The 111,953-nt window shown below is 68.2% G+C and carries 110 protein-coding genes (2 of these 110 cut by a window edge); 68 read left to right on the top strand and 42 right to left on the bottom strand.

Annotated elements, in window-relative coordinates; genetic code table 11:
• A protein-coding gene (gene gnd, locus AB0N61_RS15870; protein WP_363365312.1) for a phosphogluconate dehydrogenase (NAD(+)-dependent, decarboxylating) crosses the window boundary here: on the top strand, window positions 1-42 show its 3' portion. The gene continues 1,020 nt to the left of window position 1, outside the view; the window shows 42 of its 1,062 coding nt (coding positions 1,021-1,062); the start codon falls outside the window, past its left edge; the stop codon is at window positions 40-42.
• 81 nt (window positions 43-123) lie between these two features.
• Window positions 124-609: a GNAT family N-acetyltransferase gene (locus AB0N61_RS15865; protein WP_363365311.1), complete on the top strand. Its 486-nt coding sequence runs from the start codon at window positions 124-126 to the stop codon at window positions 607-609.
• An 11-nt stretch (window positions 610-620) separates the two neighbouring features.
• On the opposite strand, the gene AB0N61_RS15860 is transcribed toward AB0N61_RS15865, so the two are convergent.
• Window positions 621-1,613, bottom strand: coding sequence for a G5 domain-containing protein (locus AB0N61_RS15860; RefSeq protein ID WP_363365309.1), 993 nt, complete (start codon window positions 1,611-1,613; stop codon window positions 621-623).
• Between the two features lie 275 nt (window positions 1,614-1,888).
• Between AB0N61_RS15860 and AB0N61_RS15855 the strand changes: the two genes are divergently transcribed.
• The gene (locus AB0N61_RS15855; RefSeq protein ID WP_363365308.1) at window positions 1,889-2,050 is read left to right on the top strand and encodes a hypothetical protein; all 162 of its coding nucleotides are present in this window, start codon (window positions 1,889-1,891) and stop codon (window positions 2,048-2,050) included.
• Between the two features lie 9 nt (window positions 2,051-2,059).
• Window positions 2,060-2,605 (top strand): GNAT family N-acetyltransferase, encoded by a 546-nt coding sequence (locus AB0N61_RS15850; protein WP_363365307.1) that lies wholly within the window; start codon window positions 2,060-2,062, stop codon window positions 2,603-2,605.
• Here the strand turns inward: AB0N61_RS15850 and AB0N61_RS15845 are convergent.
• Window positions 2,596-2,979, bottom strand: a complete 384-nt coding sequence (locus AB0N61_RS15845; protein WP_363365306.1) for a VOC family protein — start codon at window positions 2,977-2,979, stop codon at window positions 2,596-2,598. The genes AB0N61_RS15850 and AB0N61_RS15845 overlap by 10 nt on opposite strands.
• 167 nt (window positions 2,980-3,146) lie before the next feature.
• Between AB0N61_RS15845 and AB0N61_RS15840 the strand changes: the two genes are divergently transcribed.
• Window positions 3,147-3,713: a dihydrofolate reductase family protein gene (locus AB0N61_RS15840; RefSeq protein ID WP_363365304.1), complete on the top strand. Its 567-nt coding sequence runs from the start codon at window positions 3,147-3,149 to the stop codon at window positions 3,711-3,713.
• Between the two features lie 110 nt (window positions 3,714-3,823).
• On the opposite strand, the gene AB0N61_RS15835 is transcribed toward AB0N61_RS15840, so the two are convergent.
• Both AB0N61_RS15835 and AB0N61_RS15830 read right to left on the bottom strand, forming a co-directional pair.
• On the bottom strand, window positions 3,824-5,242 hold the full coding sequence (locus AB0N61_RS15835) for a carboxylesterase family protein (RefSeq protein WP_363365303.1): 1,419 nt from the start codon (window positions 5,240-5,242) through the stop codon (window positions 3,824-3,826).
• A gap of 15 nt (window positions 5,243-5,257) precedes the next feature.
• The gene (locus AB0N61_RS15830) at window positions 5,258-6,226 is read right to left on the bottom strand and encodes an alpha/beta hydrolase (RefSeq protein ID WP_363365302.1); all 969 of its coding nucleotides are present in this window, start codon (window positions 6,224-6,226) and stop codon (window positions 5,258-5,260) included.
• 157 nt (window positions 6,227-6,383) lie between these two features.
• On the opposite strand from AB0N61_RS15830, the gene AB0N61_RS15825 reads away from it, so the two are divergent.
• Genes AB0N61_RS15825 through AB0N61_RS15805 form a run of 5 tightly spaced genes read left to right on the top strand, consistent with a single transcriptional unit; the run spans window position 6,384 to window position 12,568 of the window.
• A complete protein-coding gene (locus tag AB0N61_RS15825) occupies window positions 6,384-7,958 on the top strand; it encodes an ABC transporter substrate-binding protein (protein WP_363365301.1) in 1,575 nt (524 codons plus the stop codon).
• On the top strand, window positions 7,958-8,947 hold the full coding sequence (locus AB0N61_RS15820; protein WP_363365300.1) for an ABC transporter permease: 990 nt from the start codon (window positions 7,958-7,960) through the stop codon (window positions 8,945-8,947). Before AB0N61_RS15825 ends, AB0N61_RS15820 begins: the two co-directional genes overlap by 1 nt.
• On the top strand, window positions 8,944-10,785 hold the full coding sequence (locus AB0N61_RS15815; protein ID WP_363365299.1) for a dipeptide/oligopeptide/nickel ABC transporter permease/ATP-binding protein: 1,842 nt from the start codon (window positions 8,944-8,946) through the stop codon (window positions 10,783-10,785). The genes AB0N61_RS15820 and AB0N61_RS15815 overlap by 4 nt, the downstream gene beginning before the upstream one ends.
• Window positions 10,782-11,615 (top strand): ATP-binding cassette domain-containing protein, encoded by an 834-nt coding sequence (locus tag AB0N61_RS15810; RefSeq protein WP_363365298.1) that lies wholly within the window; start codon window positions 10,782-10,784, stop codon window positions 11,613-11,615. The genes AB0N61_RS15815 and AB0N61_RS15810 overlap by 4 nt, the downstream gene beginning before the upstream one ends.
• Window positions 11,612-12,568 carry an alpha/beta hydrolase gene (locus AB0N61_RS15805; RefSeq protein WP_363365296.1) on the top strand — a complete coding sequence of 319 codons (957 nt, stop codon included), beginning with the start codon at window positions 11,612-11,614 and terminating at the stop codon, window positions 12,566-12,568. The genes AB0N61_RS15810 and AB0N61_RS15805 overlap by 4 nt, the downstream gene beginning before the upstream one ends.
• Window positions 12,569-12,618: 50 nt before the next feature.
• Here the strand turns inward: AB0N61_RS15805 and AB0N61_RS15800 are convergent, their stop codons facing one another.
• On the bottom strand, window positions 12,619-13,626 hold the full coding sequence (locus AB0N61_RS15800; protein ID WP_363365295.1) for a LacI family DNA-binding transcriptional regulator: 1,008 nt from the start codon (window positions 13,624-13,626) through the stop codon (window positions 12,619-12,621).
• Between the two features lie 94 nt (window positions 13,627-13,720).
• Between AB0N61_RS15800 and AB0N61_RS15795 the strand changes: the two genes are divergently transcribed.
• Complete coding sequence (locus AB0N61_RS15795) at window positions 13,721-14,290, top strand: TetR/AcrR family transcriptional regulator C-terminal ligand-binding domain-containing protein (protein ID WP_363365294.1); 570 nt, start codon at window positions 13,721-13,723, stop codon at window positions 14,288-14,290.
• A 53-nt stretch (window positions 14,291-14,343) separates the two neighbouring features.
• On the opposite strand, the gene AB0N61_RS15790 is transcribed toward AB0N61_RS15795, so the two are convergent.
• On the bottom strand, window positions 14,344-14,604 hold the full coding sequence (locus tag AB0N61_RS15790; RefSeq protein WP_363365293.1) for a hypothetical protein: 261 nt from the start codon (window positions 14,602-14,604) through the stop codon (window positions 14,344-14,346).
• Window positions 14,605-14,767: 163 nt separating this feature from the next.
• On the opposite strand from AB0N61_RS15790, the gene AB0N61_RS15785 reads away from it, so the two are divergent.
• Complete coding sequence (locus AB0N61_RS15785; RefSeq protein WP_363365292.1) at window positions 14,768-15,178, top strand: DUF1428 family protein; 411 nt, start codon at window positions 14,768-14,770, stop codon at window positions 15,176-15,178.
• A 29-nt stretch (window positions 15,179-15,207) separates the two neighbouring features.
• On the opposite strand, the gene AB0N61_RS15780 is transcribed toward AB0N61_RS15785, so the two are convergent.
• The 6 genes from AB0N61_RS15780 to AB0N61_RS15755 all read right to left on the bottom strand — a co-directional run bounded on the left by AB0N61_RS15780 (window position 15,208) and on the right by AB0N61_RS15755 (window position 20,955).
• Window positions 15,208-15,588: a hypothetical protein gene (locus tag AB0N61_RS15780; protein WP_363365291.1), complete on the bottom strand. Its 381-nt coding sequence runs from the start codon at window positions 15,586-15,588 to the stop codon at window positions 15,208-15,210.
• Between the two features lie 42 nt (window positions 15,589-15,630).
• Window positions 15,631-16,449 (bottom strand): hypothetical protein, encoded by an 819-nt coding sequence (locus AB0N61_RS15775; protein WP_363365290.1) that lies wholly within the window; start codon window positions 16,447-16,449, stop codon window positions 15,631-15,633.
• A gap of 142 nt (window positions 16,450-16,591) precedes the next feature.
• Window positions 16,592-17,593: an SDR family NAD(P)-dependent oxidoreductase gene (locus tag AB0N61_RS15770; RefSeq protein WP_363365289.1), complete on the bottom strand. Its 1,002-nt coding sequence runs from the start codon at window positions 17,591-17,593 to the stop codon at window positions 16,592-16,594.
• 347 nt (window positions 17,594-17,940) lie between these two features.
• Window positions 17,941-18,723 carry a hypothetical protein gene (locus AB0N61_RS15765; protein WP_363365288.1) on the bottom strand — a complete coding sequence of 261 codons (783 nt, stop codon included), beginning with the start codon at window positions 18,721-18,723 and terminating at the stop codon, window positions 17,941-17,943.
• A gap of 142 nt (window positions 18,724-18,865) precedes the next feature.
• Window positions 18,866-20,623 carry a DNA/RNA helicase domain-containing protein gene (locus AB0N61_RS15760; RefSeq protein WP_363365287.1) on the bottom strand — a complete coding sequence of 586 codons (1,758 nt, stop codon included), beginning with the start codon at window positions 20,621-20,623 and terminating at the stop codon, window positions 18,866-18,868.
• Window positions 20,620-20,955 carry a nucleotide pyrophosphohydrolase gene (locus AB0N61_RS15755; RefSeq protein WP_363365286.1) on the bottom strand — a complete coding sequence of 112 codons (336 nt, stop codon included), beginning with the start codon at window positions 20,953-20,955 and terminating at the stop codon, window positions 20,620-20,622. Before AB0N61_RS15755 ends, AB0N61_RS15760 begins: the two co-directional genes overlap by 4 nt.
• Window positions 20,956-21,066: 111 nt before the next feature.
• Between AB0N61_RS15755 and AB0N61_RS15750 the strand changes: the two genes are divergently transcribed.
• Window positions 21,067-21,558, top strand: a complete 492-nt coding sequence (locus AB0N61_RS15750) for a (deoxy)nucleoside triphosphate pyrophosphohydrolase (protein WP_363365285.1) — start codon at window positions 21,067-21,069, stop codon at window positions 21,556-21,558.
• Here AB0N61_RS15750 and AB0N61_RS15745 read toward each other — a convergent pair.
• Window positions 21,548-22,627: a hypothetical protein gene (locus tag AB0N61_RS15745; RefSeq protein ID WP_363365284.1), complete on the bottom strand. Its 1,080-nt coding sequence runs from the start codon at window positions 22,625-22,627 to the stop codon at window positions 21,548-21,550. The two genes, AB0N61_RS15750 and AB0N61_RS15745, sit on opposite strands and share 11 nt — an antisense overlap.
• A gap of 147 nt (window positions 22,628-22,774) precedes the next feature.
• Between AB0N61_RS15745 and AB0N61_RS15740 the strand changes: the two genes are divergently transcribed.
• From AB0N61_RS15740 to AB0N61_RS15730, 3 genes are all read left to right on the top strand, one after another.
• Window positions 22,775-23,860, top strand: a complete 1,086-nt coding sequence (locus tag AB0N61_RS15740; RefSeq protein ID WP_363365399.1) for a type I restriction endonuclease — start codon at window positions 22,775-22,777, stop codon at window positions 23,858-23,860.
• A 723-nt stretch (window positions 23,861-24,583) separates the two neighbouring features.
• Window positions 24,584-25,528 carry a hypothetical protein gene (locus tag AB0N61_RS15735; protein WP_363365283.1) on the top strand — a complete coding sequence of 315 codons (945 nt, stop codon included), beginning with the start codon at window positions 24,584-24,586 and terminating at the stop codon, window positions 25,526-25,528.
• Window positions 25,529-25,609: 81 nt separating this feature from the next.
• Complete coding sequence (locus AB0N61_RS15730) at window positions 25,610-26,512, top strand: restriction endonuclease (RefSeq protein ID WP_363365282.1); 903 nt, start codon at window positions 25,610-25,612, stop codon at window positions 26,510-26,512.
• 125 nt (window positions 26,513-26,637) lie between these two features.
• Here AB0N61_RS15730 and AB0N61_RS15725 read toward each other — a convergent pair whose 3' ends face one another.
• The 8 genes from AB0N61_RS15725 to AB0N61_RS15690 all read right to left on the bottom strand — a co-directional run bounded on the left by AB0N61_RS15725 (window position 26,638) and on the right by AB0N61_RS15690 (window position 36,141).
• Entirely contained in the window at window positions 26,638-27,522 is an 885-nt protein-coding gene (locus AB0N61_RS15725) for a metallophosphoesterase (protein ID WP_363365281.1), read from the bottom strand.
• 40 nt (window positions 27,523-27,562) lie between these two features.
• Window positions 27,563-28,585, bottom strand: coding sequence for a LacI family DNA-binding transcriptional regulator (locus AB0N61_RS15720; protein ID WP_363365280.1), 1,023 nt, complete (start codon window positions 28,583-28,585; stop codon window positions 27,563-27,565).
• Complete coding sequence (locus tag AB0N61_RS15715; protein WP_363365279.1) at window positions 28,582-30,294, bottom strand: iron ABC transporter permease; 1,713 nt, start codon at window positions 30,292-30,294, stop codon at window positions 28,582-28,584. Before AB0N61_RS15715 ends, AB0N61_RS15720 begins: the two co-directional genes overlap by 4 nt.
• A 172-nt stretch (window positions 30,295-30,466) precedes the next feature.
• Entirely contained in the window at window positions 30,467-31,483 is a 1,017-nt protein-coding gene (locus AB0N61_RS15710) for an ABC transporter ATP-binding protein (RefSeq protein WP_363365278.1), read from the bottom strand.
• Between the two features lie 40 nt (window positions 31,484-31,523).
• Entirely contained in the window at window positions 31,524-32,600 is a 1,077-nt protein-coding gene (locus AB0N61_RS15705) for an extracellular solute-binding protein (RefSeq protein WP_363365277.1), read from the bottom strand.
• Window positions 32,601-33,053: 453 nt separating this feature from the next.
• Complete coding sequence (locus AB0N61_RS15700; RefSeq protein WP_363365276.1) at window positions 33,054-33,275, bottom strand: hypothetical protein; 222 nt, start codon at window positions 33,273-33,275, stop codon at window positions 33,054-33,056.
• A gap of 74 nt (window positions 33,276-33,349) precedes the next feature.
• Window positions 33,350-35,056 (bottom strand): ABC transporter ATP-binding protein, encoded by a 1,707-nt coding sequence (locus AB0N61_RS15695; RefSeq protein ID WP_363365275.1) that lies wholly within the window; start codon window positions 35,054-35,056, stop codon window positions 33,350-33,352.
• A gap of 176 nt (window positions 35,057-35,232) precedes the next feature.
• Window positions 35,233-36,141, bottom strand: coding sequence for a LysR substrate-binding domain-containing protein (locus AB0N61_RS15690; RefSeq protein ID WP_363365274.1), 909 nt, complete (start codon window positions 36,139-36,141; stop codon window positions 35,233-35,235).
• A 133-nt stretch (window positions 36,142-36,274) separates the two neighbouring features.
• On the opposite strand from AB0N61_RS15690, the gene AB0N61_RS15685 reads away from it, so the two are divergent.
• Entirely contained in the window at window positions 36,275-37,588 is a 1,314-nt protein-coding gene (locus tag AB0N61_RS15685) for a glucarate dehydratase family protein (RefSeq protein ID WP_363365272.1), read from the top strand.
• Window positions 37,585-38,565 (top strand): 2-hydroxyacid dehydrogenase, encoded by a 981-nt coding sequence (locus AB0N61_RS15680; RefSeq protein ID WP_363365271.1) that lies wholly within the window; start codon window positions 37,585-37,587, stop codon window positions 38,563-38,565. Before AB0N61_RS15685 ends, AB0N61_RS15680 begins: the two co-directional genes overlap by 4 nt.
• Window positions 38,566-38,582: 17 nt before the next feature.
• Here AB0N61_RS15680 and AB0N61_RS15675 read toward each other — a convergent pair whose 3' ends face one another.
• The 4 genes from AB0N61_RS15675 to AB0N61_RS15660 are packed head-to-tail and all read right to left on the bottom strand — an operon-like array spanning window position 38,583 to window position 42,858.
• Window positions 38,583-39,308, bottom strand: a complete 726-nt coding sequence (locus AB0N61_RS15675; RefSeq protein WP_363365270.1) for a sulfite exporter TauE/SafE family protein — start codon at window positions 39,306-39,308, stop codon at window positions 38,583-38,585.
• 4 nt (window positions 39,309-39,312) lie between these two features.
• Window positions 39,313-40,278, bottom strand: a complete 966-nt coding sequence (locus AB0N61_RS15670; RefSeq protein WP_363365269.1) for an ABC transporter permease — start codon at window positions 40,276-40,278, stop codon at window positions 39,313-39,315.
• On the bottom strand, window positions 40,271-41,260 hold the full coding sequence (locus tag AB0N61_RS15665; protein ID WP_363365268.1) for an ABC transporter permease: 990 nt from the start codon (window positions 41,258-41,260) through the stop codon (window positions 40,271-40,273). Before AB0N61_RS15665 ends, AB0N61_RS15670 begins: the two co-directional genes overlap by 8 nt.
• Window positions 41,261-41,289: 29 nt before the next feature.
• Window positions 41,290-42,858 carry an ABC transporter substrate-binding protein gene (locus AB0N61_RS15660; protein ID WP_363365267.1) on the bottom strand — a complete coding sequence of 523 codons (1,569 nt, stop codon included), beginning with the start codon at window positions 42,856-42,858 and terminating at the stop codon, window positions 41,290-41,292.
• A gap of 260 nt (window positions 42,859-43,118) precedes the next feature.
• Here AB0N61_RS15660 and AB0N61_RS15655 point away from each other — a divergent pair, with 260 nt between their 5' ends.
• The 20 genes from AB0N61_RS15655 to AB0N61_RS15560 all read left to right on the top strand — a co-directional run bounded on the left by AB0N61_RS15655 (window position 43,119) and on the right by AB0N61_RS15560 (window position 67,475).
• Window positions 43,119-44,096 (top strand): 2-hydroxyacid dehydrogenase, encoded by a 978-nt coding sequence (locus AB0N61_RS15655; protein WP_363365266.1) that lies wholly within the window; start codon window positions 43,119-43,121, stop codon window positions 44,094-44,096.
• Between the two features lie 116 nt (window positions 44,097-44,212).
• Window positions 44,213-45,148, top strand: coding sequence for a 5-dehydro-4-deoxyglucarate dehydratase (locus tag AB0N61_RS15650; protein ID WP_363365265.1), 936 nt, complete (start codon window positions 44,213-44,215; stop codon window positions 45,146-45,148).
• 37 nt (window positions 45,149-45,185) lie between these two features.
• Entirely contained in the window at window positions 45,186-46,772 is a 1,587-nt protein-coding gene (locus AB0N61_RS15645) for an aldehyde dehydrogenase (NADP(+)) (protein WP_363365264.1), read from the top strand.
• Entirely contained in the window at window positions 46,769-48,091 is a 1,323-nt protein-coding gene (locus AB0N61_RS15640) for an enolase C-terminal domain-like protein (protein ID WP_363365263.1), read from the top strand. The genes AB0N61_RS15645 and AB0N61_RS15640 overlap by 4 nt, the downstream gene beginning before the upstream one ends.
• 190 nt (window positions 48,092-48,281) lie before the next feature.
• Window positions 48,282-49,982, top strand: a complete 1,701-nt coding sequence (locus AB0N61_RS15635; RefSeq protein ID WP_363365262.1) for an ABC transporter substrate-binding protein — start codon at window positions 48,282-48,284, stop codon at window positions 49,980-49,982.
• A gap of 2 nt (window positions 49,983-49,984) precedes the next feature.
• Window positions 49,985-50,959 carry an ABC transporter permease gene (locus AB0N61_RS15630; protein ID WP_167947139.1) on the top strand — a complete coding sequence of 325 codons (975 nt, stop codon included), beginning with the start codon at window positions 49,985-49,987 and terminating at the stop codon, window positions 50,957-50,959.
• Entirely contained in the window at window positions 50,956-51,954 is a 999-nt protein-coding gene (locus AB0N61_RS15625) for an ABC transporter permease (RefSeq protein ID WP_167947137.1), read from the top strand. Before AB0N61_RS15630 ends, AB0N61_RS15625 begins: the two co-directional genes overlap by 4 nt.
• The gene (locus tag AB0N61_RS15620; RefSeq protein WP_363365261.1) at window positions 51,951-52,850 is read left to right on the top strand and encodes an ABC transporter ATP-binding protein; all 900 of its coding nucleotides are present in this window, start codon (window positions 51,951-51,953) and stop codon (window positions 52,848-52,850) included. Before AB0N61_RS15625 ends, AB0N61_RS15620 begins: the two co-directional genes overlap by 4 nt.
• Window positions 52,847-53,770, top strand: a complete 924-nt coding sequence (locus AB0N61_RS15615; RefSeq protein ID WP_363365259.1) for an ATP-binding cassette domain-containing protein — start codon at window positions 52,847-52,849, stop codon at window positions 53,768-53,770. Before AB0N61_RS15620 ends, AB0N61_RS15615 begins: the two co-directional genes overlap by 4 nt.
• Complete coding sequence (locus AB0N61_RS15610; RefSeq protein WP_363365258.1) at window positions 53,767-55,059, top strand: alpha/beta hydrolase; 1,293 nt, start codon at window positions 53,767-53,769, stop codon at window positions 55,057-55,059. The genes AB0N61_RS15615 and AB0N61_RS15610 overlap by 4 nt, the downstream gene beginning before the upstream one ends.
• Entirely contained in the window at window positions 55,056-56,498 is a 1,443-nt protein-coding gene (locus AB0N61_RS15605; RefSeq protein ID WP_363365257.1) for an aminopeptidase P family protein, read from the top strand. Before AB0N61_RS15610 ends, AB0N61_RS15605 begins: the two co-directional genes overlap by 4 nt.
• The gene (locus AB0N61_RS15600; RefSeq protein ID WP_363365256.1) at window positions 56,495-59,314 is read left to right on the top strand and encodes a beta-L-arabinofuranosidase domain-containing protein; all 2,820 of its coding nucleotides are present in this window, start codon (window positions 56,495-56,497) and stop codon (window positions 59,312-59,314) included. The genes AB0N61_RS15605 and AB0N61_RS15600 overlap by 4 nt, the downstream gene beginning before the upstream one ends.
• Window positions 59,315-59,423: 109 nt before the next feature.
• Window positions 59,424-60,332: a dihydrodipicolinate synthase family protein gene (locus tag AB0N61_RS15595; RefSeq protein ID WP_167947127.1), complete on the top strand. Its 909-nt coding sequence runs from the start codon at window positions 59,424-59,426 to the stop codon at window positions 60,330-60,332.
• Between the two features lie 16 nt (window positions 60,333-60,348).
• Entirely contained in the window at window positions 60,349-61,350 is a 1,002-nt protein-coding gene (locus AB0N61_RS15590) for a proline racemase family protein (RefSeq protein WP_363365255.1), read from the top strand.
• Window positions 61,347-62,357, top strand: a complete 1,011-nt coding sequence (locus AB0N61_RS15585) for an ornithine cyclodeaminase family protein (protein ID WP_363365254.1) — start codon at window positions 61,347-61,349, stop codon at window positions 62,355-62,357. The genes AB0N61_RS15590 and AB0N61_RS15585 overlap by 4 nt, the downstream gene beginning before the upstream one ends.
• Window positions 62,344-63,048, top strand: coding sequence for a GntR family transcriptional regulator (locus AB0N61_RS15580; protein WP_167947122.1), 705 nt, complete (start codon window positions 62,344-62,346; stop codon window positions 63,046-63,048). Before AB0N61_RS15585 ends, AB0N61_RS15580 begins: the two co-directional genes overlap by 14 nt.
• Complete coding sequence (locus tag AB0N61_RS15575; protein ID WP_363365253.1) at window positions 63,048-64,214, top strand: FAD-dependent oxidoreductase; 1,167 nt, start codon at window positions 63,048-63,050, stop codon at window positions 64,212-64,214. Before AB0N61_RS15580 ends, AB0N61_RS15575 begins: the two co-directional genes overlap by 1 nt.
• On the top strand, window positions 64,211-64,519 hold the full coding sequence (locus tag AB0N61_RS15570; protein ID WP_363365252.1) for a (2Fe-2S)-binding protein: 309 nt from the start codon (window positions 64,211-64,213) through the stop codon (window positions 64,517-64,519). The genes AB0N61_RS15575 and AB0N61_RS15570 overlap by 4 nt, the downstream gene beginning before the upstream one ends.
• Window positions 64,516-66,015, top strand: a complete 1,500-nt coding sequence (locus AB0N61_RS15565) for an NAD(P)/FAD-dependent oxidoreductase (RefSeq protein ID WP_363365251.1) — start codon at window positions 64,516-64,518, stop codon at window positions 66,013-66,015. The genes AB0N61_RS15570 and AB0N61_RS15565 overlap by 4 nt, the downstream gene beginning before the upstream one ends.
• The gene (locus tag AB0N61_RS15560) at window positions 66,012-67,475 is read left to right on the top strand and encodes an aldehyde dehydrogenase (NADP(+)) (RefSeq protein ID WP_363365250.1); all 1,464 of its coding nucleotides are present in this window, start codon (window positions 66,012-66,014) and stop codon (window positions 67,473-67,475) included. Before AB0N61_RS15565 ends, AB0N61_RS15560 begins: the two co-directional genes overlap by 4 nt.
• A 63-nt stretch (window positions 67,476-67,538) precedes the next feature.
• Here the strand turns inward: AB0N61_RS15560 and AB0N61_RS15555 are convergent, their stop codons facing one another.
• The gene (locus tag AB0N61_RS15555) at window positions 67,539-69,458 is read right to left on the bottom strand and encodes a beta-L-arabinofuranosidase domain-containing protein (protein ID WP_363365249.1); all 1,920 of its coding nucleotides are present in this window, start codon (window positions 69,456-69,458) and stop codon (window positions 67,539-67,541) included.
• 192 nt (window positions 69,459-69,650) lie between these two features.
• Window positions 69,651-70,154, bottom strand: a complete 504-nt coding sequence (locus AB0N61_RS15550; RefSeq protein WP_363365248.1) for a MarR family transcriptional regulator — start codon at window positions 70,152-70,154, stop codon at window positions 69,651-69,653.
• A 90-nt stretch (window positions 70,155-70,244) separates the two neighbouring features.
• Here AB0N61_RS15550 and AB0N61_RS15545 point away from each other — a divergent pair, with 90 nt between their 5' ends.
• Window positions 70,245-71,174: an NADP-dependent oxidoreductase gene (locus AB0N61_RS15545; RefSeq protein WP_363365247.1), complete on the top strand. Its 930-nt coding sequence runs from the start codon at window positions 70,245-70,247 to the stop codon at window positions 71,172-71,174.
• Between the two features lie 111 nt (window positions 71,175-71,285).
• Window positions 71,286-71,609 carry a hypothetical protein gene (locus AB0N61_RS15540; RefSeq protein WP_363365246.1) on the top strand — a complete coding sequence of 108 codons (324 nt, stop codon included), beginning with the start codon at window positions 71,286-71,288 and terminating at the stop codon, window positions 71,607-71,609.
• A gap of 86 nt (window positions 71,610-71,695) precedes the next feature.
• Here AB0N61_RS15540 and AB0N61_RS15535 read toward each other — a convergent pair whose 3' ends face one another.
• Window positions 71,696-73,198 carry a SulP family inorganic anion transporter gene (locus AB0N61_RS15535; RefSeq protein WP_363365244.1) on the bottom strand — a complete coding sequence of 501 codons (1,503 nt, stop codon included), beginning with the start codon at window positions 73,196-73,198 and terminating at the stop codon, window positions 71,696-71,698.
• 169 nt (window positions 73,199-73,367) lie between these two features.
• Here AB0N61_RS15535 and AB0N61_RS15530 point away from each other — a divergent pair, with 169 nt between their 5' ends.
• The 4 genes from AB0N61_RS15530 to panB all read left to right on the top strand — a co-directional run bounded on the left by AB0N61_RS15530 (window position 73,368) and on the right by panB (window position 77,198).
• Entirely contained in the window at window positions 73,368-74,600 is a 1,233-nt protein-coding gene (locus AB0N61_RS15530; RefSeq protein ID WP_363365243.1) for a hypothetical protein, read from the top strand.
• 167 nt (window positions 74,601-74,767) lie between these two features.
• Window positions 74,768-75,493, top strand: a complete 726-nt coding sequence (locus AB0N61_RS15525; RefSeq protein ID WP_363365242.1) for a DUF2520 domain-containing protein — start codon at window positions 74,768-74,770, stop codon at window positions 75,491-75,493.
• The gene (gene panC, locus AB0N61_RS15520) at window positions 75,490-76,332 is read left to right on the top strand and encodes a pantoate--beta-alanine ligase (protein ID WP_363365241.1); all 843 of its coding nucleotides are present in this window, start codon (window positions 75,490-75,492) and stop codon (window positions 76,330-76,332) included. Before AB0N61_RS15525 ends, panC begins: the two co-directional genes overlap by 4 nt.
• Window positions 76,329-77,198 carry a 3-methyl-2-oxobutanoate hydroxymethyltransferase gene (panB, locus tag AB0N61_RS15515; protein ID WP_363365240.1) on the top strand — a complete coding sequence of 290 codons (870 nt, stop codon included), beginning with the start codon at window positions 76,329-76,331 and terminating at the stop codon, window positions 77,196-77,198. The genes panC and panB overlap by 4 nt, the downstream gene beginning before the upstream one ends.
• Window positions 77,199-77,259: 61 nt before the next feature.
• On the opposite strand, the gene AB0N61_RS15510 is transcribed toward panB, so the two are convergent.
• From AB0N61_RS15510 to AB0N61_RS15500, 3 genes are all read right to left on the bottom strand, one after another.
• A complete protein-coding gene (locus tag AB0N61_RS15510; RefSeq protein ID WP_167947090.1) occupies window positions 77,260-77,463 on the bottom strand; it encodes a helix-turn-helix transcriptional regulator in 204 nt (67 codons plus the stop codon).
• Window positions 77,463-77,951, bottom strand: a complete 489-nt coding sequence (locus AB0N61_RS15505; RefSeq protein WP_363365239.1) for a DUF2975 domain-containing protein — start codon at window positions 77,949-77,951, stop codon at window positions 77,463-77,465. The genes AB0N61_RS15510 and AB0N61_RS15505 overlap by 1 nt, the downstream gene beginning before the upstream one ends.
• Before the next feature lie 95 nt (window positions 77,952-78,046).
• Window positions 78,047-79,261 (bottom strand): MFS transporter, encoded by a 1,215-nt coding sequence (locus AB0N61_RS15500; RefSeq protein ID WP_363365238.1) that lies wholly within the window; start codon window positions 79,259-79,261, stop codon window positions 78,047-78,049.
• Window positions 79,262-79,347: 86 nt separating this feature from the next.
• On the opposite strand from AB0N61_RS15500, the gene AB0N61_RS15495 reads away from it, so the two are divergent.
• The gene (locus AB0N61_RS15495; RefSeq protein WP_167947084.1) at window positions 79,348-79,653 is read left to right on the top strand and encodes a helix-turn-helix transcriptional regulator; all 306 of its coding nucleotides are present in this window, start codon (window positions 79,348-79,350) and stop codon (window positions 79,651-79,653) included.
• 140 nt (window positions 79,654-79,793) lie between these two features.
• On the opposite strand, the gene AB0N61_RS15490 is transcribed toward AB0N61_RS15495, so the two are convergent.
• Together AB0N61_RS15490 and AB0N61_RS15485 are read right to left on the bottom strand one after the other, a co-directional pair.
• On the bottom strand, window positions 79,794-80,552 hold the full coding sequence (locus tag AB0N61_RS15490) for an SDR family oxidoreductase (RefSeq protein ID WP_363365237.1): 759 nt from the start codon (window positions 80,550-80,552) through the stop codon (window positions 79,794-79,796).
• Window position 80,553: 1 nt separating this feature from the next.
• Window positions 80,554-80,832, bottom strand: coding sequence for a helix-turn-helix transcriptional regulator (locus tag AB0N61_RS15485; protein WP_363365398.1), 279 nt, complete (start codon window positions 80,830-80,832; stop codon window positions 80,554-80,556).
• Between the two features lie 78 nt (window positions 80,833-80,910).
• On the opposite strand from AB0N61_RS15485, the gene map reads away from it, so the two are divergent.
• A complete protein-coding gene (gene map, locus AB0N61_RS15480; RefSeq protein ID WP_363365236.1) occupies window positions 80,911-81,681 on the top strand; it encodes a type I methionyl aminopeptidase in 771 nt (256 codons plus the stop codon).
• Window positions 81,682-81,687: 6 nt separating this feature from the next.
• Here the strand turns inward: map and AB0N61_RS15475 are convergent, their stop codons facing one another.
• Window positions 81,688-83,217, bottom strand: coding sequence for a glycosyltransferase family A protein (locus tag AB0N61_RS15475; protein WP_363365235.1), 1,530 nt, complete (start codon window positions 83,215-83,217; stop codon window positions 81,688-81,690).
• 189 nt (window positions 83,218-83,406) lie between these two features.
• Between AB0N61_RS15475 and AB0N61_RS15470 the strand changes: the two genes are divergently transcribed.
• Genes AB0N61_RS15470 through AB0N61_RS15460 form a run of 3 tightly spaced genes read left to right on the top strand, consistent with a single transcriptional unit; the run spans window position 83,407 to window position 87,774 of the window.
• Window positions 83,407-83,994: a PadR family transcriptional regulator gene (locus AB0N61_RS15470; RefSeq protein ID WP_167947078.1), complete on the top strand. Its 588-nt coding sequence runs from the start codon at window positions 83,407-83,409 to the stop codon at window positions 83,992-83,994.
• A gap of 24 nt (window positions 83,995-84,018) precedes the next feature.
• Complete coding sequence (locus AB0N61_RS15465; protein WP_363365234.1) at window positions 84,019-85,707, top strand: AarF/UbiB family protein; 1,689 nt, start codon at window positions 84,019-84,021, stop codon at window positions 85,705-85,707.
• Between the two features lie 45 nt (window positions 85,708-85,752).
• Window positions 85,753-87,774 carry a BCCT family transporter gene (locus tag AB0N61_RS15460; protein ID WP_363365233.1) on the top strand — a complete coding sequence of 674 codons (2,022 nt, stop codon included), beginning with the start codon at window positions 85,753-85,755 and terminating at the stop codon, window positions 87,772-87,774.
• A gap of 25 nt (window positions 87,775-87,799) precedes the next feature.
• Here AB0N61_RS15460 and AB0N61_RS15455 read toward each other — a convergent pair whose 3' ends face one another.
• Window positions 87,800-89,401, bottom strand: a complete 1,602-nt coding sequence (locus tag AB0N61_RS15455) for an SDR family oxidoreductase (protein WP_363365232.1) — start codon at window positions 89,399-89,401, stop codon at window positions 87,800-87,802.
• Window positions 89,402-89,490: 89 nt separating this feature from the next.
• Here AB0N61_RS15455 and AB0N61_RS15450 point away from each other — a divergent pair, with 89 nt between their 5' ends.
• The 3 genes from AB0N61_RS15450 (at window position 89,491) to AB0N61_RS15440 (ending at window position 91,615) form a co-directional block, all read left to right on the top strand.
• A complete protein-coding gene (locus AB0N61_RS15450) occupies window positions 89,491-89,745 on the top strand; it encodes a hypothetical protein (protein WP_363365231.1) in 255 nt (84 codons plus the stop codon).
• A 54-nt stretch (window positions 89,746-89,799) separates the two neighbouring features.
• Window positions 89,800-89,973 (top strand): CsbD family protein, encoded by a 174-nt coding sequence (locus AB0N61_RS15445; RefSeq protein ID WP_363365230.1) that lies wholly within the window; start codon window positions 89,800-89,802, stop codon window positions 89,971-89,973.
• Window positions 89,974-90,073: 100 nt separating this feature from the next.
• Window positions 90,074-91,615: an MFS transporter gene (locus AB0N61_RS15440; protein WP_363365229.1), complete on the top strand. Its 1,542-nt coding sequence runs from the start codon at window positions 90,074-90,076 to the stop codon at window positions 91,613-91,615.
• Window positions 91,616-91,691: 76 nt separating this feature from the next.
• Here the strand turns inward: AB0N61_RS15440 and AB0N61_RS15435 are convergent, their stop codons facing one another.
• The gene (locus AB0N61_RS15435; protein WP_167947620.1) at window positions 91,692-92,249 is read right to left on the bottom strand and encodes a MarR family transcriptional regulator; all 558 of its coding nucleotides are present in this window, start codon (window positions 92,247-92,249) and stop codon (window positions 91,692-91,694) included.
• On the bottom strand, window positions 92,249-92,500 hold the full coding sequence (locus tag AB0N61_RS15430) for a hypothetical protein (protein WP_167947066.1): 252 nt from the start codon (window positions 92,498-92,500) through the stop codon (window positions 92,249-92,251). Before AB0N61_RS15430 ends, AB0N61_RS15435 begins: the two co-directional genes overlap by 1 nt.
• A 121-nt stretch (window positions 92,501-92,621) precedes the next feature.
• Here AB0N61_RS15430 and AB0N61_RS15425 point away from each other — a divergent pair, with 121 nt between their 5' ends.
• From AB0N61_RS15425 to AB0N61_RS15390, 8 genes are all read left to right on the top strand, one after another.
• Entirely contained in the window at window positions 92,622-93,071 is a 450-nt protein-coding gene (locus AB0N61_RS15425) for a MarR family transcriptional regulator (protein WP_363365228.1), read from the top strand.
• A gap of 73 nt (window positions 93,072-93,144) precedes the next feature.
• Window positions 93,145-93,474, top strand: coding sequence for a hypothetical protein (locus AB0N61_RS15420; protein ID WP_363365227.1), 330 nt, complete (start codon window positions 93,145-93,147; stop codon window positions 93,472-93,474).
• A 3-nt stretch (window positions 93,475-93,477) separates the two neighbouring features.
• A complete protein-coding gene (locus AB0N61_RS15415) occupies window positions 93,478-93,768 on the top strand; it encodes a hypothetical protein (protein WP_167947060.1) in 291 nt (96 codons plus the stop codon).
• Window positions 93,769-93,852: 84 nt separating this feature from the next.
• Complete coding sequence (locus AB0N61_RS15410; protein ID WP_363365226.1) at window positions 93,853-95,076, top strand: MFS transporter; 1,224 nt, start codon at window positions 93,853-93,855, stop codon at window positions 95,074-95,076.
• Window positions 95,077-95,400: 324 nt separating this feature from the next.
• Entirely contained in the window at window positions 95,401-96,708 is a 1,308-nt protein-coding gene (locus AB0N61_RS15405) for an extracellular solute-binding protein (RefSeq protein WP_363365225.1), read from the top strand.
• Between the two features lie 72 nt (window positions 96,709-96,780).
• Window positions 96,781-97,653 carry a sugar ABC transporter permease gene (locus AB0N61_RS15400; protein WP_363365224.1) on the top strand — a complete coding sequence of 291 codons (873 nt, stop codon included), beginning with the start codon at window positions 96,781-96,783 and terminating at the stop codon, window positions 97,651-97,653.
• Complete coding sequence (locus AB0N61_RS15395; protein WP_167947054.1) at window positions 97,650-98,558, top strand: carbohydrate ABC transporter permease; 909 nt, start codon at window positions 97,650-97,652, stop codon at window positions 98,556-98,558. The genes AB0N61_RS15400 and AB0N61_RS15395 overlap by 4 nt, the downstream gene beginning before the upstream one ends.
• A 1-nt stretch (window position 98,559) precedes the next feature.
• Entirely contained in the window at window positions 98,560-99,288 is a 729-nt protein-coding gene (locus AB0N61_RS15390; RefSeq protein ID WP_363365223.1) for an alpha/beta fold hydrolase, read from the top strand.
• A 159-nt stretch (window positions 99,289-99,447) separates the two neighbouring features.
• Here AB0N61_RS15390 and AB0N61_RS15385 read toward each other — a convergent pair whose 3' ends face one another.
• Genes AB0N61_RS15385 through hisD (AB0N61_RS15375) form a run of 3 tightly spaced genes read right to left on the bottom strand, consistent with a single transcriptional unit; the run spans window position 99,448 to window position 102,274 of the window.
• Complete coding sequence (locus AB0N61_RS15385; RefSeq protein ID WP_363365222.1) at window positions 99,448-100,188, bottom strand: aldolase/citrate lyase family protein; 741 nt, start codon at window positions 100,186-100,188, stop codon at window positions 99,448-99,450.
• Window positions 100,188-100,946 (bottom strand): SDR family oxidoreductase, encoded by a 759-nt coding sequence (locus AB0N61_RS15380; protein WP_363365221.1) that lies wholly within the window; start codon window positions 100,944-100,946, stop codon window positions 100,188-100,190. Before AB0N61_RS15380 ends, AB0N61_RS15385 begins: the two co-directional genes overlap by 1 nt.
• Window positions 100,943-102,274: a histidinol dehydrogenase gene (gene hisD, locus AB0N61_RS15375; RefSeq protein WP_363365220.1), complete on the bottom strand. Its 1,332-nt coding sequence runs from the start codon at window positions 102,272-102,274 to the stop codon at window positions 100,943-100,945. The genes AB0N61_RS15380 and hisD (AB0N61_RS15375) overlap by 4 nt, the downstream gene beginning before the upstream one ends.
• 100 nt (window positions 102,275-102,374) lie before the next feature.
• Here hisD (AB0N61_RS15375) and AB0N61_RS15370 point away from each other — a divergent pair, with 100 nt between their 5' ends.
• The 4 genes from AB0N61_RS15370 (at window position 102,375) to AB0N61_RS15355 (ending at window position 106,565) form a co-directional block, all read left to right on the top strand.
• Window positions 102,375-103,376, top strand: a complete 1,002-nt coding sequence (locus tag AB0N61_RS15370; RefSeq protein ID WP_363365219.1) for a LacI family DNA-binding transcriptional regulator — start codon at window positions 102,375-102,377, stop codon at window positions 103,374-103,376.
• Window positions 103,377-103,507: 131 nt separating this feature from the next.
• Window positions 103,508-104,488: an ester cyclase gene (locus AB0N61_RS15365; protein WP_363365218.1), complete on the top strand. Its 981-nt coding sequence runs from the start codon at window positions 103,508-103,510 to the stop codon at window positions 104,486-104,488.
• 30 nt (window positions 104,489-104,518) lie between these two features.
• Window positions 104,519-105,688 (top strand): cupin domain-containing protein, encoded by a 1,170-nt coding sequence (locus AB0N61_RS15360; protein ID WP_167947040.1) that lies wholly within the window; start codon window positions 104,519-104,521, stop codon window positions 105,686-105,688.
• Window positions 105,681-106,565, top strand: coding sequence for a nitrilase-related carbon-nitrogen hydrolase (locus AB0N61_RS15355; protein ID WP_363365216.1), 885 nt, complete (start codon window positions 105,681-105,683; stop codon window positions 106,563-106,565). Before AB0N61_RS15360 ends, AB0N61_RS15355 begins: the two co-directional genes overlap by 8 nt.
• Before the next feature lie 162 nt (window positions 106,566-106,727).
• Here the strand turns inward: AB0N61_RS15355 and AB0N61_RS15350 are convergent, their stop codons facing one another.
• Window positions 106,728-107,654 (bottom strand): LysR family transcriptional regulator, encoded by a 927-nt coding sequence (locus AB0N61_RS15350; RefSeq protein WP_363365215.1) that lies wholly within the window; start codon window positions 107,652-107,654, stop codon window positions 106,728-106,730.
• Between the two features lie 76 nt (window positions 107,655-107,730).
• Between AB0N61_RS15350 and hisD (AB0N61_RS15345) the strand changes: the two genes are divergently transcribed.
• Window positions 107,731-109,047, top strand: coding sequence for a histidinol dehydrogenase (gene hisD, locus AB0N61_RS15345; RefSeq protein ID WP_363365214.1), 1,317 nt, complete (start codon window positions 107,731-107,733; stop codon window positions 109,045-109,047).
• A gap of 164 nt (window positions 109,048-109,211) precedes the next feature.
• Here the strand turns inward: hisD (AB0N61_RS15345) and AB0N61_RS15340 are convergent, their stop codons facing one another.
• Complete coding sequence (locus AB0N61_RS15340) at window positions 109,212-109,964, bottom strand: SDR family NAD(P)-dependent oxidoreductase (protein ID WP_363365212.1); 753 nt, start codon at window positions 109,962-109,964, stop codon at window positions 109,212-109,214.
• A gap of 218 nt (window positions 109,965-110,182) precedes the next feature.
• Here AB0N61_RS15340 and AB0N61_RS15335 point away from each other — a divergent pair, with 218 nt between their 5' ends.
• From AB0N61_RS15335 to AB0N61_RS15325, 3 genes are all read left to right on the top strand, one after another.
• Window positions 110,183-110,398 carry a heavy metal-associated domain-containing protein gene (locus AB0N61_RS15335; protein ID WP_363365211.1) on the top strand — a complete coding sequence of 72 codons (216 nt, stop codon included), beginning with the start codon at window positions 110,183-110,185 and terminating at the stop codon, window positions 110,396-110,398.
• Window positions 110,395-111,357: a heavy-metal-associated domain-containing protein gene (locus tag AB0N61_RS15330; protein WP_363365210.1), complete on the top strand. Its 963-nt coding sequence runs from the start codon at window positions 110,395-110,397 to the stop codon at window positions 111,355-111,357. The genes AB0N61_RS15335 and AB0N61_RS15330 overlap by 4 nt, the downstream gene beginning before the upstream one ends.
• A 68-nt stretch (window positions 111,358-111,425) precedes the next feature.
• Window positions 111,426-111,953 carry the beginning of a heavy metal translocating P-type ATPase gene (locus AB0N61_RS15325; protein ID WP_363365209.1) on the top strand. It continues 1,737 nt past the right edge of the window, so 528 of the gene's 2,265 nt are visible here — the first part of the coding sequence; its start codon is at window positions 111,426-111,428; the stop codon falls past the right edge of the window.

Below are 111,953 nucleotides of genomic sequence, written 5' to 3'. Positions count from 1 at the left end.
CTCGAGGCCGGCTCGCGCAAGGCGGATTCCGACAACGCCTGATCGCATCGCCGCTCGGGCTCGTCGAGTGCGGCCTCGGTGATGACCGGGGCCGCATCGCTCCCTGAGAGGAAGGGCATCCGCATGATCCAGACCCGCCGGGCGCGCCCCGCGGATGCTCTCGAGGTCGCCGAGATGCTGCACGCTTTCAACACCGAGTTCGACACCGAGACGCCGGGGGCCGAGGTGCTCGCCGAGCGCTTGGGCATGCTGCTCGCCGAGCCCTCGACCTTCGCGGTGCTCGGCGGCGACCCGGCCGTCGGGGTCGCGCTGGTGACGCTGCGCTCGAACGTGTGGTCCGACGGCCCGGTCGCGCTGCTCGACGAGATGTATGTCGCGCCGGCGCAGCGCGGCACCGGCATCGGTTCGGCGATCCTGCTCCACATGGTCGAGATCTGTCGCGAACTCGGCGTCGCGACGATCGAGATCAACGTCGACGAATCGGATGCCGACGCGATGCGCTTCTACGAACGGCACGGCTTCAGCGGCGTGGACCCGGATTCCGGTGAGCGGGCGTTCTACTTCTACCGATCGCTCGGGTCGCTCGACGCGGGCGCCGCGACTGGATGACCTGAGCGCGCTCAGTCGCAGGCGATCCCGTCTCCGTCGCGGTCGAGGTCGTAGATGTCCGAGCCCACGACCTGCACCGGTCCCTGCACGTAGGCGGGTCCGTCTCCGCTGCCGCCCGCGCAGTCGACATCGCTGGCGATCGGCACGCACGCTCCGGTGTAGTTCGAGTCACAGCCGCCGCCGCCCTGCTGCACGAGCGGCACGGGCGCGGGTGCGGGTGCGGGGGCCACGGGAACAGAGACCGGAGTCGGGGCCTTGCTTCCGATCGCCGTGATCTCGTTGACCGGCTGCACCGAGATCGCTTCGCTGACGACCTCGCGCGAGACCTCGACGCCGTCGACCAGAGTCAGGCGATAGGTGATCACCTTCACGCCGTTGACACCCGCCGCGACGAGCGCCGTGGCGCCCTGGTCGAGCTGCGGGTCGTCGACCGTCGACGCCTCGAACGGCACGGGCACCTCTTCGGTCGCGGTCTCGAAGGTGGTCGGAGTCGGAGTCGGCGTCGGCGTCGGGGTCGGAGTCGAGCTCGCCACCGCGGCGAAGCTCTGGGGCTCGGATGCCGTCGGGCTGCTGCCGCTGTTCGCGCTAGCGATGCCCCCGCCGGTCACCAGCAGCGCCGCCATGCCGAGGGCGACGACGCCCGACATCCGCGTGCGGAGTCCCAGCGCGGGAAGGGGACGAGCGATCATGACGTAGAGCGCGACGCCGACGACGGCTGTCGCGACGAGAAGGATCGCGATCGGAGACAGTCGGGCGAGCACACCCCCGACCACGAGCGCAGCCACGATGATGCCCGCGTTGCGCCATCCGACCCTTCGCTTCGCGGAAGCGGGTGCGGATGCAGGAGCGGGAGCGGATGCCGGAGGCGCGGTCGTCGCCGTCTGGGTCGTCGCCGCCTTGGCGGGCGAGGGAGCGACGGCATCCGTCCAGCGGTGGCCGTCCCACCAGCGCAGCTGGTGCGGGTCTTCCGGGTCGGGATGCCAGGCGGCAGGCGGCTGAGACATGAGAGTTCCCCTCGACGATGAGGCGACGAATCGCCGGTGCCCCCAGAGCACCTCTGCCTGTATATCGGTTACTGGACGCCGCGTACAAGTAACGATTCCGTCGCCTTGCCGAGTGCGGCAGAGATGCGGCGCTCCCGGACGACCTAGCGCCCGACCGTGACTCCTCGGAGGAGCACCGACGTCGATTCGTTCACGGCTGGCACCTCCTCAGATTCCTGCACGGGACTCGAGTACTACGCCGGGGCGTTCGAGCGGGCCATCAGTATTCTGGCCGCATGTACTCGGAAGCGTTCCTCGTCTCGCTCGTGCTCTCCATCGCCGGGGCACTCATCGGCCTGCTGGTGCTGTGGTTGGTGATCTACACGGCTGTGCGCGCTGCGCTGACCTCGCATCGTGAGGCGCTCGGCGCCGACCAGCGCTTCGCCAACCGGTCGTAGTCCGGGGCGATGATCTCGATCACCACCCACTCGGGGGAGGGTGCCGAGGGACTCGACGGGGATGTGCTCAGCATCTGGAACGAGGCGTTCGGACCCGTGGCCGACCCCCGCGAATGGCGCTCCTTCGTGTGGGATCGCCACCGCGCCCGCGACGGGTATCGGCTCGTCACCGCCCGCGATGATGAACGGATGCTGGGCTTCGCCTGGGGATACACGGGCGAACGGGGACAGTACTGGTCCGACCACGTGTCCCGCGAGGTGGGGTCGGCGCTCGACGAGTGGATCGGTGGACACTTCGAGTTCGTCGAGTTGGCGGTGCGCCCGGACGCGCAACGGAGGGGAATCGGTCTGCAGCTGCACGACGCGCTGATCTCCGACCTTCCGCACGCGCGGGCACTGCTGTCGACGTCAGGCGATGCCGACGACGCCGGTGTGCGGCTCTACGAGTCGGCCGGATGGGTGACCCTCGGCTTCTATGGCGATGAGCGCCGGGTGATGGGGCTGGCCTTCCCGGATGCGGCGCGATTTCGACGATCGGACGAGCCTCAGCCCTGAGTGCTGTTCCACCCCACCCAGTCCGGTCGATCGACGATGCAGAAGCGGTTCCCTTCCGGGTCTTCCATGATGACGTAGTCGGCATCGTCGGGCCGGTTGTCCCAGTGCACCTCGCGGGCGCCGAGTTCGGCGAGACGGCGGACCTCGGCATCCTGATCGTCGGCGTAGATGTCGAGGTGAATGCGCGGCGGCAGCACACGCTCGGAGTGCTGGGCGTCGAGGGCGATGCAGGGAGCATCCGCGTCGCGCGGCTTCAGCACGACCCAGTCGTCGGATGCCGGGTCGCGCTCGACGTAGTCGAGCGCTGCCTGCCAGAAGCGCGACTGAGCACGCAGGTCGTTCACACGGATCACGATCGACACAATCTTCAACATGCGCGTCAGTGTAGGCAGGTGCCCAGTCGACGGCGACGGGCTTGCGCGATGCGCATGTGGCTGTCGTTCGTTGGGTGATCCGGGCCGGATGCCACTCTTCCGACCGTCGCGCACCGAAAGTACGCTGAATCCGTGATGCACCGCCCGCATCGAAGGAGATCGGCGAGATGAGACCACTGCGCTACGCGATCAACGTCACGCTCGACGGCTGCGTCCATCACGAGGCGGGGGTCGCTCCCGACGAGGAGCTGATGGGCTTCTGGACCGTCGTGATGGAACGAGCGGATGCCGTCATCTACGGTCGGACGACCTACGAGATGATGCAGGGCGCGTGGCGGCGCCCGGCGTCCGGAGTGTGGCCCGATTGGATGAGCGAGTGGGAGGTCCCGTTCGCGGACGCCCTTGACCGCATCCCTAAGCACGTCGTCTCGTCCACGCTGGAGTCGGTCGACTGGAACGCCGAGCTGGTGCGCGGTGACCTGGTTGATGCGGTGCGCGGGCTCAAGGCCCAGCCGGGGGAGGGACTGTCGGTCGGAGGTGTGACGCTGCCTCTCGCGCTGGCGAACGAGGGGCTGATCGACGAGTACACGTTCGTCGTGCATCCGATCATCGCCGGCCACGGCCCGAGACTCCTAGACGGACTGAGCGAGCTCACACGGCTAGAGCTCATCGACCGCCGCGAGTTCGGGTCCGGGGTCATCGCTCAGACTTATCGCCCCGCCCCCGTTCGCTGAGCGAGCCCGGCGGACTCGAGCGAGACGAAACGCGCCACGTCACGAGTCCGGCTCACCGCGTTTCGTCTCAGGCGACGTCGTCGTCTTCTCTCAACGACCGACGCCGCCGTTCACTCGAAGATCCGGGCGACCGGCGATCCTCCTTCATGTGGTGCCCATCCGGGGTCGCCTGTCGCGATGAACGCCGTGAACGAGCCGTGCATCTCGTCGGCGAGCGTGCGTGGGGCCCCGGCGAAGTAGCGGCGGGCGTCGTCGCCGAGAAGGTCGATCGTGTCGAGCACATCGGCGCTGAAGGGCAGGTCGATGCCGTGCGCGGCTCCCGCAGGCTCGTCCGCCGCATGCCACCGGAACTCGTAGAGCCACGACCGCCCGGGGCGTTCCTCGACGAATCGCCGCGTGGGGCCGCGAAAGCTCCACTCGGTCCACGCGGCCTCGTTGACGAGATCGGGGTCTGTCAGCCGGCGGTCGCTCTCGGCGTACCTCGCCCGGGTGGCTGCGTCGACCTGCAGGGCCCGGCGCAGGCCGCGTCGCCCGAGTGCGCGCACGAGCGGTATCGCCGTGAGCGCCTGGACGAAGCCGATTGTCTCGTTCTGCACCGTTCCTGCAAGAAGACGGGCTGTCGACGTCCCGGCGATGGCCGCCGGCGCCTCGGGCAGCAGCGCCGTGCCGTGCACCGCGCGGAACGGCGTGATCATGAGCGGTTCGGGGTCGCCGCGCAGCAGCCGCATCGCGAATCGGGTGGCGAGTCGCTGTGCCGCCGCCGTCGTGCGCTCGACAGGCACGCTCCGCATCGCGTCGGCAGTCGGCGCGACCCGCAGAGAACGCGCGACCCGCCTGGTCTGCCTCTCGGCCGCAGCGACGTCGAACGATGCGATGGTCGACCCGCTCTGGGCGATGGCCTGGTGGAACAGACCTGCAGAGCGAGGCATGGCCAGGTGGGTATAGACGCTGACGCCCCCGGCGGACTGCCCCATGATCGTGACGCGTGCCGGATCGCCGCCGAACGCGGCAATGTTGCGCTGCACCCATTCGAGCGCGGCGATCTGGTCGCGCAGCCCGAGGTTGTCGTGCCCCTCGCCGAGGAACAGGAAGCCGTCGATGCCCAGCCGGTAGTTGATGCTCACGTGCACGATGCCGTCGCGCGCGAACGAGCGACCCGAATAGAGGGGGAGCGATCCGGCTCCCGAGACGTAGCCGCCGCCGTGGATGTGCACGACCACCGGCAGGCCGGCCGCCCCGGGCTCCGGGGTCCAGATGTCCAGTGCCAGACAGTCCTCGCCTGTGGTGGTGGGCGCGTACATCGGCGCCCAGGGGTCACTCGGGGCGGTCGCGGGCTGCGGTGCTGCCGCACTCGACCGCGTCGCGTCGCGCATCCCGTCCCAGGTCTCGGGAGGCTCCGGCGCGAGGAACCGGCGGGCTCCGAACGGCGGTGCCGCATAGGGGATGCCGCGGAACACGTGCAGGTCTCCCTGCCGCTCCCCCCGCACGTCTCCGCTCTCGGTGCGCACCACGGTGTTCAGCTGCGTCATCGTCTCAGCATCCCTTCATCGGCGCAGGAGGTCGACCACGGTGCGCTCCCACTCCCGCGCACCGTCGACGCCCCGCGTGTAGGCAAGACTCCCATGCGTCATGCCGGCGAACCGGTGCAGCGTGCTCGGCGTCCCGTGCTTCTGCAGCGCCGCGGCGTACGCCTCTCCGTCGCCTCGGAACACGTCGAACTCCGCGACGAGCACGTGTGCGGGTGGCAGCCCGGAGAGGTCGGGGGCGAACAGGGGAGACACGGTGGGCGAGAGCGGATCGGCTCCGGCGAGGTAGTTCTCGGCGAGTTCGCGCATCATGGGCACCATCGCGTCAGCATCCAGCCCGAGATGCTCCGCGACGTCGAGCGTGAGGTGCCCGCCGGTGAGGTCGGCGACGGGAACCTCGAGGATCTGCCGACGGATCGGGATGCCGTCGCCATCGCGATTCACCAGCGCCAGGACCGCTGCGATGTCCCCTCCGGCAGACATGCCGCCGATCGAGAGGGCCGACGGGTCGATGCCGAGATCCGCCGCGCTGTCGGCCATCCACCGGAGCACCGCCGTGGCCTGCTCGATCGCCGCGGGATACGGCTCTTCGGGGGCCAGCGCGTATTGCGGAGCGACGATCACGGCCTGAGCCTTCGCCGCCCGTGCGCGCAGGATCGCGTCGACGCTGGGAAAATGCAGCCCTCCTTGCCGGAACGCCCCGCCGAAGAAGAACAGGTGACCGGTCCGTGCATCCGGCGAGGCCTCCCCGTCGTCGGGGGTGTAGATGTGCACCGAGACGGGTCTGCGGCCGGCGACGGGCACCGAGACGACGCGCACGGAGACGCCCACGGAGGTGGGCGGGGGCGATGCGACGAGCGGGAGGACCACCTCCTCGTCCACGCGCAGGGCGAGCGCGCGCTGCTCGGTCGGCGACGTCACGGCGATCGAAGACATCAGGGTGATGGCTCGTGCCTCGGCGTCGGCGATGATCGGGTCGATCGGCATGTTGTCTCCTTCGACATGTCGGGATGGTCCCATCCGATCATATCGAAGTGCTTCGAACAAGCACTTGACAAGAATCGTCGGAACACGCTCTCATAGACACACCCACCTTCACCGGGAAGGTCTCGACAGCGCTCTCGCGCTCAGAAGGGCACTGACAATGTCGTCACAGCACACCTCGCGCACGCGTCGGATGGTCGCGTTCGCTGCCGCCGCCGTCGCGCTCGCCGCATCCCTCACCGCCTGCGCTCCCCCCTCGGGAGGCGGGTCGAGCTCGGCCGGAACACCGCCCGAGCTGCGGATCGCCATGCAGGCAGGGCCGGGCACACTCGACCCGGCGACGATCAACCAAGCCGCCCAGTGGTACGTCGACCTCGCCTACAGCCCCCTGATCCAGTCGTCATCGGACGGCACGCTGCGGCCCGGGCTCGCGACCGAGTGGGAGTACATCGGCGAGGGCAACACGCAGTTCCGGCTGACGCTCCGCGAGGGCGTGACCTTCGCCGACGGCAGCGCGCTGACGGCCGAGGGTGTCAAGCAGCACCTCGAATACGTCAAGGCTGCGGGAGGGCAGATGTCGGGTGTGCTCGCGACGCTCGAAAGCATCGACACACCCGACGAGCTGACCGTCGAGCTCACCTTCTCGACGGGCAACCCCGAGCTGCCGTTCTACTTCTCGCAGGGCGGCGTCGGCCTCGCCGACGTCATCAGTCCGACCGGGCTGGAGAACACCGACAGTCTCGGCACCATGACCGCGGGCGCCGGACCCTACGTGCTCGACGCGCAGGCGACGATCGCGAACGACACGTACGTCTACGTGCCGAACGAGAACTACTGGGATGAGGAGAACATCCACTGGAGCAAGGTGACCATCAAGGTCATCCCGAACCTCAGCTCCACCCTCAACGCGATGAAGTCGGGGCAGATCGACTTCACGACCGGCGATTACACGACGGCGACCGAGGCCGAGAAGGCGGGACTCCAGGTGCACTTCGTGCCGAACGTGTTCTCGGGTCTGAACCTGCTCGACCGCGAGGGCACGCTCGTTCCGGCGCTCGGCGATCAGCGCGTGCGTCAGGCCATCAATCACGCGATCGACCGCGAGGCGATCGTCGAGGCCCTGTACGGCAAGTGGGGGTCGGCGACGACCCAGACGACCCACGGCGTCGGCTACGTCGAGGCTCTCGACGACCGCTACGAATACGACCCCGAGAAGGCGAAGGATCTCCTGGCCGAGGCCGGGTACCCCGACGGCTTCACGCTGCCGGTCGTGTCGGCACCGTTCTTCAACGGCGACACGATGGTGCAGGCGATCGCGGGTCAGCTGAGCGAGGTCGGCATCACGGTCGAGGCCGACAGCAAGGCCGACGTCAACGAGTACGTCACGAAGATGGCGTCGGGCGAGTATCCGGCTGCATGGATCGGCTTCGGCACGCTGCCGATGTTCGTGGAGTCCCAGCAGCTGTACGGCCCGGATGCCCTGTTCAACGCCTTCAAGACCACGGATGCCGAGCTCACGGCGCTCACGCAGCAGCTCGCCGTCGCTCCGGCGGAGGAGGTGCGCGATCTCAGCGAGCAGATCGAGACGCGCCTGGTCGACCTCGCCTGGTACGCACCGGTGGCCTGGGCACCGCTGGGACAGTACGCGACCGATGCGATCGACCCCGAGGCCGTCACCACCACCACGGGCGAGCACCCGATCGCGGCGATCGTGGATCTCGAGCCGGCCGGCTGATGACCACCACCGTCACGGTCACGCTGCCTCGTCAGCGCGGCGGGCTGTTCGCCCGCCGCCTGGCGAGCTGGCTGGCCACCTCGCTGCTGCTGCTGTTCGTCGTCTCGGTGCTCACGTTCCTGCTGGTCTCGCTCGCTCCCGGCGACGCGGCCCGCACGATCCTGGGGCAGACCGGAACCCAGGAGCAGTACCTCGCTCTGCGTCAGCAGCTCGGGCTCGACGACCCCTTCATCGTGCGGTACGGGCAGTGGCTGGGCTCTGCGCTGCAGGGAGACCTCGGCGTCTCGATCTTCAGCAACCAGCCGGTCGTGTCGCTGATCGGCTCGCGCCTGGGCGTCACGCTGGCACTCGTCGCGGGAAGCCTGCTGTTCTCGGTCGTCGTCGGGGTGCTCCTCGGAGTCGCCGGGGCCCGCAGCCGAGGGCCGGTCGGTCGCCTCATCGACGTGCTCGCCCTCGTGGGAGTCTCGGTGCCCACGTTCTGGCTGGGATTCCTGCTCGTCTCGCTCTTCGCGGTGACCCTGCCGCTCTTCCCGGCGACAGGCTACGTCGACTTCTCGTACTGGCCGTTCGGATGGTTCCTGAGTCTCGTCCTCCCCGTGCTCACCCTCGGCCTGGGCGGTGTCGCGGTGATAGCGAAGCAGACCCGCGATGCGATGCGCACGCAGCTCTCGCGCGAGTTCGTCACCGCCATGCGGGCGCAGGGCCTCAGCGAGCGCTCCATCGTGTACCGGCACGTGCTGCGCAACGCCGCGATCCCGGTGACCACCGTGATCGGCCTGATGATGATCGGCCTGTTCAGCGGCACGGTGCTGGTCGAGAACGTCTTCGCGCTGCCCGGCCTCGGCGGACTCGTCGTCGAGGCGACCTCACGCCACGACATCCCGGTCGTGCAAGGTGTCGCCCTCACGTTCGCCCTGTTCGTCGTGGTGACGAACCTGCTCATCGACGTCCTCTACGGCGTCCTCGACCCGAAGGCGAAGACCACATGACCTCTCTGCGTGCGTTCCTCCGCAACCCTCTCGCCGTCGTCGCGCTCGGCTTCATCGTCGTGGTGGTGCTCGCGTGCGCGTTCGCGGGTGTCGTGGCTCCCGCGGGTCCGCTCGCTCAGGATCTGGCGAGCGCGAACCAGCTGCCGTCGGCGGCGCACTGGCTGGGCACCGACACGCTCGGCCGCGACATCCTCAGCCGACTGCTGTTCGGTGGGCAGATCACGCTGGTCGGCACGCTGATCGCGACGACCGTCTTCATCGTCCTCGGCGTGCCCCTGGGGCTCGTGGCCGGATACCGCGGCGGATGGGTCGACAAGATCCTCAGCCGTGTCGTCGAGATCCTGTTCGCGGTTCCCGTCATCGTGATCCTTCTCGTGGTGCTCTCGGTGTTCAGCACAAACATCGCCGCGGCCATGATCACCCTCGGCATCCTCGGTTTCGGAAGCGTCTTCCGCGTCGTCCGCGCGACGACTCTCGCCGCCTCCGCCGAGCTGTATGTGCGTGCGGCCCGCGCATCGGGCCTTCGTCCGGCGGCGATCGTCACCGGCCACATCCTGCCCAACCTCGCCGGCCCGGTGTCGGTGCAGGTCACGCTCTTCGCGGCGGGCGCCGTGCTCGTCGAGAGCGGGCTCGCATTCCTCGGATTCTCGGTCGCCCCACCCGCGCCGAGTTGGGGAGCGATGGTGAAGGATGCCGCGGCGAATCTCACCAGCAACCCGTGGGAGCTCGTTCCTCCAGGGCTGCTGATCGCGCTCTTCGTGCTCGCTCTCGGGATCGTCGGCGACGGAGTCCGCGATGCCATCACCCAGCGCAGCGGAGCGCCGACCACAGCGAGACGAGCTGCTGTCGACGCGGTGTCGGATGCCGGCACGCACGACCCGGATGCTCTCCTGAGCGTTCGGGGCCTCACGGTCGCGTCCGGATCGACGGTCGTCGTGCGCGATGTCAGTTTCGACGTCGCCCGCGGCGAGGTGCTCGGCATCGTCGGAGAGTCGGGCAGTGGCAAATCGGTCACCGGGCGAGCCGTTCTCGGTCTGCTGGCCCAAGGCGGGCGCGTGGTCGGCGGCAGCATCCGGTATCAGGGTGCCGACGTCACGCGCGGCTTCGGGCGTCGTCGGGGTTCGGGCATCGGACTGATCCCTCAGGAGCCGATGAACACGCTCGACCCCGTCTTCACGATCGGCTCGCAGTTGAGAGAGGCCGTGCGCACGAACGACCGGGGCGACCGTCGCGCGACGCAGGAGCGCATGCTCGAGCTGCTCGATCTCGTCGGTCTGCCGCAACCCGACGCGGTCGCGCGCATGTATCCGCACGAGCTGTCCGGTGGAATGGCGCAGCGCGTGGGCATCGCGCTGGCGCTGTCGAGTCGTCCTTCGCTGCTCATTGCCGATGAGCCGACCACCGCGCTCGACGTCACCGTGCAACGGCAGATCCTCGATCTGCTCGCCGACCTTCGCGAAGGCCTCGACACGTCGATCATCCTCGTCACCCACGACTGGGGAGTGCTCGCCGATCTGTGCGACCGCGCCCTCGTCATGTACGCGGGTGAGGTCGTGGAGCAGGCCGACATCGTCGGGCTGTTCGCCCGGCCCCTGCATCCGTACACGCGGGCGCTGATCGCCGCGAACCCGCAGACCGCCGCTCCGGGCGAGCCGCTGCCGGTGATCCCCGGGCAGGTGCCCGAACCCGCAGCCTGGCCCACCGGATGTCACTTCGCGGGTCGCTGTCCGCTCGCCAGCGACGCGTGCCGAGCCGTGCCGATTCCGATGGTCGTGCCCGAGCCGGAACGCGAGAGCCGCTGCATCCGCACCGACGAGCTGAGCGAGGTGTTCGCATGAGCGATGCGGCGCAGATGCCCCTGATGTCGATCGAGAATCTGGTCGTCGACTATCGCGCCCGACGGCGCGGGCAGTCGGTGCGGGCGAGCGATGACGTGTCGCTGCAGATCGCGCCGGGTGAGACGCTGGGTCTCGTGGGCGAGAGTGGCTCGGGCAAGTCCACGATCGGCAACGCCGTGCTGGGGTTCACTCCCGCGTCGAGCGGCCGCATCGTGTTCGACGGCGAGGACATCACGCATGCCTCTGCCGCGCGGCGACGACAGCTCACGAAGGACATCCAGGTGGTGTTTCAGAACCCGTATGCGTCGTTGAACCCTGCGCTCACGATCGGTCAGACGCTGAGCGAGCCGTTGCGCGCCCACGGCATCGCGACGAAGGCTGCCGACCGAGACGCGCGCATCGCGACCTGGCTCGACGTCGTGGGGCTCCCCGCTGCGGCCGCGCAGAAGTACCCCGCCGACTTCTCGGGTGGTCAGCGCCAGCGCATCGCGATCGCGAGAGCGCTGCTCGTCGAACCGCGCCTGGTGGTCTGCGACGAGGCCGTCAGTGCCCTCGACCTGTCGATCCAGGCGCAGATCCTCAACCTGTTGAGAGATCTGCAGCAGCGCACGGGAGTCAGCTTCCTGTTCATCACCCATGACCTCGCCGTGGTCGAGCACGTCGCGCACCGCCTGGCCGTGCTCCACCGGGGCCGTGTGATCGAGTCCGGCGCCACCGCCGATGTCATCGGGTCGCCGCAGGATCCGTACACGCGAAGACTCCTCGACGCCGTCCCCTCTCCCGACCCGGTCGTGCAACGCGCCCGCCGACTCCGAAAGATCGTTCGATGACCCTCACCGCTCCGCACCTCGACCCGATGATCCGCGCGTGGCAGATGCGCATCGAAGACGTCACGGGCGAGCAGGATCCGGATGCCGATGAGCGCACCCGCTCACGGATGCTCAGCGACCGGCTGTTCGCGGAGTTCGGTGAGATCCCGTCTCCCGCCGAGCGGATCACGCACGTCATCGCCTCGGGCGCGGGTGATCTGAGGATCGACGAGTATCGGCCCGCCGGAGCGGTGGGCGAACTGCCCGCCTACCTCGTGCTGCACGGCGGAGCGTTTCGGCTGGGCGATCTCGACGAGCTCATCAACGTCGCGTTCTGCAGCAACAGGGCCGTCGACGCCGGCTACGCCGTGTTCTGCCCGGAGTACGCTCTGGCGCCCGCGAGGCCGCACCCCGCGGCATCCATCGACGCGCAGGCGGCGCTCGCGTGGATGATCGACCACAGCGCCGATCTGGCCATCGATGCGCAGCGCATCGTGGTGGGCGGCGTGTCGGCGGGTGGCGCGCTCGCGGCATCCCTGTGTCTGTGGGCGCGCGACAACGGCCTCGACGTGAGCGGACAGCTGCTCGAGGTTCCCGTGGTCGATATCTCCGATGACGCGCCCTGGTTGCCGGAGTACGGCGAGCTCAACGGTCTGCCCTCGGTGAGCGATCTGCGTGCAGGATATGCGAGCGAGCAGGAGGCCGAGACCCCGGCCGTCTCGCCGCTGCGGGGAGACCTGCACGACCTGCCGACCACGCACGTCATGACGGCGGAGTTCGATCCGCTGCGCGCGGGTGGCGAGGCATTCGCCGAGCGGCTGATCGCGGCCGGCAACCGGGTGACCGCCACGCGACACCTCGGCGCCCTGCACGGAACCCAGGCGCTGCTGAAGGGCTATCGCGGTGCGCGGCTCTGGCACCGCGAGGTCGTCGCGGTGCTGCGCGACTTCGCCGAGCGCGACGCCCAGGCCTGAGCTGTCCGGGCCGGAGCTGTCCGGGCCGGAGCTGTTCAGGCCTGAGTTGTTCAGGCCTGAACAGCAGCGCCTGAGGACCCTCGCGCCCGGAACATGAGGGGGAGCTCGACCTGGGTGGGGGCGGTATCGGGGTGGGCGATCAGATCGCGCAGGAGGCGGATCGCCTGCCGCCCGCTCTCGCGCAGGGGGTTCGCGACCGTCGACAGATCGAGAGCCGCCGCCGCATCGTCATCGTCGAAGCCGATCACCGAGACGTCTGACGGAACGTGGAGTCCCGCTTCGCGTGCCGCACCGAGCACGCTGAGCGCGACCAGGTCGCGGTGGGCGAACGCGGCCGTCGGCACCCAGTCGGAGTCTCCGCGCCAGTAGGCGTCGACGACCTCGCGACCGGCAGATGGCGTGCGGCTCACCGTGATCTCGCGGACCGCGTCAGCGCCGAGCACCGAGCGGAGTCCGTCGACGCGCTGCTGTGCCGGGGAGTCGTCGAGGAACGACGTCTCGGTCTCGCGCACGAAGACCACGCGGCGGTGTCCCCCCGCCACGAGGCGGGCGCCCACCAGCTGTCCGCCCCCGAAGTCATCAACCCAGACGCTCGACAGCAGCGGATGCTTCTGGTCGATCAGAACCGTGGGGAGCCGGGTCGCGAGGCGCTCTGCCGCAGCATCCTGCAGGGGGATGCCCATGATGATGAGTCCATCGACGTGTCCGCGCACCGGCAGGGTCTCGAGCAGAGGGGAGTCGGAGGTCGCGATGTCTTCATGGTCGAACACCACGAGCTGCGTGCCGTCTTGGCCGAGGGCCTCCAGCGCGCCAGCCATTCGCTCGGCGAAGCTCGGGTATGACGAGAACGGGGCCACCATCGCGATGCGCCCGACTCCGGCCTTGGCGCGCGCGATCGCGCGCTCCTTCGGCACGAAACCCAACTCGTCGGCGACCTGAAGCACGTGCGCGCGGGTCTTCGCGCTCACCCGGGAGGGATGATTGATCGCCAGTGAGACCGTCGAGATGCTCACGCCGGCGCGGCTGGCGACCTCGTAGATGGTCGCGGGATTCGACATGGGTCCTCGTCTCGAAGTGCTTCGACAACATCATGCCACTTCGATCCGTGGTCCACCCCGGTCGTTTAGCCTCACACCTCGGTAGCCTGGTCTGATGCCCCGTCCCCGAAGTGAAGCCGCGCGCCAATCCGTGCTCGAGGCGATGCGCGCAGCCGTCATCGCCGGCACCTACGAAGCGGTGACCATTGAGGGACTCGCCGAGACGGCATCCGTCTCGAAGCAGACGATCTACCGGTGGTGGCCGTCGAAGGCGGCGATCCTTGGTGAGGCGCTGCTCGAGGGAGACCTGCCCGGAGCCGACCCCGCCGTCGCGATGAGCGACGACATCCGCGCCGATCTGCATGCCTGGTTCTCCGCGATGTCCGCCGGGCTCGCGCGCCCAGAGGGCGTCGCACTCGCCCGGGCGCTGATCGCAGTGACCGCCACCGACCACGAACTCGGACTCGCGCTCAATGAGCGTCTTGCGGCGCCGATCCGCTCGTGGGTCGCCGAACGGATCGCGCGCGGACAGTCGGCGGGCGAGATCCGGGCCGACGTGGATGCCGACGCCATCGCCGACCAGCTCATCGCCATGGCGTCGTATGCGGCGCTGATCGGTCAGCCGTTGAGCGCGGATCGCGTCGAGGAGGCGGTGACGCGGCTGCTGCGGGGCATCGCCCGGTAATCGCATCCGATCGCCGTGCCCGGCCATCGGGCGGCCGACTCTCGCTGAGACGGTCACGCCTCGGTGAACTGCGGAGCGGACGCGTAACGGCGGCGCTCTCGCGCGAGTCCGACCTGCCAGGCACCGGCGCACAGCGCCCAGACGACGCACACCACGCCGACGATGGCCGCGGCCAGCGGGAGCGCGTCGAGCCCTCCGGCGGTTCCGTCACGGTCGGCCTGCACACCCGCTGCGAAGAGCGCGGCAGCGCCCCACCAGCTCAGCGCGACGCCGACCGCCGCGGCAAGGGCGAGTAGGAGGATGCGGATCGTCATGAGGTGTCCTTGGTCAGGCGGGCTGCGCCGCGAGCTGGGGATGGTGTGAAGTATCCGTCGGCATCCGTCTCCTGACAACCCGATCGCAGAACATTGCGGCCCCGTGGTGTCGGACCGCGGATACCCTGGCCACGAGAACTCGACGCCGACGACGGGAACGGGCATGACATTCGCCGACATCACGATCGTTCCAGTGCCGACGGAACGCAAGGCCGCGTATCTGGACTTCTCGGCGCGGATGGCCGCCGTGTATCGCGACCACGGCGCGATCAGCGTCGTCGACTACTGGCAGTCGGGCGGTGCGGCCGACCAGTCCGACTTCCACGCGGACGACACCTCCTACGAACCGGACGAGCTCAGAAACCTGACCGACGTCATCGGAGCGGATGCCGCAGAGTCCGTTGTCGTGACGGTGACGACCTGGCCATCGCGTGAGGTCCGCGATGCGGGGACGGCCGCTGTCACGCGGGATCCTCGCGTGCTGGCGACGCTCGATGAAGAGCCTGTGTTCGACGGTGCGCGCGTGATCGGTGAGAGCTTCGAGATTGCGATGAGCGATCCGCGCGGCGACTGACTGAGGCCCCCGCGGGCTGGTGGTGTCGGCTACGGGGTGCAGTAGGCGAGCATTGCGTCGGTCGCCGTGCGCATCTCCGTCGTCGCGGCATCCAGGCCCGTCATGTCGCCCGCGATGGCCTTCTCGCCCTCGGCGGTGAAGGCGTCGATGCTTGTCGTCCACGAGTCGCGGAGGGTGACGAACTCCTCGGGTCCGTCGACACCACGGATGTTCTCGGCGACCTTCTTGACCTCGTCGAGCGCCGCCTGCGCGGCCTCGGGCGTCGGCGAGCTGACACTGCCGATCACACCGGTCACCTGCGCGGCCTGAGCGGCGACCTGACCGCAGGCGGCGATCGTCGATGCCTGCGAGCATCCGGAGAGCAGCAGGATGCCGACGGCCAGCGACGCGAACGCGGGGAGCTTCTTCATGAGAGCCAGGGTAGGCGGCGCAGATGTGAGGACTAAACGAGCTCAAGGCATCTTCGCGGCGGAGGCCATGTTCGCCCGCTGCAGCTTCATGAACTCAGGTGAGTCGACGCGCGTAATCTTTTCTAGCCGGCGCAGTTGAGCGCGAATTTGCTTCTTTACTTCACGCAGGTCCTCGGCATCGCGCCTCAAATCGTCATACAACCAGCGCGCAACACGGTATGCCCATAGTCGCTCATATGGATCAGAGAGAACGAGCCTCTTCAGCTCCCCGGTTTGGTCCATGAAATACAGTCCAGATTCATCTGTTAAGGAATCCACGTACATTTCTTGCCAAGCCGCGCCACCGATGTTTCGATCGAGCAGAGCCGTGCCGCAGACCATGAGGGCGCCCAAACGATTACCTTGGTTTCGACGTTGGAGGTGCTCAATTGACGAGAGCTGCCGCCCGATGTCTCGCCGCAGCTTCTGCACCTTGCTCCAGGGCAAGTTGACTTCGAGCCAGCGGAGCACGTCGCCGAGGGTCGAAGCCACCAGCGACGAAACTGGGAGGCTGATCACGATCGACAGTGTGGCGGCCACGGTGAACAGCGACACCCAGTAGTTGACTTGGTCAACCGGTGCTAGGTCTCGGGCAGGGTCTCGAGACAAGTTCCGCAACGCCGCAAACTCGGAGGACGTAAGCAGCAGGGCGAGTACGAAAAAGGCCACTGACCACCGCACCCGCCGCGCACGATGTTTGTATGCGGCCTTCTTGCTCATCCGCCGGACGATGAGCCTGGCCTCGATAACGAATGCGAGCGCAAGGACCGGGATAATCTGCGCAACTGCACCCCAGTACCCCGCGAGATCCCCGTGAGTCACCGAGCCAGCATACTGCGAGGGGTCTGCGACGGCGGAATCCTCGCCAACTGGGTGTTCGTCGTTGCGCCGAAACGAAACGACGAACACCCGTCCGGTGCGATGACTTATCTAAATGCAGTCGGCGCTCGGAGGAAACGCGTGCTTACTGCACCGACCATCCCCCATCCGATGCAAGCACGGCACCGTTGATGTTCACGGCGTCGTCCGACAGCAGGAACGTGATCGACGCGGCGAGGTGCTCGGCGGTCGCGACCGTCGGGATCGCCTGCTGGAACGGGGCCAGGCGGCCGGAGCCGTACTCCGACATGTTCGGGGGCATCGGGATGCCGGTGGCGACGCCGCCCGGAGCGACGGAGTTCACGCGGATGCCCTTCGGCCCGTACATGAACGCCGCGGACTTCGTGACGCCGATGATGCCGTGCTTGCTGGCCGTGTAGGCGTTGCCCGACGCGTTGCCGCGCAGACCCGCTTCGCTAGAGACGTTGAGGATCGAGCCGCGGCCGGCCTTCTCCATGATCGGCAGAACCGCGCGCATGAGCTTGAACGGGGCGGTGAGGTTGATGGCGATCACGCGGTCCCAGACGGCATCCGTCGTCTCGCCCGCGGGGGAGAAGTCGTCGTTGATGCCGGCGACGTTCGCGAGTGCGTCGATGCGGTCGCCCGCGGCGGCGACGACGGCGTCGACCGCGTCCTGCTTCGTGAGGTCTCCGGCGACAGTGGTGATGTCAGCATCCGGCAGCTCGGCCTTGAGGGCGTCGAGCTTGTCGGAGGCGATGTCGGAAGCGATGACGCGTCCGCCTTCGCGGGCGATGCGGGATGCGGTGGCCTTGCCGATACCGGATGCTGCACCCGTGACGATCACGGTCTTGCCGGCGAAGCGTCCGGCGGTGAGCTTCTCGGTCCAGCCCTCGGACTCATCGGCCTCGGGGATCTCGCCGCCGTTGGCCGCGCGCACGAGGTCGTCGACGACCGACTGCGGCAGTGCGCCCTGGCTCATTGCGACGAGCTGCTGCAGCGGGAGTCCGAGCACGGGGGTGAGGAGCTCGGGGTCGGCGCCCGTCTGCTCGAAGAGTCCACGGATGAGTGGCCCGCCGGTCGGGTCGTTCAGCCAGTCGCCGATGGTGGAGTGTGCGGTGAGGGCCATGGTCGAGCTCCTTGAGGATTAGATTTCGCAACGGTGCGTCTACTTATGGAAAGTGTACGCCCGGAGCAACATGATTCAGTGCGCGACAAACGGTTCATGGGGTTGCACGGCGACGCACCCAAGCAGAGGGGGCGCATGAACGCAACGCGAACGCGATGCGTTCGTTGGGGAGGCTTCCATCATCCTCATATTTTCGCTGCCGCTAGCGCCAGATGATGCGCAAAGGACTCTGAGTCGGTTCCGCGAAGGGGCCCGACCTTCCCCTATGGCTTGACGTGATTGTGCACGTCGCGATGCTCAAGAAACAAAACTGCGCGGCGCCACGTCCGCGCAGTCCGGTGCCGGATCTACCTCGCATCTAGCGAAGGGAGGGCCTCAGCGATCAGGGGAGCTTCGGAAAGGAGGTCCTGAACGAGTGGCAGCACTGCGTGATCGAGCACGAAGCCATGCGATTCAGGGGCGGGACAGATGAACATCGCTGCTATTCGGGCGCAACGGGTGAGCTCGTCCTGTGAATTGAAGAGTCGGACCACGCTGCCTTCGTGCTCGCTCCACGTCTCCGCGACGGTTTCCGAGATTGCATCGATGTCGTCGAACGAAAGCCCTGCCGGGGTGCTAAAAAACGCGTTGGCTGCATCGCGCGCATTCAGCTCATCTAGCTTGAGGGTTGCGGCTGCGGCCGCCAGCAGGCCGCACCAAAGGTGGCTATCCGCCACGCCGGACAAGAACGCGTCACTTTCGGCCGAACCGGGTCTCAACCTGGAGCGCAACACCGCGAGTACCGGACCGCTATGAACCTCGAGTAGGTATCGGATCTGTTCGCGCATATGCCGTCTCTCCGAGCCGACGAGGAACCGAACCAGGAGGGATTCGACGTAGTCGGTGGCCTTTTCGGATGAAGCACGGAGCGTGACTTGCAGGCGATTTTCTGACTTCGCTAGCGCTTGTTCCTTGGCAGCCAGACCCCGGGGTGTTGCGCGTTCAACCGCTGATCGCCTTCTGGAAACGACGCCTCGCTGCTTCGCGATCATGGCGATCCGCTTCTCCCAGGCAGCGACTCTCTTGTCGGTCCAGAGTTGGCGTCCGCTACCTTCGGCGTCGGCGGGTCGATCATCCGCCAGTTCGAGCAACCCCTTCCATTTATGCAGGGTTCCGGAGCACTCATGACATGAGCACCGATGGAATGTCGCATTCTCGCACGGATCCGCGTTGCTGCCTGGTCTATGCATGTCGCTCCGTTCTTATCGAAACGCTGGCGCGTCCACTACTTCGCTAGTCTTCGCGTCCTGCCGCTGATCCCAGAATGGTGTTGAGGAGTGAGTGTAGCGCGGGGTCGCACGCGTAAATATACGTCCCAAGCATCCCTCGAGTCAGCAATACCCCGTAGATGTTCCGGATGAACGTCAGCAGGTCATCGTCCCCGAACGCATCCTTTAGGTGCCCGGTGTTCTCCTTACCCTTCTTGTCGCGATAGCTCACGCGATCAGCGACGATCCGCCCGGTTACCGGGTCGACGCAGAGGTCCGGTCCGATGATGACGCCGGCGTAATTCAGGTCGTACCCCTGGACGGTGTGTATCGAGCCGACCTCCTCGAGTGACCCCTTCGAGTTGATCCAGTCCTTGTCGGTGCCGTTCCACCGCATCCGTTCACCGTCAAGCTCGATGTCGAACGCGTCCGGATTCTTCTTCGACACCCAATCCCATGCGTATCCTGCAACGAGGCGCGAAAGACCAACCTCGGCATCCTTCTGTCGGATCGCATCGCGCATCTCTCCTAGGTCGTCGAAAAGACGGAGTTCATACTCACCCAGCTCTGGGAGCGACGGAGCTTCATCCCTCAGGAGGGCGCGTACGAACTCAACGTAATCTGCGCCAGCCTGCACGCGCATCTGGGTTGTCAGACGGAAAAAGCGGTGCGCTTCCTGAGACTCACGTATCTCGGCGCCCAGTGCCGCGGGGGAAAGATCATGAGGGCGCACGCTTTGCTCACCATCGACAACCAGAAGCTGATGTTTGCTCCGAGCCTTGATCCAGTCGAGCTGGGTATAGCGACGGTCGTCGCTTCCGAACCGAGCTTCGTTGATCTCGCGAAACTTCCTGTTCTGAGCCGCCGACGCCTGGTTGGCTCGTTGCCCGAGGCGGTGGGTCTCATCGACCAGCACGAGGTCGAATACCTCGTCCGATTCACCGAGTTGGAACGGCGACATCACCATTGCGGCGTCGAGCTTGGGGGTGTTCTTGAAGACTTTCTTCACCGAGATCCGCAGAGACTGTTGCGGAATCACGAGCGCCATACGAAGCCCCTTGAGCAACTCGCGATTTTCCGGGACAAAGAACTCCGAGAACATCGAGTCCGGCTCGATCCCGTCGCGGTCGTCGTAGTCGCGGATGTCGGCGAGCAACTTCATCAGGAAGATCGCGATGATCGTCTTGCCGGTTCCCGGATTGCCCTGGACTACCAGCGTTGATCGGGCGGCGGGGTTCTGCAGATCCTGGAGCAGCCCCTCCACGATGTCCATGATGGCAATGCCCTGGTCGTCGGTGAGAGCTTTGAAAGGCGACAGTTTGAAGAGGTCGGAATTCTCGATCTGTGGGATGCTCCGCGAGAAGAGTCCCTCCGCCCGCATCGCCTCGAACACGTCGCGAAAAGACTCGCGATAGAGGTCGCGGTCGTAGTACTGCGCGTCTGTCAGGCCGTCGTTGCCGTTGAGGATGCGATAGCGGCCCTCGCCTGAAAACCAGCGGATGAGATGGGCTTCAAGGTCGAGGCATACTGACTTGTTGAACGTGGGATCGACGACGACGCGGATCGATTCGAGGGACTCATTTTTCTTTGTGCCCGCGAGATGCTGGCGCATTCGGGTAGCGGCACTCACGGTCTCACCCACGTAGAGACCGGGCGAACTGCGTTGTACGTCACCCTCGATCACGTAGACAACCGGCCAGTTGGTGTGCCGGGTGTTATCACGCGCCCATGCGTCAACAGCGTCGCGATGGAAGGGCAGGCGCTGGATACTGAACTCTGTCACTCCGGAGCCTCAGCGAGCTTGGTGTACTTCGTCATGCGGCCTTTGGCCAGATCGACGGGGTACTTCGCCTTCGTCGACTCCAACTTCTTCATGACAATCTCGTCAAGGTCGACGCCGATCTTGTTTGCGAGATGGATGCAGTAGGTTACGACATCCGCGAGCTCCGCCTCCACCTGCTCCCGGTCATAGGCCGGCGACCACTGGAAGCACTCCAGGAGCTCGCCAGCTTCAATTGAGATGCTCTTCGCCAGATTCTCCGGCGAGTGAAATTGGTCCCAATCGCGTTCGGCCACGAACGTGCGCAGAGCGCTGAGCGTTTGATTCGACGGCATGCGAGCGACGCTAGCAGCCCCGGGACGGATTCCGGGGCGTCGCGTAGGAACCTATTCGTCGCGGTTCTTCCAAGTCGACTGCGACACTGACCGCTCCCAGCTTCGACCTGCGTGCGCTCCGTCAATCGGCAGCCATGCGCGGCGGCGTCGAGGCGGAACCTATCGGCTGTTAGCGTGCTCACGGAGGCAATCGTGACTGAGAGTCGAGTGATCGAAGTCGTTGCTGCAGTGATCGAGCAGGACGGACGGGTGCTCGCTTGCCGGCGCCGCCCCGAGAAAGCGGCCGGCGGGAAGTGGGAATTCCCCGGGGGAAAGGTTGAGCAGGGGGAGACCAACGCAGAAGCTCTCATCCGAGAAATTCGAGAAGAGCTCGGAATCCCAGTCGAGGTAACCGGGCTGCTCCGGATCGATGATACGGAGGTCGGAAGCAACGTCATCAGACTTATCTGTCTTCGTACGCGCCTACGAGGAGAAGCACCCACGACCAGCCTCGACCATGACGAGCTCCGTTGGGTCCCTCGCGGTAATTTGGTGGCGCTGGACTGGGCGGCGCCGGATCTCCCGGCTGTGGCAGAGCTCTCAGGCTCAACGACTACTCGATGACTGAGAAGCCGTCGCCGTCACGCACGATGAGGATGATCCCCAACTCTGCCAGCAGCCGCTCAAGATGTGCGACCGGTCGGCTGGGGAGCAGGATGGCTGGGATTGCGGTCCGCCCCGACTCGCGAGCCAGCAGGGCGTAGTCAAGGACCTGACCGATTGCCGCGCGGACGTACTGGCGCGCGGGTGACTTTTTCGCCTCGACAATCCAACCGGATTCTTCGACGTAGAGATCGGGTCTGACGATGGCACCTCCAGAGGCAAGTGCAAGCGTTTGAGGGGTTTCCCCACGCTCCTCAATCCAACGCCCAAAGTCGGCCTGGAGCGCGAACTCGATGCGCGACGCGAGGCGGTCGCTAGGAACCAGCGACGCACCAACAACGTAGGACGAAGATTCGGGAGCAATCCAGGAGGTCGCTCGGTCTGTCTCGATGAAGACTTCCGGTCGCGGGGCGAGCGCTTCGACGTCGGCAACAACGGGCACAAGCTTGAAGATGATCCCCTCACGGGAGTTTTTGTCGGAATCCGGGATCATCGCAATCGTGAACGCAGGGTCGCCCGTGGTGAACTCGCCTACGTATGTGACGGACGTTCCTTGCTTGGTGAACAGGCGAATGGGCCGTCCGACCTCGGCCGCGCCACGGAGTGCCGAGTTTCCGCGCGCAAACACCTGGTTCCCGTACTGGCCCTCGCCCGTGTAGAGGAACGATCCATCCTCCTGCAGCCCCTCGAGCGCGTCGTACCCATGCCTCGCGCCACTCTCGGGGCTCGTGATGATCAAGATGTCGGGGATGGACTTGGGTGTGACGATTCCACCCTGTTGTTGACCGCCGTATGCCGCGTGGATCTCTCGTCTGAGGACGGTATCGCCGATCTCGAGCGTCCACTGCTTTGGGTCGAGACCCCGCGACGAGCGCCCGATTCGAGACCGAACAAACTCTGCCTGTTCGTCGTCGAGCGCCCATCGAGTCGCTCCGTCGGGAAGTGTGCCGTAGCGCTCCCGAAGTACGTCTCGGATGCGCTTCTGATTGACGTTGAGTTCGAGCGATAGCTGCGCAGGAGTCGTGCTCACGAGTCGCAGCATATCGATATGCCAGGATCGCCAGTCTCAGGCATGGCGACACCACGACACGTGCATGCGCGGCGGCGCGCGCGTCCAATGTCCCGGTATTCCGCTATCGTCTGGATAAATGCGTGTTCAACGAAGATCGGAGTAGCGGTGGAGTTCTCGGAGCGTCTCGATTCCCTGGCGACCAAGGTGAAGAACCAGGCATCGGCAATCGGGACGGAGGAGGCGACGAAGAACGCCTTCGTCATGCCGTTCATCTCGACGATCCTCGGATATGACGTGTTCGACCCGCTGGAGGTCGTGCCCGAGTTCACCGCGGACGTGGGAACCAAGAAGGGCGAGAAGGTCGACTACGCCATCATGCGCGATGGCGAGGTCCAGATCCTCATCGAGTGCAAGCCGTCGATGGGCGCGCTCAAGATCGAGCACGCATCGCAGTTGTTCCGCTATTTTTCTGTCACCAACGCCCGAATCGCAGTCCTGACCAACGGCGTGGTCTGGCAGTTCTATACCGACCTCGACGCTCCGAACCGCATGGATGCGAAGCCGTTCCTCGTTCTGGATCTGCTCGACATTGACGAGACGCTCATCCACGAGCTCCAGAAGCTCAGCAAAGAGAGCTTCGATCTCGACTCGATCATCAGCGCCGCTGAGGAGCTCAAATACATCGGTGCCCTCAAGCGTGAGATCGCTGCTCAGTTCCGCGAGCCAACGGACGAGTGGATCAAGTTCTTCGCGACGCGCGTATATGACGGGGCTTACACCCAGAAGGTTCGGCAGCAGTTCACGACCCTAGTGAGCAAGGCGGGCCAGCAGTTCCTCACCGAGCGTGTCAATGAGCGACTCAAGACTGCGTTGGGCGTGAGCGGGGTCACGCACACCTCGACCGCAGCTGCCCCCGCAAGTGCCGAGGTGGTCGAGGCTGATCTCGATCGGGATACAGAGATCGAGACGACTCTGGAAGAGCTCGAGGGCTACCAGATCGTGAAGGCGATCGCCTGCGGTGAGGTCAAGCCGCAGCGAGTGACCCACCGCGACGCGAAGAGCTACTTCGCCGTGCTGCTTGACGACAACAACCGCAAACCGATCGCTCGGCTCCACTTCAACGGTAAGCAGAAGTACCTCGGCTTGCTCGACGAGGACAAGGTCGAGACGCGACATGCACTCGAAGAGCTGGACGAGATCTATGCGCATGCAGACTCGATCAGGGAAGCTGTTCGTCGGTACAAGGACTGACGGTACTCGGAGACTCGCGTGGCGCGGAGGATGCGGGACCCGGAGTTCGTCGCGGAGATGCGAGCCGCGGCGTTCGAACCACACATCGCGGCGGTCAACGAATTGGTGCGGGCGCTTCGTCAAGAACGCCCTGATCTCTCGATGCCGTTCGTGGCGCCGCACTACGACGCAACTAGGGCGCGAGTGCTCTCCTTGCTCTCCAACCCAGGCCCACGCGCAGACGGAGGACAGGGCTCGGGATTCCTTTCGTCGGAGAACGACGACGGGACGGCGGCGCGTCTAGGCGCTATCTATGAGCGGGTGGGAGCCGGTTCCGCCGACGTTGTGCCTTGGAACGCCTTCCCTTGGTACGTCCATGAGGCCCACCCGAATGGCTTGCCACTCTCGCTGGTCGCTGAAGGACAATCCGCGCTGCACCGCCTAATCCTCGCTGTACCGGGCATCCGCTCAGTGGTTGCGCATGGGAAGGATGCTCAGCGGGCGGCGAACTTGTACTTTCGTGATCCTGCACACCGGTCGCTAATCGAATCGCGCAGCATGCGTTCGTGGACAACTCGGCACACCGGCGACAGGGCATTCAGTGCTTCTGCGACTGAGCGAGAACGACGATTCGAAGAGATCGCCGGCGTGTACTGGGACGCTATGCAGTGGGCCGGCCTGAGACCAACGTGGATCACCGGAGTGGAGCGAGATGTTTAGCAAGATGAGGCTTGGGGTCATGACATGACGACAGTCGCGGAGCTGTTCAAAACTGCAGGCGTCAGTTATGGCGGCGTGGTGCGCTGGGGGCAACCGCCCAGTGAACGCGGCCCGGGTATCTACGTCGTCTCGTCGTCGGCGAGTGCTGATGAGGCGACAGGGCATGATGCTGCGCCACTCGATACCGCAGCGGTCTCGACTCTGGTCAGAATCCGACCTAAAGCTTCGATTGATGGGAGCCCGGCCACCGAAGCGACGATGCAGAAAAGGCTTCGTGAGATGTGGGTTCCGGGTGAACCCGTGCTCTACGTCGGGTTGGCAGGCACGAGTGTCCGCGCGCGGGTAACGCAGTACTTCAACACGAAGATCGGAGCACGAGCGCCGCATGCAGGCGGGTGGCCGATCAAGATGCTGGAGCAGGCGGCGCTGTGGGTTCATTTTGGGCCGGCGCAGGATCCCGACGCAGCCGAGACGCTCATGCTCCGCCACTTCGAGGAAAACGTCCCGCTCCATACCCGTGCGACTCTGGTCGATCAGCGCACGGCACTCCCGTTCGCGAACCTCACCCACCCGCGGGGTCTGCGCAAGAGACACGGTCTGGCTGGAGTCAAAGCCTCGCGGGCCGTTGCGGATCGAACGGCAGTGCCCACAGAACGGAAGTCCGACTGGAGAGATGCCTCGATACATGAACTTGAAGAGGGAATAACGCAGAATGTGACCTCGATCGATATCGACCGGGGACAACTACGCATTGCCAGGACGTCGAAGGCCCTGTTCCCTATAGAGCGCTCACGCGTATCGATTCGACTCATCGACGTTGTCGTCGACGCGTCTTGGGATCCGCGCGTTGGTAACGACCGAGAGCGATCCGGAGTGCTGCGCTTCCCGAAGGCGATCTTCGCTCCCCGCATTCAGCAGGGAGCACCCCGGAGAATAGTCAAGACTGCGGACGGACTGGACATTGTTTAGCGGGACTGCGGGGCGTGCGTCCCACTCGAGGCGGGGATCTGCCGATCAAGTTCATGGCCGTGTTCCTGCGAGGATGAGCCAGTGAGGTCAGTCAACACGGCATACAAGGTCGGGCGCGAGATCGGTCGTGAAGTCGGCGACGTATGGATCTCCGATGAGGTGTTGCGCCGACACGTTCGACGAACGATCGATCCGCGTATCAAGTTGTTGAGGTCCGATGAAGAAAAGACGCGGGACGGATGGGCGGGTCTACTTGCGCTGGTTGTTCCGCTGACGCTGCTTGCGGTCACCTGTACCGTCCTGCTTGTCGGGTCCTTCGAGATACCCGAGAATCTTCGGTTCCTTGAGGGGATGCGGATCTGGGCAGAGAGCCTTCCATATGTTGCGGTGATCCTCGTCACCACAGTGCTGTTGTTTATGGTTCTCCTCCTGATCTTCGCCGTCGTCAGCGCGAGCCGCCGCGCCAACGAAGTGCATCAAGCTGCTGTGACGTCGCTCTACACTGCGGCGTTTCAAGGGGCGACGGCGGTGCTCGAGAATCGGCGCCGATCCATTGGGATGCCTATCGAGCCTTCGGCACACCGAGCCTTCCCGCCGCCCTCACCGAGACCGAATGGAGTGGACGCGCGAGGCGCTGAAGAGGTTGTCGCGCAGTGGATGCGCCATATCGGCGAGGTGGACGCCGAACTCACGAGCTACACGGGCGATGGCGGGATCGACGTTCAGGGCTCGAGGAGTTTCGCTCAAGTTAAGCACTACTCGAAGTCCGTCGGCGTGGCACCCATACGCGAGCTCGCCGGGGTCGCGGCGAATGATCCACGCGGGCGTATCCCCCTGTTCTTCACGAGCAGCGGATACGCACGGGGAGCCGTCGACTTTGCAGACAGCGCGGGGATCGCGCTCTTCGTCTACAGGGCGGAGCGGGCAGGGCTTGAAGCGATGAACGCGAAGGCCAAGACTCTCATGCACAACGGAATATCCTGATCCCCCCGGTGGATATCGTCAGGTGATGCTCTCTGTCCGCGCCGTGCTCTCCGACCTCGACGGCGAGGGGTGGGGCGTATCGTCTCGCTCGGCTTCGCCGGGCTCGTTCAACGAACGAGGCTGAACTACACCCGTTCCCGCCACTCAATCCCCCGCCCAGCAATCCGCCTTCCAGCCTCATCCGCCGCAACCGGCTCCCCGACATCCGCGCCAACGTCAAGCCCGACGACCGAGTGCACGATCGTCCCGTCATACACGTGCACGAGGTTGTACCCCTGCGCGGCATCCTGCCCTCTGGTCGCCCCGACCGGCTGGGCCAGATCCTGCCCGTACGCACTCGACGAGGCCGCCGCCACCGGGATCCCCGCGAACGTCCCGAATGACGGGTGGTGCACGTGCCCCGACAGGATCCCCCGCACATCCGACCCTGCCAGCACCTCGGCCAGAGCCGACTGGTCCCGCAGCTCCACAGTGACGGCAAGGTCGAGCACGGTCGGCAGCGGCGGGTGGTGAATCAGCAGCAGCGAACCCTCCGGCGCGGGCGTCGACAACTCCTCCGCGAGCCACGCCAGCTGCGCCTCGTCGACCCGCCCCCAGTGCTCCCCGGGAACGGTGGAATCCAGCACGATCACCCGCATCCCGCCGAACCAACGCACCTCGACCACAGCATCCGACGCATCGCCGGCAAGCCCCAACTCCGTCCGCATCGCCTCACGCTCGTCGTGGTTGCCCATGGCCCAGACCACGTCACAACCCAAAGCCTCAACAGCCGGCGAAACCAACTCCCGCAACCGCCGATACGACGACGCGTCTCCCCGGTCCGCGAGATCCCCCGTGAACAACAACGCATCAGGGCGAAGCCCCGAAGCCACCAACCGGTCCAGCACAGAAGCGAGGTTCGCATCGGCATCCGCTCCACTCCCATAGAGCGGCGCACGCTCCCCGGGCAGGTGCGTGTCCGAGATGTGGACGAAGGTGTGCGATGGGCGAGAGTGCTCGGTGAGGATCATTTCTCTTCCAGTAGAACGACGAACAAATACAAGACAGAGGTCAGAGGGCCGCGGCAGTCGATCCGGGCACGAGGGTTCCGACGAACGGCTGCCGGACGGGCGACACCGAATCGGCATCCGAGGTCAGCAGCCCCTGCATGGTCTCCACAGCCGCCGCAGCAACGGCTTCCACCGGAATCCGCAGCGTCGTCAGCCCCAGCAAGTCGGCACCGGGCAGGATGCCGTCGCACCCCGTCACGCTCACATCACCCGGCACCGAAAGACCAAGAGAACGCAGCGCGCGCATCACCGCGAGCTGCCGATAGTCCGACGCGCACATCACCGCGGTCGCCCCGGCCCGCACGGCCGCAAGCGCCTCGGCAACACCCTCATCCGGCCGCGCCCCGGTCGACACCACGTCGACCCCAACTCCACCTGACGCCAACGTCGATTGCATCGCGAGCGCCCGCAGATGCTCCGGAACCGATGCCTCCTCGTTCCCCGCGAGCACGACGACCCGACGGTGCCCCAACGACACGACGTGAGACGCCAACAGCCGCCCATGCGCCGCATCGTCATAGTGCGCCGAGTGGATCCGCCCCGACGTCTCCGCACGCCCGGCGCGCAGAATCGGCACCTGGTCGGCGAACGGCTCGAGCTGCGCGGTGGTGATGCCTCCGGTCGCGACGATCAAGCCCGCGACGCGCATGCCGAGCAGCCGGTGCAGGGCGCCGACCTGCTTCGCTCCCTGCACGTCGGCGCCGATCGTGACGGTGAGCAGGTCGAGTCCGCGCTGATGCGCCTCATCCTGCAGTCGTGAGAACAGCAGACCGTACGCGGGGTTGCTCGCATCGCGCAGCATGAGTCCGACCGTGCCGGTGCGCCCGGCGGCGAGCTCGGCGGCCATCGTGTTCGGCACATATCCGAGGCGCTCGGCCGTCGCGAGAATCCGCTCTTGCGTCTCGGGCGAGAACCGGCCCTCGCCCTTGAGCGCCCGGGTCGCCGTCGCCCGCGAGACGCCGGCCGCGGTGGCGACGTCGCTGATCGTCACCCGCAGGGCGGGGCGGTCATCCGTCGAGCTCATGCGCGCGTCTTCCGAACCTTGCGGGGCGCTCCGGCGCGCGATCCTCGTCCATACACGAGATACATGGTGGCACCCATGATGATCATCAGCAGCACCGTATAGACGAACGTGATCGGCATCGCGTCGAGATTGTTCTCGCCGCGCGTGCTCTCTTGAATCGCCACACCCAGCGGTTTGAACAGCGGGTGATAGAGGAAGATCGCCGCGTCGTAGTCGTCGAGCAGGCTGTTGAAGTTCAGCGCCGTGATGGCGGCGGCCGTCGGCAGCACGAGCGGGATCAGCACGCGGCGGAACGTCGTGAGCGACTTCGCCCCGAGGATCCGCGAGGCGTCTTCGAGCGAATCGGGCACCGACGCGAACCCGGCCTTGAGCAGGCGCAGCGTGAACGGGATCTTCACGCAGATGTATGCGACGAGCAGCAGGACCGGCGTGCCGGTGAGCACGAGCCCTCCGACGATCGCCCGCGGCTCGTCGAACGCCATCACGAAGGCGAGCGCGATCAGCACGATGGGCAGGATCCACGGGATGTGCAGCACGTACTCGATCGCGCTGGTCAGCAGGTTGCGGTGCTTCTGCAGCATCCGCGCGACGAACAGCAGACCGCCGACCACGATCAGCGACGCGAGCGCGCTGTAGACGACGCTGACGATGAACGGACGGATCGCCTCGGCGCTCGAGAACACGGTGATGTAGTTGTCGAGCGTGAAGCTGTCGAGCGTGATGGAACCGGCGAGGATGCTGCGCGCATCGACGAACGAGAAGATCACGATCAGCACCACAGGGATCAGGTAGATCACCCACAGCAGATACGCGACCACGTGCACGACGACATTCGCGAACGGGTTGCGGATCTTCTGCTTCTGGATCGGCGTCGCGACCTTCGCGACCGAGAAGTACACGCCCGACTTCTCGAAGCGGTTCATGATCGCGAGCAGGATGATCGTCGCGATGCCGAGCACGATCGCCAGCAGCGCCGCGATGTCACGCGTGATCGGACTGCGCGAGAGATCGATGATGAGGGGCGCGACGGTCTGGAAGTCGGGCCCGCCGAGCACGAGCGGGGCCGTCAGCGCACCGAGTCCGATGAGGAACGTCAGCACGGTCACCGCGAACAGCATCGGCTTCATGACCGGCAGCACGATGCGGCGCAGGATCGTCCAGGTGGAGGCGCCCATGAGCTTGGCGGCCTCGATCGACGCGTAGTCGACCTTGCCGAGAGACGACGAGAGGAACAGCATGTGGTTCGTCGTGGTCGCGAAGGTCATCACGAAGACGACGGCGAAGTACCCCGAGAACCAGTCGCGGTTCATGTCGGGCCAGACGTTGACCATCATGTTCGTGAAGAACCCGAACCGGCCGTAGATGAAGTTGTATCCCGCGGCCAGCACGATGCCGCCGTAGATCAGGGTGGTGGCATAGCCGAGCCACAGGACCTTCGCGCCGCGCACCTGGAAGTACTTCGTCACCAGCACGATGAACACACCGACCACGTTCACCGTGATCGACAGCGTCACCGCGAGCAGGAAGCTGTTGCCGAGCGTCTTCAGCGCACGCTCGCTGCCGAACAGCTTCTCGACGGCGCGCAGGCTGAACTCGCCGCCGGGGAAGAACGTCTCCACGAGTAGCGCGGCGTTCGGCAGCACGAGGAAGGCCGCGGCGAACCAGATGACGACGATGCCGGTGATCCACGCGAGAGGGGAGCGGAGCATCGCCTTCACGCTGCCCGGCCGCCCCCTCTTGCGGAGCCGCGGTCCCGCCGTCTGACCCTCGACGACAGCCTGTGTCGTCAAGGAGCCGGCTTCTCCGGTCACGGCCGCTGAGGGCGGGACCGCGGGGTCTGTGGGGGTCTGGGAGTTCTGCGAGTTCTGGGGAGTCGACATGTCACGCCGCCGGGTACTGCAGGATCCACCGGGGGTCGACGTCGACGCGCACGGCATCGCCGGGATTCCACTGGCGTGCGCTCGCCGCGGCGGGCACGCTGACGCGCAGCGCCGCATCCTCCGCCGTCACCGTGTAGACGCTGTGGCTGCCGTGATACGTGCGGTCGACGATCGTGCCATCGAGCGAGGCGGATGCCGTCGAGGCGTCGCCCGCCTCAGCCAGGTGCAGCTTCTCGGGGCGCACATAGCTCTCGGCCGTGGCATCGAGCGTGCCGCCGAGACTCGTGAGCTGCGCCGGGCTGAGCCGGTTGTTCTCGCCGATGAACCGGCACACGAACGGCGTCGCGCTGCGGTCGTAGATCTCCTCGGGGGTACCGACCTGCTGCAGTGTTCCGGCATCCAGCACCGCGATGCGATCGCTGAGGGTCAGCGCCTCCTCCTGGTCGTGCGTGACATAGACGGTGGTCACGCCGACCTCGTGCTGCAGCTCTTTCAGCTGCTCGCGCAGCTGCACGCGCAGCTTCGCGTCGAGGTTCGACAGCGGCTCGTCGAGCAGCAGGATGCTGGGGGTCAGCGCGAGCGCGCGGGCGATCGCCACGCGCTGCTGCTGCCCGCCCGAGAGCTCCGACACGTGCTTGTCGAGCTGGGTCAGTGCGAGGCCGGTGCGGTCGGCGATCTCGTCGACGCGACGACGCTGCTCGGCCTTCGACGTCTTCTGGATCGAGAGGCCGAACGCGATGTTCTCGCGCACGTTCATGCTGGGGAACAGCGCGTAGTTCTGGAACACCATGCCCACGCCGCGCTTCTCGCTCGGCACGCGCGTCACATCGCGGCCGTTGATGTGGATGCGGCCGCCGGTCGGCTCGACGAACCCGGCGAGGGCGCGCAGGGCGGTGGTCTTGCCGCATCCGGACGGACCCAGGAGGGTGAAGAACTCACCCTCCTGGATCTCCAGATCGAGGTGCGAGACCGCGCGGTGATCGCCGAACGCGACCTCGACATCTTCGAAACGGATCATGCTGTCTTTCCGGTCGTCTCTTTCGTGGGGTCTCGGTCGATCAGCCGATGTACTCGAGCGTGACCTTCTCGACCCAGGCGCCGAGGTTCTCGCTTACGAAGCCGAAGTCGATGTCCTGACGGTCGAGGGTGCCCATGAGCTCGACGACCTCGGGGTTGGCCTGCTCGACCGCCCCCTCGTTGACGGGCATCGAGTTGAACTCGGCCGCGAACTCGCCCTGCACCTCGGCGCTGCCGAACCAGTCGATGAACTCCTGCGCCGTGGCCTCGTTGCCGGTGCCGGCGATCTGCGCGATCTGCTCGGTGACATACGGCACGCCGTAGTCGGGAACGATCATGCCGGTCGTCGTGCCGTACTCCTCGTCGCGAGCCGCGATGCCGCTCGAGGGGATCACGCCGTAGTCGATCTCGTCGCGGGTGATGCGGGCGTAGAGGTCGGTGCCCTCGACCGCGGGCGAGCCGTTGGCGTAGTACGACTTCACGAGGTCCCAGCCCTCATCGCTGACGCCGAGGTCGCCGTCTTCGTCGAGGTGACGGCTCAGGATGCTGGCGAGCACGAGCTGCGGGGTGGCCTGGCCGAGCGCCGGGTTGACCTCGTAGCGGCCCGCATACTCCTCGTCGGTCCACAGCTCCTCCTCGTCGGAGGGAGCGTCGGAGTTCGTGTTCTCGTCGTAGACCGTGACGATGGCCTGCTCGACGAGCGGCCAGAAGGCTCCGTCGGCCGGGTCGCCGGCATCCGCGGGAACCTCTCCGCTCCACTCGGGCTCATAGGCGGTGATCGCCTCTTCGGCCTTGAGCTGCTCGAAGAACATGTTGTTCAGACCGAACACCACATCGCCGACCGGGTTGTTCTTCTCGGCGATGATGCGGTTGGTGAGGTCGGCGCCGCCGAGGCCCACGATCTCGATGTCGATGCCGGCATCCGCTGCCTTCTCGGTGATCCACTCGCCACGGCCGTCGCTGTTCGAGTTCGTGTAGACGATGAGCGTCGCATCCGACTCGCCGTCGCTCGAGCCGCCGTCGGACTCGGTGCTGCCCCCTGAGCAGCCGGTAAGGGTCACGGCCGCCACGGCAGCGATTCCCAGCAGAGTCCAGCGCTTCTTTCGGATGTCGACCATGGCCGCCCTTTCTCGTCATCGAGGTATGTCTGATCTGACCTTACCCCGGTTTTGTGGTGTTCGTACAACAACCGCCAGGTTTCTTAGCCGCGTTCGCGCGACCGCACTCAAGATAGGCCGCGGAGATGAACGCACGGGGAGCGCCGGGTGAACGGGGTGGGACACGGGGTGGGGTCGCGGATGCGGAAGTGGCCCCGGGTGTGGTGTGGCGCCGGTGGGTGGTCAGTTACGCATCGGAAATGGGCGTGGGGGATGCGGAAGTGGCCCCGCATGCGGTGCGGGGTGCGGAAGTGGCCCCGCATGCGGTGCGGGGTGCGGAAGTGGCCCCGCGTGCAACGCAGCGCCGGTGGGGGTGGTCAGTTACGCTCCGGAAACGGGCGTGGGGGATGCGGAAGTGGCCCCGCACGCGGTGCGGAGTGCGGAAGTGGCCCCGCGTGGCCGTCCGTGCTGTCGTCAGTCGCGCTCTCCGGCGTCGTCGCGGCGCCTGCGGCTGACGAACGGCGCGAGGATCGTGCCGCCGATGCAGGCGCCCAGCACGGCGCCGATGCCTAGTCCGAGCAGCTGATTCTCGAGGATCAGCGCCGTGAGAGGTGCTGCGATGACCGCTCCGATCGCGGCACCGATGACGATGCCCATGCGGGTCGGCTTCGGCGGCGGGGTCTGCGGAGCGGTCATGGTTCGAGACTACGGCCGGGCGGATGCGGCCCGACGACCCGGGCTTGCTCGACGACTGGGGATCGAGGGGGCGCTCAGGCGGAGAACGCGGGCACGGCCTCGATCAGCATCCGCGTGTACTCCTCCTGCGGAGCCGTGAAGATCTGCGCGGCGTCTGCGCACTCGACGAGCTTGCCGTGCTTGAGAACGGCGACGCGGTCGGCGGTCTCGGCGACGACACCGAGGTCGTGCGTGATGAAGAGGTAGCTCAGCTCGCGCTCGCGCTGCAGTTCGTCGAGCAGGGCCAGGATCTGCGCCTGCACCGACACGTCGAGCGCGGAGACGGCCTCGTCGAGCACGAGGAACTCGGGGTCGAGCGCGAGGGCGCGGGCGATCGCGACGCGCTGCCGCTGGCCGCCCGACAGCTCGTCGGGGTAGCGGCCCAGCATCCCGTCGGGAAGGGCGACCTGCTCCGACAGCTCGACCGCGCGCTTCGACCGCGACTGCCGGTCGCCCTCTCCGAACGACAGCAGCGGCTCGGTGATGAGCTGCTCGATGGTCATGCGGGGGTTCAGCGAGTCGAACGGGCTCTGGTAGACCATCTGGAAGCGCCGGCGCAGCTGACGCAGCTTCTCGCCCTTGAGATGCGTGATGTCCTCACCCGCGAAGGAGATGGATCCCGAGGTGGGCTCTTCGAGGCGCAGCACGAGGCGCGCGAGCGTGCTCTTGCCCGAACCCGACTCGCCCACGACGGCGAGGGTCTCGCCCCGGCGCACCTCGAGCGAGACGGCGTCGACGGCCGTCAGCGAGCGCCGCTCGCCCTCGCCCTTGGGCAGCGGGAAGACCTTGGTGAGATCCGTGACCCGCACGATCGGTTCGCCGCCGAACTCGATGCGGGCCTGGGTCGATTCGGTGCGCCGCTCGTGCGCGCTCAATCGCGGTGCGGCGGCGATGAGCTTGCGGGTGTACTCGTGCGTCGGCGCGGTCATGACCTGCGCCGCGGGACCGGAGTCGACGATCTCGCCCTGCTTCATGACGACGACCCGGTCGGCCCGCTCGGCCGCCATGCCCAGGTCGTGCGTGATGAGCAGGATCGCGGTGCCCAGCTCCTGCGTCAGGTTCGCCAGGTGATCGAGGATCTGCTTCTGCACCGTGACGTCGAGGGCGCTCGTCGGCTCGTCGGCGATGATCAGGCTGGGCTGCGCGGCCAGGGCTCCCGCGATCAGCGCGCGCTGCTTCATGCCGCCCGAGAACTGGTGCGGATACTGCTTCGCCCGCTCGGCCGGATACGTCAGCCCCGCCATCTCGAGCAGCTCGACCGCACGATCGTGCGCCTCGTGCTTGGTCGCGAGTCCGTGCACGAGCAGGGGCTCCGCCACCTGCACGCCCACGCGCCGCACGGGGTTGAGCGACAGGGCCGGGTCTTGCGGTACCAGTCCGATCAGACGACCCCGGATGCTGCGCCAGCGGCGCTCGCTCAGCGGGATCAGGTCTTCGCCGTCGAACTCGATGCGCCCGCCGGTCACCTCGGCGTTCGGTGCGAGGAGGTTCATGATCGACTGCGCCACGGTGCTCTTGCCGGACCCGGACTCGCCCACGATCGCGACGACCTCGCCACGACCCACGCTGAGGTTCACGCCTCGCACCGCATCGACCTCGCGGTCACCGATGCGATAGGCGACGCGCAGATCCTCGACGCGCAGGATGTCGTCTCGTGTGGCGCTCGGTCCGCTGCCGGTCGGGTGGGCGGACTCGCCGAGTCTGGCGGACTCGTCGGCTCTCGCGGCGATGTCGTTCGGCATGCGTCCTCCTCGTCGAGCACGGGTCGTGCCATCAGCACTGGTCATCTTCTCGTTCACGCTAGGCGTGGGGATTCATCCGGATCAAGCGCCACATCGGCATTGGGCAATGCGCGCGCTGCATCGATCGGCTGCATCGATCGACTGCATCGATCGACTGCATCGATCGGCTGCATCGGTCAGTCGTCGCGATCCACGTCGTCGATGAGATTCAGCAGCCGTTCGACGAGGGGATTGTGCGACTCGGAGTTCCAGGCGATGTCGAGCTCGACGCTGTTGACCCGCGACGACGGGTCTGTCTCGCTGATCGGCAGCAGTGTGACGGTGTCGGGAGAGATGCGCCCCGCAGACTCGGGCACCAGCGTGAATCCGATGCCGGCGCTGACCATCGCGAGCAGGGCGGGAACCTGCCCGGCATACTGCACGATGTGCGGATGCACCCCGCTGGCGACGAACATCGACAGCAGCAGGTCGTGGAAGTAGCGCGCGCCGCTCGGCGAGTACATCAGCAGCGACTCGTCTTTGAGGTCGATGAGCTTCACCGGCTCGCCGCGCTGGGCGAGGGCCGAGTCGCTGGGGAGCGCCACCGCCAGCCGCTCCCGATAGACCGCACGGCTGCCGATGTGCGGCCTCGCGAGCAGGGGTCGCATCAGGCCGATGTCGACCGTGCCCTTCTCGAGCTCCTCGACCTGATCGAGTGAGACGAGTTCGCGCAGCAGCAGCGTGACCCCGGGCAGCTCGGTCGAGGCGCGTCGCAGCAGGTCGGGTACGACGGCCTGTCCGGCCATCGCGGTGTAGGCGATCGTGACGGTGCCGGCGGCTCCCTCGCCCACCGAGCGCACGTCGGAGACGGCCTTCGCCGCGAGGTCGATCAGGCGTCGCGCGTTGGGAAGCAGGGCGCGTCCGGCCTGGGTCAGCACGACACGGCGACTGGTGCGGTCGAACAGCCGCGTCGACAGCTCGCGTTCGAGCTGCTGGATCTGGCGGCTGAGCGGCGGCTGCGTCATCTTGAGCCTGGTCGCGGCCGCCCCGAAGTGCAGTTCCTCCGCCACGGCGATGAAGCATTCGAGCTGTACCAGCGAGATCATCGATCCACTCCCGACATCAATCAGTGCGTCTTTTGGTTTGTCTGCGCATTCGTCCCCACCATAGTGTCGAAGCAGCTCGATGACGCGGAATCCCGGATGCGGGGGTCCACGGAATCTCACCGACGGAGGCGTGATGTCCGAAGAGTTCCTGCTGTCAGTCCCCGCGGCCACGCGGCTGCCCGAGAACGCCGTGCGGTCGATCCGCATCACCCCGGTGGCGTTCCAGGATCCGCCGCTGCTCAACACCGTCGGTGTGCACGAGCCGCTCGCCCTGCGGGCCATCGTGCAGCTGACCACGGAGTCGGGAGTGCTCGGGCTCGGCGAGACCTATGGCGATGCGGCACACCTGCAGCGTCTGCGGGTCGCCGCCGAGGCGGTGCTGGGCTGCGACGTGTTCGCGATCAACGATCTGCGGATGCGGGTCGAGCGCAGCGTCGCCACCGACGCCGTCCGCGGCGGCCACGGCATGTCGGGCATGGTCACCGGCACGAGCACGGGCGACCGGGTGCTCTCGCCGTTCGACGTCGCGACCGTCGACATCCGCGGCAAGCTGCTCGGCGTGCCGGCCAGTGAACTTCTCGGCGGGCGCGTGCGCGATGCGGTGCCCTTCAGCGGCTACCTCTTCTACAAGTGGGCCGGCCACCCCGGGGCCGACGCCGACGACTGGGGCGAGGCGGTCACCCCCGACGGCATCGTGGCCCAGGCTCGTCGCATCGTCGATGACTACGGCTTCACCGCGCTCAAGCTCAAGGCCGGGGTGTTCGCTCCCGACGAGGAGATCGCGGCGATACTCGCCCTGCGCGAGGCCTTTCCCGATCACCCGCTGCGCATCGATCCGAACGGCGCCTGGACCGTCGAGACCTCGCTGCACGTCGCTGACGCGCTGAAGGACGTGCTCGAGTACCTCGAAGACCCCACGCCGGGGCTCGAGGGCATGGCCGAGGTGCGCCGCCACACCGATCTGCCGCTCGCGACCAACATGTGCGTCGTCGCGTTCTCGCACATCGCGGATGCCGTGCGCCTCGGCGCGATCGACATCGTGCTCTCCGACCACCACTTCTGGGGCGGGCTCGAGCGCTCGCGCCTGCTCGCGGGCTTCGCCGAGACCTTCGGCTGGGGGCTGTCGATGCACTCGAACTCGCACCTCGGCATCAGTCTCGCCGCGATGACCCACCTCGCCGCGGCGACCCCGGGCGTCGGCTACGCGTGCGACACCCACTGGCCCTGGAAGCGCGAGGATGAGGACGTCATCGCTCCGGGCGTGCTGGCGTTCCGCGACGGGTCGCTGGCCGTGCCGACCGCGCCGGGACTCGGCGTCGAGCTCGACCCCGATGCCCTCGAGCGCCTGCACCGGCAGTACGTCGACGGCGGCATCCGCGAGCGTGACGACACCGGCTACATGCAGCGCATCGACCCCGGATACGTGCTCGAAAGCCCCCGCTGGTGACCGCGCCGCTGCGCATCGCCGTCACGGATCCGATCATGTCGGCGTTCGCCGACGATCTGCGACGCACCGCGCGCGAGCACGAGTGGGTGTTCGCCGACCTCGACGTACCGGGCTCTGCCAGGGCCGCGATCGACGGCGCCGACGTCGTCGTCTGCTCGCGGCTCACCCTCGATGACATGACAGGCGGCGACCGCGTGCGACTCGTGCACGCGACGGGCGCGGGAGTCGACCGGGTGGATGCCGGTGCCGTGCCCGACGGCGTGGCGCTGTGCAACACCGGCCACCACGGCGCCGCGATCGCCGAGCACGTGATCATGACCGCCCTCATGCTGCGCCGCCGAGTGCTCGACACCGACGCCGAGATGCGTCGGGGGGAGTGGCGCACGATCGCGACCGCCGACGCCCCGTACCACCGCTCGCTCGCCGGCAGCACTCTGGGGCTGGTCGGCTTCGGCGAGATCGGCCGCTCCGTTGCCCACCTCGCGAAGGCCTTCGGCATGCGCGTGATCGCCATGCGTCGGCATCCGGACGCGGGCGGCGCAGGCACCGAGCTGCTCGACCACGTCTACGGCGAGGATCAGCTGTATGCGCTGCTGCGAGAGAGCGATGTCGTCGTCGTCACGGCGCCCCTCACCGACAGCACGCGCGGCATGATCGACGCCGACGCGCTCGCCCAGCTGAACCCCGAGGCTCTGGTCATCAACGTGGCCCGTGGCGCACTCATCGACGAAGACGCGCTCTACGACGCCCTCAGCGCGGGGCGTCTCGGGGGAGCCGCGATCGACGTGTGGTGGGGTGCGCCCGAGGGCACGACCGCGCCACCGGCGGTGCAGCGTTTCGCCGGGCTCGACCGGGTCGTGCTGACCCCGCACTACTCGGGTCACGCCCGTGAGGTCTTCGTCGCGCGCGCCGCCGACATCGCCCGCAACATCGACCTGCTCGACGCCGGCCTCCCGCTCGAGCGCCGCGTGCGCTGAGGCACCCGGCATCCGCGTCAGAACAGCTCTAGCAGGCGGGTGACGATCAGCGTCAGCGCGCCCAGAGCGGATGCCGCGAGAGCGATCGCGCGTGTGCGCCGGCGGTTGAGGAACCGGTTCACGAATCGCGACAGCACGACGCCGGCGACCGCGACGGGAGCCATCCACGCGGCCGTGGCGAGGGCGTGCGGCGGCACCGCGCCCCACAGGAACAGGGCGACGAGCGACAGCGACGAGCCGACCAGGAAGAACGCCGACATCGTGCCGCGCAGCCGCGGCCCCTCGGACCCCTGCCAGATGATCGCCATGGGCGCCCCGCCCACCGACGTCGTGGTGCCCATGACTCCCGAGAGCGCCCCGGCGACAGCCTGCGTCGTCCGCGTCACCCTCGGGCGCCAGCCGCGCAGCGACACGACGACTCCCAGCAGCACGACGACCGCGACCGCCCACGAGAGCACCGTCGCCGACATCACGGTGACGAGTCCCGCCCCGACGACGGTTCCCGGCACCCTGCCCGCCAATGCCCAGCCGGCCCCTCGGAGGTCGAGGGCCGCGCGATCCATCACCGCCACGATCAGCGTCACCACCATCGCCAGCATGATCACGAGCACCGGCAGCAGCGTCGTGTCGATCAGGGCGATGAACGGCGCCGCCAGCATCCCCATACCGAACCCGATCGAGCCCTGCAGGCAGCTGGCGACGAGGATGACCGCGGCCAGCAGTGCGAACTCGACGGGCGTCACAGGATCAGCGTCGCGGAGCGATCGAGCCGATCAGGCGACGGCGCTTCTTGCTCTGCAGGCGCCAGCGCTGCCCGGGGTCGGTCGCGAGACGCAGCCACGCGGCCAGCACGTTCGCGCACACCGTGGTGATGACGATCGCGAGACCGGGGAGCACCGACTGCCACCACGCCTCGGCGAGGTACTGGCGTCCCTGCGAGACCATGAGGCCCCAGCTCACGTCGGGCGGCTGGATGCCGATGCCGAGGAAGCTCAGCGACGACTCCGCCAGCATCACGTAGCAGAACTCGAGTGTCGCGAGCGTGACCAGCGTGGGCAGGGCGTTCGGGACGATGTGACGGAAGACGATGGCCCTGTTCGTGGCCCCGAAGTTCGTCGCGGCGTCGACGAACATGCGCGAGCGCAGCTCGGCGGCATCCGCTCGTGCGGTGCGCAGGTAGAGAGGGATGCGGGTGATCGCGAGCACGAGCACGATGTTCGCCGCGCTGGGGTTGAACACGTACAGGATCACCACGGCGAGCAGCAGCGAGGGGAAGCTCATGATGACGTCCGCGATGCGCATCGACACCGACTCGCGCCATCCGCGGTGGAAGCCCGCCCACAGCCCCCAGATCGAGCCGACGATCGCCGACACGAGCACGGCGGCGGCGGCCACGCCCAGGGTCGTTCCCGCCGCGGTGATGATGCGGGCGAGCAGGCTGCGACCCAGCGAGTCGCTGCCGAGGATGTACTCCCACCCGAGCTCCAGGCTGAACGGGGGCATGTTGCGCGCGCTGAGGTCCTGCTTCTGCGCCATCTCGCCGAACAGCGACGGACCGACGATCGCGGTCAGCACGATGAACGACAGCACGATGGCGGCCGCGGTGGCGACCTTGTCTTTCAGCAGCAGCTGCCAGAGGTTGGCGCGACCCGACGAGCGGGATCCACGCGCCTTCTGCGTGAGGACGGTGACGGTCGATGCGTTGTCAGACATTCGTCAGCACCTCTGCCTTCGTGTCGGAGAGCGCCCCGGGGCCGCGGCGACGGGCCTTGGCGCCAGAGGTCGGCCGCACCCGGGGATCGAGCAGCGCATAGCCGAGGTCGATGATGATGTTGAGGGCGAAGATCGCCAGTGCGGTGATCAGCACCGCGGCCTGCAGCACTGCGAAGTCGCGCTGCAGGATCGAGTCGATCATGAGCTTGCCGATGCCCGGCCACCCGAAGATCGACTCGACGACGACGGCGCCGTTGATGAGGCCGACGGTCAGGTCACCGGCCACCGTGAGGGCGGGCGCGGCCGCGTTGCGCAGCGCGTGCTTCTGCACGATGTACATCTGGCCGGCACCGCGACTGCGGGCGACCTGGATGTAGGGCTGGCCGAGGACGGTGACCATCGACCCGCGCACGACCTGGGCGAGCACGCCGACCGGTCGCAGCATGAGCGTGGCCACCGGCAGGATCCACACGAGCGCTCCCTCGGTGCCGGAGGTCGGCAGCCACCCCAGGGTGATCGCGAAGATCCAGATGCCGAGGATGGCCACCCAGAAGTCGGGCACGCTGGCAGCCGTCATCGAGAAGAAGCTCACGATGCGGTCGGCGATGCCGTTCGGCTTCAGCGACGCCCAGCTGCCGAGCACCACGGCGACGACGATCGCGAGGACCATCGTCACCGCGGCGAGCTGGAGTGTGGCGGGGAAGGCCCGCAGCGCCATCTCGGCGGCGGATTCCCCGGTGCGCAGCGACACACCGAAGTCGAGCTGCAGGACGCCGAGGAAGTAGTCGCCCATCTGCTGCCACAGCGGCTGGTCGAAGCCGTTCCGCGCGGCGAAGTCCTCGCGCATCTGCTCGGTGGCGTTCAGCGGCAGGTACAGCTGCGACGGATCGCCGGTGAGACGGGCGAGCACGAAGACACCCAGTACGACGGCGATCAGCGGCAGTGCGCTCTGCAGGATCCGCTTTCTCAGGTAGGTCCACATGGTCGCCCGCCTCTCCCTCTCGCCCGCGGTCAGCCCGCGAGCGAGACCTCCTTGATGCGCAGCTCGTCGCCGGTCGACGAGTTGGGCTCGTAGGTCACGCGGTCGGCGAGGCCGAGCATGACCGTCTGGTGCGCGATCGGGGCGAGCGCGACGACGTTCTCACGCTCGTACGCGAACACATCCTCATACGCCGCCTGGCGCTCGTCGCCGGTCAGGGTGCGTGCCGTGGTGATGAGCTCGTCCAGACCCGGGTCACCGAACTCGGCCTGCGCTCCGCCGGTGAGCATGTACTGCTCGACCGTGAACTGCGCGTCACCCGCCTGGTTGCCGTGCTGGATGAGCATCGAGATGGGGCCCTCGTTCGTGACGAAGGGGCTCAGCTGGTACTGCAGGTGCTGCGTCGTGTCGACCATGCGCAGCTCGACGTTGAGACCGGCGGCGGCGAGCTGCTCGCGCAGGACCTCGCCGAGTTCGCTGACCTTCGGGAACTGCGCGGTGCGCACCGGCATGAGGATCTTCGTGTCGGTGGGGACGCCGTCTGCCGCCGCCTCCTCGACGAGGGCCTTGGCCTTCTCGGGGTCGTACTCCCACGGCTCGAGGTCGGCGTTGAACCCGACGATGCCCTCGGGGATCAGCTGTGCGGCGACCACGTCGCCATCGGGGTAGAGCGATGAGACGATGCCCTCGCGGTCGATCGCGTAGTTGATCGCCTGGCGGATGCGGATGTCGTCGAGCGGCGCGGTCTGGCCCGAGAAGCGCAGTGCGATCGTCTCGTTGTTGGGGTAGCTGACGCCCAGGTCGCCGATGCCGTCTTCGGCACTGAGGCCGAGGGAGATGTCGGCTTCGCCGCTGGTGATCATCGCGGCACGGACGGTGCCCTCCGAGCGCCACTGGTACTCGACGGACGCGAACTCCGGAGCGTCGCCCCAGTAGTCGTCGTTGCGGTCGAGGGTCAGCTTGGTGCCGGCCTGCCAGTCGGCGATCGCGTAGGGGCCGGTGCCGATGGGCTCGCGCACGAACTCGGTGTTCGAGGTCTCGGGCGAGACGATCTCGATGAACGAGAGCTTGAGCGGAAGGATCGGGTCGGGGCTCGGCGTGGTGACCGTGAGGGTCGTGGCGTCGGTCGCCTCGACCTCGAGGTCGTCGTCGCCGAAGATGTAGCCCTCGACGTTGCAGCCGAGGTCGCCGTTGACGGCGCGATCGATCGAGTAGGCGGCCGCCTCCGCGTCGAACGGAGTGCCGTCCTGGAAGGTGACGTCGTCGCGCACGGTGAACGTCCACTCGGTGTCGCCGGTCTGCTCCCACTCGGTGGCGAGCAGGGGCTCGAGGTCTCCGGTCGACGGGTTGCGCTCGACGAGCGGCTCGGTCACCGTGCTGCGCACGACCACGCCGGTCGAGGTGAGGTTCGCGTCGCACGCCTCGAGCGTCGGCGGCTCCTGAGTGAGCACGACGCGCAGGGTGTCTTCGGCGCCGCCCTCGCCGCCGTCTTGCGACTCCGAGTTCGCGACCGAGCACGAGGCGAGCAGGGCGATCGATGCGATTCCAGCGGTGACGGCAGAAGCCCGGGCCGCTCTGCGTCGGGGGGAAGAAAGCTTCATCGGTTCCTCCAGGTAGGGGGCGGTCGAGGCCCACGATGGCACTCGGCTCGTTGTGAATGTCGCAGACGGTTCAGTGAGCCGTCAACCGATGCGTCGGGTGCATCGGCGGCCGGGGTCGGGCACGAACGCCCCAGCGCATCCTCGGGCTCGGATGCGATCCGCGGCATTCCGCCGATCTCCGGCCATGGATTCACCGCACGCATCAATCCATGCAACTTCGCTTATGGAACTGCATCGTTGGCTGCCCCTAGTCTCGCGCCATGACGAACTTCCCCGATTCCCCGTCTTCCGCAGCTCCCGGCACCGTCGCCCAGGCGGGGCCTCTGCTCGACTCCCTCGAACGAGTGCTGCAGGACGAGTACTCCGTCGTGCGGCTTCCCGACGACGCCTCGACCCTCGATCCGGCGGATGCCGCGAAGGTGCGCGCCGTCGTCACGAGCGGCCGCAACGGAGTTCCGTCCGCTCTCATGGCGGCGCTGCCGAACCTCGAGATGGTCGCGAACTTCGGGGTGGGGTACGACACGACCGATGTCGCCCAGGCGGTGGCGCGCGGCATCCAGGTGACCCACACCCCTGACGTCCTCACCGACTGCGTCGCCGACACCGCGCTCTGGCTCATGCTCGACGTCTTCCGGCGGTTCGGGGCCTCCGAGCGGTTCCTCCGCGAGGGTCGGTGGGAGTCGGGCGGGTTTCCGCTGACGCGTCGATTCTCGGGCAGCACCGTCGGCGTGCTGGGCCTCGGCCGCATCGGCCAGGCGATCGCGCATCGCGCCGCCGCCTTCGACACGACGATCCTCTACACGACCCGACGCCCGGTCGAGGGGGTGCCGTGGGAGCACGTGGCATCCGCCGTCGATCTCGCGCGCCGAGCGGACGTGCTCGTCGTCGCGGTTCCGGGCGGGGCCTCGACCGAGAACCTCGTGGATGCCGACGTGATCCGTGCCCTGGGCCCCGAGGGGTTCCTGGTGAACATCGCGCGCGGATCGGTCGTCGATGAAGGCGCGCTGATCGCCGCTCTCGAAGCAGGCGAGATCGCCGGCGCCGGTCTCGACGTGTTCGCCCACGAGCCGCACGTGCCGCAGGCGCTGATCCGTGATGACGTCACACTGCTGCCCCATGTCGGCAGCGGCACCCATGAGACCCGGCGCGACATGCGCGATCTCACGCTGGCGAACCTCCGCGCCCACCTCGCGGGGCAGCCCCTGCCGACGCCGGTGCCCGAGATGTCTCGCGTCTGATGCAGCGACGGTATTGATCCATCCACCATTTGGTTTGTAGGCGCATCGTTTCACGCATAGCGTGACGAATGTTCAGATCCGAGCCGGACTCCGGCGCGACACCCCAGGAGTGCACCGTGGCACGATTCACGCCCACCGAGCTGGCCGACCACCTTCGCGAAGGCCTTCTCTCGTTCCCTGCGACGGCCTTCACGCCCGAGCTCGACGTCGACGAGAAGCGCTACCGCGAGCATGTCGAGTGGCAGGCCGGGTTCGGCGTCGCCGGTCTGTTCGCCGCCGGCGGCACCGGCGAGGGCTTCAGCCTGGATGCCGCCGAGTCGGCCGCGGTCGTCCGCGCGGCCGTGCAGTCGTCGCGGCCCGAGGTGCCGGTGCTCGCGTCGGCCGGCGGCTGGACCCGGCACGCGATCGCCAACGCCCGCGCCGCCGAGGAGGCCGGCGCCGAGGGCATCCTCGTGCTGCCGCCCTACCTCACCGAATGCGACCAGCGGGGTCTGCTCGAGCACGTCTCGGCGATCGCCTCGGCGACCCGCCTCGCGATCATCGTCTACAACCGCGGCAACGCGATCTACTCGGCCGAGACGATGGCGATCCTCACCGACCGACACGAGAACGTCATCGGGTTCAAGGATGCGACGGGCGACATCGAGCACCTCGCGTCGGTCTACGTCCGCAACGGCGAGCGCCTCTTCTACCTGGGTGGACTGCCCACGGCCGAGACCTACGCGCTGCCGCTGCTGCAGATGGGCATGAGCACGTACTCGTCGGCGATGTTCAACTTCGTGCCGGAGTTCGCCCTCGAGTTCTATCAGGACGTGCGCGCACAGGATCGCGCGGCGGTGACCGAGAAGCTGGGACGCTTCGTGCTGCCCTACATCGCGATCCGCGATCGGGGTCGTGGCTTCGGCGTCTCCATCGTCAAGGCCGGGCTGCGTCTGACCGGCCGCGGCGTCGGGCCGGTGCGTCCGCCGCTGCACGACCTGTCCGCGCAGGATGACGCAGACCTCGCGCAGCTTCTCGATCGCGCGGGACTGCTCGAGTCCGTTCCCGTCTGATCCCCGCCGTTCCCACCCTCGACTCCAGGAGAGTGACATGACCGCCACCGTCCTCACCGGGCACTCCTCGATCGCCGGACGATCCGTGCCCGGCTCCGGCTCGGCACTGCACGCGATTGCGCCCGACACCGACGAGCAGCTCGACCCGCCCTACTCGCAGATCGACGTCGATCAGCTCCGCGAGGCGACGGCCGCGGCCGCTGAGGCCTTCGTCACGTTCTCGCGCCTCGAGCCCGAGACCCACGCGGCCTTCCTCGAGACGATCGCCGACGAGATCGAGGCGATCGGCGACGCGCTGATCGAGCGGGCGATGCAGGAGACCGGGCTGCCGCAGGCACGCCTCGCCGGAGAGCGTGCGCGCACGACCGGGCAGCTGCGTCTGTTCGCCGAGGTCGTCCGAGCCGGCGAGCACCGGGGCGCGCGCATCGATCCGGCGCGACCCGACCGCACGCCGGTGCCTCGTGTCGACATCCGTCAGCGCAAGATCCCTCTCGGGCCGGTGGCGGTGTTCGGCGCGTCGAACTTCCCCCTCGCGTTCTCGACCGCCGGCGGAGACACGGCATCCGCCCTGGCCGCCGGCTGCCCGGTCGTGTTCAAGGCGCACAGCTCGCACCCCGGCACGAGTGAGCTCGTGGCGTCGGCGATCGCCCGCGCGATCGATGCGAACGGCCTGCCCCCGGGAGTCTTCTCGCACATCTTCGGGCCGGGGCGCAGCGTCGGACAGGCGCTCGTCTCCGACCCGGAGATCCAGGCGGTCGGCTTCACCGGTTCGCGCGAGGGCGGTCTGGCGCTCGTGCGCACCGCGCAGGCGCGGCCGGTGCCGATCCCGGTCTACGCCGAGATGAGCTCGGTCAACCCCGTCTTCATCCTGCCCGGCGCGCTGTGCGGCGATGTCGCCGCGCTCGCCGCGGGATACGTGCAGAGCGCCACGGGATCGAGCGGGCAGCTGTGCACGCAGCCCGGGATCGTGTTCGTCCCGCGCGGCGAACAGGGCGATGCCTTCCTGCAGGCGGTGTCCGAGACGCTGCGCGCGGCCACCGGGCAGACCATGCTCTCTCCGAGCATCGCCGCCGCGTGGCGCGAGGGCGTCGAGACGAGGGATGCCAACGCTGAGGTCCTCGCGAGGGGGACCGACGGCCAGGGGCCGCATGCTCCTGCGCCGGTGATCCATGCCTCCGACCTCGACTCGTTCGAAGACAACCACGTGCTGCACGAGGAGATCTTCGGCGCCGCCTCGCTGGTGGTGCGCTATGGCGACGTCGCCGAGCTGGTCGCGGCCGCGTCGCGGCTGGAGGGCCAGCTCACTGCCACGCTGCAGCTCAGTGCCGACGACCACGAGCTCGCGGCCGCCCTGCTGCCGGTGCTCGAGCGCAAGGTCGGGCGCATCCTCGCGAACGGCTGGCCCACGGGGGTCGAGGTCGGGCACGCCATGGTGCACGGCGGGCCCTTCCCGGCGACGAGCGACTCGCGCACGACGAGCGTCGGAACCCTCGCGATCGATCGCTTCCTGCGCCCGGTCGCCTACCAGAACATCCCCGACGAGCTGCTGCCCGAGGCGCTGCGCGACGCCAATCCCTGGCACGTCCCGCGTCTCATCGACGGACGGCGCGAGGCGTCGGCATGAGCGCCGTTCCCACCATTGAGCGGGTCGAGGTCGTTCCGGTCGCCGGCCACGACTCGATGCTGCTGAACCTCTCGGGCGCCCACGGGCCGTTCTTCACCCGCAACATCGTCATCGTGACGGACTCCGACGGGCGGGAGGGACTCGGCGAGGTTCCCGGCGGAGAGTCGATCCGCCGCACCATCGTCGAGGCCGGCGAGACGCTCGCGGGCCAGCCGGTCGGTCGATACCGTTCGCTGCTGCGGTCGATCGCGACCCGCTTCGCCGACCGCGACGCCGGTGGCCGCGGACTGCAGACGTTCGATCTGCGCACCACCGTGCACGCGGTGACCGGTGTCGAGTCAGCGCTCCTCGACCTCCACGCGCAGCACCTCGGAGTGCCCGTCGCCGAGCTGCTCGGCGACGGCCAGCAGCGCGAGAGCGTGCCGATGCTGGGTTACCTGTTCTTCATCGGCGACCCCGACCGCACCGACCTCCCCTATGTCCGCGAGAGCGGCGACGGCTGGGAGAGCGTGCGGCGAGAAGAGGCGATGACGGCGGATGCCGTGGTGCGCCTCGCTGAAGCGGCGCAGGCGCGCTATGGCTTCTCGGACTTCAAACTCAAGGGCGGGGTGCTCGACGGCGAAGTCGAGGCCGACGTCGTGACCGCCCTCGCCCAGCGATTTCCCGAGGCGCGCATCACGCTCGACCCGAACGGCGGGTGGCTGCTCGAGGATGCGGTGCGCATCGGTCGACGGCTGCGCGACGTGCTCGCCTATGCCGAGGACCCGTGCGGTGCGGAGGGGAGGTTCTCGGGCCGAGAGGTCATGGCCGAGTTCCGACGGCGCACCGGACTGCGCACGGCGACCAACATGATCGCGACCGACTGGCGCGAGATGGCGCACGCCATCCGCTCGGATGCCGTGGACATCCCGCTCGCAGACCCGCACTTCTGGACCATGGCCGGGTCCGTGCGGGTGGCGCAGCTGTGCAACGACTTCGACCTCACGTGGGGGTCGCACTCGAACAACCACTTCGACATCTCGCTGGCGATGTTCACGCAGGTGGGTGCCGCGGCGCCCGGCGAGATCACGGCGCTCGACACGCACTGGATCTGGCAGGACGGCCAGCAGCTGACGGTCGATGCGCCCGAGATCCGCGACGGCGCGGTGCGTGTGCCCGACCGGGCGGGGCTCGGCGTGACGATCGATCGCGCGCGGCTCGAGGAGGCTCACGAGCTCTATATCGAGCACGGCTTGGGTGCGCGAGACGACGCGATCGCCATGCAGTACCTCGTGCCCGACTGGCGGTTCGACAGCAAGCGGCCCTGCCTCGTTCGCTGACTGATTCCCCGTTCAGAGGAGTAATCCCGCCCTCTGCGGGTGCGTCGACGAGTGACGATCATGTTACGAGATCGAGGATCGCGCGCATCCTGGGGTAGAAAAGTTCCACCAGTACAGTTGTACATTGCACTGTCATGGGGTTCTATGGAAACCATTCGCAATGGCGCTAACGACAGAAAGGTCTGGTCCTGTGACCACATCGAAGAGGCTCCCCGGGTTCATCGCCGCGGCCGCCGCATCCGCTCTGCTCATCACCGGCTGCTCCGCCGGAGGGGGCGACTCCGACGCCTCTCAGGCCGGCACCGACGGCACCCCGCAGGCGGGTGGCACGGTGCACATGCTGCAGAACGCCGACTTCTCGTACCTCGACCCCGCCCGAGGGTTCGACGGCGGCGTCAACGCGTTCTACCGCCTCATCTACCGCGGCCTCACGATGCAGGCCGCCGGTGACGCCGACGACCCCAACAAGATCGTCCCCGACCTGGCCGAGTCGCTCGGCGAGGCGTCGGACGACGGTCTCACCTGGACGTACACGCTCAAGGACGACATCTTCTTCGACGACGGCACCCCCATCACCTCCCAGGCGATGAAGTTCGGCATCTCGCGCTCGTGGGACCCCCAGGTCGGCATCGGCTCGCCCTACCTGCGCCAGGTCATCGACGCCCCCGAGGGCTACCAGGGTCCGTACGTCACGGGCGACCTGCCCACGATCGAGACGCCCGACGACAAGACGATCGTCTTCCACCTGAAGAAGCCGTTCCCCGAGTTCGACAACGTGCTCGCGCAGCCCAACGCCGTGCCCTTCCCCGAGGGCACCGGAGCCGGCGACGAGTTCATCAACGACATCATCGCGTCGGGCCCGTACACGCTGGCCGACTACACCCCCGGCAGCTCGATCGTGCTCGAGCGCAACGAGTACTGGGACGACGCGACCGACGACGTGCGCAAGGCCTACCCCGACAACTGGGAGTTCGAGATCGGCATCGACGCCGCCACGATCGACGAGCGCATGATCGCCGGTCAGAGCGACGACCAGAACGCGATCGCCGGAACGGTCAGCGCGGCCACCCTGCCTCGACTGCAGACGCCGCAGCTGAAGGACCGTGCGATCACCGCCGACGCCTTCTGCACGACGTACATGTCGATGAACACCACGAAGGCGCCGTTCGACGACGTGAACGTGCGCGACGCCGTCAACTGGGCGATCGACCGCTCGGCGCTCGTGAACGCCTCGGGCGGCACGCAGCTCGCCGACCCGGCGTACACGATCATCCCGCCGGTGGTCTCGAGCTTCAAGGACTTCAACCTGTGGGAGAGCGACGGCGACAAGGGCGACAGCGAGAAGGCCCAGGAGCTGCTCGACGAGGCCGGTCTGTCGGACGGCTTCGAGTTCACGCTCGACATCCGCTCGCAGCCGCTCATGCAGGGTCAGGCCGAGGCGATCCAGCAGGCGCTCGAGCCGCTGGGCATCACGGTGAACCTCAACGTCATCGACACCTCGATCTACTACGAGACGATCGGCACCCCGGCGCAGCAGCACGACGCCGCCATCACCGGATGGTGCCCGGACTGGGCATCGAGCGCCAGCACGATCATCCCGCCGCTGTTCGACGGACGGAACATCTTCGAGAAGGGCAACTCCAACCTCGCCCAGATCAACGACCCGGCCATCAACGACCGCATCGACGAGATCACCGCGATGACCGACGTCGACGAGGCGAAGACCGCGTGGGGCGACCTCGACGAGCAGATCATGGGCCTGTCGCCCATCGCGCCGCTCGTGTTCAGCAAGGGGATCTTCCTGCCCGGTGAGAACGTCGCCGGCTACTACCCCAGCACCAACCTCACGGACCTGACGATCATCGGTCTCAAGGACCCCTCGAAGGGCTGAGCATGACCTTCAGCTCGACATCGCTCGAGTCCGAAGCCACGCCGGCGGGTGACTCCAGTCTCGAAACGACACTGGAGTCACCCCCGGCCTCTGGCCGGCGGCTGCTGCGCGCGTTCCTGACCGACTGGGGAGCGATGCTCTCCAGTGCCTACATCCTCCTCATCATCCTGATGGCGATCTTCGCTCCGCTGCTGACGATGCTGAGCGGATGGGGGCCGTACCAGTTCGACCAGTCGGCGATCGACCCGAACCTCGGAGCGATCCCGATCGGCCCCTTCGGCGGCATCAGCGCGGAGCACTGGTTCGGCGTCGAGCCGGGCAGCGGCCGCGACATCTTCGCCCGCATCGCCTACGGCGCCCGCGTCTCGATGACCGTCGCCCTCTCGGCCACGCTGCTCACCACCGTGATCGGCGTCGTGATGGGCCTCCTCGCCGGATACTTCGGCGGACTCATCGACCTCGTGGTCTCCCGCGTCATGGAGTTCCTGATGGCGTTCCCCGCCCTCATCTTCATGATCGCGATCCTCTCGGCCCTCCCCGCCGACAACCGCGTCTTCCTGCTGGTGGTCGTCATCTCGCTGTTCGGATGGCCCTACCTGGCCCGCATCGTGCGCTCGCAGACGCTCTCTCTGAAGGAGCGGGAGTTCGTCGAGGCCGCGAAGGCTTCCGGCGCATCGAGCGGTCGGATCATCTTCCGCGAGATCCTGCCCAACCTGCAGTCCACGATCATCGTCATGGCGACGCTCGCGGTCCCCGGCTACATCGGCACCGAGGCCGGGCTCTCGTTCCTCGGCGTCGGCGTCGTTCCGCCCACGCCGAGCTGGGGCCAGATGATCGCCGCCGCGACCCCCTGGTACGCCGTCGATCCGATGTACTTCGTGATCCCCGGTACGTTCCTCTTCCTGCTGGTGCTCTCGTTCACCACCCTGGGCGACCGCATCCGCACCATCGCCACCAGTGGGGAGGCCCGCTCATGATCCGCATCGTCGGCTCACGTCTGCTCGGCATGCTCGTCGTGCTGTTCCTGGTGACGCTGTTCACCTACGCGATCTTCTTCCTGCTCTCGGCCGACCCCGCGGTGCAGATCTGCGGCAAGAACTGCACGCCCGAGCGCATCGAGCAGATCCGACTCAACCTCGGGCTCGACCAGCCGTTCTGGACCCAGTTCTGGGGCTACGTCGGCGGTCTGTTCACCGGACGCACGTTCATGGTCGCGGGTGCCCCGGTCGAGTGCCCGGCTCCGTGCCTCGGCTACTCGTTCCAGTCGAGCCAGCTCGTGAGCGACATGATCGTGCAGCGACTGCCCATCACGGCGACCATCGCGATCGGCGCAGCGGTGCTCTGGCTGCTCGGCGGAGTGGTCGCCGGCGTGCTCAGCGCCGTGAAGGAGGGGAAGTTCCTCGACCGCTTCTTCGCCGGACTCACGCTCGCGTCGATGTCGATCCCGAACTACGTGCTCGCCCTCGCGCTGCAGTTCATCTTCGTGGTGGCGCTCGGCTGGCTGCCGTTCCCGCAGGCGGTGAAGTTCTCCGACGACCCGGTGCAGTGGTTCCTCAACTTCATCCTCCCGTGGATCGTCCTCGCCGTCGGGTATGCGGCGGTGTACACGCGCCTCACCCGCGCGAACGTCATCGAGACGCTGCAGGAGAACTTCGTGCGCACCGCGCGGGCGAAGGGTCTGCAGCCGGGACTGGTCTGGCGGCGTCATGCGCTGCGCCCTGCCCTCACGCCGATCGTCACCATCTTCGGGATGGATGTCGCCGGTCTGCTCGGCGGCGCGGTGATCACCGAGACCGTCTTCGGCCTCAACGGCGTCGGCAAGCTCACGGCCGACTCGATCACGTCCAACGACCAGCCGGTGATCATGGCCGTCACCCTGCTGTCGGCGTTCTTCGTGATCATCGGCAACATGGTCGTCGACCTGCTGTACACCGCGATCGATCCGCGCGTCCGAACGGGGGCCTCCGCATGAGCGACATCGAGAACACCGCCGGGGCGCCCGCGAGCGGCACGGGCAGCGGTCCGCTGCTGTCGGTGCGCGACCTCACGGTGTCGTTCCGCACCGCACAGGGTCCGGTGAGCGTGGTGAAGGACCTCGAGTTCGACGTGCCCCGCGGGGGTGCGCTGGGCATCGTGGGCGAGTCGGGTTCGGGCAAGTCGATGACGAGCCTCGCGATCATGGGGCTGCTGCCCAAGGGCGGCACGGCCACCGGTTCGGTGCGCTTCGACGGCACCGAGCTGCTCGGCGCCCCGGAGCGCGAGACGCGGCGGATCCGCGGCGACCGCATCGCGATGATCTTCCAGGATCCGCTGTCGTCCCTGAACCCCTATTACAAGGTCGGCACGCAGATCGCCGAGGCCTACCTCTCGCACCGCAGCGGCGTCTCGCGCCGGCAGGCGCGGGCGGTCGCGATCGAGGCGATGGAGCGGGTGCACATCCGCGACGCCGCGCGCCGGGTCGACCACTATCCGCACCAGTTCTCGGGCGGCATGCGACAGCGCATCATGATCGCCATGGCGCTGAGCATGGAACCCGACCTGATCATCGCCGATGAGCCGACCACTGCGCTCGACGTGACCGTGCAGGCGCAGATCCTCGATCTGCTCGACGAGATCCGCGGCGAGACCGGGGCCGGGCTCATCCTCATCACCCACGACCTCGCGGTCGTCAGCGAGGTCACCGATCAGATCGTCGTGATGCGCGCCGGCGAGACCGTCGAACGCGGACCCGTCGAGCAGGTCTTCAGCGACCCGCAGGCCGACTACACGCGCCGGCTGCTCGACGCGGTGCCGCGTATCGACGACGAGATCGGAGTGCTGCGCACCACCGAGATCACGGTGCCCCACGACGAGAGGAGCGCACGATGAGCGCCCACACGCCTCTGTTCCGCGGCACCGACCTGGTCAAGGAGTTCTCGACCGGATCGGGCGGCCCCCTCGGGAAGTCGAAGACGTTCCGCGCGGTCGACGGCGTCTCTCTCGAGGTGCGCCGGGGCGAGACCCTCGCCGTGGTGGGCGAGTCGGGATCGGGCAAATCGACGACAGCGCGTCTCGTCGCGCGGCTGATGGATGCCACCAGCGGCACGCTCGAGTTCGAGGGCGCCGACGTGACCACGGCGAAGGGCGGCGAGCTGCGGGAGTTCCGCGGCGCCGTGCAGGTGATCTTCCAAGACCCCTACTCGTCACTGAACCCCAAGCACACGGTCGAGCGTCTGGTGACGGCGCCGCTGGTCTACCAGGGGCGCAAGATCCCCGGCGGCGCCCGCGCCTTCACGCGCGAGCTCATGGAGCGCGTCGGCCTCAACCCGATGCACTCCGAGCGCTATGCCGCGCAGTTCTCCGGCGGGCAGGCGCAGCGCATCGGGATCGCCCGCGCGCTGGCCGTGCGTCCGAAGCTCGTCATCTGCGACGAGGCCGTGTCGGCGCTCGACGTGTCGGTGCAGGCGCAGGTCATCAACCTGCTGCGCGACCTGCAGTCCGACGAGGGCTTCGGATACCTCTTCATCGCACACGACCTCGCCGTGGTGCGTCAGATCGCCACCAGGGTGGCGGTGATGTCGCAGGGTGCGATCGTCGAGACGGGCTCGCGCGACGAGATCTTCGAGCGCCCCGAGCACGAGTACACGAAGACCCTGCTGCAGGCCGTGCCGCGCATCAATCCCGACTGGGATGCCCGACGCCGCGCGGCCGAGGCGGCACGCGGGGGTCGGAGCGCGGATGCCGTGGCCGCGGCGTCCGCCGTGCAGCAGGCCGGACCCGCCGCATCGAACCCGGAGGACCCCCGATGACCCGCACCGCGACCGCGCAGTACATGCTGCCCGGCATCCGCGTCCGCGAGTACCGCACGACGGTGCCGCTCGACTGGAGCGCTCCCGACGGCGAGACCGTCGAGCTGTTCGTGCGCGAGCTGGTCGACCCCGACGTCGACACCGCCGATCGCCCGCTGCTGACCTATCTGCAGGGAGGGCCGGGCGGGGCCAACCCCCGCCCGCTCGGCCGCGACGGGTGGATCGACGAGGCGCTGCGCGACTACCGCGTGGTGCTCGTCGATCAGCGCGGAACCGGGCTCAGCACACCGCTCGATGCCGCGATCGTCGCCGAGCGCGGCGAGGCGGGCGGCGAGTACCTGGCGTGCTTCCGCGCCGACTCGCACGTGCGCGACCTCGAGCACGTGCGCGAGCACCTGTACGACGGCAGACGCTGGGCGACGCTCGCGCAGAGCTTCGGCGGGTGGATCACCCTGACCTACCTGTCGTTCGCGCCCGAGGGGCTCACCGCGAGCTACATCTGCGGCGGGGTGCCCGGCATCCCCCCGCGCGCGAGCGAGGTGTACCGCCGCACGTTCGACCGCGTCGAGGCCAAGACCGCCGAGTTCTACCGCCGGTTCCCCGACGACGAGCGCGCCGTCGCGCGCATCGCCGATCGGATCGCGGAGGGCGACGTGGTTCTGCCCGACGGCGATCTGCTGACCGTGCGGCGGTGGCAGTCGCTGGGGATCGACTTCGGCATGAAGCCCGGCTTCGAGCGGCTGCACTGGCTGGTCGAGAAGGCGTTCGTGCGTCCGGGCCAGCTGTCGACGGCGTTCCTGCAGGACGTCATGACGCTGTCGTCGAGCGCGGGCAATCCGCTGTTCTGGACGCTGCAAGAGTCGATCTACGGCGATCCCGACAGCGGGCCGACCGCCTGGGCCGCCCAGGCCGAGCGCGAACGGCGTCCGCAGTTCGACGACGACCGTCGGCCGCTGCTCTTCACCGGCGAGATGGCGTTCCCGTGGATGTTCGACGACGTGCGCCTGCTGCGGGGGTTCCGCACCGCCGTCGACCAGCTCGCCGCCAAGACCGACTGGTCGCCGCTCTACGACCGTGCAGCGCTCGCCCGCAACGAGGTGCCGGTGGCTGCGGTCGTCTACTTCGACGACATGTACGTCGACGCCGGTCTGCAGCTGCAGACGCTCGAGGGCCTCGGGTCCTCGCAGTACTGGGTGACCAACGAATACGAACACGACGGGATCGGCTCCGGCCGCACGCTGACGCGACTGAGAGACCTCGTCCGAGACCGCGGAGGAGAGCGCGCATGAGCGAGACGACCACCGGAGCACGCCCGCCGTATGCCGGCACCCGGTACCCCAGGCTGGCGGAGATCCCCGCCTTCCGCGAGTTCATCGCGCAGGGATGGGACGACGTGCCGACCCGGCCCGACCTCCCCGTCGGAACAGCGCACGCGGCCGCGGCCCACCGCGAGCGTCTGAGCGCGGCGATGCCCGGCGAGACGCTCGTGCTGAGCTCGGGCATCGCGCCGGTGCGCAACGACGACTCGTCGTACGGGTTCCGTGCCGACAGCAGCTTCGTCTGGGCGAGTGGATGCCAGGCCGAAGACGCCACGCTCGTGATGTGGGCGCGTCCCGGCGGGCACGATGCCGTGCTCTACATGCCCGCGCCGTTCCGCCCGGGCGACGACGGCTTCTTCAGCAACGCGCTGCATGGCGAGCTCTGGGTCGGGCCGTCGGCCGGACTCGCCGAATGGGCCGATGAGCTGCAGATCGCGGTCGAGCCCCTCGAGGCGCTCGCCTCCCGCGCAGCCGACCTGCGCGGTGCACTCGCCGCGCGCTCCGCCGCAGCGCTGGCCGTCGAGCACGACCTCGCGATCTCTCCCGACCTCGAGCGCACGCTCTCTCGCCTGCGCATGATCAAGGACGAGTGGGAGATCGGTCAGCTGCGTCTGGCGATCGACGCGACCGTCGCGGGATTCGCCGCCGTGGTGTCGGAGATTCCCCGTGCGATCGCCGACGGTGGCGGCGAGCGCTGGCTGCAGGGGACCTTCGACCGGCACGCCCGCACGCACGGCAACGGCCCCGGGTACTCGACGATCGTCGGCTCGGGCTCGCACGCGCCGATCCTGCACTGGGTGCGCTGCGACGGGCCGATCCACCCCGACCAGGCGCTGCTGCTCGACATGGGCGTCGAGGCCCGCTCTCTCTATACGGCCGACGTCACCCGCACGGTGCCGGCGCAGGGATCCTTCAGCCCCGCCCAGCGCGAGGTGCACGACCTCGTCGAGAAGGCGCATCGCGCGGGACTCGAGCAGATCCGCCCCGGCACGCCGTACCTCGACTTCCACTTCGCCTCGATGCAGGTGGTCGCCCAGGGACTGCACGACTGGGGGCTGCTTCCGGTCTCGGTCGATGAGGCGCTCTCTCCGCAGGGGCAGCAGCACCGGCGCTATCTCGCGTGCGGCATCGGCCATCATCTCGGACTCGACGTGCACGACTGCAGTCAGGCGCACTACGAGGACTACATGGGCGCCGATCTCGAGCCCGGCGTCGTGATGACGGTGGAGCCGGGTCTCTACTTCCACGCGCACGATCTGACCCTGCCGCCCGAGCTGCGCGGCATCGGCGTGCGCCTCGAAGACGACATCCTCGTCACCCCCAGTGGATCGGACGTCCTCTCGGACGGGCTCCCCATCGACGCCTCCGGCATCGAGGAGTGGACGCGGCGGCAGTGGGAGGCGCGATGACCCGCGGTCAGATGCAGGCCCGAGTCGCGGCCGACGCCGACGACACGGCTTCGCCCACCGGCATCCTCTCGGCCGCGCAGCTGCGGCCGTTCCCCCTCGATCGGGTGCGCCTCGGTGACGACAGCGTCTTCGCCCGCGCGAAGAACCAGATGCTGCACCTCGCCCGCGTCTATCCCGTCGACCGCCTGCTCGCCGTCTTCCGCGCGAACGCCGGGCTCGACACCCGCGGCGCGTCGGCTCCGGGCAACTGGGAGGACTTCGGGCACCCGCGCGAGCAGGCGTGGGGCGAGCACGACTACCCCGGACGTGAGAACGCGCAGACGGCGAACCTGCTGCGCGGACACTATGCCGGGCACTTCCTCTCGATGCTCTCGCTCGCCTACGCGGGAGAGCGCGACGAGGCGCTGCGCGCGAAGGTCGACGAGTTCGTCGCCGGCCTCGGCGAGGTGCAGCGTGCGCTCGCCGCGACGGGTCGCTACTCGCATCCCGGATTCCTGGCCGCCTACGGCGAGTGGCAGTTCTCGCGCCTCGAGGACTACGCCCCGTACGGCGAGATCTGGGCGCCGTACTACACCACGCACAAGATCATGGCGGGCCTGCTCGACGCGTACGAGCTGACCGGCAGCGCCGAGGCCCGCGACATCGCGGTCTCGATGGGGCACTGGGTGGCGCACCGGCTCACCCGCCTCGAGCATGACCGCATCCAGCGCATGTGGTCGCTGTATATCGCCGGCGAGTACGGCGGCATGAACGAGACCATGGCGCGACTGAGCGTCGTGGCCGACGAGCCGCTGTTCCTCGAGGTCGCCCGTCTCTTCGACCAGGACGACCTGATCGCCGCCGGCGCCGAACGACGCGATGTCCTCACCGACATGCACGCGAACCAGCACCTGCCGCAGCTCATCGGCTACCTCCACGAATACGACCTCACCGGCGACCGGCGCTATCTCGACGCCGTGCTCGGACTCTGGGATCAGATCGTGCCCGGTCGCATGTTCGCCCACGGGGGCACCGGCGAGAGCGAGCTGTGGGGTCCGCCGCACACCGTCGCCGGCGACATCGGCCATCGCAACGCCGAGACCTGCGCCACGTACAACCTGCTCAAGCTCGCGCGTCAGCTGTTCTCGCTCACCCGCGAGCCCCGGTTCATGGCCTACTACGAGCGCGGGGTGCTGAACCACATCCTCGCGTCGCGTCGTGACGTCGACTCCGACACGAGCCCCGAGGTCGCCTACATGTTCCCGGTCAACCCGGGCACGGTCGCCGAGTACGACAACATCGGCACGTGCTGCGGCGGCACGGGACTCGAGAACCACGTGAAGTACCAGGACACGGTGTTCTTCACCGCGGCCGACGCCCTCGCGGATCCCGAGCTCTGGGTCAACCTGCTCGTGCCCGCGACCCTCGACTGGCGCGAGCAGCACGCGACCGTGCGGATGCAGACCACCCAGCCACTCGGCGGCGCGACCGAGCTGCGCATCGACGGCATCGCCGACGGCACGACGCTCACGCTGCGCATCCGTGTGCCCGAGTGGGTGGTCGAGCCGCCGACCGTGCGGATCGGCGACGAGGCGATCTCGGCGCCGATCGACGGCGGCTACCTGGTCGTGCGGCGGTCGTGGACCTCGGGCGAGGTGCTGCGCATCGAGACGCGCGCCTCGCTGCGGGCCGTGTCGACGCCCGACGACCTCGCGCTGCAGTCGATCGAGTTCGGACCGACCGTGCTGGTCGCGCGCTCGGACGCGACGACCACCCTCGACCTGGCGCTGACCCAGCGGCGCAGGCTCGACGGCTCGCTCCTCGCCGACGACGCCGATTCCGCGCATGCGGTCGAGCGCGCACTGCGGGCCGACGGCGCCGTGCACATCGCCGGAGTGCGGTTCGCACCCGTCTGGACCGGCAGCGACGAGCGGTACCACATGTACGTGCGCGCCTCCGGAGACAAGATCGGCTTCGTCGGAGCCGACACCGACGTGCCGGTGCGCACACGAGACGACGGCTCGTCTCTGCTCGACGACATCTGGCGGGAGCCCGCGGCGCAGACGCGCGCGGCGTTCCTCGACCGGGTCGCCGAGACGGCGACGGCCGCCCGCCGAGACGGCCTGCTCTCGCAGACCGAGCTCGTCCGCGTGCTGGAGGCGGCGGCCGCAGCCGATGTCGACGCACAGGGCGGCATCCGCCGCAGCACGGTCGTCGACACCGGGAGCGCTGCCGTGGGCTGGCGCGAGAGCGTCGACTCCGACGGCATCCGTCTGGTCGAGTGGCACGTGCCGCGCGGCCTCGCCGACGCGCCGATCGCTCCCGCGGTCGCGATCACCACGGGCCTCCTGCCCGCGCCGTCGGGCTGGTTCACCGAGGTTCCGATGATCGCCGTGCAGGCCGACGACCTCGCCGGGGTCGGCGGCCTGCACGTCGAGGTGTCGCTGGGCGACGGGGAGTGGATGCCGTACGACGGCCCCTTCTCGCTGCCGGGTGACGGAGAGCACCGCGTGCGCGCCCGAGCGACGGACGCGTCGGGGGCCACGGGCCACGCGGCCCGTGACATCGCGGTCGACACCGGGGCGCCGCTCTCGACGGCCGCCGTGCGCCGGCTCGGATCGAGCGTCGAGATCACGCTGACGGCGACCGACGAGGTGTCGGGTGTGGAGCGCATCCAGTGGGAGGGCCCCGGCACGTTCTGGGCCACGTTCCAGGAGGCCTTCGTGCGCGCTCTCTCCGACGAGGAGCAGATCATCGAGTTCGCGGCGACCGACCGGGCGGGCAACGAGGAGCCCCGGCAGCGGCTGATCCTGCCCGCACGAGGGGATCTCTCGTGACGAGATCCGCCGGGTCGTGGACAGATGCGCTCGCGCCGACTAACATTGCAATTGTACTTACCGTTCACTCTGGTGCCGAGGGGCGCCGACAGCACAGGAGTTCTCTCTCATGACCGAAAAGAAGCCGTGGCACGGTGTCAACCTCGCCACGACCCTGCCGATCAACCCCGACTTCTCGGTCAACTACGACGCATACGCCGAGCACATCCGCTTCACCACCGACAACGGCGTCACGGGCATCATCCCCAACGGCTCGCTCGGCGAGTACCAGACCCTGACCGAGGACGAGCGCAAGCAGGTCTACCTCACGGCCGTCGAGGCCTCGCCCGAGGGCGTCGCGGTGATCCCCGGTGTCGGCGCCTACGGGGCCCTCGAGAGCGTGCGCCTCACCGAGCACGCCGCCGAGCACGGAGCACCGGCCGTCATGCTGCTGCCCCCGAACGCGTACCGCGCGAGCGACGAGGAGGTCGTCGACCACTACCGCCGGGTCGCCGCGGTCGGCCTGCCGATCCTCGCCTACAACAACCCGATCGACACCAAGATCGACCTGCGCCCCGAGCTGCTCGCGCGCCTGTTCGACGAGGACCTCATCGTCTCGGTCAAGGAGTTCTCGGGAGACGTGCGCAACGCCTACGCGATCCGCGAGCTCGCACCCGGCCTCGACATCTCGATCGGCTCCGACGACGTCGTGCTCGAGCTCGGCATCAACGGCGCCCTCGGCTGGGTGGCGGGCTACCCCAACGCGATCCCGGCCTCCACGGTCGAGCTCTACAACCTCTCGACCTCGGGCGACCCGGCCAGCTGGGCCAAGGCGCACGAGATGTACCGCGACCTGCACCCGCTGCTGCGCTGGGACTCGAAGACGTGGTTCGTGCAGGCCATCAAGCTCTCGCAGGAGGTCGCCGGAGTCGCGCCCGCGGGCATCACGACCCGCCCGCCCCGCCTGCCGCTTCCCGACGAGGTGCGCACGCGTATCATCGCCGACACCGAGGCCGTCCTGGCCAAGGGCTACCGCTGATCCGGAGACACACCACATGCGAGCACAACGCGTCTTCCACGCCGTCGACTCCCACACCGAGGGGATGCCGACGCGCGTGATCGTCGGCGGCGTCGGAACGATGCCGGGCGCGACGATGGAGGAGCGCCGGCAGTGGTTCATGGCGAACAGCGACGACGTGCGTCTGCTGCTGATGAACGAGCCACGCGGCCACAGCGCGATGAGCGGGGCGATCCTGCAGCCGCCGACGCGACCGGATGCCGACTTCGGCGTGCTCTACATCGAGGTGTCGGGCTGTCTGCCGATGTGCGGGCACGGCACGATCGGGGTGGCGACCGTGCTCGTCGAGACGGGCATGGTCCCGGTCGTCGAGCCGGTCACCACGATCCGCCTCGACACGCCGGCGGGGCTCGTGATCGCCGAGGTGCAGGTCTCGGAGGGCCATGCCGACAGCGTGACGCTGCGCAACGTGCCGTCTTTCGTCGTGGCGCTCGACCAGGTCGTCGACGTGCCGGGGCTCGGCGCCGTGGAGTACGACCTCGCCTTCGGCGGCAACTTCTACGCGATCGTCTCGCTCGAGCAGATCGGGCTGCCGTTCGACCGGGCGCACAAGGACGAGCTGCTCGCGGCCGGTCTCGGCATCATGGCCGCCATCGAGCAGGCGGGCGAGCCGGTGCATCCGGTCGACCCGACCATTCGCGGCTGCCACCACGTTTACCTGAAGGCGCCGGGATCGACCGCGCAGCTCTCGCGTCACGCCATGGCGATCCACCCCGGCTGGTTCGACCGGTCGCCGTGCGGCACCGGCACGAGCGCGCGCATGGCGCAGCTGCACGCGCGGGGCGAGCTCGACCTCGACCAGGACTTCATCAACGAGTCGTTCATCGGCACCCGCTTCACGGGACGCCTCGTCGAGACGACCGAGGTCGCCGGCATCCCCGCCGTCATCCCCACCATCACCGGCCGGGCGTGGGTGACGGGTACCGCGCAGTACATGCTCGACCCGAGCGATCCGTTCCCGCAGGGATTCGTCCTGTGAGCTCGTCGCCCGCGGCGTCCGTGCCGGTGATCGGGGTCGACGAGATCGACGCGGCGCTCGACCGTCGCGGCGCCGTCGAGGCGATCACCGCGGCGCTTCGCGAAGGCGTCGACATCGAGTCGGACGCTCCGCGCCTGTTCAGCCCGCTCGACAGCGGCGAGTTCCTGCTCATGCCGACGCAGTCGCCCGAGCACGCGGGCATCAAGGTGGTCACGATCGCGCCGGGCAACACCGAGCGCGGCCTGCCGAAGATCCAGGCCTGGTACCTCGTCTTCGACGCCGAGACGCTGAGCCCGCTCGCGATCCTCGAGGGCGCCCACCTCACGACGCTGCGCACGCCGGCCGTCACCGCCGTCGCGATCCGCGGCATGCTGCAGGCCGACGCGCGGGGGGCGCGAGACCGCATCGACTCGCTCGTCGTGCTCGGATCCGGTCCGCAGGCCGAGGCCCACGTCCGCACGCTCGCCGACCTGCTGCCGGTCGGCGGTGTGACCCTGGTCGGGCGCACCGCCGACCGCACCGCAGCGTTGGCCGACCGTCTGCGGGCGGACGGGATCGACGCGCAGACCGGCACCCTCGGCGCCGCGCGCGAGGCCGAGGTGGTCATCGCGGCGACCTCGTCGAGCACGCCCGTGCTCAGTCGGGGCGACATCGGCGATCATGCCGTCGTCGCGGCGGTCGGCTCGCACGGTGCGCAGCGGCGCGAACTCGCGGCGGATCTCGTGCGGGAGTCCGATCTCGTCGTCGAGGCCAGGGCGTCGGCGCTGCGAGAGAACGGCAACCTGCTGCAGGCCCGCGACGCCGACGACTGGCACGCGGGTGTGCAGCCCGTGACGAATCTGCGAGAGTTGGTCGCGGGTGCGTTCGAGCGCCGCGAAGCTCGACCGGCGGTCTACACGGGTGTCGGGATGAGCTGGGAGGATCTCGCCGTGGTGGCGCGGATCCTGAGGCCGGCGGAGAACGCCGATGCATCGCCTCAGAGAGGGAACACAGATGTCCGGAAGTGACACGCGCAGCCTCGTGCGGCTCAGCAAGCAGCCCAGTGTCCGAGACACGGTCACCCGTGCCCTGCGCTCGGCGATCATCAGCGGCGAGATGCAGCCGGGCCGCGTCTATTCGGCGCCGAGTCTCGGCGAGGAGTTCGGCACGTCGGCGACGCCGATCCGCGAGGCCATGCTCGATCTGGTGCGCGAGGGTCTCGTGGTCGCGATGCCCAATCGCGGGTTCCGCGTGACCGAGGTCTCGTCGCACGATCTCGCCGAGGTCACCGAGCTGCGTCTCTTCCTCGAGCCGCCCGCGGTCGAGAAGGCGACGCCGCTGATCCCCGAGTCGGCTTTCGCCGAGCTCCGGAGCAAGGCCGAGGACATCGTCGTCGCCGCCGAGCGCGGCGACCTCGTCGAGTACCTGAGCGCCGACAGCGACTTCCACCTGGCGATCCTGCAATACGCGGGCAACGTCCGGCTCACGCAACTCATCCAGTCCCTGCGGTCGCAGACCCGCCTGTTCGGCCTCGCCGAGCTCTACGAACGCGGCATGCTCACCAGCTCCGCCGTCGAGCACCACGCGATCATGGATGCGATCGAGGCGGGTGACGCGGTGAAGGCGCGCGACCTCATGGTCTCGCACATCGAGCACGTCAAGGGCGACTGGTCGGGTCACACGGTGGGCGACACCCACCCCGCGGAGGCGAACGGCTAGTGGTCTCATCGACAGCGCGCGCCGACGTCGTGATCGTCGGGGCGGGAGTCGTCGGCGCCGCGACGGCCTATTTCGCGGCTGCTGCGGGTCTGCGCACCGTGGTCGTCGAGCGCGGGTCCATCGCCTCGGGCACCAGTAGTCGGTGCGAGGGCAACATCCTCGTCTCCGACAAGGAGGTCGGCCCCGAGCTCGAGCTGTCGCTGTACTCCCAGCGCGTGTGGCGCGAGGATCTCGCCGAGCACGCCGACCTCTGGGAGTTCGAGTCCAAGGGCGGTCTCGTGGTCGCCGGCAGCGCCGCCAGCATGAGCGGTCTGGCGGCGCTCGTCGAGCATCAGCGCGAGCTCGGCATCCGGGTCGACATGATCGACGACAACCGCGGCGTGCGCGAGCTCGAGCCGTACATCAACCCCGCGCTCGTCGGGGGCGCGTTCTACCCCGACGACGCCCAGGTGCAGCCGCTGCTCGCCACGCACCACCTGCTGCGCCTCGCGATCGCGCACGGAGCCGAGCTGCACACGAGAACCGCCGTGCACGGCATCCTCACCGATCGCGGTCGCGCCGTGGGCATCGACACCTCGCTCGGGCGCATCTCGGCGGGAGCCGTCGTGAACTGCGCCGGCCCCTGGAGCGGTGAGGTCGCGGCTCTCGCCGGCGTCCACCTGCCCGTGCTTCCGCGCCGCGGGTTCGTGCTGGTCACCGAGCCCGTGCCGATCACGGTGCACCACAAGGTGTACGCCGCCGAGTACGTCGGCGATGTCGCGAGTTCGGATGCCGGGCTGCAGGTCTCGCCGGTCGTCGAGGGCACCCCGAGCGGAACCATCCTGCTCGGCGCCAGCCGCGAGCGCGTCGGCTTCGACCGGTCGTTCTCCGCCGAGGCCGTGGCGCGCATCGCGACGAGCGGCCTCGGCTTGTTCCCGGCGCTGCGCGACGTGGGCGTGCAGCGCGCATACTCGGGCTTCCGTCCCTACTGCCCCGACCATCTTCCGGCGATCGGCGAGGACGCTCGTCTTCCCGGTCTCTGGCATGCGGCGGGTCACGAGGGCGCGGGCGTCGGCCTCTCGGTCGGCACCGGCAAGCTGCTCTCGCAGGCGCTGCGGTCGCAGAAGACCGACATGGATCTGGCGCCGTTCCGCCCCGAACGACTCGAAGGACTCGCCGCCGCATGACCCGCACGCAGCCCGAACACACCATCGACTTCGACGGTGCGCCCGTGCCGTTCATCCCCGGCCAGACGGTCGGCGGAGCGCTCGCGGGCGCGGGGATCGTCTCCTGGCGCACGACGAGACGCGACCACGCCCCGCGTGGCCTCTTCTGCGGCATCGGGGTCTGCTTCGACTGTCTCGTGACGGTCGACGGAGTGCGCAGCCAGCGCGCATGCCTCGTCCAGGCGTGCCAGGGGCAGGACGTGCGCAGCTCCGACCCCGACGAGCCGCTGCCGCTGCCCGACCCGACAGAAGGGGACGTCTCATGACGGATCCGAGCACCCCGACCGGCCCGAGCGAGCCCGCCGATGTCGCCGTCGTCGGCGCCGGCCCCGCGGGGCTGAGCGCCGCGGTCGTGGCCGCCGAGCACGGCCTGCGGGTCGTGCTGATCGATGCCGCACGCCAGACCGGCGGTCAGTATTGGCGGCATCCCGACGAGAGCCACCGCGAGGCGTTCGCGGCCCCCGAGAGCACGGGGCATCACCACTGGCGGCACTACACCGACCTGCGCGACCGTCTCGCCGCGGGCGTCGCCGCCGGTCGTATCCGCCATCTGGCCGGGCGGCAGGTGTGGCGCACCGATTCCTTCGGTGACCGGCTCGCGCTGCGCACCAGTGCCGTCGGCGGCGCCGATGCACTGCCACCCGTCGAGCGGACCACGTGGGCGCGACGCCTCGTGATCGCGACCGGGGCGTACGACCGCCAGCTTCCCGTTCCCGGATGGACCCTGCCGGGAGTCATGGCGGCCGGCGGAGTGCAGGCGATGCTGAAGGCGAATCAGGTGCAGGCGGGCCGTCGCGCCGTCGTCGCCGGCACGGGGCCGTTCCTGCTGTCGGTCGCCGCGGGGCTCGCCGGCGCCGGGGTCGAGGTCGTCGAGGTCGTCGACGCCAACGCCCTGACGCGCTGGGCGGCCACCCCGCTGCGCGCCCTGCAGGAGCCCGGCAAGCTGTGGGAGGGGGTGCAGTACGCCACCGCGTTCCTCCGTCATCGCGTGCCGTTCCGCACTCGCACGGTGGTCACCGCCGTGCGCGGCGTCGGGAGGGCGTCCGAGGTCGAGCTCTCGCGCGTCGACGGTGCCGGTCGCATCCGACCGGGGTCGTCGCGCACCGTGGCCGCCGACCTGGTCGCCTTCGGGTGGGGATTCACGCCGCAGCTCGAACTGGCCGTCGCTCTCGGACTGCGCACTCGCCTCGACGTCGACGGATCGCTCGTGATCGACGTCGACGACGACATGCGCTCGTCCGATCGCCTCGTCTTCGCCGCGGGCGAGGTCACCGGCATCGGAGGAGCCATCGCCTCGTGCGCCGAGGGCGAGCTCGCGGGCGCCGCAGTGGCCCAGGATCTCGGTCTCTCCGCGGATGCGCGCACGATGGCACGCCATCGCCGGCGGCTGCGGCGCGGTCGGCGCTTCGCGATCGGCATGCACCGGGCCAGCCCCGTTCCCGCCGCGTGGGACGAATGGCTGACGCCCGAGACGCACGTGTGCCGCTGCGAAGAGGTCACCGCGGCAGAGGTGACGGATGCCGTCGACGGTCTGCGCGCCGATGACGCCCGAGACGTGCGGGTCACCGCGCGGCCGGGCATGGGCCTCTGCCAGGGGCGGGTCTGCGGATTCGCGCTCTCGAAACTCGTGGCGACCGGCACCGGCGGCGCAGTCGACGCCGGTGCGCTGGAATCGCTGACCAATCGACAGGTGGGCGTGCCCGTCTCGCTGGGCGACCTCGCCTCGCTCGTGCCGCACCACCCGAACCAGGAGGAGTCATGACCATGCACGACACGTCCGACGACACCGTCGACCAGATCATCGACCGCGCGGTGCGCGCGTCCGAGCAGTGGAAGCGCACCGCCATCGCCGATCGAAGCCGTGCGTTGATCGCCGTCGCCGACGCGCTCGACGAGCAGGCCGACGAGCTGGTCCCGATCGCCCAGCGCGAGACACACCTGGCCGAGGCACGGCTGCGCGGTGAGCTGCGACGCACGACCTTCCAGCTGCGCATGTTCGCCGAGATGCTCCCCGAGGGGCTCTGGCTCGACGCGCGCATCGACCACGCCGACGCCGAGTGGCCGATGGGGGCTCCGCGCCCCGACCTGCGTCGTCAGCTCGAGCCGATCGGCGCCACGCTGGTGTTCGCCGCCAGCAACTTCCCCTTCGCGTTCTCGGTCGCCGGGGGAGACACCGCGAGTGCGCTCGCGGCGGGCAACGCCGTGGTGCTGAAGGCGCACCACGGGCATCCCGACCTCTCCGACGCGACGGCGGCGGTCGTGATCGACGCGCTCGCCGCAGCGGGTGCGCCCGAGGGGCTGTTCCAGACGATCCACGGCACCGAGGCGGGTGTGCGCGCGCTGCGCGCCCCCGGCATCAAGGCTGCGGCATTCACGGGTTCGGTGCGCGGCGGTCGCGCCCTGTTCGACATCGCCGCGAGCCGACCCGAGCCCATCCCGTTCTACGGCGAGCTCGGCAGCACCAATCCCGCGTTCGTCACCCGGCGCGCCGCCGAGCGCGACGCGGCGGGCATCGCCCGCGACTTCGTGGCATCCGTCACCGGCAGCGCTGGCCAGCTGTGCACCAAGCCGGGGGTGCTGTTCGTGCCCGCCGAGTCGTCGATCGTCGCCGAGCTCGGCGCGCAGCAGCTGCCGCCGGCCACGCCGCTGCTGAACGGCGGCATCGAGAGCGGATTCCGCGAGTCGGTCGCCTCGACGCAGGCCGTCTCGGGAGTGCGCACGCTCGCGGGCGGCGCCGATCAGGATGCCGAGGCGCCGTCGCCCGTGCTGTTCACCACGTCTTCGGAGACGCTGCGCGCCGAGATGGACACGCTGATGAGCGAGATGTTCGGACCGGCCGCGCTGGTCGTGACCTACGACGACGAGAGCGAGCTGCTCGAGATTGCGGATCGCCTCGAGGGCCAGCTGACGGCGACCGTCATCGGCGAGGACGACGACGCGATCGCGGTCGACCTGCTGCCGAAGCTGTCGGAGCGGGCGGGGCGGGTGCTGTGGAACCAGTGGCCGACCGGCGTCTCGGTGACCTGGGCCCAGCAGCACGGCGGACCCTACCCCGCCACGACGGCGGTCGGCACGACATCGGTGGGCATGGCGGCGATCACCCGATTCCTGCGGCCCGTGGCCTATCAGAACGTGCCAGACGCCCTGCTGCCGCAGGCGCTTCAGGAGGCGAACCCGCTCGGCATCGCACGACGCGTCGACGGAATCCTGATCTTGCCCTGACGCCCCGCCGACTCTCCGGCCGGCCCGCCCGGGCCGGCCGGGGCCGCGGGCGGGCGAACCCGCTCAGGCCGAGGTCGGCATCCACACGCGCATGGCGGTGCCGCCGTCATACTCCGCGAACGGACGGAGCTCGACCACGGTCTCCGCGGATGCTGCGCGATCCGCGTCCCGCGCATACAGCGGATGCCGGTCGGCCTGCGACCGGTGAGCGGCGACCGCGAGCCGCGGGCCGAGCGCCCCTCGCCCCTCGACGTCGGCGGCCGTGTGAGTCTCGTCCCGGTCTGCCGGCGTCAGCGCATCCGCACCCGTGGACAGCGCATCCGCATCCACGATCAGGTCGTCGACCTCGCCGACCGCGCAGTAGACGACCGGGCCGCGCCGCACGGCGACGGTGCCTCGTACGGCGTCGATGCGAGGGTGCGGGCGGATGACGTCGACCTCCACCGGCAGCTGCAGTTCGATGCGGGCGCCGTCGCGCAGTGCGTCGTCGACGGTGATCCACCCGGCCTCGATGACGGCATCGACCGTCTCGCCGTCACGCCGCAGCGTGACGGCGCGTCCGGCCACCCATTCCGGCACGCGCAGCGCCAGGCGACGGCATCCCTCGGCGGCGTCTCCCTCGACGCGGATGCCGACGAGGCCGTCAGCCGGGTACGCCGTGTCGATCGTCACGGTCGCGCCGTGCGCCTGCAGGGTCGCCGAGGCGTAGAGCACGACGTCGAGGCCGTCGGGGCGTTCCGCGGCGATGTGGTTCTCGAGGGCGGCGAACGTCCGCATCAGGTTGGGCGGGCAGCACGCGCAGCTGAACCAGCGCCGGCGCGAGGCGGGCGCATCGCCACCGTAGGGACGCTCGTCGCGCACCTGCAGCGGGTTGACGTAGGTGAACGAGTCGCCGTGGGTCGAGATGCCCGCGGCGACGACGTTGTAGAGAGCGGTCTCGGCGACATCCATGCACGCGGCGTCTCCGGTCGCGAGGTACATCCGCCATGCCCAGCCGAACAGGGCGACGCCCGCGCACGTCTCGGCATAGGCGCGATCCGGCGGCAGCTCGAAGGCCTCGCCGAAGGCCTCGTCCTCGTGGCGGGCACCGGTGCCGCCGGTGAGGTACATGCGACGGGAGACGAGGTCGTTCCACTGGGTGTGCATGACGTCGAGTGCCGCGACGTCGCCCGTCTCGAGGTAGAGGTCGGTGATGCCCTGATTCAGGTAGAGCGCGCGCACCGCATGGCCCCGCATCCGGGTCGCCCGCAGAGCAGGCTGCTCGTCCTGGTAGTACGCGGCGCCGAAGGTCACCCCGCCGAGGAACCCGGCGCCGCGGCGGCGGACGAACGCCGACGCCAGGTCGAGTGCCGCCGGGGAGCCCGTCGTGCGATGCAGCTCGACGAGCGCCGTCTCGATGAGCGGATGTCCGCAGTACTCGACCGCATCCTCGGCGCCCAGGCGTGCGACGACGTGCTCGACGAAGCGCTCCGCGACCCGCAGCAGGCGGTCGTCGCCGATCGCGCGGTGCGCGCCGACCGCGGCCTGGATCAGGTGGCCGAGGCAGTACAGCTCGTGCCCCTGAGCGAAGTCCGACCAGGGCGACCGGTCATCGCGACGCAGGTAGGCCGAGTCGAGATATCCGTCGGGCTGCTGGGCGCGCTCGATGAGGGCGACGGTGCGGTCGAAGAAGGCCCGAAGGTCCGCATCTTCCCCGCGCCCGAGCTCCCATGCGGCGGCTTCGAGGGTCTTGTAGATGTCGGAATCGGCGAACAGCATCCCGCGGAACTCGGTATCCGATTCGCCGGTGAGGCGCCGCACGTTGTCGAGGGTGCCGTACTCCTCGAGCATTCGGATCCCGTGCGGCAGGGTGACCCTCCTGTTGCGCTCATGCCAGCCGTGCAGCAGGCCACGCTCGATCCGCGGGGCGGACGACAGCGGCCGTCGTGCTCCGTATGCGGTGGTGCCCACGGGCGCGGGAGCGGTGACGCGGGTCTCAGTCATGGGGCGACTCTTCTCCGAGATGCCCGGCGGCACCTCTTCCGTGGGTGCAATTGTACTTGTACCCGCGTTCGCAACGCCAGGGTCGCCGGAAGCATTTGGCGGATGGAACGGCCCCTTCGAACCCGCTCTCAAGATCCCCGCATCCGTGGGCTTGTCGGCCGGCGCGACGCGCTGCGCGCTCCTCCCGCGCGTTCAGTGATCAGACGAGCGTCTCCGCGGCGCCGCACTCCGCGGAGGTTCTGCCCGCAGGTGTCCGCTGACCTGCGTCATCACCCGCGCCAGCATCTCCACATCCTCCGCGCTGAGCGACTCGAACAGATGCGTCTTCACCGCCTCGATGTGCCCCGGGAAGACCTTCGCGAGCACCTCGCGCCCGGAGTCGGTGAGAGTCACGATCGTGCTGCGCTCGTCCTCGGGTGACGGCTGGCGCGTGACGAGCCCGCGCTCTTCCAGGGATTGCGCCTGATACGTCAGGCCGCTCCGGCTGTACACGACGCCGTCGGCGAGGTCGGTCATCCGCTGCGACCCACCCGGGGCGTCGCCGAGTCGCGCGAGCAGCTGGAACTGCACGTAGCTGAGCTTGCCGACATCGCGCAGCTGCTTCTCGACCGCATGCCGCAGCAGGCTGCTCACCTCGGTGAAGGCGAAGTAGGCAGCGAGCTCGGTCGGGGAGAGCTGAGGGGGGCGAGTGCTCATGGATCCAGTATATCTGTTGCTTCGAATTCGAAGCAGTGCTACGGTTCACATATTGCTTCGAATTCGAAGCATCGGATGAGAGGAAAGATCATGAAGGCAGTACGGTTCCACGAAGTGGGCGGCCCCGAGGTTCTGCAGTACGAAGAGATCGATCAGCCCGCGCCGGGCACCGGCGAGGTGCGGCTGCGTGTCGCGGCATCCGCGTTCAATGCCGCCGACAACGGCATGCGCGCCGGGTTCTTGCCGATCCCTGTGGTGCTCCCGCACGTCCCGGGCTACGACGTCTCCGGAACGGTCGACGCCGTGGGGGAGGGAGTCGAGGGCGTCGCCATCGGCGACGCGGTGATCGGGTTCCTGCCGATGACCGCGGATGGCGGAGCGGCGGAGTACGTCATCGCCCCGGCAGATGCTCTCGTCGCAGCACCGACCAGCGTGCCGCTCGCGGACGCGGCAGCCCTTCCCTCGGTCGCGCTGACGGCGCGTCAGGCGCTCTTCGACGACGGCGGCCTCGCGGCGGGGCAGCGAGTGCTCATCGTCGGTGCTGGCGGAGTCGTCGGCAAGTACGCGATCGCTCTGGCGAAGCGTGCGGGTGCGTATGTCATCGCGACGGCAAGCCCGCGAAGTGCGGATGCCGTGCGCGCGGCGGGCGCTGACGAGATCATCGATCACACGGAGGCCGGCCTCCTGGATGCTGTCTCCGAGCAGGTCGACCTGCTGCTGAACCTGGCTCCCCTCGAGCCGCACGAGTTCACCTCGCTCGTCGCGCTCGTGCGCGACGGAGGAAGGGTCGTGAGCACCACGGCCTGGATGCCGGCGCCGGATGACGCCGACCGCGGCGTGCGCTCGGTGGTCGTGTTCGTGCAGAGCGACGCGGGGAAGCTGCGTGAGCTGGTCGCGCTGGTCGATGGTGGAGTGCTGACGCTCGAGGTCACGCGCCGCATCCCGTTGACCGAGCTTCCGGCGCTGCACGCGGAGGCGGCGGAGGGGCGGATCGCGGGCAAGGTCATCGTCATCCCGTGATGCGCGAAGAGCGCGGGCCGGTGCGGGGATCCACCCGGGTGGGTTCCCTACCGGCGCGCTCGTCGCTCGTCGCTAGGGTGGACGAAACACCATGACCGGAGGGGGATCACGATGTCATCCGAAGCAACCGCCACTTTCCACTCTCGCGCCGATGCGCCGACCACCGCAGCCGTCATTCTGAAGGTTCTCGCCGAGAACAAGGCCACGGTTCTGGGGCAGGCGCCGGACGGCAGCACTGTCGACTTCCAGACCAAGAAGACGATGTTCAACTGGGAGCTTCTCGGCCGCGCGGTCACTGTCTCCGCGCCAGCCGGGTCCGACGTGCACCTGTCGCTGGACGTGCATCGCAACCGACCTGCTGCGCTGATGGACGGCATGAAGAACAAGAAGGCACTCGACAAGCTCGTCGGGCAGCTTCAGGCCGCCCTTCCCTGATCGGGGAGCGGGCGTGTCATTCCACTCGGCTTCGCCGTGGCGCCCGACGAGCGGATCCGCGTACGTTCAGATGCAGGGGGAGTCGGCTACGCGAACCCGCCGCTGAGCCGCCCGCGCATCCGCTGACTGCTGTCGTTCATCCCGACGATCTCGACCGTCTTCCCGAGCGCGTCGTACTTCGTCTCGATCGCATCGAGAGCGGCGACGGTAGACGCATCCCAGATGTGCGATCCGGTCAGGTCGATGACCACGCGCTCCGGATCCTCGGGGTACTCGAAGAGGGTGGTCAGGTCGTTGCTCGACGCGAAGAACAGCTCGCCGGTCACGGTGTAGGTGACGGCGTCGCCTGCGGGGGAAAGCGTCCGCGAGACCGACACGAAATGCGCCACCCGACGCACGAACAGCACCGACGCGACCAGCACGCCGCCGACGACGCCGACCGCGAGGTTGTGCGTGATCAGCACCAGCACGACGGTCGCGACCATCACGAACGTCTCGCTCTTCGGCATCCGCTTCAGGGTCGAGGGTATGACCGAGTGCCAGTCGAAGGCTCCGATCGCGACCATGATCATCACGGCGACGAGGGCCGCCATGGGGATCGTGCCGACGAAGTCGCCGAACACGACGACGAGCAGGAACAGGAAGATCCCGGCGCAGAAGGTCGAGATGCGGGTGCGGGCGCCGGATGCCTTGACGCCGATCATGGTCTGGCCGATCACCGCGCATCCGCCCATGCCGCCGAAGATCCCCGAGAGCATGTTCGCCACGCCCTGAGCCCACGATTCGCGCGTCTTGTTGGAGTGGGTGTCGGTGATCTCGTCAACGAGCTTGGCCGTGAGCAGCGACTCCATGAGCCCCACCAGCGCGACTCCCAATGCGAAAGGAGCGATGATCGTGAACGTCTCCCAGGTGAGCGGCACGTTCGGGATGAACAGCGACGGCAGGCTCCGCGGCAGCTCGCCCTGATCGCCGACGGTCGGAACGGTGAGCCCCATCACCAGCACGACTGCGGTCACGATGATCACCGACACGAGTGGTGCAGGGACGATCTTGGTGATCTTCGGCATCACGATCATGACGACGATTCCGAGCGCGACCAGCGGGTAGACGAGCCACGGCACGTCGATCAGCTGCGGGAACTGCGAGCTGAACACGAAGATCGCCAGCGCGTTCACGAACCCGACCATGACGCTGCGGGGGATGAACCGCATGAGCTTCGCGACGCCGAGCACCCCGAGGACCACCTGGAAGATGCCCGCGAGGATGACGGTCGCGATGAAGTAGTCCATGCCGTAGGTCGGCGCGACGGGGGCGATCACGAGCGCGACGGCCCCGGTCGCCGCGGTGACCATCGCGGGGCGGCCGCCGAGGAACGCGATCGAGACGGCCATGATGAACGACGAGAACAGCCCGACCTTCGGGTCGACGCCCGCGATCACCGAGAACGCGATCGCCTCGGGGATCAGCGCTAGCCCCACCACGAGACCCGCGAGCACCTCGCGGGTCAGCATCCGCGGGTTCCTCAGGGCCTGCAGAACAGTAGGATTCGCCCGATAGCGGGCACGATCGTCGACCGCGAGTGCAGACATGGGGGATGCTCCAGAGAAGATGCCCGGGGATGGGGCAGAACACTCAAGGGTACGGCGGATGCCGTCGATCCGCGCTTCTCTCCTCCACAGCTGACGCTCGAAGCGGGTTCTGAACAGAACCTGCGGTGAGGCTCCCGGAGTGTCGGGTCGGCTCAATAGCCTCGCTCGCATGAGCATCCAGATCCCTGTTCGTGTCACCTCATTCATGTGCGTCGAATTCACGTCGGCCGATCATCCGGAGTTCGATCGAGCGATCACCCTGCCCCAGACCGCGCCGATGGAGTGGATCATCGACGCCTACCTCCTGAGCATCGGGCGGGAGCCGCTGGAGAACCCCGACGTCGACGATGATCCCGACGAGCACGACGAGCGCCCGCGCCCGGATGCCGAGACCTTCGCCGGATGGCGCAGGGCGATGCCCACGTTCGACCATCGGCCGGAGGTCATCGTGCGCACGGTGGATGCTCCGCCGCTCGGTGCACCGTTGGTCGCGGCGAGTGCGTCGACACCATCACCGGCAACGGAGGGGGATTGGCGGACGCAGACGGCCCCGTTCCGAGAGGACGACGTGAACCGCGAACTGATGCGTCGACACGGTGTGGTGATGCCCTTCTTCACCGACCGCGACATGAGAGATGTCGATCCCCGCATCCGACGTTCCTCGCGAATCGCCACGCTTCTCAGCGCGCTGACCCCCGCCCGACGCCTGGCTCTGCTCGCACACATCGATGCGGTCGGTCTGCTGCGCGAGACCGCACCCGACCGCGCGTCCGTAGAGACGGCCGTCGCTCCGATCGCGGGACTGCTGCGGCAGCTGGGGGGAAAGGGCGCCGCTCAGGACCCGGGCACCGGATGGATCTCGGCCGCGGATGCGGAACGTCTCATCCGATCATTGGGATGGGGTGGTAGCCCGAACGAGATCCACGCCCGCGGTGGTGCCCTGGTCGCGTTCGCTCGGCGAGCCAAGCTGATCCGACGGCTGAAGGGTCGCATCGTCGCGACAGCCCACGCCAAGAGACTCGTTCAACCCGCACGGGGCACACTCGCGGCGCTGGGGCGGATGATCGGCGCGTCGACTCGCGAGCGCTACGGCATGCCGCTGCCGCGTCGCGATGCCGAAGGAGCACTCGCGCTCCTCGCGATCGCCGATGGAACTGCGCACCATCTCGAGGAGCTCGCCGACCAGGTCGCGGAGGGGGCAGTCCTTTTCGATGACACCGATTCGATCTTCGCCAGTGACCGATTCGACAGCATCCTCGCCTCCGGCATCACGCACCGCGTGGGCGACAAGAGCGAGGAGATCGCGCGGCTCACGGAAGACTTCGCGTCGCTCTCGGCGCCGAAGCAGTTCGGCGTCGTCACCCCGGCAATGCGCGAAGTCGCTCGCTGCGCACTCGTGTGACCAATGCGCACGCGGATCACTATGACAAGAGTGACGGTCTTTCTAAGTTATTCGTGCGCAGAGAAGGATGCAGCGATCTGTGCACTCTGCTCCCAGATTTTGCGCACACCCCGTCGCAGGCGGATACTCATGGCATCCGCGCCGAGCGTCTCGGCCGGGCAATCGACATGCACAGCACCCCTGCCCTCGCTCCTCACACGACCATCGCCATCGTCGGCGCCGGCCGTCTCGGCGGCGTACTCGCCCGGGCCCTGCGTGCGGCGGGGTTCGTCGTTCTCGGGCCTCTCAGTCGCGACGACCGGATGCCGGATGCCGATATCGCGCTGCTCTGCGTTCCCGACTCCGCGATCGGGGCAGTGGCGTTCGCTGCTCGTCCTCATGCGCGGTTCGTCGGTCACGTATCGGGTGCGACGCCGCTCGCCGACGTCGACTTCAGCCTCCACCCGCTGCAGACCTTCACCGGCACCGAGACGCCCGAGGTCTTCCGCGCAATCGGTGCGGCCGTCGACGGCCGCACCCCCGAGGCGCTCGCGGTCGCCGAGCAGCTCGCGCGGGCGCTCGGTGCGAATCCTTTCCGCGTCGACGACGCCCACCGCGCGGAGTATCACGCGGCCGCATCCTTCGCCTCGAACTTCGTGCTCACGGTGCTCGACACAGCCGAGAAACTCGCCGCTCCCGCGGGCGTGGATCGCGCACACCTCGCACCCCTCGTGCAGCAGACGGTCGACAACTGGGCGGCATCCGGGGCGGCATCCGCTCTCACCGGACCCATCGCGCGCGGTGACGACGCCACCGTGGCGCGGCAGCGCACAGCATCCGCCGACTACGCCGACCTCTTCGACGCACTCGCCACCGCCACCCGCGCGGTCGCTGACAGAAAGCTCCGGTCATGAGAATCCTCCGTACGATCGCCGAGGTGCGTGCCGCGGTGCGCGATGCCCGCAGCGTTGGCAGGACCATCGGCCTCGTCCCGACCATGGGCGCCTTCCACGAGGGGCACCTCTCGCTCATGCGGGCGGCGCGAGAGCAGAACGACCTCGTCGTGGTCTCACTGTTCGTCAACCCGACGCAGTTCGCCGCGAACGAAGACCTCAGCACTTACCCGCGCGACGAGTCCCGTGACGCCGTCCTCGCAGAGTCCGAGGGCGTCGACATCCTGTTCGCACCCGAGCCTGCCGAGATCTACCCCGACGGCTTCGCCACCACCGTCCACGTCGCGGGCATCACCGAGGTGCTCGACGGTGCGAGTCGCGGACCCCACCACTTCGACGGCGTCGCCACCGTCGTCACCAAGCTGTTCGGCATCGTGCGGCCCGACGTCGCCTACTTCGGTCAGAAGGATGCGCAGCAGGTGCTCGTCGTCCGCCGGGTCGTGCGCGATCTGAACCTCGACGTGCGCATCGAGGCGTGCCCCATCGTGCGCGAATCCGACGGCCTCGCCATGAGCTCGCGCAACGTCTACCTCGACGCGGATGCTCGCGTCCAGGCGACTGCGCTCGGCCGCGCGCTCGACGCGGCGGAGTCGGCGCACACGTCGGGCGGCAGCATCCTGTCTGCGGCTCGGGCTGTTCTCGACGAGGCGGGGATCGCCGTCGAGTACCTGGAGCTCCGGGATGCCGAGACGCTGCAGCCCGTGACGGCCGTCGATCGCGACGCGCTGCTGCTGGTCGCCGCCCGCGTCGGCGCCGCCCGGCTGATCGACAACCACCTGCTGGAAGGGGGCACCGCATGAGCGCCCACGCCGCTCCGACGAAGCGCCTGACCCTGCGCGATCTCGACGCGAAGAAGCACTCCGCTGAGCCGATCGTCATGGTCACCGCCTACGACTTCCCGAGCGCGCAGATCGTCGAGGAGGCAGGTGTCGACCTGGTGCTCGTGGGCGACTCTGCCGCGATGACCGTGCTCGGGTACGACAGCACCGTGCCCGTCACGACCGACGAGATGCTCATGCTCACGAAGGCGGTGCGGCGCGGACTCGAGAAGCCGCTGCTCGTCGGAGACCTGCCATTCGGATCGTATGAGGCGTCGGACGAGCTCGCCCTCGCCACCGCACAGCGCTTCATCAAGGAGGCGGGCGTCGATCTCATCAAGATCGAGCGAGGCGGCACCACGGTCGACCGAGCCCGCGCACTCGTAAATGCCGGCATCCCCGTCGTGGGTCATGTCGGGCTCACGCCGCAGACCGCGATCTCGCTCGGCGGATACCGCGCCCAGGGGCGCACAGCCGAGGCGGCTCTCGCCGTGATCGACGATGCGCTCGCGCTGCAGGATGCCGGAGTCTCGGTGCTCGTCATCGAGGCCGTGCCGTCTGAGGTCACCGCTGCGCTCGCGCCCCTGCTGCGCATTCCGCTGATCGGCATCGGAGCCGGAGCGGATGCCGACGGCCAGGTGCTCGTCTTCCACGACCTGCTCGGCATCTACGCAGGCGGTGCGGCGAAGTTCGTCAAGCGCTACGCCGACGTGCGGGGCGTGTCGGTGGCGGGAGTCGCTGCGTACGCCGAGGAGGTGCGCGGCGGAGTGTATCCGGGGGTCGAACACGGGTATGCGATGCCCGAGAGCGAGGCCGCGCGACTGCGGGAACTGCTCGCCGCGCGCTAGGCGTGGCATCCGGGCAGCTGCCCGCATCTCACGCATCCGCATCCTCGCCCGCGTCGCCTCCTCAGGCCTCCCAGCGCAGGATGTCGCCGGGCTGGCATTCCAGCACCTCGCACAGGGCGTCGAGGGTCGAGAAGCGCACGGCCTTGGCCCTTCCGTTCTTCAGCACTGCCAGGTTCGTCGGCGTGATGCCGATGCGCTCGGCCAGCTCGCCGACGCCCATCTTGCGTCGCGCCAGCATCACGTCGATGTCGACGACGACGGGCATCAGATCACCTCGTTGTCGAGCTCGGATCTCAGCGCCTGCGCCTCGACGTCGCGGTCGATCGCCTGCCGCAGCAGCGCCTTCATGACGACGACCAGCAGTGCGATGCCCGCGAGCACCACACCGCCGCCGCCGATGAGCGCGATGAGGCCCGGTGCCGCCGAGCCCGGAGCGAGGATCGCCGCGAGGGTCCACATGAGCGCGGCGGCGACCAGGATCGCGCCGATGATCACGTCGATATAGCGGAAGGACGAAGTAGAGAAGATCGATCCGCGCTTCACCTTCGTGAGCAGCATCCACACGCAGACGCCGAAGACCTGCAGGGTGCCGACACCGAGAACGACGATCGACACGAAGGCGATCCGTCCCCACAGCTCGCCGTCGCCCAGGTCGAGCCACAGCAGGGGCACGATCAGCGCCTGCACGGCCACGGACCCGATCAGCGCCACCGCGATCACGACCTGCAGCACGACGATCGTCGACTTCGCCATGACTCCTCCTCTCATCGAACAACAGTAGAAATCTATTGTTAATCGTTCGATCGAGCAAGAGGCGCGCCTCGAGGATGCCGAGGGGCCGAGGCCGTCTACTCCGCCCGACGCACCCGCAGCACCAATGCGACCACCGCGAGCGTGATGACCGCGATGCCGTACCCGACGCACACGGTGCCGAGTCCGAAGACTCCGACCAGCAGTCCCGCGACGACCGCCGGCACGCCGAAGGCGAGGTATGCGAGCAGGTAGATCACGGCGAAAGTGTCGGCGCGGTCGGTCGGGGGGATGCGCGGTGCGAGTGAGGCGACGACGCCAGAGAAGGCGGTGCCGAAGCCCATGCCGGTCACAGCGGTCGCGGCGAGGTAGAAGGGGAGCGACCCGGCCGAGAGTGCCCAGAGCGACAGCGACGTGCCGGCCGCGAGGGCCGCGGTGCCGAAGATCACTGAGGTGCGGGGGCGTCGGTTGCGGAAGAAGAATGCGGTGATCGCGCCGATGCCCGCCAGCATTGCGACGGCCAGTCCCTGCCAGACGTGCGCCTCGCCGCCGAGCTGGGTGCGCACGATGTTCGCGCCGAGTGAGAGGAAGAGTCCGCCCGTGGCCCAGCCGGCGATGATCGCGGGGGCTCCGCGCCAGAAGTCCGAGCGGATGCCGGCGGGCACCGACAGCCGGAAGCTCAGCGACGCCAGGGCTCCCGGCCGTAGCGGCGCGGTCTCGGGAGCCAGGAAGAAGAGCGCAGCGAGCACGATATACGCGGCGGTCAGCGGGGCGAAGACGTCGAGCAGCGGCTGTCCGGTCACATCCAGTGCGATGCCCGAGACGAGCGCGCCGAGGGCGAGGCCGATGCCGGGGCTGAGGGCGTTCCACAGGGCGGCGATCCTCGCGCGCCCGCCGGGGGCGAGGTCGAGTGCGGCGGCCGAGAGTGCGGCGATGAGCACGCCACTCGCGGCTCCCTGCAGGATGCGGGCGAGCATGAGCGTCGCGACCGTATCTGCATGCCAGAACAGCACCATGCTCACGGCGAGGACCAGAAGCCCCCCGATGGCGACGGGGCGCCGACCGACGTGGTCGGACAGTGATCCGGCAGTGAGCAGGGCGAGCAGCAGGGCGACAGCGTAGACGGCGAAGACGGCGCTGATGACGATCGCGCCGAACCCGATGTCCGCGGCGAGCACCGGGTAGAAGGGCGACGGGGCGCTCGCGCCCATCATCATGGCGATCTGCGTCACGACGGCCAGTGCGAAGCCGAAGCGCGGGCGACGAAGCGCGGGCGCCGTTGCGGTCGTGGCGATCGGTGACGTGATGGTCATGGGTGCTCCCGCGGCTATAAGTTCGAGAATCATCGAACTATCGGAGCGTACTCGCCTTGCGGTGATAGTTCAACTATTCTCGAACCATGCCTGGCGAACTCCCGCACCCTGAGCGATCCGAGATCCAGCTCACCGACGTGCTCTTCGCCCTCAGCGACCCTGAGCGTCTGGCGATCGCGCGTCAGCTCGCCGACGGACCCCTCGACATGGCGGAGTGCCACGCGACCGACCCGAACCTCCCGAAGTCCACCAAGTCGCACTTCATGAAGGTGCTGCGTGAAGCGGGCGTGATCCGCAACGAGCCCAACGGAAGACGGCGGATGCTGACGCTGCGGCGCGACGATCTCGACGAGCTGTTCCCCGGCCTGTTGGAGTCTGTGCTGCGGTCGTAGAGCGCCGGCGCGACCGGTCTGCATCATGTCGTAGTTTCACGCTCCAGTCGCAGCGATCTGTGCGAAGCATGCGCCGCGACCGCGATTCTGCGACCCCGTGCAGGCCCCGCACGCCCGGGAGCAGATTCGAACTCGACAATTCAGCGGAAGTACGACGCCCCGTTGAGGTCGAGCACGGTGCCCGACGCCCACACCGCGGCGGGCGAGGTGAGATAGGCGACGGCATCCGCCACCTCTTCCGGCGTGCCCACGCGCCCGAACGGACTCTGGCCGCGGATGCTGTCGCCCTGCTCTCCCTCGAGCTTCGCCGCCTGGCGCTCGGTCGCCACCATGCCCGGGGCCACCGAGGTGACCGAGATGCCGTGGGGAGCGAGGGCCAGCGCCATCGACTGCCCGAACGCCTGCAATCCCGCCTTGGTCGCGGCGTATGCCGGGTGGTCGGCCTCTCCGCGGAATGCGCCTCGCGAGCCGACGTTCACGATCGCTCCGCCCGCCCGGCGCGAGATCATGTGCTGCGCGACCAGCATCGTCACGTTCGACGCGCCGAGCAGGTTGACCGAGACCATGGCCGACCATACCGCCTGCCACTCGCCGTACGACGTCGAATCGACGCGGTGTTCATTCGCCTCGCTCGGTGCGACAGCTGCGTTGTTCACCAGGATGTCGAGCGACCCCAGGGCGGTGACGGCCTCCTCGACCACGCGCTGCGCCTCGGCAGGGTCGCCGAGGTCGCCGCCGACGATCGCGTGTCCTGAGCCCTCGAGCGACGCGAGCGTCTCGTCGGCAGCCACTCGATCACGGCCGTAGTGCACGACCACGCGATCGCCGCGCCGAGCGAACGCCTGGGCCACCGCGCGGCCGATGCCCCGCGAGCTGCCGGTGATCAGCGCGTGGGCCATGTCAGGATGCGACCTGCGCGCGGCCGACCGCGTGCAGCGCCGGCTCGATCTCGGCCCACACCGCGTCGAGAGAGAGGTGCAGCACGCCGGCGATCGCCGCGATGGTCGAGAAGGCGGGCGTCGCCACGCGACCCGACTCGATCTTGCGCAGAGTCTCGGGCGAGACGCCCGCGTCGAGGGCGACGCTCAGCATCGACCGCTCGCCGCGCGCTCGCCGCAGCAGTGCGCCGAGGCGCTCGCCGCGTTCGACCTCGGCGGGCGTGAGAGGCATCCGAACCATCATGCGCCCATTGTAATCCCGGGATAGTATTACCGGGATAGTTATTGGAGCAACGAAGAGATCGGACGCACGCACCCCATGATCGAGATCCTGAACCGCGACGAACTGGCTCGCGCCAGAGACGCGGGCGCGCTCGTCGGCGGCATCCTCCAGTCGCTGAAGAGGCGCACGAAGGCGGGTGTGAACCTGCTCGACCTCGACCGCTGGACCAAGCAGATGATCGAGGATGCCGGTGCGCAGTCCTGCTATGTCGACTACGCCCCGTCGTTCGGGCGGGGGCCCTTCGGGCACTATGTGTGCACCGCCGTGAACGACGCGGTGCTGCACGGGATGCCGCACGACTACGTCCTCGTCGACGGCGACCTGCTCACCCTCGACCTCGCCGTCACGCTCCGAGGAATGTCGGCGGATGCCGCCATCAGCTTCGTGGTCGGCGACGACGCGGCATCCGCCGACCGCGCCATGATCGATGCGACCGAGCGCGCGCTGTCCGCCGCCATCGCGGCAGCCCGACCCGGTGCGCGCATCGGCGACCTCTCGCACGCGATCGGCACGGTGCTCGGTGACGCGGGCTACCCGATCAACCTCGAGTTCGGCGGCCACGGCATCGGCTCGACGATGCACCAGGATCCGCACGTCGCCAACGACGGACGCCCGGGTCGCGGCTACAGACTGCGCCCTGGCCTGCTGCTCGCGCTGGAGCCGTGGGTGATGGCCGACACCGACCGTCTCGTCATCGACGATGATGGATGGACCCTGCGCAGCGCGACCGGATGCCGCACGGCGCACACCGAGCACACCATCGCCATCACCGACACCGGTGCCGAGGTGCTCACGCTGCCCCGCTGACCCCCGTCACTTCTTGCGGGAAGCGCTCCGCGCCCGCCGCACCGCGCGGCCGGCCAGATCCTTGAGACGACCGCCGGGGTACTGCCGACGCAGCTCGACCGCACCCCCGCGCCCGGCGACGGGAGCGCACGTGCGCCCGGCGAGCAGGGGCGAGCGCCCGGCGGCGGCGAGGGTCGCGGCATCCGCCCGCAGGGGGACGTCGAAGGTCCACCCCGCCCGCCGCACCGTCACGAAGAGCGCGACGCCTCGAGAATCGTCGTCCGGCGGGAAGACCTTGAGGGGATCGATCGCCAGGGTGATCGGCGCCAGGGTGCGCGGCTGCACGCTCGCGATCGACCGCTCGGTCGCGGTGGAGTCGTCGCGCCAGACCAGCTCGACGCGGTCGTTCGACATCTCGCGCGTGGCCTCGAGGAGGCCGGTCGGGAGTGCGTCCATCGCGATGGGCAGCGACGTCATCACGCCCGTTCCCGGCTCGAAGACCAGTGCATCCTGCCCGTCGCGGGTGATCGACACATCGACGGTCAGATACAGCCCGCCGCCCCGCGACCACCGAGCCGACGTCACCACCGCCCGGCAGATGAGCTCGGCCTCGAACCGGGCGAAGGTCAGCAGGTCGGCGCGCCGATCGGCTCGGAGCAGCGCTGCCCGGATGCGGTTCGGGAAGCCGAGGCCTCCGTCGACGCCGGGTCCGAAGCGGCGTCGTGCGAGCGGGATGACGACGTCGAGCAGGCGCTCGCGGTACTCGTCGGGGTAGCGGGCGAACTGCTTTCCCGACACCCGCTTGAGGATCTTGCCGCGGAACCAGTGCCGCAGCAGGCGGTCGCGCAGTCGCCCGGGCTCGGTGTAGCGCTCGACCAGATCGAGCACGGCCTCGAGATGCGGGAAGTAGGTCTCGGGTTCGATCCGCGACGAACTCGCACTGCCCGCGTGCTTGACCCACGCGTAGCAGGGCGGACCGGCGAGGATCGAGATCGTCGACGCCTCGAAGTACGCGCGCATCACGAACAGGTGGTCCTCGAGCCGCACCTTGCCGTCTGGGAACCGGATGCGCTTCTCACGCAGGAACGAGGTGCGGAACATCTTGTGCGGCGTCAGCATCTCGAGCAGCGGATCCTCGCCCAGGCGGGCATGGGGGATGTCGCGGCGGAAGATGCGACTCGGAAGGCGGCGGCCGATGCCGACCTCCTTGCCGACCACCACGTCGGACGCGTGCTCGTCGGCGTAGTCGCAGAGCGCCTCGAGAGCTCCGTCATACAGCCAGTCATCCTGATCGACGAATTGGATGTAGGTGCCGCGCGCATCATCGATGCCGTGATTGCGCGGCGTCCCCGGCCAGCCCGAATGCGGCAGATAGGCCACGCGCACGTAGGAGCGATCACGCGCGATCTCGACCAGTCGGGCGGCTGTCTCCTCGCCGGAGCCGTCGTCGCAGAGCAGCACCTCGAACCGGTCATGAGCGAGGGTCTGCCGATCGAGAGACGCGATGAGCTCGTCGAAAGCCGCTCCCGGACGGAACACGGGAACGACGACGCTCACTCTGATCGATGTGGACGGCGGGGAAACGGCAGGGGAAGACGACATCAACGGCAGTCAAACATCGTCGGCTATGGAACGCACGGGCCTTGCTTTCAGGGAGGGGCCGTGCCATCGCCCCAGAACTCCCACCCCACGTTCAGCCTTAACGATATATCGTTGACTATCGCTCACCATCTCCGGGAGGTCATCATGAACAACGCATTCCCCTCGAACCCGTTCGGCGGATCCGGCTTCGGCTCGGGCCAGGGCGGACCCGCATCCGCGATCTTCGACGCCATGGAGCAGCTGCGCAAGTCCTTCGAGCAGCGCCCCAGCGGCGGCTCGCGCATGGCGAAGGGTGACGTCCGCACCGCGGTGCTGTCGCTGCTCGCCGAGAAGCCGATGCACGGCTACCAGATCATCAACGAGATCGCCGATCGCAGCGGCGGATCGTGGAAGCCGAGCGCAGGCTCGGTCTACCCCACCCTGCAGCTGCTGGCCGACGAGGGCCTGATCGAGGCCGAGGAGCAGAACGGCCGCAAGACCTACTCGCTCACCGAGGCGGGCCGTGCGGTGGCGTCCGAGCACACCGAGACGCGTGCGCCGTGGGAATCGCAGTCGAAGAGCGAGGGGTCGCACGACAACCCCCGCTACAGCGCGCTGCCCAAGGCGGGCGTCGATCTCGCGGCAGCGGCAGCCGCCGTCGGTCGCAGCGGCAGCACCGAGCAGGTGCAGCAGGCGGTCGAGATCCTCGATGAGGCCCGCCGTAGGCTGTACTCGATCCTCGCTCAGGACTGATCGCACACGACCCAGGGACGACACATGACGGATGCTGCGGCGCAGGGCGCCCATCGTGCCCGGTACCGCCGCATCGTGTCGTTCGCGGCGCGCGAGTTCCTCAAGGTCTGGTGGTTCGAGCTCGTCCTGCCTCGGTTCGGCATGAGCTCGATCGCCGAGCGCACGCGCGCCCCGCGGATGCAGCGCTTCGCGAAGCGCTTCCACGTGCTCGCGGTCGACCTCGGCGGCCTCATGATCAAGGTCGGGCAGTTCATGTCGTCGCGCCTCGACGTTCTTCCGCCCGAGATCACGAAAGAGCTCGAGGGCCTGCAGGACGAGGTTCCGGCGGTGTCGTTCGCCGACATCCGCGCGGCCGCGGAGGCCGAGCTGGGCCGTCCGCTCGGTGAGACCTACGCGTGGTTCGACGAGACGCCGGTGGCAGCGGCATCCCTCGGCCAGGCGCACCGCGCCCGCCTTTCGGCCCAGGATGCCCTCGACACCGGTCTCGGAAACGTCGTGGTCAAGGTGCAGCGTCCCGGCATCGACGAGATCGTCGCGGTCGACCTCGCGGCCCTGCGCCGGGTGGCCCGCTGGGCGATGAGGGTGCGCCTGGTCTCCGACCGCGTCGACGCGCCTGGCCTCGTCGAGGAGTTCGCCCAGACCAGCCTCGAAGAGATCGACTATCTGCACGAGGCCGCCAGCGCCGAGCGATTCCGCGAGAACTTCGCGGACGACCCGCGCGTCGACGCCCCCGAGATCGTCTGGGAGCGGTCGACCAGGCGCGTGCTCACGCTCTCGGACGTCACCGCGATCAAGATCAACGACACGGAGGCTCTGCGCGCGGCGGGCATCGATCCGTCGGACGTCGCCGACGTCTTCGCCGAGGTCATGTTCGACCAGGTGTTCACGCACCGCTTCGTGCACGCCGATCCGCACCCCGGCAACATCTTCGTGACGCCGGAGCCGGCATCCACGACCGGTCGGAACTTCCGCCTCACGTTCATCGACTTCGGGATGATGGCCGAGGTGCCCGACAATCTGCGCGACGGCCTGCGCACGCTGCTGATCGCGGTCGCCGGCCGCGACAGCCGAGGACTCGTCACCGCAGCGCAGGAGATCGGCGTGCTGCTGCCGTCGGCCGACACCGCCGAACTCGAACGGGCACTCCGCGCGCTGTTCGCCCGCTTCGGCGGCATGGGCTTCGCCGAGCTCAGCAAGGTCGATCCGCGGGAGTTCACCGACTTCGCCGACGAGTTCGGCGACATGGTGCGCTCTCTTCCTCTGCAGCTGCCCGAGAACATGCTGCTGCTGATCCGCGCGGTGTCGTTGACCTCGGGCATGTGCTCGAGCCTCGACCCCTCGTTCAACGTGTGGGACGCCGCCGAGCCCTACGCCGGGCGGCTGCTGCGCGATGAGTCGGGCAACCTCGTGCAGGACATGGCCCAGCAGGCGATGGAGACGATGGCCGTCACCTATCGGCTGCCCAAGCGCATCGACGCGATCATCACCCGCGTCGACGACGGCAACGTCACGTTCGACACCTCGGCTCTCGAGCGTCGCCTCGATCGACTCGAGGGCATCGCCCGTCGCATCGGATCGGGTGTGCTGTTCGCGGCGATGCTCGTCGGCGGAGCGCTGCTCGTCACGCCGCTGCCGCCGCTCGGCATCACCCTCATCTGCGTCTCGGCGCTGCCCCTGCTGCACTCGGTGTTCGGCGGTCGCCGCTCGCGCTGACGCCCGCCCCCGCCCCAGAATGCCGGCATGGGAGAATGGGTTCTCATGGATACTCCGGACGAGAAGACGCCCACGCGCAACGACCCTCCGAAGCCCTCCACCGCCGCGATCCGGCAGGCCGCGAAGGCCACTGAGGCCGCCCAGAAGATCGTGCGCGACATCTCCGCGGTCCCGCCTCGCGGAGTGCATCCGGCTCTCGTGCCCGGCGTCTCGGTCGAGGAGACCGGACGCACCTACCGCACCGATCCGCTCGTCTTCGGCGTCGCGGTCGCGCTCACCGTCGCCTTCATCGCGTGGGGCGTGTTCGCCGGCGACAACCTCGCGGGCACGACCTCGACCGTGCTCGCCTGGGTCGTCGAGTACTTCGGCTTCTTCTTCACGACGATCGCCACCGTCATCCTGGTCTTCATGCTGTTCGTCGGCTTCAGCCGCTACGGACGCATCCCGCTCGGTCGCGACGACGAAGAGCCCGAGTTCTCGATGTTCTCGTGGATCTCGATGCTCTTCGCCGCCGGAATGGGCATCGGTCTCGTCTTCTGGGGCGCCGCCGAGCCGCTGACCTTCTTCGAGAACCCGCCTCCCGGAACGGTGGAGGCGAACACGCTCGAGGCCATGCACACCGCGCAGGCGCAGGTGCTGTATCACTGGGGTCCGCAGGCGTGGGCGTTCTATGCACTGGTCGGCGGCGCGATCGCGTACGGCGCGTTCCGTCGCGGCCGCACCCCGTTGATCTCGTCGATCTTCGCGCCGCTGCTCGGCGAGGGCCGCACCACCGGACCCCTGGGCCGCACGATCGACATCTTCTCGATCATCGTGACCCTCTTCGGCACGGCCGCATCGCTCGGCCTCGGTGCGCTGCAGATCGGTCATGGCGTCGAGATCGTCAGCGGCATCGGGGAGCTCGGCAATGGCGTGCTCATCGCCGCGATCGCCGTGCTCACCGCGTGCTTCATCGCCTCAGCGGTGTCGGGCGTCTCGAAGGGCATCCGCGCGCTGTCGAACATCAACGCGGTCGTCGCGCTGCTGCTCGCGTTCTTCGTGTTCTTCGTCGGGCCGACGCTGCTCATCCTCAACGTCATCCCCTCGGTGGCCGTGCAGTTCCTCGGAGACCTGCCCGAGATGGTGGCGCGCTCGGCCTCGCAGGGTGACGAGGCGCAGATGTTCCTCTCGAGCTGGACCATCTTCTACTGGGCGTGGTGGATCTCGTGGTCGCCGTTCGTCGGCATGTTCATCGCCAAGATCTCTCGCGGACGCTCGCTGCGTCAGTTCGTCTCGGTCGTCATCGTCGTGCCCGCCGTCATCTCTCTCGTGTGGTTCGCGATCTTCGGAACCACGGCGATCCAGCAGCAGATGGACGGCGCGGGTCTCACGGTCGATCCGCCCGAGGAGGTTCTCTTCGGCGTGCTCGAGAACCTGCCCTTCCCGCTCATCACCAGCATCGTGCTGATCCTGCTGATCTCGATCTTCTTCATCACCGGAGCCGACTCGGCCTCGCTCGTGATGGGAACCCTGTCGCAGCAGGGTCGGCCCGAGCCCTCGCGCTGGGTCGCTGTCGTGTGGGGCGTCCTGGTCGGCGTGATCGCGGCGGTGCTGCTCGTCACCGGCGAGGAGGGCAGCGGTCTGAAGTCCCTGCAGAACGTCACGATCATCGCGGCGCTGCCGTTCGCGATGATCATGGCGTTCATGATGGTCGCGTTCATGAAGGACCTACGGCGCGACCCCATGATCCTGCGAGAGCGCTACGCGCGCATGGCCGTGCGGCACAGTGTCATGGCCGGGCTCGAAGAGTACGGCGACGACTTCGCCCTCGTGCCGGTCGAGTACGACCACTCCGAAGACGACCTGGCCTGGATCGACGAGGCCGACGTCGACGACAGCCTCGCCGAGGTCTACGCGACCGCGACCGAGGCGATCGACATCATCCCGGATGCCGGGGCGGATGCGGACGCGAGAGCGGATGCGGGTGGAGGGGCCGACCCGGATGCCGGCGCTGATCCCGCGGTCGACCCCGGTGCTGACCCGTCCGGCCTCGCCGAGCAGACTGCGGAGTCCGACGACCGCCGCTGACCTCGGTGCCGGCCGGTGCCGGCCTTCAGGCCGTCGCGGGAACCGTCTCGCCCGGCGCCACGGTCTCGACCGGCACGGATGCCGCGTCGGTGATCCGTGCGGCCATGCCCGCGAAGATGAACCCGTGGAACGGCAGCACGGCGAGCCAGTACAGGCGCCCGAGCAGGCCTCGAGGGAAGAACACGGCTCGCTGTTCGTAGCGTGCGCCGTCGGCGTCGGGCAGCGCCCGGAGTTCGAGCCACGCCTCCCCGGGCACCTTCATCTCGGCCCTCAGGCGCAGCAGTCCGCCGCTCGCCGGGGACGAGTCGGTCGCGCGCCCCGGCTCTTCGACGGCTTCGACCCGCCAGAAGTCGATCGCGTCGCCCACCCGCGCTTCGGCCTTGCTGCGTCGACCGCGGCGCAGTCCCACGCCGCCCACGAGCCGGTCCATCCACCCGCGCACGGCCCAGAGGAATCGCGAGGAGTACCAGCCGTTCGATCCGCCGATGCCGATGATGACCCGCCACAGGGCGTCGACCGGCGCCTTCGTGCGCAGTGCTCGCGCATCGGTGAAGACGGTCCGTCCGGCCCAGTCCGGGTCGCTCGGCAGCGGGTCGCTCGGAGCGCCCGAGACCTCGGCATCCTGCCAGCTCGTCTCGATCGTGTCGGCGTCGACGCGGCCCAGCGCCATCGACACGGCGGTGCGATACGGCGTGAGTCCGCCGTCGGGCCGGGGGATGAGATCGTCGATCGCGCGGCCCTTGACGATGCACTCGTTCTGCAGCGACGCGACGAGCGGGCGCGCGATGGATCGCGGAACGGGGGTCACCAGATTCACCCAGTGCGAGGCGAGGCCGGGAGTCAGCACGGGCAGCGCGGCGATCGCGCGCTGGCGCAGGCCGGCCTCGAGGGCGTAGCCGTTCATCATCTGTCCGTAGCGCAGCACATCGGGCCCGCCGATGTCGGCAGCACGGTTGACGCTGTCGTCGACCCGTGCGGCGCCCAGCAGGTAGTGCAGCACATCGCGCACCGCGATCGGCTGGATGCGGTTGCGCACCCACTTCGGGGCCGGCATATACGGCAGCACATCGGTGAGGTGCCGGATCATCTCGAACGACGCCGAACCCGAGCCGATCACGACTCCCGCCTGCAGCACGAGGGTGGGCACGCCCGATTCGAGGAAGATCTCGCCCACGCGCACGCGGGATCGCAGGTGAGGCGACAGCTTCGCGTCATCCGGATGCAGGCCGCCGAGATACACGATCCTGCGCACGCCGGCCTTCGCGGCGGCATCCGCCACCGTCGTCGCCGCGAGCTCGTCGCTCTCTTCGAATCCCTTGCCCGCGGTCATGGAGTGGATCAGGTAGTAGACGACGTCGACGTCGTCCATGGCCTCGGCCACGGCGTCCGCATCGTCTGCCGAGCCCTCGACGATCTCGCAGTCGGCACCCCAGGGGAAGGATGCCGCGCGCGCCGCGTCGCGGGCCAGTACGCGCACCCGGTAGCCGGCGTTCAGCAGTCGAGGCGTCAGCCGTCCGCCGATGTAGCCGGTGGCGCCGAGGACGAGAGCGCGAGGTGCGGTGCCGTCTTCTCGGGGGAGGGCGCGCAAGGCCTCTTCGTGCCCCGTGGGCTGGGTGAGCTCCGTCATGACTTGAGCGTAGGCGGAATGCCTGAATATTTCGCTAGGGTGACAATTCACTAGTTCACCTAGTAACCTTTGTCGCGAGGAAGGTGATCATGTCCAGAGCAACGAGTTCCCCCAGCCGCGTCTCCCCAGATCTTCACGACGCATCGTCGGCGCTCTCGACGGCGGTCAGCCTCGCACCGCTCCCCGCCAGCGAGGCTGTGGGGCGCGTGACCGGTATCGGCCGCGCGCCCCTGACCGCGCCCCGCCCCGACGTGTGGCGGGCGGCCGGGATCGTCGGATCCGTCGCCGTGATCGCCGCCGCGACGCTGCCTCTCGTAGCCGCGGCTCTCGCCATCCCGCTCTGAGCGCGCAGCCATCCAGCCACCACAGACCACCGCTGATAAGAGAAAGGATCCCCCATGGGACTCGATGACAAGATCAAGAACGCCGCACAGGACCTCACCGGCAAGGCGAAGGAAGCCGCCGGCAAGGCGACCGACAACGAGAAGCTCGAGGCGGAAGGCCGCGCCGACCAGGCGAAGGCCGACGTCAAGAAGGCCGGCGAGAACGTCAAGGACGCTTTCAACAGCTGACACGAGCGACACAGTGCGGGGAGGTGGCGGATGCCACCTCCCCGCCGTCTGTGCGGGTGGCCTCCGGGGCCGATCCGCCACGAGAGAGAAGAATGACTGCATGTCCGATCCCCTGAAGACCGACACTCCGACCCTGTGGCAGCGTCTGCTGCGCCGCTGGCGACCGGCGCAGGACGAACCGCGGCGCCTCACCGTCGACGATGTCACCGTGGTCGACCGCCCGATGCTGCGCCGAGCCGTCGCCGGCACCGTGGTCGGAAACCTCATGGAGTGGTACGACATCGGCGTCTACGGCTACCTCGCCGTGATCATCGGGCGGGCCTTCCTGCCCGATGCGTCGGCCGGTGCGCAGTCGCTGTTCTCACTCGGGGTCTTCGCCGTGACGTTCGTCGCGCGTCCGCTCGGCGGCATCGTCCTCGGACAGCTCGGCGACCGCCTGGGGCGGCAGCGCGTGCTCGCCTTCACTCTCATCATGATGGCTGCGGCGACGTTCCTCATCGGCGTCCTGCCCGACTTCTCGATCATCGGCGTCTGGGCGCCCATCCTGCTGATCGTCCTCAAGCTCGCGCAGGGTTTCTCGACCGGTGGCGAGTATGCCGGAGCGACCACCTTCATCACCGAGTACGCCCCCGACAAGCGCCGCGGCTTCTACGCCTCGCTGCTCGACCTCGGCTCGTACATGGGCTTCGCGATCGGCGCCGCATTCGTGTCGATCCTTCAGCTCACGCTCTCGCCCGAGGTCATGCAGGGCTTCGCCTGGCGCATCCCCTTCCTCGTCGCCCTGCCGCTCGGACTCATCGCCATCTACTTCCGGCTCAAGATCGAAGACACTCCCGCCTTCCAGGAGGCGCAGGATGCCGCTCAGCGCGCGGCCGACGACGCCAAGCAGGCCGCGGATGCTCCGAAGGGCGTCATCGCACTGATCCGCGCGTACTGGCGGGAACTCCTGACGGCCTTCGTGCTCGTGGCCGCGGCCAACACGGTCGGATACGCCCTCACCTCGTACATGCCCACGTACCTCACCGGCACTCTGGGCTACGACGAGGTGCACGGCACGCTGCTCACCCTTCCGGTTCTCGTGGCGATGGCGCTCTGCATCCCGCTCACCGGCAGGCTCTCCGACCGCATCGGACGCCGGAGGGTGCTGTTCATCGGCTCGATCTCGGCGATCGTGCTGGCCGTGCCGTCGTTCCTGTTCATGATGCACGGCGAGATCTGGTCGACCCTGCTCGGTCTCGTGCTGCTGGCGTTCCCGGTGACGTTCTACGTCGCGAACCTCGCCTCGTCGCTGCCCGCGCTGTTCCCGACCTCGTCGCGCTACGGCGGCATGGGCATCTCCTACAACCTCGCCGTCGCGCTGTTCGCGGGCACGGCTCCCGTGGTGATGGAGGCGCTCGTGCAGATGACCGGCTCGTCGCTCGCACCGGCGTTCTATGTGATCGGCACCTCGATCGCCGGCTTCATCGCGGTGGTCGTGCTCAAGGAATCGGCGCGGCGGCCGTTGCCGGGGGCGATGCCCAGCGTGCAGACCCACGAGGAGGCCGTCGAGCTGGTCGAGACGCAGGAGGAGAACCCCGACCTCGACCTCGACGAGCTCTTCCCCGAGCGCCTCGAGGGCGACGCGCAGCCCGAGAGGGCCTGAGCCGCGTATCCGGGCGCCCGCAGGTCGGGTGCCCGGCAGATTGCGGACTCGCTCGAGTGGTCGCCCACCCCGGCGGCTACTCGGCGGGGGGCTCGGACTCCTCGTGCGAGCGGATGACGTCGCGCAGCTCCTGGTCGAGGTCCGATGCCTCTTCGATGGCCGAGGTCATGCCGGCGAGGAATCGCGTCACGACGGCGCGCTCGCGATCGCTCATCTCGTCGACGAGCGACAGCATCCGCCGGTGCATCGCACCGAGGGTCTCGCGCACCTCGTCATCGCTGCTGACGGTGGGGACGACGACTCCGGCGCGGCGATCGGTCGGGTGCGGCTCGCGCTTCGCATGCCCGCCCTTCTCGAGACGGTCGATGAGGGTCGTCGTCGACGCTGTCGAGATGTCGAGCATGCGGGCGATGTCGATCGGGCGCACGATCCGGCCGGCCCTCTGCTCACGCAGCAGGAAGCGCAGCGCCACGAGGTCGGTCTCATTCATGCCCATCGATGCCCGGGTGCGGGCGCGCATGGCGGTCTCGGCCGAGCGGTAGCGGCGCAGCATGTTGAGCACGTCGACCGTGCTGGCACTGTCGGAGTCGGGGTACCAGTAGCCCGACCGGCCGAACTCCTCAGAGCGCTCCATCACGCCACCTCGCCGTCATCGCTCAGGGCTTCCTCGTTCTCTCCACGCTCGCGCGCGAGCATCTCGATCGCGCCGGCCTCGACCTCGGCGGGGACGATCCGCAGCAGCCCGCCGGTGATGGCGTCGTGCTCGGCGGTCACGATCTGGTCGAGCCGCCAGGCGGGAACCGACGGGAACCGCGCTCGCAGGCGATCGAGCATGTCGGAGTACATGATGTACCCCGCATCCTCGAGTGTGAATCGCTCGACCATGACGTCCCCTTTTTGCCGCTACTATCTTCGCATCCGATGAGAGTGCCTGGTGGCATTGGAATTCGCTAGGCAACCTCGTTACCTGTCTTTCAAGTATCATGGACTGGTCAGGGGGTGACACATGGCAAGCAGAACCGACACCAGAACCACATCGATCGATCTCGTCGCTCGAGTCGAGGAATTCCGTCGTGCCGAGGCGCAACTCGGCCGACGTCTCGCGGCGCTCCGTGCACCCAACGACACCGATCGTGAGGCCGTGAGGTACATCGCGGAGGCGCCCGCGGACGCCCCCGCGACGCCCGGCGGACTTGCCGCGCACCTGAACGTGAGCACGGCCGCGGTCACGAGTCTCCTGCGCCGGCTGCAGGAGCGCGGTCAGATCGTCGTGGCCCCGCATCCGGCCGACGCGCGCTCGAAGGTGCTGCGTCCGTCGCTCCGCGATCTGAACTCGCCCGCCGACGAACTGACCCAGCGAATCGCAGAGCTCGCGGAGGAGTTCACTCCCGAGCAGACGGCCGCGATCTCGCGGTTCCTGCACCGCCTGACGGAAGAGATCGGCGACCTTCCCTGATCGCCGAGTAGGATTTAGCTAGGTAATCTAGTAATCTATTTCTCAAGCAGTTCGAGCGCGAGGGAGAGAGAGCATGGGTTACCTGACCTACGGGAACACGACCGCACCGATCCGGGTCGACGACGAGCTGCTGACACACTTGCGGCTGGTGATCGTGACCAAGCTGCGGCGCAACGAGTCCTTCCCCCTCACCCTGTCGCTCGGCGACGGTGCCGTCGAGACGCTCTGGGTGCACGCCTCCATTCCGCTGAGGTTCGTGATGGACGAGGAGGCGATCATCGACCGCTCACTGGTGGTCGCGATGATGAACGCGGCGAACTCGACCGGCGGCCTCGACCTCACCCGAGGCGAGTTCGCCCCCGCGCTCGCGGGATCCCGTGTGCTGCACGCGATGAGTGCGTGAGTCATGTCTGCACGCATCAGGAATGCCGCCAAGGCGGCGACGAGCGCACGGATGCGAGGGGCCGCACGACCGCGAGGGCTCTGGGTCGAGGTCGAGCCCGGCTTTCACGTCGGCAATGATCGGCGCCAGTTCCTCGGATCGATCACGGGAACTCCGCGCGAGGGCTTCATGGCCTTCGGAGCGCAATCCGACTTCCTCGGTGAGTTCACCGATCTCGACGCCGCCAAGGCCGCGGTGGTCGCCGCGTCGATGATCGGCGACGAGACCTCGAGGGTCGAACCGCTGCTCAGCTGAGGCTGCGAGCGCTTCTCCTCATCGGCGGACACGCGGGTCGAGGGTGATTTTCGACCGCGCCCTGTGGCGTGTACCGTCGTTGCTATGACTTCGATCGAATCGATTCGACGCCCTGCTGTCGACCAGGCGTCACGGCGAGCGCGCATCGCGGTCTCGGCGCTCTTCCTCACGAACGGCGCGCTGTTCGCCAACATCCTGCCGCGCTACCCCGAGATCAAAGCCGCCCTGGGACTCGACAACGCCGGCTACGGCCTCGCGATCGCCGCATTCCCCGCCGGCGCGATCGCCGCGGGACTCCTCGCAGCAGTGCTGATCCGTCGATTCGGCTCGGCGCGCATCGCCGTGTTCGGCACGATCGCCACCGGGCTCGGGCTGCTCGCCGCCGCCCTCGCGCCCTCCGGCATCCTGTTCGCCGTCGCGCTGCTGCTCGGCGGAGCATCCGACGCGATCACCGACGTCGCGCAGAACGCGCACGGCCTGCGCGTGCAGCGGCGGTACGGCCGCTCGATCATCAACTCCTTCCATGCGATCTGGTCGATCGGCGCCGTTCTCGGTGGGGGCATGGCTGCGGCCGCGATCGCACTGCGGCTTCCCCTCGGTGTGCATCTGGGAATCTCGACCGCCGTGTTCGCCGCGGTGGCGCTGACGGCGCTCTGGTTCTGTCTGCCCGGTCGCGACGAGGAGGAGGATGCCGAGGCGACGGCCGAGCCGATCGAGCTGCGAGCGGCCGTGCGCCGTGCGGTCGGTCCTCGCACCGTGATGATCATCATCGCCCTCACGCTCATCGCGATGGCGGGTGCCGTGGCCGAAGACGCTGGCAACTCGTGGGCGACCCTCTATCTCAGCGAATCCCTCGGCGCCGCGGCCGCCGTCGCTCCGCTCGGGTTCATCGCGCTCGTCGGAGCGCAGTTCATCGGGCGGATGCTGGGCGACGGCATGACCGACCGGTTCGGGCAGCGAGCGGTCGCCCGCGTCGGGGGACTGATCGCCGCCGCCGGTATGACGCTCGCGCTCGTCTTCCCGAGCGTGCCGGGAACCATCGCCGGATTTGCCGCCGTCGGCTTCGGCATCGCGACGCTCATCCCGGCGGCCATGCATGCGGCCGACGAGCTGCCGGGCCTGAGGCCGGGAGTCGGACTCACGGTCGTGTCGTGGCTGCTGCGGCTCGGCTTTCTGCTCTCGCCGCCGTTCGTCGGGTTCATCGCCGACACCCAGAGTCTGCGCGCCGGGTTGATCGTCGCCCCGGCCGCGGCGCTGGTGGCCGTGCTGCTCGCCGGCGTGCTCGAGAAGCGCACGACTCGGGAGTAGGTCTCGGGGCGGTGGTGTCGTCTCGTTCCCTGCCGGCTCCCGTGCAGAATGCAGGACCGAGGCACGGATGCAGGGTCATTCGGGTGGTTGTGGCCCTGCGTCCGTGCTTTCGTCCTGCATTCGGACTGAAAGGTGAGGTAACTGTGACCGAGGATGGAACCGCCGTCTGGTGGCGATCGAGAAGATCGCGGAAGGCCTTTAGAGTGGTGCGGAGGGGCTCTCCGCGTCGGTCCCGGGCCTTTTGACCGTATACGTATTCAATACGGGAAGTTTCCGCGAATATAGGCTTCCCTAAGTGCGTTGCATACGTATACCATCAGCGTCATGGGACATATCAAGCATCGGGCACTGCCGGTACTCGCCCTCGCAGCCGTGGGCATGGTCGCCCTCTCCAGCTGCGGCGCCGGGACCCGCACCGACAACGCGAACTCGACAACGGTGTCGTGTGACTACACGGCTCCGGAGGGCAAGACCACGGTCAACGTCCTCGCCTACAACTCCTCGGCGATCGACCCGTTCACCGACACCATGGTGTCGAGCTGTTCGAACGACGACGTGACGCTGAAGCACGACCCGATCGACTTCGGGGGGCAGGTGACCAAGACCACCGCGACGCTCGCCGGCGACTCGGGCACCTACGACATCCTCGAGACCTACGGATTCGTCATCCCCGGTTTCGCAGAAGAGGAGAAGCTCGTTCCGCTGAACGACCTGTGGGATAAGTATGCCGACGACTACGGTCTCGGTGAGATCAGCGAGTCGATGGTCGAGGGCATGTCGTACGACGGCGAGATCTACGCCATCCCGATGCAGGCGCAGATGTTCGTCATGGCATACCGCACGGATGTCTTCGACGACCTGGGGCTCGAGGTGCCGACCACCTTCGACGAGATGATCTCGGCCGCCGAGGCGATCCAGGCCGAAGGGCTCATGGACTACCCGATCGCACTGCCGTGGCTCGCGACGAGCGATGTCTCGACGGGTTTCCAGGCCGCGATGAACTCGCTCGGCGCCGACTTCGTGAACGCCGACGGCGATGTGACGCTCGACGGCCCCGAGGCCAAACAGGCCGTCGAGGCGATGCTCGCGCTCAAGCCGTACATGGATCCGCAGGTCACGACCTTCGACCAGCCCAAGGTGCAGCAGCAGATGTTCAACGGCACCGCGGCCATGTCGATCATGTTCTCGGGCCGGATGATCGACCTGACGCTGCCGGAGAACTCCAAGCTCTCCGACTCGTTCGGCTTCGCGGGGGCGCCCAAGGTCACGGCTGACGCCGACTACTCCTACAACCGCCTGTCGATCGACGGCTGGTCGATCCCGTTCAACACCAAGCTCGACCACGACATGCTCTTCCAGATGATGGCCTCAGCGGTCAGCGAAGACGCGTCAACGGCATCCGTGCCGGCCGCATACCCGGCTCGTGAGGGAATGGTCACCGAAGATAACTCGCCGTACGGCGCCGCCGCCAACGACTCGATCGCCTCGGCGATGCCGCCGATCGTGTCGCCGGTGCTGGCCGACCTGACTAACGAGATCCGTCCGATCCTCGTCGAGATCCTCAACGGCAACGTCTCCGTCGACGACGGGCTGGCGCAGATGCAGGCGACCGGCGAGTCGTTCGTCGGCTGATCCAGGACCGCCGGTCCGCGGCTGTGGCCTGAGCGCGAGTTCAGGCCACAGCTCGTCCAAGGGAGGACGCTTATGAAGACACGCGAGTTCTGGTTGCTCTTCGCTCCGAGCCTGCTGGTGATGGGAGCGCTCCTCGTGCTGCCGCTGGTACGCACGGTGCAGTGGAGCTTTGAACAGGTCCGCTACGGCTCGCCAGGGTCATTCGTCGGGCTCGACAACTTCGTCTACGCGTTGACCGATCCGCGCTTCCACCGGGCGGTCGCCTTCACCGTGATCGTCACGGTCATCACGACCGTGATCCTGCTCGTGTTCGGGTACATCATCGCGACAGGCGTCAACAGGATCACAACGTCCCGTCCGCTGGTGCTCGGCATCCTGCTCGTCTCCTATGTGCTGCCGAACCTCGTCGGAGCCGTCGCGTTCTCGTGGCTCTTCGACGACAGCTTCGGCGGGGTCGTCAACCGGTTCATCGGGTTGATGGGCGGCACGCAAGTGCTCTGGTTCACCGACCAGGTGCCGAACGCGATCCTGGTTATCGCGAACACCGTCTGGTCGATGCTGCCGTTCGCGATGCTCATCATCCTGGCCGGCTTGCAGGGCGTGCCGAACGAGCTGAAGGAGGCCGCGAAGATCGACGGCGCGAGCGCCTTCCAGACCCACATCAGCGTGATCATCCCGACCATCCGCGGGGTGCTCGGGTTCGTGACGCTGATCACGATCATGGACGTCCTGAGGATGTTCGACAACCTGATCCCCCTGTCGCCGCAGGCGCAGTCGATCGGCAACGAGTCGATCATGCTCTACGTCTATTCGGTCGCCTTCGCCGACGGCGCACAGAACCTCGGCCTCGGCAGCGCGATCAACGTGCTCACCATCGTCCTGATCCTCATCATGCTGATCCCGTTCATCCGGGGCATCTTCAAGGAAGCGAAGGCAGAACGATGAGCCTCACCACCTCCGAGCTCTCCGATTCCCAACTCTCGACCCGGGCCATCATCACCGACGGCGCATCGAAGCGCCGGCGTCGCGGTCCGAACCGCCCGCCGGTCGTCACCGGGCTGCTGCTCGGCATCCTCTGCATCGTGATGCTCAGCCCGTTCATCTGGATGGCGCTGTCGGTCACGAAGCCCACCGACGTCGCGTTCGCGAACCCGCCGGTGCTCTGGGACTACGAGCCCACGCTGCAGGCCTTCGTCAACCTCTGGGAGACGACCTACTTCGCGGACTACCTCATCAACACCCTGGTGGTCGCAGTCGTCTCGACCGTGCTCGCGCTCGTCATCGGCATTCCAGCGGCCTACGCTCTCTCGCGGTTCCCGAGCTACGTCTCGGCTCTGCTGCTGGTGCTCGCCCTGATCTTCCGCGCGCTGCCGCGCTTCTCGGTGGTGCTGCCGATGTACGACATCAGTCGGGCACTCGGCATCTACGACACCACGTTCGCGCTGGCGATCGCCCTCGTCGCGATCAATCAGCCGTTCACGATCTGGCTGCTGCGCAACTTCTTCGCCGAGATCCCCCGGGAACTCGATGAGGCCGCGATGATCGACGGCTGCACCCGGATCGGGATGCTGCGCCGGGTCATGATCCCACTGATGGGGCCGGGCATCCTGACCGCCGGCATCTTCGTCTTCCTGTTCGCGTTCCAGGAGTACCTCACGGCGCTCGTGCTCACCGACACCTCGTCGAAGACGGTGCCGGTGTTCATCGCCACCCAGCTCGGACAGACCCTGCCGATGCTGCAACAGGCGGGGGCCGCATCCATGCTGCTCACGATCCCGGTTTTCGTGATCGCGTTCATTGCACAGAAGTATCTCGTCGCGGGCCTCAGCGACGGTGCCGTGAAGGGCTGACATGTCTGTCGCGGCGCCGCCGCTCGTGCTGCTCGCGGGCATGAACTGCACGACCGACCTGTGGGCGGATGCCGGCTTCGACTCGTCGGAGGGTGGTGGGGTGATTCGGCCGGTGCTGGATCGCCCCACCGTCTCGTATCAGGTCGCGGCGCTGCTCGGTGACCTTCCCGACACGTTCGTGCTCGTCGGTCATTCGCTGGGCGGCATCGTGGGCATGGCCCTCGCGCTCGCCGCACCGCAGCGCGTGGCGGGGCTCGTGCTCGTCTCGACGAACGCCAAAGCGCCGACCGAGCCGCAGCGGTCGGGGTGGCGGGAGTGGCTTTCGAGACTTGATGCCGGTGCGGATGCGCGTGCGCTGCAGCAGAGCATCCTCTCGCCGCTGCTCGGGGCCGAGCTCGTCGCGGACCGACCCGACCTGGTCGAGCGGACGCTGCGGATGGGATCCGACACCGGTGACGCGCTGCTTCGGACTCAGCTCGAGATGCAGCTCACTCGCGTCGACCTGCTCGCCCGGCTCGGGGCGATCGCTGCGCCGACGCTCGTGGTGTCGGGGCTCGACGATGCCATCTGCCCGCCGCACTTCCATACCGAGATCGTGTCTGCGATGCCCGACGCCCGACTGGTGACTCTGGATGCCGGTCATCTGCTGCCACTCGAGCGGCCGCGTGAATTCGGGCGTCTCGTCCGGTCGTGGATGTCGCAGCAGCGACTGGCTCGAGTCGTCTCCTGACCGCGGGTGTCTGCGGGGTTCGGTCGGCTACTCCGGGTGCCTCTCGGGGAGGAGAACCACCTCTGGGGAGGAGAGAATCCGTGAATCGCTCCTCCTCAGGCGCAGTTCTCCTCCTAATGGGTGCGGGGATGCCGACGCACGGATGCCGACGGATCGCGATCAGCGCTCGGGCGACGCCAGTCCGCGCAGATGTGCCATGAGTGACGAGGCGAGGTTGTAGACGACGAGGTCGGCTCCGTCGGTGAAGGCCGCGCTCGCGGCATCCCTCGTTCCGACGATGTCCATGCGCAGTGAGCCGGCGCGCGCGAGAGCCGAATGCACGGAGGCGATCGCGTCGGGCAGGGCCGGATCGGCGTAAGAAGAGGATGCCGCCAGGTCGGCGGGCCCCACCATGATGCCGTCGAGCCGCGTCGTCGACACGATCTCATCGACGTGTGCGACTCCGCGCGGCGACTCGATCATCCCCAGCACGAGCGTGTTCTCGAGCCACCACTCGCGGTGGTCGTCCGGTGCCACGAGACCGAACCGCCCGGCGCGGCTGTACGTCGCGAAACCGCGGTTGCCGACGGGCGGATACATCGCCGCGTCGACCAGCGCCGCCGCATCCTCCGCGGTGCCGAGGTGTGGGGCGAGGAGCCCCTCGGCACCCTGGTCGAGCACCCGAAGGATCTGACCGCGGTCGCTTTCGCCGACCCGCACGATTGCCGGCACGCCGTGCACTTGGGCCAGCGCGATGTGCTGTCGCAGTGCGACCAGGTCGGCCGGGCCGTGCTCGCAGTCGATCAGCACGAAATCGAACTCCGCGATCGCGAGCATCTCGACGAGCTCTTCCGACGGCATGCGCAGCAGTGCTCCGATCAGCTTCTCGCCCGCGAGCGCGCGAGCACGCAGGGAGGGCATCAGGCAACCATTCCTGCTGAGAGGTCGATGTCGGCTCCGCACATGCCGGGCATCCCCAGCATCGCAATGACCGCGGCGCCGACCTCCTGCTCGGTCACCATGCGACCCAGCGCCGCACGAGACACGAACGCCTGCTCGGCGTCGTCGATGCTCGTGCCCGATCGCTCCGCCTCGAGGCGGAAGTTGCGCTCCATGCGCGGCCCCTGCACTGGTCCAGGCGACAACGAGTTCACCCGGACGCCTGCCGGCCCGACCTCGAACGCGAGCGTTGAGGTGAGTCCGATGACGGCCATCTTCGACGCGCAGTACGGGGTGCGATGCGCGAGCGGACGTTTGCCCGAGACGGATGCCACGTTGATGACGTCGCCGTCACCGCGCTCGACCATACCGGGGAGCAGAGCCTTGCACAGCAGGAATGTGCCCCGGACGTTCACGGCGAACACCTCGTCCCAGTCGTCGACCTCGATGTCGGTGAGGGCTGCGACCGGGCCGGGGATGCCGGCGTTGTTCACCAGGATCGACACCTCGGTGCCGGCGAGCTGCTCACGCAGCGCATCGACGGATGCCGCGTCGGCCACGTCGCACGTGAGAGCACGGGCCCGGGAACCGAGCTCGTCGACGACGCGGCTGAGCTTCTCGGCATCCCTCCCGACCACGATCACCTGCGCACCGGCGGCGTGCAGCACCCGGGCGATGGCCGCCCCGAGTCCGCTGCCGCCGCCGGTGACCACCGCGGTGCGACCGGTGAGGTCGGTCATCGTGACTCCGCGCCGACCGCCGCGTGGCTTTCGTCGATCCAGGCGAACTCGGTGCCCGCATGCCGCCAGGCGCGGGCATCACCCGAACGGGCGTGGCCCTCGAACAGCTCGACACGGGCAGCGCGACCGCACACGGCGCCGAGCTCGGCCGACGAATCGGTGTTCTGGATCTCCTGGTACGTCACGGTGCGCAGGTACTTGCCCACCCAGAGTCCGCCGGTGTACCTCGCGGCACCGAGCGTCGGCAGCACGTGGTTGGTGCCGATCACCTTGTCGCCGTACGAGACGCAGGTGTTCTCGCCGAGGAACAGGGCGCCGTAGTCGTGCATCCGCGTCAGGGCCTCACGCGGGTTCTGCGTGAAGATCTGCACGTGCTCGAAGGCGAAGTCGTCGGCGATCCGGTAGGCCTCGTCGAGGTCGTCGGCGACGATCACCTGGCCCCAGTCGCGCCAGGCCGGCCCGGCGTAGTCGCGCGTGGGCATGCCGGGGAGGATCTTCTCGATCCAGTCGATGACCTCCTCGGCCAGCGACTGCGAGGTCGTGACGAGGACTGCGGGGGAGTCGGGGCCGTGCTCGGCCTGGGAGAGCAGGTCGACGGCGGTGAAGAAGGGGTCGGCGTGCTCGTCGGCGACGATGAGGATCTCGGTCGGGCCGGCGAAGAGGTCGATGCCGACCTCGCCGAACAGCTGGCGCTTGGCCTCCGCAACGTAGGCGTTGCCCGGGCCGGCGATCATGTTGACCGGTTCGATCGAGTCTGTTCCCACCGCCATCGCGGCGACGGCCTGCACTCCGCCGAGGATGTAGATCTCGTCGGCGCCGGCCATCTTCATCGCGGCCACGGTCGCGGCGGGGATCTCGCCGCGGATGGGCGGAGTGCACGCGATGACGCGGGGGACCCCTGCGACCTTGGCGGTGATGATCGTCATGTGGGCCGAGGCCGTCAGCGGATACTTCCCTCCCGGGATGTACGCGCCGGCCGCCTGAACCGGCACATGCTTCTGTCCGAGGAACACTCCGGGCAACGTCTCGACCTCGATGTCGACGAGCGAGTCGCGCTGCGCCTGAGCGAAGCGGCGCACCTGGCTCTGCACGAACTCGATGTCGGCGATCACCTGGGCGTCGAGCGTGCCGATGATCTCGGTGATCTCGTCATCGGAGAGTCGATACGAGTCGCGACTCCAGTTGTCGAACTGCTCGGCGCACCGCCGCACGGCCACGTCGCCGTTCTCGCGGATGTCGCCGATGATTCCCCTCACCCGCTCGGCGACGTCCTGCTGAGCGGTGTCCGCGAACGTCTTCGTCGGCGCGGTCTTGAGATGCAGGGGCATGGCCCTTCCTTCCGTTGCATACGTATGTGCCGATTATGACCGCGTATGCATTGTGAGGTCAAGAGCGATAGAATCCGGAGGATAGAGGGGGAGGCGGCACATGGTCGTGACCAGCCGAGACGTAGCTCGTTTGGCGGGTGTCTCACAGCCCACGGTGTCTCGCGCGCTGCGCGACGACGCACGGGTGTCCGAGGCGACGAAGCTCCGTGTCCGCGAGGCCGCCCAGCTTCTGGGATATGTGCCGAGCGAGGCGGGGCGTGCTCTGTCGTCCGGTCGTACGCGGCGCATCGGCCTGCTGCTGACCGACCTCGACAACCAGTTCTACTCGCACATCATCGCGCCGGTGCACCGGGAGCTGGAGACTCTGGGCTATCAGCTGATGCTGCACACGGAGTCGGCCGACAATGACACCATCGTCGAGCGCCTGCTGGCCAACGGCCTCGACGGCGTGATCCTCGCGACCACTACCGTCGAGTCGGTGGCGCCGCTGCGGCTCAAAGACCGCGCCCTGCCTTTCGTCTACTTCAACCGCACCGGCTCGTTCGTCGAGGCGGACGCAACGGTCGTCGACCCGGCGCCGGGATATCGCGAGGCGGTTCGGCGTGCTGTCGAACTCGGGCACGCCAGGGTCGGAGCGGTGCTCGGTCCCAGCAACACCAGTACGGCGCAGAGCCGAGAAGCTGCGCTGCGCGAAGCGCTCGCCGCGCAGGGCGTCGCCCTCGACGAGGGTCTCGTGCGGCGGGTGCCGTACGGTGCGGCCGAGGGCGAGGCGGCTGCCGCCGAGATCCTCGCGGGTGCCGATCGGCCGACCCTGCTGTTCTGCGGCAACGACGTGGTCGCGTACGGCGCACTGAATGCCGCCCATCGTGCCGGGCTGCGGGTGCCGGAAGACCTCTCCGTCGTGGGCTTCGACGATCTTCCCGAGGCGGCCTGGCCGATCATCGACCTGGCCACGATCGGGTACGACATCGCCGGCATGGCCCGCACCGCGGCCGACCTCATCGTGCGGCGCATCGAGGATCCTGCGGCCGAGCTCGAGAATCCGAGGTTCGAATCGGCCTTCAAGCCGCGGCGCACTCTCGCCGAGGCCCGCGCGGCCTGACCTCCACGGCGATGACCACCGTGTGCGCACGATCATCTCTTGCGCAGCTTTGTGCATACGCATACACTGACGAGGACGAAGCCAGCGATCACCGATGAACCGCAGCTTCGCATCTCGAAGGAGTGAAAAGCGTGTCTCTCGACCCGGTTGCCTATCTGCCCTATCAAGACCCCGACGACTTCATCCGTGAGGTCACCGATCTGATCTGGGTCGATCGGTCGATCAGCTTCATCCGCGAAAACTACGAGCCCGACTCGATCGTGCACGGCGCCTACGGCACCTCGACCACGCGCCAGGAGGTCATCGAGGGAACGCTCATGCGCATCTCCGCGACGCCCGATCGCACGGGTCAGGCCGAGGATGTGATCTGGGAAGCGCGCGGCGACGATGCGTTCCTCAGCTCGCACCTCGTGCTCTCGGGGCATCTGCAGACCTCCTCGCACAGCCGCACGATCGCCAACTGCCTCTACCGCAAGGGCCGCATGGTCGAGGAGTGGGTCGTGCGCGACTCGCTCGCCGGCGCGCTCGAAGTGGGCGCCGACCTCGACGAGCTCGCCCGCGCCCAGGCGTTCCGCGGCTACACCGGGTCGTGGACGGAGCCTGCTCCCGCCGATCCGATCGCCAAGGGAGACTCGGGCGTTCGCCCTGACGATTACCGCTCCGAGGTCGAGACCGTGATCGACATGATCCAGACGGTGTGGAACGAGCGCGACCTGCAGAAGGTCGAGAAGTTCTTCCACCGCGACCTCGTGCTGCTGACGGTGGGCAACCGCGTCGTCATCCGCCCTGAGGGATACCGCCGCGCGCTGCTGCGCTTCCTCGAGTCGTTCCCCGCCGGACAGTTCGAGATCCGCGACATCCAGACCAACTACGACGTCCGGTATGCGGGCCTCCGGGTCGCCGTCACCTGGAAGTTCGTCGGCGACTACAACGGTGTCCCGAACTACGGCAGCCTCACCGGCAAGCCCGTCGACGTGATCGGCATCTCGCAGTTCACGTTCCACCAGGGAGCCCTCGTCAAGGAGGTGCGCCTGTGGGACGACATCGCCCTGCGCGCCCAGATCGCCGGCACCCGCGGCGACGAGCCAGCGGCCTTCAGCAACATCTACTGATCAGCGACTGATCGACTAGGAGAAGAAGAAATGAGCAACGCCATCGTCGACCAGGTCGACGTCATCGTCGATGCAGACGAGATCGCCCGCCGCACCATCCGTCGCTCCGACTGGGTGCCGTGCAACTCGGCATTCATCGACTGCCGCACCCCGGGCTCCGATCGCAAGGAGAACTACTCCTTCATTGGGGCGGGTGTCTCGCAGAACGCGAGCCAGTATGTGAACCTCGAGGTGAACCACGGCTTTAACACCGGTGCTGCCGGCATGCCGAACGGCATCTCGAACAACCTGCACCTGCACTTCACGGCAGAGGTGTTCATCAACCTCGGCGGCGAGTTCCGCCTCCGCTGGGGCGTCGACGGCAAGCAGGGCGAGTACATCAGCCATGACGGCGACATCGTCACGATCCCCACGTGGATCTTCCGCGGCTTCACCAACGAAGGTCCGGATGACGGCATCCTCTACACGGTGCTCGGTCGCGACGACAACGGCGGCATCATCTGGGGCCCGTCGGTCCTGCGCGAGGCTGAGTCGTACGGACTGCACCTCACCGCTGACAACAAGCTCATCGACACCGTCGCGGGCGATGTGCTGCCCGACGACGTGCCGCTGATCACACCGATGAAGCAGCACTACATCGACGAGCTCACGACGTACACGGTCGAGGACATGCGTTCGCGGGTCATCCAGCCCGGCGACCGCACCTACTCGTCGGCTGCGCTGCTCTGCGCGGCGGTCGACGGAGGCCGCGTCGAGCTCGCCACCGCCATCGGCTACGGCATGAGCGAGAACCGTCGCCAGGTGCCGAACGTCACCGAGCCGCACTCGTTCAACCTCGCGTGGGTGCGTGCAGAGGTGGGTCAGGGAGTGCTGCGCCACCGTCACGACAAGACGCAGGCGCTGCTGTTCAAGACCGGACGCTGGGAGGTCACCCTCAACGGCGACCCGTCGACCGCGGTCACACTCGGCGCCGGTGACACGTTCTCGGTGCCCGAGGGCAGCTGGCGCTCGTACGTCTGCGTCGAGGGAGACGAGACCGGAACAGGGACCGTGCTCGTGATCAACGGCGGCGACGACCGCGTCTACCTCGAGTGGGCTCCCGAGGTCGTCGAGGCCGCAGCGGCCGCCGACTGGACCATCGACCCCAACGGCTACCTGGCTCCACTGGGAGTGATGGTCACCGCCACGGAAGATGACTGAGAACGACGGGGCGCGAGGGGGTTCTGCCCTCCCGCGCCCCGGCGCGTCCGCGAAGCAATCGGATGCCGCGGAGCTGAGAGTCGCGGAGCTGCGAGTCGCGGCGCTGTCGCCCGAGATCGTGATCGGCGACGTCGACGGCAATCTCGACCGCATCCGCTCGGCCGTGTCTGCCGCCGCTCGTCGGCAGACGCAGCTGATCGTGCTGCCCGAGCTCGCGACCAGCGGCTACGTGTTCGCGGATCGCGACGAGGCGCGCAGCGCTGCGCTCACTGCCGACGACCCACGATGGTCATCGCTGCAGGCGGCGATCCCGGCGGATGCCGTCGTCGTGGTCGGGTATGCGGAGAGCGCCGGCGGACAGCTGTTCAACACCGCCGCAGTGCTCACCCGTGACGCCCGACTGGCGGACTATCGCAAGTCGCACCTATGGGGTGCGGAGACGCTCATCTTCGATCGCGGATCGGATGCCGGTCTCGTGCTCGATGCGCCGTTCGGTCGCCTGGGTGTGGCGCTCTGCTACGACAACGAGTTCCCTGAGGTGCCGCGCCGTATCGCGCTCGCCGGCGCCGATGTGCTCGCGCTGCCGGTCAACTGGCCGCTGGTGCCTCGCCCCGAGGGTGAGCACGCTCCCGAGCTGATCCAGGCGATGGCATCGGCGCGGTCGTCGAGACTGCCGGTCGTGATCGCCGACCGGTGGGGATCCGAACGCGGCGTCGACTGGACCGACGGCACCGCGATCATCGACGAGCAGGGCTGGATCGTCGCGTTCCGAACTGTGATGGGGGCGAGCGCGATGCTGTCGCTCGACGCCGTTCGCAGCAAGGCGCTTCCGCCGCACAACGACCTGTTCGCCGACCGTCGGGAAGACCTCTACTGACGCCGACCCCGGGCTCCGAGCTATGCCGGATGCAGGACGAAAGCGCGGATGCAGGACGGGATCGCCGATTTCATCCTGCATCCGCGTTTTCATCCTGCGGACGGGCGCGAGCGCCGGGCGGGGCGGCGCGAGGAGGTGGGGCGGGCCTCGAGTCCGTCGCCGTCAGGCGAGAGCCGTGCGGCCTTCGTGCTCGGGCAGGCGTTCGCGCAGCATCCGCTCTGCCAGCTCGGCGAGCCTCTGCGTTGCGGGTGACAGCAGCACGCCCTCCCGCTGCACCAGGGCGATGGTGTCGTGCATCGGCGCGGCGAACGGGAAGGTGCGGATGCCGGGTGGGAACGCGTCGGACTCCGCGATCGAGCGCGACACGATCGTGTCGGCCGTGCCTGCGGCGACCAGGCTGAGCGCCGTTTCGACGTGCTCGACCTCGACGGCGGGGTCAAGCGTGAGCCCTCGCAGCCGTGCGCGCTCGAGCAACTGGCGCCTCGTGGGGTCTTCCCATCCGGCGAACGCGTCGTAGAGCACGAGCTTGGCGTCGGCGACCTCGTCGATCGTCACGGGCGGCGCGTCAACCTCGCGCGTGGCCGAGGCATACAGCACCTCGTCGCGGAACAGCGGCCGCACGTCGAGACCGACCTCGTCGACCGGCAGCACGAGCAAGCCGGCCTCGAGCTCCCCGGCGGCGATCGAACGCGCGACATGTGCGGAGTTGATGCCGACCAGCCGCAGTCGCACATTGGGATGCCGGTGGTGAAAGGTCTCGGCAAGGTCTGCCAGCGCGTAGTAGGCCGCGTTGCGCAGCACGCCGAATGTGCAGGTGCCGCGATCGAGCGACGTGAGCGCCTGAATCGTGTCGATGCCGTTCTGCACCGCGCTCACCGCCTGGGCCGCGTGTGGACGCAGTTCGAGCGCCGCCGCCGTCGGCACGAGACGTCTGCTGCCGCGCGCGAAGAGCGTGACGCCCAGCTCGCGCTCGAGTCGCGCGACCAGCTCGGAGACGGATGCCTGCGTCATCCCGAGGGTCTTCGCCGCCGCCGTGAACGAGCCGTCCTCGAGGGCGGCGAGGAAGGCAGTCAGCTGGGTGATGGTCACACCCAATGGTAAACCCGATGGTTTACGCAGGACCATCAGGGTTGTCGCGTGGTTCGGGTCGATCTAGCCTTCCTGCATGCGTTACTCCTCAGCAGTGCTCGCCCGCTTCGACGGCGACTTCCACCACCTCAAGACCCCGCTCATCGATGCACCCGCCGCGCAGCGCGACCCCGCGGTGATCGAGACCGTGACGAACATGCTCGCGGACATCCGTGACCGCGGTCTCGATGCCGTGCTCGACTACGCGCGAAAGCTCGACAACTATCAGGGCACCGACATCGAGCTCAGCCCCGAGCAGATCGCGAGCAGCGGAGGACGCCTCGACCCCGACCTGCGGGCGGCCATCGAACTCGGCGCCGCGCGGACGCAGGCGTTCGCCCGCGCCTCGCGCGAGCACCTGACCGACTTCGAGACCGAGTTCGTTCCCGGCATCGTCACCGGCGCGAAGTACATCCCCGTCTCCCGCGTCGGCGCCTATCTGCCCGCCGGGCGCTTTCCCCTCACGGCCAGCGCGTTCATGACCGTGGGTGTGGCGAAGGCGGCCGGCGTGCCGACCGTCATCGCATGCACGCCTCCGCAGCCCGACGGCGGAGCGAACGATGCCGTCGTCTATGCCGCACACCTGTCCGGAGTCGACCGGGTGTTCGTGATCGGCGGCGTGCAGGCGCTCGCCGCCATGGCCTATGGCCTCCTCGGCGATCTGCCCGTCGACATGCTCGTCGGCGCCGGCAATGCATTCGTGGCCGAAGCCAAGCGACAGCTCTTCGGCACGGTTGCCATCGATCTGCTCGCCGGTCCGAGCGAGGTCGCCGTCATCTCCGACGAGACCGCCGACCCCGTGCTGGTCGCGGCCGACCTGCTGGGGCAGGCAGAGCACGGGCCGAACTCGCCTGCGGCGCTCATCACGACATCCGAAGAGCACGGCCACGCCGTGATCGCCGAGATCGAGCGGCAGCTCGAGACACTGGCGACCGTCGACATCGCCGGTGCCGCCTGGCGCGACTACGGCGTCGTCACGGTCGTGAAGGACCGCGAGACCGCGGTGGCGCTGATGGACGACCTCGCCCCCGAGCACCTCGAGCTGCTCACCGCGGACGACGACTGGTACCACGAGAATCTGCGCAACTACGGCTCGATCTTCATCGGACCCTGGAGCACTGTCGCCTACTCGGACAAGGGAATGGCGGGCACCAACCATGTGCTGCCCACGGCCGGCGGAGCCAAGCACAGTGCGGGGCTCTCGGTGTCGCGCTTCCTCAAGCCGCTCACCTATCAGCGCATCAGTCGCGAGGCAACGCCCGAGCTCGCGAACGCGGTGCAGGTGATCTCGGACTCCGAGGGCATGGCCGCGCACAGCGCCACGGCGACACTGCGGTTGGACCGTCTCGCCTGATCGCCGGCCAACTCGCCTCATCGGGTGTCGACGGGTAGGTCGATGCCGGATGCAGGCCGAAAACACGGATGCAGGCCGAGATCGGCGATCTCGGCCTGCATCCGCGCTTTCGTCCTGCAAACGGCCCGGGAGGACGGGCCGAAGCGGCGGACGCTGACCGAGCCTCAGGGAGCGGTGTAGCCGCCGTCGACGAGGTGGTAGCTGCCGGTGATGAAGCTGGCGGCGTCGCTGGCGAGGAAGGCGATGAGGTTGGCGACCTCGTCGGGCTGGCCGAGGCGACCGATCGGGTGCTTGCTCACGAGGAACGCCTTGGCCTCGTCGCCCATGGTGGCGAGCAGCGGGGTGTCGATGAAGCCGGGGCCGACCGAGTTCACGCGCACGCCCTGGGCGGAGTATTCGAGGGCGGCCGACTTGGTCATGCCGACGACGGCGTGCTTGGCGGCGACGTAGGCGGGGGAGTTCGCGAAGCCGACGCTGCCGAGAATCGATGCGATGTTGACGACCGAGCCGCCGCCGTTCGCGAGGATCGAGGGGATCTGCGCCTTCATGTTGCGGAACACGGCGTTGAGGTTGATCGAGATGACCTTGTCCCACGCGGCGTCGTCGTACTCGGCGGTGGGGGCGGATGCTCCGCCGATGCCGGCGTTGTTGACGCCGATGCGCAGCGGGGCGAGCGTGTTCGCGAGCTCGACCGAGCTGGCGATCCACTCGACATCGGTCGCGTCTCCGACGGAGGCTTCCGCGGTGCCGCCGGCAGCGCGGATCTCGTCGACGACCGCGTTCGCGTTGTCCGCGTTGAGGTCGTTGACGACGACCGAGGCGCCGTTCTGGGCGAGCAGCAGGGCGGTCGAGCGGCCGATTCCGCTGCCTGCTCCCGTCACGATCGCCGAGCGGTTCGAGACGTCGTACTGAGCCACGAGTGACTCCTCTTCCGGACGGTCACGGTGCCGGGAGATCTTCTCGGACGGTCCGTCCTAGGTCTCCAGCCTACGCCCGCAAGGTCGAGATGGATGCGTGTGAATGAATCTGTCGGAGTCCTCGGGTGTGATTCTCGTAGCCCCATCGCGGAATACCCGGCGCGGGTATACGCTTATCTGTAATACCCCCCAGGGGTACTACGACGGAATGAGGAGACATGATGACGACGAACGAGTTCCAGGTGACGGGCATGACGTGCGGGCACTGCGAGATGTCGGTCCGTGAAGAGGTCTCCGAGGTTCCCGGTGTCGAAGGCGTCGAGGTCAGTGCGCAGACCGGCAAGCTCGTCGTCAGCGGGTCGGCCCCGATCGACGAGGCACGGATCCTCGCGGCCGTCGCCGGGGCAGGCTATTCGGCGGTGCGGTCGGCATGAACACAGGAGCACGGCTCGGCCTCTTCGGGGCCGGCCTGGTGGTGGCGTTCGGCGCGGCTTTCGGTCTCGCCGGCATCATCGTTCCCGCGAGCGCAGTGAGCGACTGGACGAAGGGTGCAGACATGGACGAACACGGCAGTCACGGTGCAGACGTCGCAGGTGCCGGGGCGCAAGCGAACGCTTCCGCAGATGATCTGAAGGGGCTCTCCCTCGGACTCGGCGGATACGCGATGTCGCCCGTCGAGGCCCCGGCATCCACAGGAGAATCGGGCGAGCTGGCGTTCCGGATCGACGACGCAGCCGGCATCCCGCTGACGGAGTATGCCACCGCGCACGAGAAAGAGCTGCACCTGATCGTGGTGCGCTCTGACGGAAGCGGGTTCCGTCACGTGCATCCGGTGCTCGATGAATCGACCGGCACCTGGTCGTTGCCGTGGGAATGGGCGGATGCCGGAACCTACCGCGTCTTCGCGGACTTCACTCCTGCGGGCGCCGACGCTCCGTCGCTCACTCTCACGCGCACGGTCGAGGTGGCGGGCGAGTTCGCATCCGTCGTGCCGCAGCCGACCCGGGTCGCGGAGGTCGACGGGTATACGGTCTCGGTCGACGGTGCTCTGGAAGCGGGAGCCGCGAGCGATCTGACGTTCACCGTGACCGGTGACGGTCAGCCGGTCACCGCCCTGCAGCCGTATCTCGGGGCCTTCGGGCACCTCGTCGCCCTCCGCGAGGGAGACCTCGCCTATCTTCATGTGCACGCAGCAGGAGACGAGCCCCGAGCCGGCGCCACATCGGGGCCGGAGATCGCGTTCGCCGTCCAGGCGCCGACCGCCGGGCGCTACCTGCTGTACCTCGACTTCCAGGTCGACGGCGCCGTGCACACCGCCGAGCTCGTGCTCGATGCCACGCAGGCGGACGGCCCGACGGACCCACACGACGACTCGCACGACGCCGGGCACTGACCGTCGCGCATCGCTCCGCAGCAGCCGTCCGCTGCGGCCCACACCGTCACCGCAGAGAAGGAACGAACATGAGCACGTCAGCACCCCTGACGACGGGGAGAGGTCTCGAGCTGGAGATCGGCGGCATGACCTGCGCGTCCTGCGCGATGCGCATCGAGAAGAAGCTGAACAAGCTCGATGGTGTCGTCGCCACCGTCAACTACGCGACCGAGAAGGCGAAGGTCACGGTTCCCGAAGGATTCGACCCCGCCGCACTGATCGCCGAGGTCGAGAAGACCGGATACTCGGCATCGCTGCCGGCTCCGAAAGCGGCCGTGCGTGACGCGGGTGACGATGACGGCTCGGATCCAGAGTTGCGCTCGCTGCGCAATCGCCTGATCGGTGCGGTCGTGCTGACCCTGCCGGTGATCGCGATGGCCATGATCCCCGCGCTGCAGTTCACCTACTGGCAGTGGGCGTCGCTCGCACTGGCGGCTCCGGTGATCGTCTGGGCGGCCTGGCCGTTCCACCGGGCCGCGTGGATGAACCTGCGCCACGGCGCGGCGACCATGGACACGCTGATCTCCCTGGGCACGTCGGCCGCCTTCCTGTGGTCG

It is taken from the genome of Microbacterium sp. NPDC089320, assembly GCF_040684875.1.
Taxonomy (GTDB): domain Bacteria; phylum Actinomycetota; class Actinomycetes; order Actinomycetales; family Microbacteriaceae; genus Microbacterium.
This window is presented reverse-complemented; position numbering and strand designations above follow the sequence as displayed.

Bases quoted from the DNA above. Each gene is read 5' to 3' on its own strand.
- AB0N61_RS15645 (WP_363365264.1), top strand. From the start codon at position 45,186: ATGACCGCCACCGTCCTCACCGGGCACTCCTCGATCGCCGGACGATCC.
- AB0N61_RS15735 (WP_363365283.1), top strand. From the start codon at position 24,584: ATGACGACAGTCGCGGAGCTGTTCAAAACTGCAGGCGTCAGTTATGGC.
- AB0N61_RS15420 (WP_363365227.1), top strand. From the start codon at position 93,145: ATGGGTTACCTGACCTACGGGAACACGACCGCACCGATCCGGGTCGAC.
- AB0N61_RS15780 (WP_363365291.1), bottom strand. From the start codon at position 15,588: ATGAAGAAGCTCCCCGCGTTCGCGTCGCTGGCCGTCGGCATCCTGCTG.
- AB0N61_RS15700 (WP_363365276.1), bottom strand. From the start codon at position 33,275: ATGACCGCTCCGCAGACCCCGCCGCCGAAGCCGACCCGCATGGGCATC.
- AB0N61_RS15435 (WP_167947620.1), bottom strand. From the start codon at position 92,249: ATGGAGCGCTCTGAGGAGTTCGGCCGGTCGGGCTACTGGTACCCCGAC.
- AB0N61_RS15360 (WP_167947040.1), top strand. From the start codon at position 104,519: ATGAGCAACGCCATCGTCGACCAGGTCGACGTCATCGTCGATGCAGAC.
- AB0N61_RS15795 (WP_363365294.1), top strand. From the start codon at position 13,721: ATGCCCCGTCCCCGAAGTGAAGCCGCGCGCCAATCCGTGCTCGAGGCG.
- AB0N61_RS15695 (WP_363365275.1), bottom strand. From the start codon at position 35,056: ATGCCGAACGACATCGCCGCGAGAGCCGACGAGTCCGCCAGACTCGGC.
- AB0N61_RS15595 (WP_167947127.1), top strand. From the start codon at position 59,424: ATGACCGAAAAGAAGCCGTGGCACGGTGTCAACCTCGCCACGACCCTG.
- AB0N61_RS15815 (WP_363365299.1), top strand. From the start codon at position 8,944: ATGACCTCTCTGCGTGCGTTCCTCCGCAACCCTCTCGCCGTCGTCGCG.
- AB0N61_RS15845 (WP_363365306.1), bottom strand. From the start codon at position 2,979: ATGTTGAAGATTGTGTCGATCGTGATCCGTGTGAACGACCTGCGTGCT.
- AB0N61_RS15455 (WP_363365232.1), bottom strand. From the start codon at position 89,401: ATGACGGAGCTCACCCAGCCCACGGGGCACGAAGAGGCCTTGCGCGCC.
- AB0N61_RS15840 (WP_363365304.1), top strand. From the start codon at position 3,147: ATGAGACCACTGCGCTACGCGATCAACGTCACGCTCGACGGCTGCGTC.
- AB0N61_RS15705 (WP_363365277.1), bottom strand. From the start codon at position 32,600: ATGGTCGACATCCGAAAGAAGCGCTGGACTCTGCTGGGAATCGCTGCC.
- AB0N61_RS15855 (WP_363365308.1), top strand. From the start codon at position 1,889: ATGTACTCGGAAGCGTTCCTCGTCTCGCTCGTGCTCTCCATCGCCGGG.
- AB0N61_RS15355 (WP_363365216.1), top strand. From the start codon at position 105,681: ATGACTGAGAACGACGGGGCGCGAGGGGGTTCTGCCCTCCCGCGCCCC.
- AB0N61_RS15495 (WP_167947084.1), top strand. From the start codon at position 79,348: ATGCCTGGCGAACTCCCGCACCCTGAGCGATCCGAGATCCAGCTCACC.
- AB0N61_RS15395 (WP_167947054.1), top strand. From the start codon at position 97,650: ATGAGCCTCACCACCTCCGAGCTCTCCGATTCCCAACTCTCGACCCGG.
- AB0N61_RS15410 (WP_363365226.1), top strand. From the start codon at position 93,853: ATGACTTCGATCGAATCGATTCGACGCCCTGCTGTCGACCAGGCGTCA.
- AB0N61_RS15655 (WP_363365266.1), top strand. From the start codon at position 43,119: ATGACGAACTTCCCCGATTCCCCGTCTTCCGCAGCTCCCGGCACCGTC.
- AB0N61_RS15580 (WP_167947122.1), top strand. From the start codon at position 62,344: ATGTCCGGAAGTGACACGCGCAGCCTCGTGCGGCTCAGCAAGCAGCCC.
- hisD (WP_363365220.1), bottom strand. From the start codon at position 102,274: ATGCCCCTGCATCTCAAGACCGCGCCGACGAAGACGTTCGCGGACACC.
- AB0N61_RS15785 (WP_363365292.1), top strand. From the start codon at position 14,768: ATGACATTCGCCGACATCACGATCGTTCCAGTGCCGACGGAACGCAAG.
- AB0N61_RS15690 (WP_363365274.1), bottom strand. From the start codon at position 36,141: ATGATCTCGCTGGTACAGCTCGAATGCTTCATCGCCGTGGCGGAGGAA.
- AB0N61_RS15335 (WP_363365211.1), top strand. From the start codon at position 110,183: ATGATGACGACGAACGAGTTCCAGGTGACGGGCATGACGTGCGGGCAC.
- AB0N61_RS15620 (WP_363365261.1), top strand. From the start codon at position 51,951: ATGAGCGACATCGAGAACACCGCCGGGGCGCCCGCGAGCGGCACGGGC.
- panC (WP_363365241.1), top strand. From the start codon at position 75,490: ATGAGAATCCTCCGTACGATCGCCGAGGTGCGTGCCGCGGTGCGCGAT.
- AB0N61_RS15415 (WP_167947060.1), top strand. From the start codon at position 93,478: ATGTCTGCACGCATCAGGAATGCCGCCAAGGCGGCGACGAGCGCACGG.
- AB0N61_RS15385 (WP_363365222.1), bottom strand. From the start codon at position 100,188: ATGCCCTCCCTGCGTGCTCGCGCGCTCGCGGGCGAGAAGCTGATCGGA.
- AB0N61_RS15590 (WP_363365255.1), top strand. From the start codon at position 60,349: ATGCGAGCACAACGCGTCTTCCACGCCGTCGACTCCCACACCGAGGGG.
- AB0N61_RS15830 (WP_363365302.1), bottom strand. From the start codon at position 6,226: ATGCCGATCGACCCGATCATCGCCGACGCCGAGGCACGAGCCATCACC.
- AB0N61_RS15725 (WP_363365281.1), bottom strand. From the start codon at position 27,522: ATGATCCTCACCGAGCACTCTCGCCCATCGCACACCTTCGTCCACATC.
- AB0N61_RS15670 (WP_363365269.1), bottom strand. From the start codon at position 40,278: ATGTCTGACAACGCATCGACCGTCACCGTCCTCACGCAGAAGGCGCGT.
- AB0N61_RS15800 (WP_363365295.1), bottom strand. From the start codon at position 13,626: ATGTCGAATCCCGCGACCATCTACGAGGTCGCCAGCCGCGCCGGCGTG.
- AB0N61_RS15615 (WP_363365259.1), top strand. From the start codon at position 52,847: ATGAGCGCCCACACGCCTCTGTTCCGCGGCACCGACCTGGTCAAGGAG.
- AB0N61_RS15380 (WP_363365221.1), bottom strand. From the start codon at position 100,946: ATGACCGACCTCACCGGTCGCACCGCGGTGGTCACCGGCGGCGGCAGC.
- AB0N61_RS15465 (WP_363365234.1), top strand. From the start codon at position 84,019: ATGACGGATGCTGCGGCGCAGGGCGCCCATCGTGCCCGGTACCGCCGC.
- AB0N61_RS15850 (WP_363365307.1), top strand. From the start codon at position 2,060: ATGATCTCGATCACCACCCACTCGGGGGAGGGTGCCGAGGGACTCGAC.
- AB0N61_RS15715 (WP_363365279.1), bottom strand. From the start codon at position 30,294: ATGCTCCGCTCCCCTCTCGCGTGGATCACCGGCATCGTCGTCATCTGG.
- AB0N61_RS15525 (WP_363365242.1), top strand. From the start codon at position 74,768: ATGCACAGCACCCCTGCCCTCGCTCCTCACACGACCATCGCCATCGTC.
- AB0N61_RS15570 (WP_363365252.1), top strand. From the start codon at position 64,211: ATGACCCGCACGCAGCCCGAACACACCATCGACTTCGACGGTGCGCCC.
- AB0N61_RS15490 (WP_363365237.1), bottom strand. From the start codon at position 80,552: ATGGCCCACGCGCTGATCACCGGCAGCTCGCGGGGCATCGGCCGCGCG.
- AB0N61_RS15610 (WP_363365258.1), top strand. From the start codon at position 53,767: ATGACCCGCACCGCGACCGCGCAGTACATGCTGCCCGGCATCCGCGTC.
- AB0N61_RS15450 (WP_363365231.1), top strand. From the start codon at position 89,491: ATGTCCAGAGCAACGAGTTCCCCCAGCCGCGTCTCCCCAGATCTTCAC.
- AB0N61_RS15370 (WP_363365219.1), top strand. From the start codon at position 102,375: ATGGTCGTGACCAGCCGAGACGTAGCTCGTTTGGCGGGTGTCTCACAG.
- AB0N61_RS15425 (WP_363365228.1), top strand. From the start codon at position 92,622: ATGGCAAGCAGAACCGACACCAGAACCACATCGATCGATCTCGTCGCT.
- hisD (WP_363365214.1), top strand. From the start codon at position 107,731: ATGCGTTACTCCTCAGCAGTGCTCGCCCGCTTCGACGGCGACTTCCAC.
- AB0N61_RS15550 (WP_363365248.1), bottom strand. From the start codon at position 70,154: ATGAGCACTCGCCCCCCTCAGCTCTCCCCGACCGAGCTCGCTGCCTAC.
- AB0N61_RS15505 (WP_363365239.1), bottom strand. From the start codon at position 77,951: ATGGCGAAGTCGACGATCGTCGTGCTGCAGGTCGTGATCGCGGTGGCG.
- AB0N61_RS15500 (WP_363365238.1), bottom strand. From the start codon at position 79,261: ATGACCATCACGTCACCGATCGCCACGACCGCAACGGCGCCCGCGCTT.
- AB0N61_RS15665 (WP_363365268.1), bottom strand. From the start codon at position 41,260: ATGTGGACCTACCTGAGAAAGCGGATCCTGCAGAGCGCACTGCCGCTG.
- AB0N61_RS15560 (WP_363365250.1), top strand. From the start codon at position 66,012: ATGACCATGCACGACACGTCCGACGACACCGTCGACCAGATCATCGAC.
- AB0N61_RS15835 (WP_363365303.1), bottom strand. From the start codon at position 5,242: ATGACGCAGCTGAACACCGTGGTGCGCACCGAGAGCGGAGACGTGCGG.
- AB0N61_RS15460 (WP_363365233.1), top strand. From the start codon at position 85,753: ATGGATACTCCGGACGAGAAGACGCCCACGCGCAACGACCCTCCGAAG.
- AB0N61_RS15390 (WP_363365223.1), top strand. From the start codon at position 98,560: ATGTCTGTCGCGGCGCCGCCGCTCGTGCTGCTCGCGGGCATGAACTGC.
- AB0N61_RS15790 (WP_363365293.1), bottom strand. From the start codon at position 14,604: ATGACGATCCGCATCCTCCTACTCGCCCTTGCCGCGGCGGTCGGCGTC.
- AB0N61_RS15865 (WP_363365311.1), top strand. From the start codon at position 124: ATGATCCAGACCCGCCGGGCGCGCCCCGCGGATGCTCTCGAGGTCGCC.
- AB0N61_RS15540 (WP_363365246.1), top strand. From the start codon at position 71,286: ATGTCATCCGAAGCAACCGCCACTTTCCACTCTCGCGCCGATGCGCCG.
- AB0N61_RS15805 (WP_363365296.1), top strand. From the start codon at position 11,612: ATGACCCTCACCGCTCCGCACCTCGACCCGATGATCCGCGCGTGGCAG.
- AB0N61_RS15470 (WP_167947078.1), top strand. From the start codon at position 83,407: ATGAACAACGCATTCCCCTCGAACCCGTTCGGCGGATCCGGCTTCGGC.
- AB0N61_RS15445 (WP_363365230.1), top strand. From the start codon at position 89,800: ATGGGACTCGATGACAAGATCAAGAACGCCGCACAGGACCTCACCGGC.
- AB0N61_RS15565 (WP_363365251.1), top strand. From the start codon at position 64,516: ATGACGGATCCGAGCACCCCGACCGGCCCGAGCGAGCCCGCCGATGTC.
- AB0N61_RS15770 (WP_363365289.1), bottom strand. From the start codon at position 17,593: ATGGCCCTCACCGCACACTCCACCATCGGCGACTGGCTGAACGACCCG.
- AB0N61_RS15400 (WP_363365224.1), top strand. From the start codon at position 96,781: ATGAAGACACGCGAGTTCTGGTTGCTCTTCGCTCCGAGCCTGCTGGTG.
- AB0N61_RS15640 (WP_363365263.1), top strand. From the start codon at position 46,769: ATGAGCGCCGTTCCCACCATTGAGCGGGTCGAGGTCGTTCCGGTCGCC.
- AB0N61_RS15825 (WP_363365301.1), top strand. From the start codon at position 6,384: ATGTCGTCACAGCACACCTCGCGCACGCGTCGGATGGTCGCGTTCGCT.
- AB0N61_RS15810 (WP_363365298.1), top strand. From the start codon at position 10,782: ATGAGCGATGCGGCGCAGATGCCCCTGATGTCGATCGAGAATCTGGTC.
- AB0N61_RS15820 (WP_363365300.1), top strand. From the start codon at position 7,958: ATGACCACCACCGTCACGGTCACGCTGCCTCGTCAGCGCGGCGGGCTG.
- AB0N61_RS15710 (WP_363365278.1), bottom strand. From the start codon at position 31,483: ATGATCCGTTTCGAAGATGTCGAGGTCGCGTTCGGCGATCACCGCGCG.
- panB (WP_363365240.1), top strand. From the start codon at position 76,329: ATGAGCGCCCACGCCGCTCCGACGAAGCGCCTGACCCTGCGCGATCTC.
- AB0N61_RS15535 (WP_363365244.1), bottom strand. From the start codon at position 73,198: ATGTCTGCACTCGCGGTCGACGATCGTGCCCGCTATCGGGCGAATCCT.
- AB0N61_RS15860 (WP_363365309.1), bottom strand. From the start codon at position 1,613: ATGTCTCAGCCGCCTGCCGCCTGGCATCCCGACCCGGAAGACCCGCAC.
- AB0N61_RS15630 (WP_167947139.1), top strand. From the start codon at position 49,985: ATGACCTTCAGCTCGACATCGCTCGAGTCCGAAGCCACGCCGGCGGGT.
- AB0N61_RS15685 (WP_363365272.1), top strand. From the start codon at position 36,275: ATGTCCGAAGAGTTCCTGCTGTCAGTCCCCGCGGCCACGCGGCTGCCC.
- AB0N61_RS15330 (WP_363365210.1), top strand. From the start codon at position 110,395: ATGAACACAGGAGCACGGCTCGGCCTCTTCGGGGCCGGCCTGGTGGTG.
- AB0N61_RS15755 (WP_363365286.1), bottom strand. From the start codon at position 20,955: ATGCCGTCGAATCAAACGCTCAGCGCTCTGCGCACGTTCGTGGCCGAA.
- AB0N61_RS15440 (WP_363365229.1), top strand. From the start codon at position 90,074: ATGTCCGATCCCCTGAAGACCGACACTCCGACCCTGTGGCAGCGTCTG.
- AB0N61_RS15545 (WP_363365247.1), top strand. From the start codon at position 70,245: ATGAAGGCAGTACGGTTCCACGAAGTGGGCGGCCCCGAGGTTCTGCAG.
- AB0N61_RS15660 (WP_363365267.1), bottom strand. From the start codon at position 42,858: ATGAAGCTTTCTTCCCCCCGACGCAGAGCGGCCCGGGCTTCTGCCGTC.
- AB0N61_RS15625 (WP_167947137.1), top strand. From the start codon at position 50,956: ATGATCCGCATCGTCGGCTCACGTCTGCTCGGCATGCTCGTCGTGCTG.
- AB0N61_RS15605 (WP_363365257.1), top strand. From the start codon at position 55,056: ATGAGCGAGACGACCACCGGAGCACGCCCGCCGTATGCCGGCACCCGG.
- AB0N61_RS15600 (WP_363365256.1), top strand. From the start codon at position 56,495: ATGACCCGCGGTCAGATGCAGGCCCGAGTCGCGGCCGACGCCGACGAC.
- AB0N61_RS15530 (WP_363365243.1), top strand. From the start codon at position 73,368: ATGAGCATCCAGATCCCTGTTCGTGTCACCTCATTCATGTGCGTCGAA.
- AB0N61_RS15720 (WP_363365280.1), bottom strand. From the start codon at position 28,585: ATGAGCTCGACGGATGACCGCCCCGCCCTGCGGGTGACGATCAGCGAC.
- AB0N61_RS15430 (WP_167947066.1), bottom strand. From the start codon at position 92,500: ATGGTCGAGCGATTCACACTCGAGGATGCGGGGTACATCATGTACTCC.
- AB0N61_RS15485 (WP_363365398.1), bottom strand. From the start codon at position 80,832: ATGGTTCGGATGCCTCTCACGCCCGCCGAGGTCGAACGCGGCGAGCGC.
- AB0N61_RS15405 (WP_363365225.1), top strand. From the start codon at position 95,401: ATGGGACATATCAAGCATCGGGCACTGCCGGTACTCGCCCTCGCAGCC.
- AB0N61_RS15510 (WP_167947090.1), bottom strand. From the start codon at position 77,463: ATGCCCGTCGTCGTCGACATCGACGTGATGCTGGCGCGACGCAAGATG.
- AB0N61_RS15555 (WP_363365249.1), bottom strand. From the start codon at position 69,458: ATGACTGAGACCCGCGTCACCGCTCCCGCGCCCGTGGGCACCACCGCA.
- map (WP_363365236.1), top strand. From the start codon at position 80,911: ATGATCGAGATCCTGAACCGCGACGAACTGGCTCGCGCCAGAGACGCG.